General features: G+C 41.3%; 112 protein-coding genes and 2 tRNA genes (1 of these 114 running past the window's edge). 55 read left to right on the forward strand and 59 right to left on the reverse strand.

Translation table 11 applies throughout. The features are described from left to right. Window positions 1-167 precede the first annotated feature (167 nt). The 4 genes from C0V77_RS12035 to C0V77_RS12050 form a co-directional block, all read right to left on the reverse strand. Window positions 168-1,235, reverse strand: coding sequence for an alkaline phosphatase family protein (locus C0V77_RS12035; protein WP_101726628.1), 1,068 nt, complete (start codon window positions 1,233-1,235; stop codon window positions 168-170). Window positions 1,236-1,300: 65 nt separating this feature from the next. Continuing rightward, window positions 1,301-1,873 carry a phosphonate degradation HD-domain oxygenase gene (locus tag C0V77_RS12040; RefSeq protein WP_101726629.1) on the reverse strand — a complete coding sequence of 191 codons (573 nt, stop codon included), beginning with the start codon at window positions 1,871-1,873 and terminating at the stop codon, window positions 1,301-1,303. A 77-nt stretch (window positions 1,874-1,950) separates the two neighbouring features. Beyond that, the gene (locus C0V77_RS12045; protein ID WP_101726630.1) at window positions 1,951-3,543 is read right to left on the reverse strand and encodes a SusD/RagB family nutrient-binding outer membrane lipoprotein; all 1,593 of its coding nucleotides are present in this window, start codon (window positions 3,541-3,543) and stop codon (window positions 1,951-1,953) included. 70 nt (window positions 3,544-3,613) lie between these two features. Further along, window positions 3,614-6,823, reverse strand: coding sequence for a SusC/RagA family TonB-linked outer membrane protein (locus C0V77_RS12050; RefSeq protein ID WP_101726631.1), 3,210 nt, complete (start codon window positions 6,821-6,823; stop codon window positions 3,614-3,616). 445 nt (window positions 6,824-7,268) lie between these two features. Between C0V77_RS12050 and C0V77_RS12055 the strand changes: the two genes are divergently transcribed. Then, on the forward strand, window positions 7,269-8,072 hold the full coding sequence (locus C0V77_RS12055) for a protein-glutamine glutaminase family protein (protein ID WP_101726632.1): 804 nt from the start codon (window positions 7,269-7,271) through the stop codon (window positions 8,070-8,072). Here C0V77_RS12055 and C0V77_RS12060 read toward each other — a convergent pair. The 4 genes from C0V77_RS12060 to C0V77_RS12075 form a co-directional block, all read right to left on the reverse strand. Beyond that, a complete protein-coding gene (locus tag C0V77_RS12060) occupies window positions 8,062-9,147 on the reverse strand; it encodes a phytase (RefSeq protein WP_101726633.1) in 1,086 nt (361 codons plus the stop codon). The genes C0V77_RS12055 and C0V77_RS12060 overlap by 11 nt on opposite strands. Window positions 9,148-9,208: 61 nt before the next feature. After that, complete coding sequence (locus C0V77_RS12065) at window positions 9,209-10,465, reverse strand: right-handed parallel beta-helix repeat-containing protein (protein ID WP_101726634.1); 1,257 nt, start codon at window positions 10,463-10,465, stop codon at window positions 9,209-9,211. Window positions 10,466-10,493: 28 nt separating this feature from the next. Further along, window positions 10,494-13,232 (reverse strand): TonB-dependent receptor, encoded by a 2,739-nt coding sequence (locus C0V77_RS12070; RefSeq protein WP_101726635.1) that lies wholly within the window; start codon window positions 13,230-13,232, stop codon window positions 10,494-10,496. 223 nt (window positions 13,233-13,455) lie between these two features. Beyond that, window positions 13,456-13,950 (reverse strand): YMGG-like glycine zipper-containing protein, encoded by a 495-nt coding sequence (locus tag C0V77_RS12075; protein ID WP_101726636.1) that lies wholly within the window; start codon window positions 13,948-13,950, stop codon window positions 13,456-13,458. 448 nt (window positions 13,951-14,398) lie between these two features. Between C0V77_RS12075 and C0V77_RS12080 the strand changes: the two genes are divergently transcribed. The 3 genes from C0V77_RS12080 to C0V77_RS12090 all read left to right on the forward strand — a co-directional run bounded on the left by C0V77_RS12080 (window position 14,399) and on the right by C0V77_RS12090 (window position 16,964). Continuing rightward, a complete protein-coding gene (locus tag C0V77_RS12080; protein ID WP_101726637.1) occupies window positions 14,399-15,139 on the forward strand; it encodes an HAD hydrolase-like protein in 741 nt (246 codons plus the stop codon). Beyond that, on the forward strand, window positions 15,140-16,282 hold the full coding sequence (locus C0V77_RS12085) for a TIGR03364 family FAD-dependent oxidoreductase (RefSeq protein WP_101726638.1): 1,143 nt from the start codon (window positions 15,140-15,142) through the stop codon (window positions 16,280-16,282). 199 nt (window positions 16,283-16,481) lie between these two features. Continuing rightward, window positions 16,482-16,964: a DUF4494 domain-containing protein gene (locus C0V77_RS12090; RefSeq protein WP_101726639.1), complete on the forward strand. Its 483-nt coding sequence runs from the start codon at window positions 16,482-16,484 to the stop codon at window positions 16,962-16,964. A 62-nt stretch (window positions 16,965-17,026) separates the two neighbouring features. On the opposite strand, the gene C0V77_RS12095 is transcribed toward C0V77_RS12090, so the two are convergent. Next, window positions 17,027-18,322, reverse strand: a complete 1,296-nt coding sequence (locus C0V77_RS12095; RefSeq protein ID WP_101726889.1) for a DUF5690 family protein — start codon at window positions 18,320-18,322, stop codon at window positions 17,027-17,029. 222 nt (window positions 18,323-18,544) lie between these two features. On the opposite strand from C0V77_RS12095, the gene C0V77_RS12100 reads away from it, so the two are divergent. After that, entirely contained in the window at window positions 18,545-19,657 is a 1,113-nt protein-coding gene (locus C0V77_RS12100) for an AI-2E family transporter (RefSeq protein ID WP_101726640.1), read from the forward strand. 213 nt (window positions 19,658-19,870) lie between these two features. On the opposite strand, the gene C0V77_RS12105 is transcribed toward C0V77_RS12100, so the two are convergent. The 3 genes from C0V77_RS12105 to C0V77_RS12115 all read right to left on the reverse strand — a co-directional run bounded on the left by C0V77_RS12105 (window position 19,871) and on the right by C0V77_RS12115 (window position 25,126). Next, on the reverse strand, window positions 19,871-20,419 hold the full coding sequence (locus C0V77_RS12105) for a hypothetical protein (RefSeq protein ID WP_101726641.1): 549 nt from the start codon (window positions 20,417-20,419) through the stop codon (window positions 19,871-19,873). A gap of 69 nt (window positions 20,420-20,488) precedes the next feature. Further along, entirely contained in the window at window positions 20,489-22,249 is a 1,761-nt protein-coding gene (locus tag C0V77_RS12110) for a cell shape-determining protein MreB (RefSeq protein WP_101726642.1), read from the reverse strand. A gap of 66 nt (window positions 22,250-22,315) precedes the next feature. Then, the gene (locus C0V77_RS12115) at window positions 22,316-25,126 is read right to left on the reverse strand and encodes a TonB-dependent receptor (protein WP_101726643.1); all 2,811 of its coding nucleotides are present in this window, start codon (window positions 25,124-25,126) and stop codon (window positions 22,316-22,318) included. 246 nt (window positions 25,127-25,372) lie between these two features. On the opposite strand from C0V77_RS12115, the gene C0V77_RS12120 reads away from it, so the two are divergent. Then, window positions 25,373-26,080 (forward strand): thioredoxin domain-containing protein, encoded by a 708-nt coding sequence (locus C0V77_RS12120; RefSeq protein WP_101726644.1) that lies wholly within the window; start codon window positions 25,373-25,375, stop codon window positions 26,078-26,080. Between the two features lie 43 nt (window positions 26,081-26,123). Here the strand turns inward: C0V77_RS12120 and C0V77_RS12125 are convergent, their stop codons facing one another. From C0V77_RS12125 to C0V77_RS12145, 5 genes are all read right to left on the reverse strand, one after another. Next, window positions 26,124-28,517: a PA14 domain-containing protein gene (locus tag C0V77_RS12125; protein ID WP_143706081.1), complete on the reverse strand. Its 2,394-nt coding sequence runs from the start codon at window positions 28,515-28,517 to the stop codon at window positions 26,124-26,126. 8 nt (window positions 28,518-28,525) lie between these two features. Then, entirely contained in the window at window positions 28,526-30,034 is a 1,509-nt protein-coding gene (locus tag C0V77_RS12130; protein ID WP_101726646.1) for a DUF1501 domain-containing protein, read from the reverse strand. 7 nt (window positions 30,035-30,041) lie between these two features. Next, the gene (locus tag C0V77_RS12135; RefSeq protein WP_101726647.1) at window positions 30,042-31,952 is read right to left on the reverse strand and encodes a DUF1800 family protein; all 1,911 of its coding nucleotides are present in this window, start codon (window positions 31,950-31,952) and stop codon (window positions 30,042-30,044) included. Window positions 31,953-32,350: 398 nt separating this feature from the next. Continuing rightward, window positions 32,351-33,409 carry a M48 family metallopeptidase gene (locus C0V77_RS12140; protein WP_101726648.1) on the reverse strand — a complete coding sequence of 353 codons (1,059 nt, stop codon included), beginning with the start codon at window positions 33,407-33,409 and terminating at the stop codon, window positions 32,351-32,353. A gap of 22 nt (window positions 33,410-33,431) precedes the next feature. Beyond that, on the reverse strand, window positions 33,432-34,406 hold the full coding sequence (locus tag C0V77_RS12145) for an SIS domain-containing protein (RefSeq protein ID WP_101726649.1): 975 nt from the start codon (window positions 34,404-34,406) through the stop codon (window positions 33,432-33,434). A 486-nt stretch (window positions 34,407-34,892) separates the two neighbouring features. Here C0V77_RS12145 and C0V77_RS12150 point away from each other — a divergent pair, with 486 nt between their 5' ends. Beyond that, a complete protein-coding gene (locus C0V77_RS12150; protein WP_101726650.1) occupies window positions 34,893-37,274 on the forward strand; it encodes an ATP-dependent DNA helicase RecQ in 2,382 nt (793 codons plus the stop codon). 246 nt (window positions 37,275-37,520) lie between these two features. Beyond that, on the forward strand, window positions 37,521-37,856 hold the full coding sequence (locus tag C0V77_RS12155) for an RNA-binding protein (protein WP_101726651.1): 336 nt from the start codon (window positions 37,521-37,523) through the stop codon (window positions 37,854-37,856). 145 nt (window positions 37,857-38,001) lie between these two features. Here C0V77_RS12155 and C0V77_RS12160 read toward each other — a convergent pair whose 3' ends face one another. The 6 genes from C0V77_RS12160 to C0V77_RS12185 form a co-directional block, all read right to left on the reverse strand. Further along, the gene (locus tag C0V77_RS12160) at window positions 38,002-38,631 is read right to left on the reverse strand and encodes a DUF1080 domain-containing protein (protein ID WP_101726652.1); all 630 of its coding nucleotides are present in this window, start codon (window positions 38,629-38,631) and stop codon (window positions 38,002-38,004) included. A 160-nt stretch (window positions 38,632-38,791) separates the two neighbouring features. Beyond that, on the reverse strand, window positions 38,792-40,168 hold the full coding sequence (locus tag C0V77_RS12165) for an L-serine ammonia-lyase (RefSeq protein WP_101726653.1): 1,377 nt from the start codon (window positions 40,166-40,168) through the stop codon (window positions 38,792-38,794). A gap of 69 nt (window positions 40,169-40,237) precedes the next feature. Next, complete coding sequence (locus tag C0V77_RS12170) at window positions 40,238-40,630, reverse strand: DUF3052 domain-containing protein (protein WP_101726654.1); 393 nt, start codon at window positions 40,628-40,630, stop codon at window positions 40,238-40,240. Window positions 40,631-40,634: 4 nt separating this feature from the next. After that, window positions 40,635-41,045: a VOC family protein gene (locus C0V77_RS12175; RefSeq protein ID WP_101726655.1), complete on the reverse strand. Its 411-nt coding sequence runs from the start codon at window positions 41,043-41,045 to the stop codon at window positions 40,635-40,637. Between the two features lie 46 nt (window positions 41,046-41,091). Beyond that, complete coding sequence (locus C0V77_RS12180) at window positions 41,092-41,541, reverse strand: helix-turn-helix domain-containing protein (protein ID WP_101726656.1); 450 nt, start codon at window positions 41,539-41,541, stop codon at window positions 41,092-41,094. Between the two features lie 18 nt (window positions 41,542-41,559). Beyond that, a complete protein-coding gene (locus C0V77_RS12185) occupies window positions 41,560-41,895 on the reverse strand; it encodes a DsrE family protein (RefSeq protein WP_158237952.1) in 336 nt (111 codons plus the stop codon). A 427-nt stretch (window positions 41,896-42,322) separates the two neighbouring features. Between C0V77_RS12185 and C0V77_RS12190 the strand changes: the two genes are divergently transcribed. After that, entirely contained in the window at window positions 42,323-42,790 is a 468-nt protein-coding gene (locus C0V77_RS12190) for a redoxin domain-containing protein (protein ID WP_101726658.1), read from the forward strand. Window positions 42,791-42,855: 65 nt separating this feature from the next. Here C0V77_RS12190 and C0V77_RS12195 read toward each other — a convergent pair whose 3' ends face one another. Then, window positions 42,856-43,194 carry a phage holin family protein gene (locus C0V77_RS12195; protein ID WP_101726659.1) on the reverse strand — a complete coding sequence of 113 codons (339 nt, stop codon included), beginning with the start codon at window positions 43,192-43,194 and terminating at the stop codon, window positions 42,856-42,858. A gap of 72 nt (window positions 43,195-43,266) precedes the next feature. Beyond that, complete coding sequence (gene hisIE / locus C0V77_RS12200) at window positions 43,267-43,887, reverse strand: bifunctional phosphoribosyl-AMP cyclohydrolase/phosphoribosyl-ATP diphosphatase HisIE (protein ID WP_101726660.1); 621 nt, start codon at window positions 43,885-43,887, stop codon at window positions 43,267-43,269. 253 nt (window positions 43,888-44,140) lie between these two features. Here hisIE and C0V77_RS12205 point away from each other — a divergent pair. The 15 genes from C0V77_RS12205 (at window position 44,141) to C0V77_RS12270 (ending at window position 53,441) form a co-directional block, all read left to right on the forward strand. After that, window positions 44,141-44,213, forward strand: a tRNA-Gly gene (locus tag C0V77_RS12205). Window positions 44,214-44,285: 72 nt separating this feature from the next. Beyond that, window positions 44,286-44,371, forward strand: a tRNA-Leu gene (locus C0V77_RS12210). Window positions 44,372-44,555: 184 nt separating this feature from the next. Next, window positions 44,556-44,807, forward strand: coding sequence for a hypothetical protein (locus C0V77_RS12215; RefSeq protein WP_101726661.1), 252 nt, complete (start codon window positions 44,556-44,558; stop codon window positions 44,805-44,807). Between the two features lie 12 nt (window positions 44,808-44,819). Continuing rightward, window positions 44,820-45,746 carry an RHS repeat-associated core domain-containing protein gene (locus tag C0V77_RS12220; protein WP_101726662.1) on the forward strand — a complete coding sequence of 309 codons (927 nt, stop codon included), beginning with the start codon at window positions 44,820-44,822 and terminating at the stop codon, window positions 45,744-45,746. A 1-nt stretch (window position 45,747) separates the two neighbouring features. Next, the gene (locus C0V77_RS12225; protein WP_101726663.1) at window positions 45,748-46,143 is read left to right on the forward strand and encodes a hypothetical protein; all 396 of its coding nucleotides are present in this window, start codon (window positions 45,748-45,750) and stop codon (window positions 46,141-46,143) included. A gap of 451 nt (window positions 46,144-46,594) precedes the next feature. Continuing rightward, window positions 46,595-46,828: an RHS repeat-associated core domain-containing protein gene (locus tag C0V77_RS22950; protein WP_143706083.1), complete on the forward strand. Its 234-nt coding sequence runs from the start codon at window positions 46,595-46,597 to the stop codon at window positions 46,826-46,828. 4 nt (window positions 46,829-46,832) lie between these two features. Then, window positions 46,833-47,657 carry a hypothetical protein gene (locus C0V77_RS12230; protein WP_143706084.1) on the forward strand — a complete coding sequence of 275 codons (825 nt, stop codon included), beginning with the start codon at window positions 46,833-46,835 and terminating at the stop codon, window positions 47,655-47,657. A gap of 4 nt (window positions 47,658-47,661) precedes the next feature. Beyond that, window positions 47,662-48,054, forward strand: coding sequence for a hypothetical protein (locus C0V77_RS12235; protein WP_101726665.1), 393 nt, complete (start codon window positions 47,662-47,664; stop codon window positions 48,052-48,054). Between the two features lie 187 nt (window positions 48,055-48,241). Then, window positions 48,242-48,541, forward strand: coding sequence for a hypothetical protein (locus C0V77_RS12240; protein ID WP_101726666.1), 300 nt, complete (start codon window positions 48,242-48,244; stop codon window positions 48,539-48,541). A 245-nt stretch (window positions 48,542-48,786) separates the two neighbouring features. Beyond that, window positions 48,787-50,037: a site-specific integrase gene (locus C0V77_RS12245; RefSeq protein ID WP_101726667.1), complete on the forward strand. Its 1,251-nt coding sequence runs from the start codon at window positions 48,787-48,789 to the stop codon at window positions 50,035-50,037. Between the two features lie 577 nt (window positions 50,038-50,614). Continuing rightward, the gene (locus C0V77_RS12250; RefSeq protein ID WP_101726668.1) at window positions 50,615-51,688 is read left to right on the forward strand and encodes a DUF932 domain-containing protein; all 1,074 of its coding nucleotides are present in this window, start codon (window positions 50,615-50,617) and stop codon (window positions 51,686-51,688) included. Between the two features lie 50 nt (window positions 51,689-51,738). Beyond that, window positions 51,739-52,146 (forward strand): hypothetical protein, encoded by a 408-nt coding sequence (locus tag C0V77_RS12255; protein ID WP_101726669.1) that lies wholly within the window; start codon window positions 51,739-51,741, stop codon window positions 52,144-52,146. A gap of 2 nt (window positions 52,147-52,148) precedes the next feature. Beyond that, window positions 52,149-52,664 carry a hypothetical protein gene (locus C0V77_RS12260; protein WP_101726670.1) on the forward strand — a complete coding sequence of 172 codons (516 nt, stop codon included), beginning with the start codon at window positions 52,149-52,151 and terminating at the stop codon, window positions 52,662-52,664. After that, on the forward strand, window positions 52,648-53,085 hold the full coding sequence (locus C0V77_RS12265) for a hypothetical protein (RefSeq protein ID WP_101726671.1): 438 nt from the start codon (window positions 52,648-52,650) through the stop codon (window positions 53,083-53,085). The genes C0V77_RS12260 and C0V77_RS12265 overlap by 17 nt, the downstream gene beginning before the upstream one ends. 23 nt (window positions 53,086-53,108) lie before the next feature. Further along, window positions 53,109-53,441: a penicillin-binding protein gene (locus C0V77_RS12270; protein ID WP_101726672.1), complete on the forward strand. Its 333-nt coding sequence runs from the start codon at window positions 53,109-53,111 to the stop codon at window positions 53,439-53,441. A 266-nt stretch (window positions 53,442-53,707) separates the two neighbouring features. Here the strand turns inward: C0V77_RS12270 and C0V77_RS12275 are convergent, their stop codons facing one another. The 20 genes from C0V77_RS12275 to C0V77_RS12370 form a co-directional block, all read right to left on the reverse strand. Continuing rightward, a complete protein-coding gene (locus C0V77_RS12275; protein WP_095073142.1) occupies window positions 53,708-54,145 on the reverse strand; it encodes a response regulator transcription factor in 438 nt (145 codons plus the stop codon). A 41-nt stretch (window positions 54,146-54,186) separates the two neighbouring features. Then, on the reverse strand, window positions 54,187-54,408 hold the full coding sequence (locus C0V77_RS12280) for a hypothetical protein (protein ID WP_095073140.1): 222 nt from the start codon (window positions 54,406-54,408) through the stop codon (window positions 54,187-54,189). Between the two features lie 279 nt (window positions 54,409-54,687). Continuing rightward, window positions 54,688-54,981, reverse strand: coding sequence for a helix-turn-helix domain-containing protein (locus C0V77_RS12285; protein WP_095073138.1), 294 nt, complete (start codon window positions 54,979-54,981; stop codon window positions 54,688-54,690). Continuing rightward, window positions 54,962-55,273 carry a helix-turn-helix domain-containing protein gene (locus tag C0V77_RS12290; protein WP_101726673.1) on the reverse strand — a complete coding sequence of 104 codons (312 nt, stop codon included), beginning with the start codon at window positions 55,271-55,273 and terminating at the stop codon, window positions 54,962-54,964. The genes C0V77_RS12285 and C0V77_RS12290 overlap by 20 nt, the downstream gene beginning before the upstream one ends. Before the next feature lie 175 nt (window positions 55,274-55,448). Further along, window positions 55,449-55,730 carry a molybdenum ABC transporter permease gene (locus C0V77_RS12295; protein WP_095073134.1) on the reverse strand — a complete coding sequence of 94 codons (282 nt, stop codon included), beginning with the start codon at window positions 55,728-55,730 and terminating at the stop codon, window positions 55,449-55,451. Between the two features lie 260 nt (window positions 55,731-55,990). Further along, window positions 55,991-56,440, reverse strand: a complete 450-nt coding sequence (locus tag C0V77_RS12300; protein WP_101726674.1) for a DUF3872 domain-containing protein — start codon at window positions 56,438-56,440, stop codon at window positions 55,991-55,993. A gap of 11 nt (window positions 56,441-56,451) precedes the next feature. Next, window positions 56,452-57,012, reverse strand: a complete 561-nt coding sequence (locus C0V77_RS12305) for a conjugal transfer protein TraO (protein WP_101726675.1) — start codon at window positions 57,010-57,012, stop codon at window positions 56,452-56,454. A 26-nt stretch (window positions 57,013-57,038) separates the two neighbouring features. Then, the gene (gene traN, locus C0V77_RS12310) at window positions 57,039-57,938 is read right to left on the reverse strand and encodes a conjugative transposon protein TraN (RefSeq protein ID WP_101726676.1); all 900 of its coding nucleotides are present in this window, start codon (window positions 57,936-57,938) and stop codon (window positions 57,039-57,041) included. Between the two features lie 24 nt (window positions 57,939-57,962). Then, window positions 57,963-59,297: a conjugative transposon protein TraM gene (traM, locus tag C0V77_RS12315; RefSeq protein ID WP_101726677.1), complete on the reverse strand. Its 1,335-nt coding sequence runs from the start codon at window positions 59,295-59,297 to the stop codon at window positions 57,963-57,965. Next, a complete protein-coding gene (locus C0V77_RS12320) occupies window positions 59,284-59,568 on the reverse strand; it encodes a nitrogen regulatory IIA protein (RefSeq protein WP_095073124.1) in 285 nt (94 codons plus the stop codon). Before C0V77_RS12320 ends, traM begins: the two co-directional genes overlap by 14 nt. Before the next feature lie 18 nt (window positions 59,569-59,586). Further along, on the reverse strand, window positions 59,587-60,015 hold the full coding sequence (locus tag C0V77_RS12325; RefSeq protein WP_101726678.1) for a hypothetical protein: 429 nt from the start codon (window positions 60,013-60,015) through the stop codon (window positions 59,587-59,589). A gap of 12 nt (window positions 60,016-60,027) precedes the next feature. Continuing rightward, window positions 60,028-60,651: a conjugative transposon protein TraK gene (gene traK, locus C0V77_RS12330; RefSeq protein WP_024566594.1), complete on the reverse strand. Its 624-nt coding sequence runs from the start codon at window positions 60,649-60,651 to the stop codon at window positions 60,028-60,030. 19 nt (window positions 60,652-60,670) lie between these two features. Continuing rightward, a complete protein-coding gene (traJ, locus tag C0V77_RS12335; RefSeq protein ID WP_024566595.1) occupies window positions 60,671-61,666 on the reverse strand; it encodes a conjugative transposon protein TraJ in 996 nt (331 codons plus the stop codon). A 3-nt stretch (window positions 61,667-61,669) separates the two neighbouring features. Continuing rightward, window positions 61,670-62,302: a DUF4141 domain-containing protein gene (locus tag C0V77_RS12340; RefSeq protein WP_101726679.1), complete on the reverse strand. Its 633-nt coding sequence runs from the start codon at window positions 62,300-62,302 to the stop codon at window positions 61,670-61,672. Window positions 62,303-62,330: 28 nt separating this feature from the next. Then, window positions 62,331-64,835 (reverse strand): TraG family conjugative transposon ATPase, encoded by a 2,505-nt coding sequence (locus C0V77_RS12345; protein ID WP_101726680.1) that lies wholly within the window; start codon window positions 64,833-64,835, stop codon window positions 62,331-62,333. Continuing rightward, a complete protein-coding gene (locus C0V77_RS12350; protein ID WP_002978492.1) occupies window positions 64,832-65,161 on the reverse strand; it encodes a DUF4133 domain-containing protein in 330 nt (109 codons plus the stop codon). Before C0V77_RS12350 ends, C0V77_RS12345 begins: the two co-directional genes overlap by 4 nt. Window positions 65,162-65,172: 11 nt before the next feature. Continuing rightward, window positions 65,173-65,478: a DUF4134 domain-containing protein gene (locus tag C0V77_RS12355; protein ID WP_002979435.1), complete on the reverse strand. Its 306-nt coding sequence runs from the start codon at window positions 65,476-65,478 to the stop codon at window positions 65,173-65,175. Between the two features lie 199 nt (window positions 65,479-65,677). Continuing rightward, a complete protein-coding gene (locus tag C0V77_RS12360; protein ID WP_101726681.1) occupies window positions 65,678-66,583 on the reverse strand; it encodes a hypothetical protein in 906 nt (301 codons plus the stop codon). Continuing rightward, window positions 66,571-68,862 (reverse strand): Piwi domain-containing protein, encoded by a 2,292-nt coding sequence (locus tag C0V77_RS12365; protein ID WP_101726682.1) that lies wholly within the window; start codon window positions 68,860-68,862, stop codon window positions 66,571-66,573. The genes C0V77_RS12360 and C0V77_RS12365 overlap by 13 nt, the downstream gene beginning before the upstream one ends. Before the next feature lie 4 nt (window positions 68,863-68,866). Then, window positions 68,867-69,160 carry a helix-turn-helix domain-containing protein gene (locus tag C0V77_RS12370; RefSeq protein WP_031504345.1) on the reverse strand — a complete coding sequence of 98 codons (294 nt, stop codon included), beginning with the start codon at window positions 69,158-69,160 and terminating at the stop codon, window positions 68,867-68,869. A gap of 275 nt (window positions 69,161-69,435) precedes the next feature. Between C0V77_RS12370 and C0V77_RS12375 the strand changes: the two genes are divergently transcribed. Both C0V77_RS12375 and C0V77_RS12380 read left to right on the forward strand, forming a co-directional pair. Continuing rightward, window positions 69,436-69,756: a helix-turn-helix transcriptional regulator gene (locus tag C0V77_RS12375; protein ID WP_031504347.1), complete on the forward strand. Its 321-nt coding sequence runs from the start codon at window positions 69,436-69,438 to the stop codon at window positions 69,754-69,756. A gap of 4 nt (window positions 69,757-69,760) precedes the next feature. Next, the gene (locus C0V77_RS12380) at window positions 69,761-72,334 is read left to right on the forward strand and encodes an N-6 DNA methylase (RefSeq protein ID WP_101726683.1); all 2,574 of its coding nucleotides are present in this window, start codon (window positions 69,761-69,763) and stop codon (window positions 72,332-72,334) included. Between the two features lie 49 nt (window positions 72,335-72,383). Here C0V77_RS12380 and C0V77_RS12385 read toward each other — a convergent pair whose 3' ends face one another. From C0V77_RS12385 to C0V77_RS12400, 4 genes are read right to left on the reverse strand one after another with little or no spacing between them, the layout of a single operon-like run. Beyond that, window positions 72,384-73,019, reverse strand: coding sequence for a conjugal transfer protein TraD (locus C0V77_RS12385; RefSeq protein WP_101726684.1), 636 nt, complete (start codon window positions 73,017-73,019; stop codon window positions 72,384-72,386). Window positions 73,020-73,030: 11 nt separating this feature from the next. Then, window positions 73,031-73,480, reverse strand: a complete 450-nt coding sequence (locus tag C0V77_RS12390) for a DUF3408 domain-containing protein (protein ID WP_101726685.1) — start codon at window positions 73,478-73,480, stop codon at window positions 73,031-73,033. A gap of 4 nt (window positions 73,481-73,484) precedes the next feature. Continuing rightward, complete coding sequence (locus C0V77_RS12395) at window positions 73,485-74,252, reverse strand: ParA family protein (RefSeq protein WP_101726686.1); 768 nt, start codon at window positions 74,250-74,252, stop codon at window positions 73,485-73,487. Window positions 74,253-74,263: 11 nt separating this feature from the next. Then, entirely contained in the window at window positions 74,264-74,641 is a 378-nt protein-coding gene (locus tag C0V77_RS12400) for a hypothetical protein (RefSeq protein ID WP_143706085.1), read from the reverse strand. A gap of 359 nt (window positions 74,642-75,000) precedes the next feature. On the opposite strand from C0V77_RS12400, the gene mobA reads away from it, so the two are divergent. The 12 genes from mobA (at window position 75,001) to C0V77_RS12470 (ending at window position 85,926) form a co-directional block, all read left to right on the forward strand. Continuing rightward, window positions 75,001-75,432: a conjugal transfer protein MobA gene (gene mobA / locus C0V77_RS12405; protein ID WP_084019006.1), complete on the forward strand. Its 432-nt coding sequence runs from the start codon at window positions 75,001-75,003 to the stop codon at window positions 75,430-75,432. Window positions 75,433-75,440: 8 nt separating this feature from the next. Next, window positions 75,441-76,721, forward strand: coding sequence for a conjugal transfer protein MobB (gene mobB, locus C0V77_RS12410; protein ID WP_065719249.1), 1,281 nt, complete (start codon window positions 75,441-75,443; stop codon window positions 76,719-76,721). Between the two features lie 128 nt (window positions 76,722-76,849). Further along, window positions 76,850-77,224: a metalloregulator ArsR/SmtB family transcription factor gene (locus C0V77_RS12415; RefSeq protein ID WP_002978466.1), complete on the forward strand. Its 375-nt coding sequence runs from the start codon at window positions 76,850-76,852 to the stop codon at window positions 77,222-77,224. Beyond that, on the forward strand, window positions 77,221-77,820 hold the full coding sequence (merTP, locus tag C0V77_RS12420) for a mercuric transport protein MerTP (protein ID WP_101726688.1): 600 nt from the start codon (window positions 77,221-77,223) through the stop codon (window positions 77,818-77,820). The genes C0V77_RS12415 and merTP overlap by 4 nt, the downstream gene beginning before the upstream one ends. 1 nt (window position 77,821) lies before the next feature. Further along, window positions 77,822-78,028, forward strand: coding sequence for a GDCCVxC domain-containing (seleno)protein (locus C0V77_RS23390; protein WP_069796431.1), 207 nt, complete (start codon window positions 77,822-77,824; stop codon window positions 78,026-78,028). Between the two features lie 197 nt (window positions 78,029-78,225). Further along, on the forward strand, window positions 78,226-80,226 hold the full coding sequence (gene mobC / locus C0V77_RS12430) for a conjugal transfer protein MobC (RefSeq protein WP_101726689.1): 2,001 nt from the start codon (window positions 78,226-78,228) through the stop codon (window positions 80,224-80,226). A 342-nt stretch (window positions 80,227-80,568) separates the two neighbouring features. After that, entirely contained in the window at window positions 80,569-81,426 is an 858-nt protein-coding gene (locus C0V77_RS12435; protein ID WP_101726690.1) for a helix-turn-helix domain-containing protein, read from the forward strand. 83 nt (window positions 81,427-81,509) lie between these two features. Continuing rightward, window positions 81,510-82,223 carry an FAD-binding oxidoreductase gene (locus tag C0V77_RS12440; protein WP_101726691.1) on the forward strand — a complete coding sequence of 238 codons (714 nt, stop codon included), beginning with the start codon at window positions 81,510-81,512 and terminating at the stop codon, window positions 82,221-82,223. Between the two features lie 176 nt (window positions 82,224-82,399). After that, window positions 82,400-82,960 (forward strand): Crp/Fnr family transcriptional regulator, encoded by a 561-nt coding sequence (locus C0V77_RS12445; RefSeq protein ID WP_101726692.1) that lies wholly within the window; start codon window positions 82,400-82,402, stop codon window positions 82,958-82,960. 375 nt (window positions 82,961-83,335) lie between these two features. After that, a complete protein-coding gene (locus C0V77_RS12455; protein ID WP_101726694.1) occupies window positions 83,336-84,199 on the forward strand; it encodes an SDR family oxidoreductase in 864 nt (287 codons plus the stop codon). Window positions 84,200-84,205: 6 nt separating this feature from the next. After that, complete coding sequence (locus tag C0V77_RS12460; RefSeq protein ID WP_101726695.1) at window positions 84,206-84,532, forward strand: multidrug efflux SMR transporter; 327 nt, start codon at window positions 84,206-84,208, stop codon at window positions 84,530-84,532. A 572-nt stretch (window positions 84,533-85,104) separates the two neighbouring features. Further along, a complete protein-coding gene (locus tag C0V77_RS12470; protein WP_101726697.1) occupies window positions 85,105-85,926 on the forward strand; it encodes an RteC domain-containing protein in 822 nt (273 codons plus the stop codon). A gap of 9 nt (window positions 85,927-85,935) precedes the next feature. On the opposite strand, the gene C0V77_RS12475 is transcribed toward C0V77_RS12470, so the two are convergent. Both C0V77_RS12475 and C0V77_RS12480 read right to left on the reverse strand, forming a co-directional pair. Continuing rightward, complete coding sequence (locus tag C0V77_RS12475; protein ID WP_101726698.1) at window positions 85,936-91,380, reverse strand: N-6 DNA methylase; 5,445 nt, start codon at window positions 91,378-91,380, stop codon at window positions 85,936-85,938. After that, window positions 91,367-91,804, reverse strand: coding sequence for a DUF1896 domain-containing protein (locus C0V77_RS12480; RefSeq protein WP_091098871.1), 438 nt, complete (start codon window positions 91,802-91,804; stop codon window positions 91,367-91,369). Before C0V77_RS12480 ends, C0V77_RS12475 begins: the two co-directional genes overlap by 14 nt. A 226-nt stretch (window positions 91,805-92,030) precedes the next feature. Between C0V77_RS12480 and C0V77_RS12485 the strand changes: the two genes are divergently transcribed. From C0V77_RS12485 to arsB, 4 genes are read left to right on the forward strand one after another with little or no spacing between them, the layout of a single operon-like run. After that, window positions 92,031-92,360: a helix-turn-helix transcriptional regulator gene (locus tag C0V77_RS12485; protein ID WP_047094742.1), complete on the forward strand. Its 330-nt coding sequence runs from the start codon at window positions 92,031-92,033 to the stop codon at window positions 92,358-92,360. Window positions 92,361-92,419: 59 nt separating this feature from the next. Continuing rightward, window positions 92,420-92,884, forward strand: coding sequence for a DUF6428 family protein (locus C0V77_RS12490; RefSeq protein ID WP_101726699.1), 465 nt, complete (start codon window positions 92,420-92,422; stop codon window positions 92,882-92,884). 18 nt (window positions 92,885-92,902) lie between these two features. Beyond that, the gene (locus C0V77_RS12495; RefSeq protein WP_101726700.1) at window positions 92,903-93,517 is read left to right on the forward strand and encodes a protein-tyrosine-phosphatase; all 615 of its coding nucleotides are present in this window, start codon (window positions 92,903-92,905) and stop codon (window positions 93,515-93,517) included. 3 nt (window positions 93,518-93,520) lie between these two features. After that, window positions 93,521-94,549 (forward strand): ACR3 family arsenite efflux transporter, encoded by a 1,029-nt coding sequence (gene arsB / locus C0V77_RS12500; protein ID WP_101726701.1) that lies wholly within the window; start codon window positions 93,521-93,523, stop codon window positions 94,547-94,549. Window positions 94,550-94,630: 81 nt separating this feature from the next. On the opposite strand, the gene C0V77_RS12505 is transcribed toward arsB, so the two are convergent. From C0V77_RS12505 to C0V77_RS12530, 6 genes are all read right to left on the reverse strand, one after another. Then, on the reverse strand, window positions 94,631-95,512 hold the full coding sequence (locus tag C0V77_RS12505) for an ORF6N domain-containing protein (RefSeq protein WP_101726702.1): 882 nt from the start codon (window positions 95,510-95,512) through the stop codon (window positions 94,631-94,633). Beyond that, entirely contained in the window at window positions 95,502-97,595 is a 2,094-nt protein-coding gene (locus C0V77_RS12510) for a type IA DNA topoisomerase (RefSeq protein WP_013632654.1), read from the reverse strand. The genes C0V77_RS12505 and C0V77_RS12510 overlap by 11 nt, the downstream gene beginning before the upstream one ends. Window positions 97,596-97,601: 6 nt before the next feature. Then, window positions 97,602-99,062 carry a DUF3945 domain-containing protein gene (locus tag C0V77_RS12515; protein WP_101726703.1) on the reverse strand — a complete coding sequence of 487 codons (1,461 nt, stop codon included), beginning with the start codon at window positions 99,060-99,062 and terminating at the stop codon, window positions 97,602-97,604. An 86-nt stretch (window positions 99,063-99,148) separates the two neighbouring features. Beyond that, window positions 99,149-99,457 carry a helix-turn-helix domain-containing protein gene (locus tag C0V77_RS12520; RefSeq protein WP_002978404.1) on the reverse strand — a complete coding sequence of 103 codons (309 nt, stop codon included), beginning with the start codon at window positions 99,455-99,457 and terminating at the stop codon, window positions 99,149-99,151. A gap of 11 nt (window positions 99,458-99,468) precedes the next feature. Continuing rightward, a complete protein-coding gene (locus C0V77_RS12525; RefSeq protein ID WP_101726704.1) occupies window positions 99,469-99,822 on the reverse strand; it encodes a helix-turn-helix domain-containing protein in 354 nt (117 codons plus the stop codon). Window positions 99,823-100,084: 262 nt separating this feature from the next. Further along, window positions 100,085-100,930, reverse strand: coding sequence for an RteC domain-containing protein (locus C0V77_RS12530; protein ID WP_101726705.1), 846 nt, complete (start codon window positions 100,928-100,930; stop codon window positions 100,085-100,087). A gap of 229 nt (window positions 100,931-101,159) precedes the next feature. Between C0V77_RS12530 and C0V77_RS12535 the strand changes: the two genes are divergently transcribed. The 10 genes from C0V77_RS12535 to C0V77_RS12580 all read left to right on the forward strand — a co-directional run bounded on the left by C0V77_RS12535 (window position 101,160) and on the right by C0V77_RS12580 (window position 109,513). Further along, the gene (locus C0V77_RS12535; RefSeq protein WP_101726706.1) at window positions 101,160-101,723 is read left to right on the forward strand and encodes an AraC family transcriptional regulator; all 564 of its coding nucleotides are present in this window, start codon (window positions 101,160-101,162) and stop codon (window positions 101,721-101,723) included. Between the two features lie 90 nt (window positions 101,724-101,813). Next, window positions 101,814-104,225 carry a heavy metal translocating P-type ATPase gene (locus C0V77_RS12540; protein WP_101726707.1) on the forward strand — a complete coding sequence of 804 codons (2,412 nt, stop codon included), beginning with the start codon at window positions 101,814-101,816 and terminating at the stop codon, window positions 104,223-104,225. A gap of 90 nt (window positions 104,226-104,315) precedes the next feature. Further along, window positions 104,316-105,272: a cation diffusion facilitator family transporter gene (locus C0V77_RS12545; protein ID WP_050377127.1), complete on the forward strand. Its 957-nt coding sequence runs from the start codon at window positions 104,316-104,318 to the stop codon at window positions 105,270-105,272. Between the two features lie 54 nt (window positions 105,273-105,326). Continuing rightward, window positions 105,327-105,716, forward strand: coding sequence for a hypothetical protein (locus C0V77_RS12550; RefSeq protein WP_050377128.1), 390 nt, complete (start codon window positions 105,327-105,329; stop codon window positions 105,714-105,716). A 269-nt stretch (window positions 105,717-105,985) separates the two neighbouring features. After that, complete coding sequence (locus C0V77_RS12555) at window positions 105,986-106,366, forward strand: hypothetical protein (protein ID WP_143706086.1); 381 nt, start codon at window positions 105,986-105,988, stop codon at window positions 106,364-106,366. Window positions 106,367-106,435: 69 nt separating this feature from the next. Beyond that, entirely contained in the window at window positions 106,436-106,774 is a 339-nt protein-coding gene (locus tag C0V77_RS12560; RefSeq protein WP_101726708.1) for a four-helix bundle copper-binding protein, read from the forward strand. Between the two features lie 170 nt (window positions 106,775-106,944). Then, entirely contained in the window at window positions 106,945-107,454 is a 510-nt protein-coding gene (locus C0V77_RS12565) for a plastocyanin/azurin family copper-binding protein (protein ID WP_101726709.1), read from the forward strand. A 108-nt stretch (window positions 107,455-107,562) separates the two neighbouring features. Beyond that, a complete protein-coding gene (locus tag C0V77_RS12570; RefSeq protein WP_050377132.1) occupies window positions 107,563-107,808 on the forward strand; it encodes a heavy-metal-associated domain-containing protein in 246 nt (81 codons plus the stop codon). Between the two features lie 69 nt (window positions 107,809-107,877). Continuing rightward, complete coding sequence (locus C0V77_RS12575) at window positions 107,878-108,333, forward strand: helix-turn-helix domain-containing protein (RefSeq protein WP_101726710.1); 456 nt, start codon at window positions 107,878-107,880, stop codon at window positions 108,331-108,333. Window positions 108,334-108,442: 109 nt separating this feature from the next. Then, entirely contained in the window at window positions 108,443-109,513 is a 1,071-nt protein-coding gene (locus tag C0V77_RS12580; RefSeq protein WP_101726711.1) for a flavin reductase family protein, read from the forward strand. A 63-nt stretch (window positions 109,514-109,576) separates the two neighbouring features. On the opposite strand, the gene C0V77_RS12585 is transcribed toward C0V77_RS12580, so the two are convergent. Both C0V77_RS12585 and C0V77_RS12590 read right to left on the reverse strand, forming a co-directional pair. Then, window positions 109,577-109,888: a hypothetical protein gene (locus tag C0V77_RS12585; RefSeq protein WP_101726712.1), complete on the reverse strand. Its 312-nt coding sequence runs from the start codon at window positions 109,886-109,888 to the stop codon at window positions 109,577-109,579. 45 nt (window positions 109,889-109,933) lie between these two features. Beyond that, entirely contained in the window at window positions 109,934-110,200 is a 267-nt protein-coding gene (locus C0V77_RS12590; RefSeq protein ID WP_101726713.1) for a hypothetical protein, read from the reverse strand. A 207-nt stretch (window positions 110,201-110,407) separates the two neighbouring features. Between C0V77_RS12590 and C0V77_RS12595 the strand changes: the two genes are divergently transcribed. From C0V77_RS12595 to C0V77_RS12605, 3 genes are all read left to right on the forward strand, one after another. After that, window positions 110,408-110,983, forward strand: a complete 576-nt coding sequence (locus C0V77_RS12595) for an AraC family transcriptional regulator (protein WP_101726714.1) — start codon at window positions 110,408-110,410, stop codon at window positions 110,981-110,983. A 243-nt stretch (window positions 110,984-111,226) separates the two neighbouring features. Beyond that, complete coding sequence (locus tag C0V77_RS12600; protein WP_101726715.1) at window positions 111,227-112,297, forward strand: efflux RND transporter periplasmic adaptor subunit; 1,071 nt, start codon at window positions 111,227-111,229, stop codon at window positions 112,295-112,297. 3 nt (window positions 112,298-112,300) lie between these two features. Then, window positions 112,301-115,343: the 5' portion of an efflux RND transporter permease subunit gene (locus C0V77_RS12605; RefSeq protein WP_051230734.1), read on the forward strand. The gene runs 89 nt beyond the window's last position; the window shows 3,043 of its 3,132 coding nt (coding positions 1-3,043); it begins with the start codon at window positions 112,301-112,303; the stop codon falls past the right edge of the window.

Raw genomic sequence — 115,343 nt, forward strand, 5'->3', positions numbered from 1 at the left:
AAAAACCCCGAAATTCCAAGAAATTGGCAGTTTTCGGGGTTGTTTTTTTATGTAATACGCTGATATTTAATTACTTATCTCTCATAAGGTTTCCCTATGTAAAATACCAAAAATTAAAGACGAGCCGGGTAGACTCGTCTTTAATTCTTTAATAAGTGCAGATAAGATTACTTCATTACTTCCTTAATTTCTTCCCCTATTTCTTTTCCGTTTTCGAAATTAAAGCCCAGGAATTTGGCTGCCGTTTTAGCAATCTGATTCTGATAATACTGGCTTTCGGTTTTAATCTCTCCCAAGGCCGGGGTATCTGGGCCTATCACTGCAAACCATATCTGGTAGCAATCTGGCACGCGTTGGCCGTGGCTTGTCCACTGTGCTTTGTTTTTATCTCCCCTGCCGTGGTCTGTGGTAATAATAAATGTGGTTTTGTCTTTATACTGAGGCGTGTTCTGGCAATATTTCCATAAATCGGCAATGAATTTATCTACTGTGTTGGCAGCAAAAAGATACTCATCATATTTGGCTTCATGTGCAAACTCGTCGGTTTCATCAAACGACAAGAAAAAAACTTTAGGTTTGTGCTTCTTGACATACTCTTTGGCCATAAAATAAGTAATAAAGTCATGTCTGTCGCTGGCAAGGCTTTCATAATTGGCCAGAATTTCGTTCAGCAATTGCTCTTTCTCATTTACAGCGCCCTCAACAGGGTCTTTACCCGAATTTACCGGAATACCACTACGTGGCTCATTGATAATAAAAGGGAACACATCCCAGGTTGAATAAGCCGCCACTTTGCCGTTTAAACCCTTTTGCTGGTTCAGAAACTCAAGCACGGTTACATTTTCATTCAGTTTTTTATTGTTTGAATTGACTTTGTCGTCTGCATACCCGGTCAGAATCTCATTATAACCCGGGTAGGAGAACCAGTAAGGGTTCAGCACGTTTACTTTACTGTTTTGCCAGCGGTTACCATATAGCTGGCCTTCTTTGGCAATGGTGTTCCAGAAAAAAGGCAATAGTTTTTTTCTTCTTTCTTCAAGGTTATCAGACCCAAAAGTGGTTTTTAGCCGGTCACGGTTTCTGGTAAATTCTTTCTTGTTTAAAAGAGAAGAGTCTAAACCTCCAAAAACTTCCTGCCAGCGGAATCCGTCAGTTGTAATAATAAATACGTTTTCGGTTTTGGTCTGAGCAAAGGTTTTTGCAGCCAGTAAAAGCAACAAGAGAATTTTTTTCATAGTTGATAGATGTTTTTATAACAGATAGCAAACAAAATAAGCAGGTTTCTTATCTTGTACAAAACCTATACTTCTTTAGCGCTTAAATAGTTTTTACAAATGGCCAGAAAATGCTCAAGGTCAGGCAACGGCAGGTTTTCTACCTTGGCGGCCTCGTCCCATCTTCTCATGCGTATGATTACATCAAAATAAGGATTCTTCTCAAATGCCCCGGCCTCTTCTTTTTCCATTCTGCCCCCCTGAAACTCAAGTGTTTGCCTGCTGGCCTCAGATAAGTTACTGTAATAAGCCGGGTTGGCATAGCATAAATAGCGTTTGGCATTAACGTGGTTTTCAACAAGAACGGCTATTTTTTCAGAGAACCCACGTTCTCTCAGCCAGTCGGCGGCTACACCTTCATGGTCTTTACGCCCATAAACGGCCATTAGTTCTTCTTCTGATGCTGCCGGCAGCAAATGCCCGATATCGTGCAGAAAAGCAGCTATCTGCACCTCATCATCAAAGCCTGATACCTGTGCAAGAATAGCCGCCTGTGCGGCATGTTCATACTGGCTGATGGCCTCGCCATAATATTCTTCATCCCCCTGCGACAAGAAGATGTTTCTGATTTCATCAATTATACTGCTGATGTCTTTCATATCACTTACCTTATTATTGAAAGAAAAGTAGCAGAACAATGTTCTGCTACTTTCAACCTTATTTACACAAATCAATATTATTTCATGATCCAGACTATATCGTTGATATCATCTTTGCCTGCATATTGGCTGTTGATAGCATCATTATAGTTTTTGGCGTTGGTAGTGCGCTCAGAAATCGGATACTGCCAACGAACCGCAATACGGTTAGAGTTACCATTACCCACACCACTTTCAAATTTAGGGAAACCCGTACGTCTCCAGTTAAAATATGCTTCCATACCAGAGTTCATAAAGAAAGCGGCATATTTCTGGCTGATAATCTGCTCTAAGCCGGTAGCATTTTTACCTGCGTATTTTACAGCAGCCTGGCTGTAATAAGTATCAAAGCTAAAGTTAATGGTATAATTAGCAAGGTCGGCGGTTTCTCTGCCACCTGTCTTTGAGTAGGTCATGGTGTTGGCGCCATCTTTAATACCATAGAAATCAAGCGACGACTGAATACCTTTTTTATACCATGCTTCGCCGTCTCCGCTGGCCCAGCTACGATGATACGCCTCTGCAATATTGAAGCACATTTCAGGATACCCTACAATGAAAGTGTTTTCAGCCGTATAATTACGGTAGTAACGGTAACGATTCTGGAACGAATACAAACCCGGAGCAAAACCAGCGCCATTGTTTCTACCGGCCTTGTCGCTCATGTCGGTTAAGTCCTCTGCCGAGCTTGCACCTACAAATGCAGTGTAGTCTGAAGGCAATTTACCTGCTTTCAGTTCAGCGCCAGCCGGTTCGCAGGTTACCATTACGCGTGGGTCACGCAACGAAGACAACAAGCCAACATAAGTTTTTGCCATGTTCTGACGAGTGGCATCAAAGCCAAAGTTGTCAGGGTTTGACGGATACTTGTTAAACTGATTGTATTTAAACTCCAGGTTATCTGATAAGCTCTCTAACAACGGAAACTTACTTGGGTTGCCCATCATCTCTGCAAAGCGGGCCTTGATGTTCAGGTCGCCATCGGTTTCTTTTTTGCTCAATGAAACCAGCACTCTCAGTTTATAGGCGTTCACGGCTTTTTGCCATTTGCGCAGGTCACCGCCGAAGTAAAAATCACCAGGAACGGTTTGTCCCTGTGCAATCAGAGTAGCCAGGTTTGCATTGGCTTCGTCAAGCCAGTTAAGAATCTGAATATATACCGCTTTTTGGGTATCATATTTCGGGGTGGTATTATCAATACCTTTCAAGGCTTCAGAAACCGGAAGGTCACCCACACGTTTGGTCATTTCTTCAATAAAGAAAGCTCTGAAGAATTTACCAAGCGCCGAGTATCCGTTTACCTCTGCAAGTCCGGCACGTTTGGCCTCTTCTTCCATTTTCACTACGTTTTTAAGGGTATTGTAGTGATTCGGAGTGGCTGTCCAGGTGTACTCGTTGTTGGCGTAGTAGTTATAGTTAGAACAGTAAAACTGGTTCCAGCGCATTTCGGCGCTGAAAGGGCGGCCGGTATTACCTGCCATGTCGGCCTCAACACCCTGCAAAACAAGCGATGCAGGCACATGAACCGGGCGGTTCGGGTCTTTTTCAAGGTCTTCAAACGATTTTTCGCAACTGCTCAGCGTAACAGCCAAAACTGCGAAAACTCCTGCGAATAACTGATGTATCTTCATTGTTAAATGTTTTTATCTTGATGTTATTGAAATAAGGCTCATCTACATGAGCTGCCTGCTTATACCATGCTTAGAAAGTAAAGTTCAGGTTGATACCGTATCTTCTGGTTGATGGTGTCTGAAGACCAGACCCGCCATTGGTAATATACTGGTTAAGGTCAATGTCTTTTTTCTCGGCAAAGTAAAGCAGGTTTCTGCCTACTAATGATACCGAAGCATTTCTGATTGATTTCCCGAACCATTTCTCAGGCAGATTATAACCTATTACCACTTCACGCAACATACCAAAAGAGCGGCTCATCAGGTTACCTTCGTCAGTATTGTAATAACGGCTCACGTAGTCTTGCACAAATTGTTTAGTGTCATTGGCTCTATATTGCAGTTCTGCGTAATTGGTTACTTTACCGTCAGCATCATATTTAATTGGCACAGCAGGATTATTGGCAAGCACCACGCCTTCGCCTACATACGCTTTTACGCCCAGGTAGTCCTGCTCACGAGCTATACCCATTGCACCTTGGGTTATACCAATATGACGACCACCACGGTAGGTCTGGCGTTGGATGTAATTTGAAATAACACCACCGATACGACCGTCGAACTGGAAGCTCACGTTCACATTTTTATAGCTGAATTTGTTATTGATACCAAACACAAACTTAGGATTGATATAACCCAGGAATTGTGCTACCGGAGCTGTAATTGGACGACCCGAAGCATCGTTAATGATTTGCCCGGTAGGAGTTCTTACAAAGGCCGATCCATAGAATTTATCAAGACGGTCGCCTACTTTGAAGAAAGTGTTCAGGTTCTCAACACCCGGATATATTTCTGTCAGTTTTTCCTGATAAGTTGAGTAGTTTACAAGCACGTCCCAGTTTAAGCCGTCGGCACTTTTAAGAGGTGAGCCAGTAAGAGCAATTTCCCATCCTCTTTTCTGCGTTTTGATACCATTCACCAAAGCTGCCGAATAACCGGTGGTGGTAGAGATAGGCAATGAGAAGATTCTCGGGCCTTCGTCAGAAATAAAATAGGTTACATCAAGACCGATACGGTTCTGCAATACTCTGAAATCAAGACCAAGTTCTGTTTGTGAAGTAGAGCTTGGTTTCAATGATGGGTTGTTCAGCGTACCTGTAAAATAAGCAGCCGGTTGGTTGTTATAGGCAAATGGCGTTGAATAAACTGCCGAGTTACTATAAGCCGGGCCATCATACGGTGAGTAATACTGGTCGCCATATCCTATCGGGTTGCCGTCGCCCAAACTTGGGGTTGTACCAATGGTGCTACGTGTTAAACCATCTTTTACGTTGGCGTACGAAGCACGCAGTTTCAGGAATGAAATAGCTGATGGTACACTCAGGTAGTCTGAAAGAACAGTTGAGGCAGAAACAGAAGGATAAAAGAATGTATTGTTACCTGCAGGTTGTGTTGAGAGTTTATCAACACGGCCGGTTGTTCCGATAGTCAGGAAATTCTTATACGTGAAGTCAGCCGAATAATAAGCCGAATTTACACGCATGGCAGAAGCAAAGTTGGCTGTGCGAACCGGATTGGCCGAGTTGCTGAAGTTATACAAGCCTGGCACGTTCAGGTAGTCTGTAGACCCATACTGAGAGTCATACTCAAAAGTACGGATATTACCACCCGCCCATACTTTGGCATTAAGGCCGCTAAACAGGTCTTTATCAAATTTAACAAGTACGTCGGTATTGTTTTCAAACAGGTTACGACGGTCTTCGCGGTAGTCTCCACGACGTTCGTCACGGCCATAAGCACCGGCAGAGTACGGCATTTTTTCGTTGCGGAACAGGTTCCAGGTGGTAACCTGCGAACGGAACGACGCCTCAAGGTAGTCTGTAAATTTATAGGTTAATGCAGCCTGACCAATGATATCGGTTTTGTAATGGCCTCTTAACCACTCATAACTCATAAAATACGGGTTATTGTAACGTTGGTATTCTGCGTAAATCTGCTGGATACCTTCTTTACCCGGTTGCCAGTAGTTGCGCATGTCGTCAACATTCCAGTCGGCACCCGCCCAAAGGGTCATGTTATAGATAATTGAGTTGGGGCCGTAGTTTACATCCGGAATATTTGGCGTGTACTGCTTGTTATACTGCAGATTTGACGTAAAAGAAAGGCGGTTTGAGAATTTGTAATCAGCACTTACATTGAAGTTGCTAATATTCAGTTTGGTGTTAGGAACAATGCCTCTTTGAGAAATCTGAGAAGCAGAGAAACGCAGGTTATACTTCTCGCCAGTGGCTGAAACAGCTATGTTATTAGTTGAAAGAATACCCGCCTGAAGGAAACGCTCAAGGTTGTCTTTACCACGCGCAACCCAGGGTGTGCCCTGTCTTATGCCTGTTTTGGGGTCTACCGGGCTATCGTATTGCGGTATCAGCTGGCCTTCAAATTTAGGGCCCCAGCCACCGTCATAGTCACCGTCGTTTAATCCACCACCTTTACCGTCAACAAATGCATAACGGCCGTGGTCTCCGGGGCCATACAAATCCTGTACTTTTGGAATGGCATAGAAACCGTTGTCAATCATGGTTGAAGAGTTCAGTTCAACCGAATACCCGCGTTTATCTTTAGAACCACGTTTGGTGGTAATGAGAATTGCACCGTTCTTACCACGGAAACCATAAAGCGCCGAAGCAGACGCCCCTTTCAGAACCGAGTAAGTTTCAATATCATCAGGGCTGATGTTCCAGGTGTCAGAGTTGATAGGTACACCGTCAACCACAAAAAGGATTTCGCTATTACCGCGAAGCGAGATATTCGGCTTGCGTAATAACTCAGGTTGTGTACCAATAGTTAAACCCGCAACCTTACCGGCTAGTGCATTAATGGCGTTTGGCTCGCGTGCTTTAATAGTGGCAGCGCCATCAATAGATTGAATAGCCACCCCAATGCGACGAATGTCTTTTTTTATACCAAGCGCTGTAACTACTACCTCGTTAAGGGCTTTGGTGTCTTCGTTCAATGTAACATTAATAGTAGTCTGGTTACCTACTGAACGCTCTTCGGTTAAGTAACCAATGGCCGAAAAAACCAATACTGAATTGGCATTCACATTACTAACTCTGAAATTTCCGTTTGCATCAGAATTGGTACCCTGTTTGGTACCCTTTAACATAACGCTTACACCGGGGATTCCCTCGCCGGCGGCAGAGGATACCTTCCCGCTTACAATAGTTTGTGCATAAATTGCCCTACTCATTAACAGGCTGCTCAGAAGAACCACCATGCATAATAGGAGATGTTTTTTCATATACTTTTGTTTTTGACGTTAAAAAAGATGTTAATCGTTTAGATTTAAATAATAATTCGTCAGCAGGTTTTCAGGCTGCAAAAGTACGCCTGTAACATTCTGTGAATATTACGTCTGAATTAAGCTATTGTTAAGTCGGTTAGGGAAGCAAAAAAAGTCAGCAATACATTTAGGAGAAAATTATGAAAAAAATGACAATTATCAAGAAGATTTTTTTTGCGGCACCAATTATTACAATGGCCAAGGCAAAGTAAAGTAAAATACTGCCTGCGGACATAAACCCTTAAACCTGAAAGTTTACCCCATTAAGACCACTTCATAGACGCTTATGTAAAGTCCCGGCTCTTAACTTTTGCCTTACAATTACTTCACCAAATCATAACATACCAACCTTTCCTAATTTATCTGCATACTTGTAGTTTTGAGTTCTAATCAATGCACAAAAATGCTTACTGCACTTCAAACAAAAACTTTTGCAGGGTCTGAGATTCAAAGCATATTTAATGAAATCAAACACTTTCTGTATCCGTCCTACCGATACCTGCAGGGCAACTGTCATTGCAATGCCCATTTGGGTTCTCTTTTGTTAACAAAGCATGCTGTTCCTCACAAGAAAATCTGGGTTTTTGCACCATGCCGATACTCTGAACACTCGCGTGAGGTTTTCCGGATTCAGGATCCTAACGGCATGGCTCCGCTTGGCCATATACGTTGGGGTTACCACGTGGCTCCGATGATTGAATGGCAGAATCAGGAGCTGATTTTTGACTTTAATTTTTCAGAAACAAAACCACTGAGCCGTGAAGAATGGCTGGGGCATCTGAACACCCTTAACTATAAATGTGTGATTACTGAAGCCGACCAGTTTTTGTTTTATTCAAGCCCTTCGGCATTAAAGCCTGACAAGAGCCTGTTTAATGGCAACTTCTACCCCATAGAAGGCCTATGCCAGCAAAACAGGTGGTTTGAAAAAGGCCTTGCCGCTAACGAAACCGCGCTGCTGATGTATCAGGAAGTAATTCAGGTGGCTCTCCAAAAAAAGGCCAATGCCAAACTGATAAACGAGTACAAGTTTCTGATTGGCAGCATTAATAATTTTGAATGTGTGTTCAGAGACAAAAGCACCAACAAAAGAATGACGCCGGAGTTTCAGGAAAAACACCATGATTTAATTCATTATTACAGAGGTGTGTTTGAAGACAATGTAGAAAAATGGGCTGAATCAATTAAACAGATTATCAGGGCTTAATAGTCTTCAGTTCTTTCCCGGCTATGTCTTCCCATTTGTAAAGGTGAAAAGTTCTGTCATCGCTCATGGCTATAAAAACCCCCTTTTGAAAGGTTTTGTTCAGTGGCAGGGCAATAGTCTCAGAACCATCACTCTGGTGGGCCTGCACTTTTACAACTTTTAGTAACCGGTGTTCGTATGGATTTTCTCTGGTGCCTTCCCGACTGAAAATATGGAACTTATCTGCACCCTGGTCCGAAACCAGAATATACCCGGTAGTTTTAGAGAGTCTATACAACGATATTCCCTCGTGGTCTTCCGTAAATCCGGTGGTGGCAAAGAGGCTTAACTGGTTATTACCCTTTTCAGGGTCTGCAAAGTACTGCCTAACCCCCACTCCCTCGTCTGAATAATACACATAGCCCAGTTCATCATCAACCATAATTGATTCTATTTCTTTTTTGCCGCTATATAAACCAAACTTTCTTACAAGGGTGGCTTTCACCCGGCCGCTGCCATCATCATTTAACAAATATTGCCCTAAATAGCCACCGGCTGTTGGCCCGGTTTTCCGGCCTACAATGGCATAAATCTGGCCTTTTTTATTTTTATATAAAGCTATACCCATCAGGTCTCTGAAACCCGCCTCATTTTCATTCTCAAAAACAGCTATGCCCCCGTTATCAACGGGTTTCATATCCGGCAATGAAAAAATCCTGAGTTTATGCGTGTGGCGTTCGGTAGTTACCGCAATGTCGGTGGCCACGCCATTTAAAATAAGCCCATATTCAATATCCACATTATTAGGTCTTTTCAGCCCGCGCACCACTTTGTCTTCCTGAACTTTTCCCTGTAAATCAAAAACATAAAGGGCGCCATCCTGGTCTTTGTCTGTTCCTAAAATCAGGCTTTTACCGGGGTCTTTCGGGTTAATCCAAACAGCAGGGTCATCTGAGTCTCTTCTCACACTATCGGTTACATAAACCGGCGCAATAACCGATTCAGCAGCCGAAACATTTTGAATGGAAGATGGCTGCTGTCTGTTTACACAAGAAAATACAAGCAGACATAAAAAGGGCACTAACCGGATATTCATAATGGGAACAGATTAAACCCCAAGCCAAATCTGTACCTGGCCTGGGGTTTTGACAAAAATATTATTTTACATTGAACGCTCCTGAATAGGTTGAAGGCTCCGGCGACTTGTACAACTGGCCATTCAGCGTTAAACCATTAGCAAAATTTCTTTTGAAATTAGTAATACCTTTACCCAGTACTGGTGAACCTGTTTGGAGTCTGAAATCCCAGTTTGAATCGAAATTACTATCTTTTGCGGTACCTAAAGGAAAATTAACAAATTTCGGGTCATTGTCTCCGGCCGTTTTACTGATTACATCATTGGTACCGGCAATGATTTCTGAACTTGGCTGAAACTGGTTTACACCATCCTGGTAGAAACCGTAATAATAGGTATTTGTAAATACCGAACGATTATCCTCAGGTTTTTTAGTATCTCTTTTAATTCCGAACCGGCAGTTAACCAGCAGATTGTTATGCAACTCTACATTGGCGCTTGCCTCAACCCATATTGATCCGCCTTTTACTGAAGGTCTTCTCCAGCCATTGTTTACAAACGTATTATTGTAGCCTACAATAAATAACTGCGGTGTTCTTTCGCCAACATTTGATAACTTTAAACCATTGGTATTGGCGTTATAAACCAAATTGTAAGCAACATCTGCATTTACACCCGATTTAAGGTTGATAGCATCTCCTCCACTTTCGCCGGTAGTATGAAAAATATTATTGGCAAATATAACACTTCCGCCCTCAATATAGGTGGCGTCTTCTCCAAAATGGCGGATAGTTGAGTTTTGAACCACCAGTTTACCACTTACATTAGAAAACCAAAGGGCCGGAACGCGCTCGCCGCTGGCTGCTTTATATAAACCCTGCTTTACTGAAGTTGAGGCTTCGGTAGTGGTGGCACCACCATATTCTAAAATGGTGTTATCCAGTAATAATTCTGCACAGGTTTTAGAGGCCAGAATACCACCCCACAAACGCCCGAAATTATACTTGACGGTTCTGGCGGCTTCTATAACTGTAAACTTTACAGGTTTTTCTTTAGTACCAACCGAGTATAGATTACCATGCACAATAAACTCCGGTTTGGCTACTGTATCCATTACTACAGTAACTCCTTCCTGAATAATCAGGCTTTTACCGGCAGGCACCACGATGTCGCCTTTTACGGTAACTATCGAATTTTTAGCCCATGTACCAGACACTTCTCCTGTTACGCTCAGCTCATCCGGTTTGGTACCTGTCTGAGGGTCGTTGGTAACTTCATCTTTGTCGCAGCTGGTAATAAATGCTGAAGCAAGCATTAATAAAAAAAGAACTCTTTTCATTTTCGTTGGAATTTGCATTGAAGGATAATTACATTTTAAATCTTAAGCCTATCAGGTAGTTTCGCTGGTAATAATCTTCCCGTATCAGGGTTTTATTTTTGCTGTTTATATCCTGATAAATATTGGCGTTCTGCGGATTGGTATTCTTAATAAACACACGCATGGGGGTATCAAGCAGGTTATTTGCCTTTACATAAATAACCCAACCTGAGCCGATTGCTTTTTCGACCGAGGCATCCATCTGCACAAATGCGCCCTGCCATAAGTCGTTGTTCAGAAACTGAGATACCGTATTGATGCGGTCGCCGGTGTAAGAGGCCGCCAGTTGGGCATCCCAACCTGCTTTAGTGTCTTTGAAGAGTAATGAAATATTACCCACATTGGCAGCCTGCCCGTATAAAGGGCGTGTTTGCGCTATATTTTTCGAGCGCAAATTGCCATTCTGGTCTCTTTCTCTGATAATCTTCTGGGTAGTTATTGAAGAATGGGTGTAGGTATAATTGGCCTTTAGGCCAAATTTCCGGAAGTATTTGATGAGGTCGAGTTCGAATCCATAGTTGGTGGCATTACCATAATTACCCGGCGAATAAAACACATCTTGCCCACGGGTGGCGTCTACACTAAGCGCATACTCAATGGGGTCTTTAATATACTTGTAAAACAAACCCAGCATAGCCTGGTCTGCCTGCGTCGGAAAAACCTCATAGCGTAAATCAAAATTATCGGCAACGGCTCTTTTTAAATCCGGGTTCCCTCTTTCCTGAAACTCTTCATTGACTACCTTACCCGGCACAAGTTCAAAAAAACCGGGACGATTGATTGACCTGAAGTAAGACCCCCTGACAAACTGTTTGTTTTTTAACTCATATTTCAGATTCAGACTCGGCAGTATATCTGTATAAATCTGTTCTCCTTTGGGCCGAAGCTCGCCTAACGGAAAACGCATTTCATAGCCCTGATTGGTATGTTCTACACGTAGCCCGCCAATCAGCTGCAAGCGGGTAAGCTGCCATTTGGCCATCACATATTCTGCCAGAATTTGCTCTGATGCTCTGTATGAAAGCGCATTGGCTACCGAACCACGCGGATTCTCCAAATTCCATGCGATGTCTGCATATTCCTGATAGTCTTTTCCATAAAGTGCAAAAGGGTTTGAAGGCTTAAACACATAGTTATTGTAGAAATTATTGCGGCTTTTATTTCTGTATAAACCTCCGGCTGAAATATCCGCTTTGCTCATTTTATAAACCAGATTCAGGTATCCGGTCAAATCATAATCTGCATTATGCTCCCATCTTCTGGTATATTGCTGAGGATACGTACGTGTCTCGGCAAAGTTCTCGCGTTTGCCTAAAAGTTCAATGCTGGTGTTATCAGGCACCTTATTGGTAGCTAAGGAATATACCGCCGACCAGTTAAGGTTCAGTTTCCTGAGCAGCTCATGGTTACCCTGCAAAGTGCTGTTAAAAATCTGTTGTACTGTCAGGCGAGACCGCGTGCTGTAAGAAAGCCCTGCATTGCCTTGGTCAGGGTCGTATCCGCCTGATGAATATTCGGTGTTTTTGGTATCTCTGACCTGCTGATTAGACAAATACAGATAAGCATTATACCATTGAAATTTATGCCGGAAATTGGGTTTATAATCCAGCTTTGCATGTAGCCCGTACCGCCCCTGCTGCTCAGCGTATCTTCGTTCAGCAAGGCTTGTGAGGCGGGAAGACAGCTCGGTGTCATAAACGGTTGATGAGTAAAAAAGACTGTTACTGCCTCTGTAGGTATTCTGAAAACTACCTGCAACCACTGCGCCCAGTTTGTTATTCAGAAAACGGTTACCTAAAGAAAAACCACCGACAATATTGGGCAACGGTTTTGCAGACCGATACTGAATAGTGGTTTTAGGAAAATTAGCTACTGTGGCAGAATAGTCTTTCCCAAATTGTTCGTAAGGAGACTTAAAATTGATATCCTTTAATGAATAACTCATAAAGTCTCTGTTCAAAAAAAGCTGGTTATAACCCGTTGCCAGATTAAACTTTATTTCGCGGTTGTTAGGTGCGTCTTTCATAACCATGTTCACCACACCTCCCACTGCATCACCTTCCAGGTCAGGTGTCAGGGTTTTGGTTACTTCAAGCCGCCCCAGTAATTCTGACGGAAAAATATCCAGTGGCACATACCGGTACTTATTATCAGGGCTCGGAATCTTAACACCATTTACAAGTGTATAATTATAACGCTTATCCATTCCACGCAGAATCGCGTACTGGCCATCTCCATTGCTGTTTCTCTCAATAGAAACACCCGACACCCGCTGAATCAGATTGGCCACTGTCAGGTCAGGCGATATTTCAATGGCTTTGCCTGACACAATGTTCATTAGCTGACTGGCGTTTCTTTCCAACTGCCGGGCCATTAACTCAGTTGATTTATCAGCAGCGCCTACCACCACCACCTCATTCAGGGTACGCTGGCTGTCGTCTTCCAAGGTAATGTTAACAACCGTATCTGCCTGCAAAAGCTTAACTTTTAGTGTTACCGGCTTATACGACACATAAGTAACCTGTAGCTGATATTCGCCGGCCGGCACATTTTTAAGCATGTAAGACCCATCCAGGCCCGAAATGGCAAAAAAAGGCTGGTTCAGTAACCTTACTGAAGCGCCAATTAATGGCTCGCCGGTGGCTTTGTCTGTAATTACACCCTTAAGTGTGAAAGCAGATACCTTAAATGCAGTTAAAACAAAAACAAGGATAAAAATTCTGGCCATCAGGCAGCATTATTAATTACTACGGTAATAAAAATGCAAAAGTCGATAGCAAGAAAAAACTAATGGATAAGAGATTGTGAAGATATTATTAATAAAATCGGCAAAAATTAAATTACTGTAAACTCTCACTGCCCGCGGTAAAAATGACGGGCCATTACCACAAAAAACCCCGGTAAATGAAGGGTATCCACTTACCGGGGCTGCGTTTCAATGAAAGAAAACCTTATTGCTGTTGCTTCTTTTGTTGCTGTTTATCTACTATAACACCGGTAATGGCTCCGGCACCCGCGCCTACACCTGCGCCTATCAGCGCCCCTTTGCCTTTTTTATCTTTAGCAATAGCCACACCCGTTAAAGCACCTACACCGGCGCCAATCAAAGCACCTTTGGCCGCATTACTCATTCTCTTTTTGTGAGAGGTCTGAGAAACCGGAACGTAATCGGCAGACGACCCGCTGCTGCCATTAGAAGCATATGTATACGATGACCCGCTTTTGGCTCTGGTTGCCTTTTGGGATTCCAGTTTACGCTCCTCTTCTTCTTTCACTACATTCATCGAGTCTATGGTAGCTTGTTTTACGCGCTCAAGTTCTACCACCTGGTTTACCGAATCAATGGCTGCCTGTCTTGCGGCTTGTATTTCTTTTTCTGTGTTTGCTTTATTATTGCAACTCATTGTAAACCATACAAGTGAGATGCCCAACAATACATTTTTCATTAGCATTTAATTTAGTAGTATCTTTTTTGACAATGGTTTTTCAGAAAGGCTTAATATCTCATGTGCTGCCGCCTGACTGTTTGCAGACTACCAATAAAAAATATAAGCCGCATAAGCCGCCCTACTTGGCCTGAGCAGCAAAACAAGCCATAAAACACTGAATACAAGAGACTTAAACACAAACCAAAAAATAAATATTGCACAGTAAACTGAACCAGATATGCCAGACTAATGTGTAATTTCGGGGAAATTTTTCCACAAGAAAGCAATTCAATATGTATAAGCTGATGAAAAACCTTTTACAAAAAGTACAACCCTGAAGACGTATCAGCTTGTTAAGCAGATAAAACAAGGTACCAGTAGGCTGGTTTTGTGCCACTGTGGCTTAACAAAAACATAATATGTTTAATCAAAACAAGTCATTTATTTTTGTCAAAAACATTACCTTATGTATCCAATCAGATTAGTCGTTTTTGATATGGCCGGTACTACCGTTCAGGACAAAAAAGAAGTAGAAACCTGCTTTGCCAGAGCCTGTGAGTACGTGGGTCTAAACGTTACCGCTGAAAGAATCCTGGCTCTGCAGGGTTACTCGAAGATTGAGGTTTTCAAAATGTTATGGGAAGAAAAAACAGGCAAAGACCATCCCGAATATGAAGAAAACGTTATCTATTCTTATGACTATTTCAGGCTGATTCTGGAAGAACACTATCGTACTCATGAGGTGCTTCCGACAGAGGGATGTCTGGAACTATTTGATTTTTTACGCAAGAATAATATTAAAATAGCGCTTACCACCGGCTTTTACCGGGTTGTAACCAATATTATACTGGATAAACTGAGTTGGCTTGACGGGCTGGAGTTTAACTATGTGAATACTTCTGGCAGGTCTGTTATTGATGTATCTATCGCCAGCGATGAGGTACCTAAAGGCCGGCCAGAGCCATACATGATACAAAAAGCCATGAAATTAATGGGCGTAACAGACCCCTACGAAGTAATTAACATTGGCGATACACCTTCTGACCTCAAGTCAGGCGTTAGAGCCGGATGCCGCCTGTCTTTAGGTGTGGTTAATGGTACACACACGCGCCAGCAGCTGAGTATTATACGCAATGATGGTCTTCTTGACTCTCTGAAAGACCTGAAAGACACAATCATCAAACTGGGCGTTCTTAACGAAGCATAAATGAAAAATTTTGACTTAATAGTAGTAGGTAGCGGTATTATGGGGGCTTTTCATGCTTACCATGCAGCTAAAAAAGGCAAAAAAGTACTGATTATTGAAAAAGACAATTTTCCGGTCAGCGCTACTGTTCGTAATTTCGGACAAGCCGTGCCATCAGGTTCGGCCGGAAAATGGTTCGATTATGGCCGCAGAAGCCTGGAAATCTACAAAGACATACAACAACAGTTTGATATATCTGTCAGAAAAAACGGCACCATTTACATTGCCTCTGACGACACCGAATGGCAGCTGGCTAATGAACTCTTTGATATTCATCAGCGCCAGGGTTATGAATGCTCTTTGCTGTCGAAAAGACAATGCCTTGATTTATACCCGGAACTGAAGCAGGACTACGTGCGAGGGGCCATTTATTACCCTAACGAAGTAAGCGTAGAGCCGAACCTGCTTATTTACAGAATTATACAATACCTGCAAGAACAACTGGGCGTTACGTACCTTAACAACACCAGTGTTATCAACTGTACCGATATTTCTGGCAAGGTGGTGGTTACGACCGCAGGCTCACAGCTTTACTCGGCAGATAAAGCCATTATTTGCAGCGGATATGTATTCAACCTGCTTTTTCCTGAAATATATGCTCAAAGCGGTATGGTTGTGAGCAAACTGCAAATGCTACAGACCGTGCCATTGGCCAACGTAAGCATTAAGGGCAACATACTTACCGGGCTCTCTATACGCCGTTATGAGTCGTTTGAGCAATGCCCTTCATTCAAAAACATCACTACTCCTGAACATTACTCAGAACTAAAAAAGTGGGGTATCCATATTCTGTTCAAGCAGGCCATTGACGGTTCTGTTATCATTGGAGACTCACACGAATACGCTCCCGTAGGCCGTACCGATGAACTAGGTTTTGATACCCAAAACCATATCAACGAACTGATGCTAAAAGAAGCCGAGCGTATAATGAGTTTCCCGGTACGTAAAATTGCCCGTGCCTGGGCTGGATTTTACGCCCAGCACCCTAACGATATTTTTGAGTTTGACATAAGCCCCAATATTCATATCCGCACCGGCATTGGCGGTAAAGGTATGACAACCAGTGCCGGCTACGCCGAAAACATGATTGCGTCGCTTCTATAATCCGGCGTGGCATGCCCGTTCATGCCACGTTCTAAGCTCTTACCACCCTTTTTCAGTAGTGTTTCTTTATTCTTGCTTATAAAGCCCACCTGCCTGCTCAGTACTATAATTTTATTATCAGATTTGTACAGGTCTTTTCAATAGCCTCTGTAATTTTGCATCACAAAAGTTTTCCATTCATTAATAATCCATTTAGAATATGTCAGCTTGGTATCAAGGAAAGATTCGCTATCAGATTGTAGACGAAAAAGACAAAACAGTGAAAGTGACTGAAGTATATTTAGTAGATGCCGTGTCTTATACCGATGCCGAAGCAAGAATCTACTCAGCCGTGGCTGCTAACGTGCCAGAGTTTCATTTGTCAGGCCTGGCCCGCCGGAAATTCCATGAGGTTTTCTTTGTAGAAGACGGCGCCGAAACCTGGTTTAAAGTAAAAGTAAACTTCATGAGTTTCGACGAAAAAACACAAAAAGAAAAACGCACGCCGTTTAATATGCTGATTAACGCCCAGAACCCGTCTGAAGCCTATAACCTGATTGCTGAAAGACTGGGAACAGTAGAAGATTACCAGATTACCGATATCAACCTTACCAATATTCTGGAAGTACTACCTTATGACGAAGTAGACGAAAAACTAAAAAACGGTAATTTCAAGCCTCTATCTGAGCTATCGGCCAACTAATAAGCCCTCATAAAAAAAGGTGTTTTTTGCAAGCAGAAAATACCTTTTTTTATACCTGCCAGCTACACCATTTCAGATTCGGGAGACAGTTTCCACCACACACGGCCGTTTAAATGTTTGTTTGTAAAGTAAATGAGCTGTATAATCAGCAAAACAAACGACACTACCGAAATAATATAGCTGAACGTTATAAGCACGTTGACAAACGAAATCTGACGCAGAAAAAACTCACGGTAAAGCAACAGGCAAACGCTGCCCAGATACCCGATGGCGTCGCAGATATACACCAGAAAGCCCACATTTCCTTTTGCTTTAAAAAGGGCTATCAGCCGCTCAAAAACAACGGTCTGTATTAAAAGATAGGGTAAAAACAAACCAATGCCCAGGCTCAGCATCCACAATTTTGCTGAAATCAACTGTTGCTGAAACGCCCATGTGCTACCCCCACAGGCCATTACTGCCAGCAACATCATCAGCGTAAAGGTCAGGTACGAATAAAAATTATTTCGTATAAACGCTATCAACGCTATCAGACTCACCACAACCAGGCCAATAGTGCTTTCAATCTCTGAAAATATTACCTTACTAAACCCAGGCTCAATCTCGCGCCATATTTCTACTGCAAAATTATCTCTGAAGTCTCTCATGGTTGCCATCAGCAAGTACATACCTACAAAGCAGAACAGCCCGATACCAAACTCCCTCACAATTTTGTTTTTATCGTCTGCGGTCATGGCCACGCGCTTGTTACGCAGTTTCAGGTCTTCTGCATTAGGCGGGGGTATCTGAGCCAGCATCCAGACAAAAAACAGAAAAAACGGCAGAAAGATAAGCCCGATTATAAAAGGCAGATGAAACTCCTGAAAATGAAAAGTTTCCTGCAGGTACAGGTAAATGGTCTTTAGCACGCCAGAGGTCATTACCAGATTCAGGCTTAACCCTAAAGCAAGAAATTCCGTCATTTTACGGCCCTCCAGATAGCTGAAAATCACACCCCATACCATGCCCAGAGGTAACCCATTCATGAATAGAAATATAAAATTGTAAGGATAAGGCACAAACCCAAATGCCAGCAGTGCAAGCTCGGCAAAGGTTATCAGGCCAATAATAAGCCCAATACGGCTTTTTGATTTTAGCTCGGCTATTATTTTAATACCAATTATTTTAGACAGCATATAGCCAAAAACCTGAGCAATAATCAGGATACTCTTGTAGCCTAAGCCCCATAACTGATAGTTTTCATAAAGTCCGGTTGTAAAGGGCTTCCGGAATGCATACATACAGAAATACGTACCAAAAGCAGCAATAATGCACCAGATTATTAATAATACCTCAGATTTTTCCAGGATTTTCTTCACAGGTTTCATTACTTAATTGAACCTGTAAGTTCGATATCCAATATAAACTCAACGTTACGGAAGTATTAAATAAACTCTATGTAGAATTAATTCTACATAGGCTATACGTACTAATCCACATAAACAAGCATATTTGTGTGCGTTATACTACCTTATTAAACTGGACAATTTTTTTGAAGTACCCGGTAGCGATATCAGTCAGAAATTTAATCAAACAAAATCATGGATCTGAATTCTATAAAATTACCTGTTTACCTGAAACTTGCGCAAATTGTGATGGGGCTTGTGGCTTTTTTTTATATACTTTACGTTGGCCAGAACATCATTATACCATTTATTCTGGCCGTGGTTATTGCCATACTGCTTAACCCTGCCGTTAATTATTTATGCAGTAAAAAATTGAACCGGATACTGGCAATCAGCCTGGCTATTTTTGCCGGATTTGTTATTTTAGCCGCCGTACTGTTTTTTATTGGCTCACAATTGGTTATGTTCAGCGACACTTTCCCGCAGTTCAAGCAAAAATTTGATGCGCTGTCTGCAGAAACCGTTAACTGGGTAACCCAAACCTTTGGCCTCAGTAAAACCAGATTGCAGGAAATGATAACCAATATAAAAACCGAAGGCATGAAGAATGGCACCGTGGTAGTTACCAAAACACTAGGAGCCATGAGTAATATTTTTGCGTTGTTTGTGCTGTTACCGGTTTATATATTTCTGATACTATTTTATAAATCGCTGCTGCTTGAGTTTATATCGATGCTGTTTCATAATGCGAAAAAAAATATAGTAGAAGAAGTACTGATTGAAACAAAAGCCCTTATTCAAAGCTACCTGATGGGCTTGCTGATTGAAGCCGTTATTGTATCGGCGCTTTTCTCGGTTGGTCTTTTGTTGCTGGGTATTGAATATGCAATTCTGATAGGTATTATTGCGGCCATACTTAACCTGATACCTTATATCGGTAACCTGATAGCGATGGTTTTCCCGATTACGGTGGCGCTTACCAACAAAGAGCCTATTTATGTTCTTTGGGTAATTATCCTTTTTTCAACCGTGCAGTTTATTGATAATAACCTCATAGTACCTAAAATAGTAGCAAGCAAGGTAAAAGTAAACGCGCTTATTTCAATAATAGTGGTACTCATTGGCGGAGCCCTATGGGGTATTGCAGGCATGTTTCTTTCTATACCGCTTACGGCGATACTAAAAGTAATTTTTGACAGAATAGATGACCTGAAGCCTTTCGGTTTTCTGATTGGCGACAACCAGCCACCCGTCAGCAAAATTGCCTTTAATCTTAAAAGTGGCAGCAAAAGGTCTAAAGCTAAATAAGGTTAATTGCAATTACGATGCAAAATTTTGCTGCCAATTATAGGATACGGTGTCGGTCTGATGTTCTGAATTGTAGCAAAAGCGAGACTAACAGAAAAAGAAAAAGTCAGAAGCAACGCCTCTGACTTTTCTGATTTAACACCAATATGAATCTGCTGATTCAATTCTCAACCAAAGGGCTGATAATCTTCTAGTTATAAAACTAATGTCTTTTTATTGTATAGATTCAGAAGTGGGTGCCACCCATTCATTCAGTTTTTTATCATAAACCAAATGGGCATCCGGCCATTCTACGTAATGCTTCATGCCCAGGTATTTATTCAGGTTTCCGGTCTTTATCAGTTCTTTGAACAAGAACCTGCCTCTTTCCTTTACCAGTTTTTCGTCCAGATGAGGTGTATTAACTACCTCTTCAAAATTGGTCGGCATCAGGTTTTTCCCTAGTTTGTATCTTCCTATCACTCCACGCTTATACGGCAGATTACCTACTGGGCGTATCACAAAAAAATAATGGGTGCTATCCGGGCCGACATAATAGTTTTCTATGCTGAATTTTGGCAAAGCTGCAACATAGAAATTCCTGAACCGGGCTTGGAATCTTGTCTGATTGGTTGATTGAGGCGCCTTACTATAAATATAGGTTACGATATTTGTGAGTAAAGTATCTTGTTGTGCTGTGTCAAAATAATGAGTGACCTTATATTTGTCTGCCTGGCACGAAACCGCAATCAGACAAATAAAAATCCATAAACTCTTTTTCATATTGGTGTTGATATAAACTTAAAAAACAAGGGGCGGGTACTTCCTACCCCTTGTTTTTTGAAAGAAATATTACTTGATATAAACTACCGCGCTAGGGTTAAACTCAGCCCAGGTGGCTGTCCAGTCTGTATCTTTAAATGCTCCTACGTAATCGGTAGCAGTAAAGAAGGCAGGCAAGGTTACAGTTGAAGTACCTTTAGTGATGGCATCTGTTGCAGAGGTAGTAATAGTAAACGTTGGGCGACCCGCACCAAATACAGTATTGCTGATACCTGTGGTTGTCCATGAAGCAACAGTTTTGTTACCCGCCAAAGAAGCAAACCACTCAGATGGCTTTTGTGTACCGATAGTTAAAGCAGCAGCAGGGGTAGAGGTGTTTACGTCACGTACCGCAAAACCTTGTGGTTGTGTTGCAGCGCCTTGTCCGTATCCATTGGTACCCCAGCCTGTTACGCCGGCAAGAACCACATTGTTTAATACCAGCGAACCCGCAACTGCGTTAGCGGCAGTAGTAGAACCGTCAATATAAACACCATTAGGGTAACCCGTAACAAATGTGTTATAAACCTTGATTTTATTGTTACGACGTAAGTGCATACCATTCTGGAACAATGTGCTGATAAATGTCTCCTGGCTTTGTTTAGCTCCAATCAATGATACGTTAGCCAATGTTGGCGATGTGAAAGGCTCGGCTGAGGTTCCCTGACCATCGTTATCTACTTCAAAGCCGTTAGATCCAGACTGGTCAGCACTTGTAGCGCCACGCAGACCTACTGCAAACTGAATGTTTCCTCTAAAACCGTTATCCATATCAAAATCATCGTCAAGACCTCTGTAAGCTACCAGATATTTTGCATTTACAGTACCACCAAACCACTCGTAAGAGTCGTCGCCACCATAAGAAGCCTGCAGATACTCTAGTGATGTACCACTACCTACTGAACCAAAAGTAAATGAGTTAATTTCCTGATTGGGGTTGATAGGCACACCTGCATACTCAACACGAACATATTTCAAGCTACCAGAGTTATCTGCATCATCGCTGCCACCATGCCAGCCTTTGTAGCTACCCTCCAATTGTGCAGAACCGCCAGGCAGGTTATTTTTTGCTTTACCGCAAATTACTAATCCACCCCAGTCGCCGGCTTCACGCTCACCTACACCACGTTCAGATGTAAACACGATAGGCTCAGAAGCTGTACCGTTAGCAATAATTTTGCTACCACGTTGGATAATCAAAGTACCTTTGGTAGAACGCTCACCGATAATAACTGTACCAGCCTCAATGGTAAGGGTTCCGGTTGCAACACCAGCAGCAGCGGTTTCGGTGGTGTCGCCACCCACGCGTACAAAGCCAGACAATTTGTAGATTTTATCTTTTGTCCAGCTGATGTTGCCTGTTAAAAGTCCTTTAACTGTAACCACTTGTTTAGGCGGAACAGCCGTTACTTTTACTGTAAATGTAACCGGCGCTGATGCCTGGTTTTTTGTGTCTGTTGCAATAACAGTAAAGTTTACTGTTGTACCAGAAGCCAGGCTTTCAATAGTATATTCTTTCGAGTAATTGTCTGAAGTTGCTCCGTCTGTATAAGTTTTTGTATCAAAAGCGGCTCCGTTTTTCAAAACAGTAAGGGTTTTCAAACCAGCCGGTGCACTGATAGAAGCCGTAACATTTACTTTAGCTCCTGGAACACCAGATGCCTCAGCACCTGCCGATGCAGTTGGTGCCGGGAAAACTTCTTCATCTTCTTTACATGCGTTCAGTACAAACACAGCCGAAACTGCCATTGCACTTGCTGCAAACAATCGAGATAATCTGGAAAATTGCATGATTTTTGGGGTTTTAAATGTAAATCCTAAAATGTTTACTTGATATATTGATATTCGATTTGCTAATTATCTGCCACTTAAAGTGTAGCTTACACCCAGAGAGAATAATCTGCCTGGTTTATATTGCTGCATGATTTCATCATTTTTACGGTCAAACTTACCGTCCTGATTACCGTCTTGGAGAATTAGAGCTGCCTGATTGAAGATGTCGTTTATACCACCTTTGATAACAAATCTGCTACCTACACCTTTAGAGAAAGTAAGGTCAAGCACGTTTCGTGGCATTTCGTATAGGTCGGGGTATCCCAGAAAACCTACCGCAAAAATTCTTTTGCCTATTACGTTGTAGAGTATGTTTACCTGGAAATCTCTTTCCTGATCATTGTAGTTTATACCTGTGTTTACGATGTATGGAGACTGCCCCTGCAACGGACGATTATTTGATTGCCCTACTGCCCCTTCTCTTAGTTTTACTTTACTTACAATCAGAGTGGTATTAAAGAGCACACTTACCCTTTCAAGGAATCTTGAAGAAGTAATACTTGCCAGCCCTTTCTTTATTTCAAGTTCAACCCCTGTACTTCTGGCACTCTGAGCATTTTTGTAAATAAAGGTTTTAGCACCTAAAGAGCCACTGCCTGCTTCTACTTCAATTTCAATCGGGTTTCTGAAATCCTTGTGGAACACTGCAAAGCTAACTACCTCGGCAGGTGTAGGGTAGAACTCCCAACGGGCATCAAAATTATTCACTGTTGAAATCTTAAGGCCGGTGTAGCCTTCATATACTACGTTGAAATCAAAATCATAGAAAGAGAAAGGCGCCAGCTCTCTGAACTCCGGGCGGTTAATGGTTTGTCCGTAAGCAGCTCTTACAAGCATTTTCTCATTAAAGTTGTAAGAAAGGTTGGCCGATGGCAAAATACTTAAAACCGGGTTTTTAACTGATACCCTGGCTCCGCCAATAAAAGCGCTCTGCAAACTTTGGGTATTGTCTTCTGCTCTTACACCACCAATGATATTCAGTTTTTTGCTTAGCGGAATATTGGCATTTGCATAATAAGCCAACAACTTGTTACCCGCAGTGTACGAGTCGTTCGGGTTAGTCTGCTCGTCAATTCTAATACCGTTAGTGCCGTTAATATTATTGAAAATAACGTTGATAGGTGCTGTGAATAACTCTCCGTTAAAGTTTGAGCCACGTACATAACCCAGGTTTCTACCATTAAAGCTACGGTCTTTCTTCTCATAGAAAACACCGGCTTTCAGTTCCATTTCCGTTTCTTTTTCTTTAGAAAGCGTTACTTTCTGTGTCAGGTTCACAGCGCCTGTGTAACCGTTTTCAATCATTTTAGAGAACCATCTTCCCAGGAAGAACGCCTGTGCAGTACCTATCGGGATATAAACGGATTTGGTGCCGCTGTTAGGGTCAACATCAGAGCGGTAACGGCGGTAGTCTGGCTGGTCACGATACGAATGATTATAACCAACTACCCAGTCGATACTGGTTTTGCCATTGGCAAAGGTGTGTTTTCCGGTAAGCTGGCCGGTATAAATACCACGGTAAACCTGATTGAACGAGTGGTTATCAGGATTATAGTTGGCCTCAATGGCACGGCCCGTACGGCGTGTATAATTAGAATTGCTTAACTGATTAAACAGGTTCTTGAACTCAATAGAATGATTGTCGCTAAGACGAAACGCCCAGTTGTGCATCACACCTACACGGATATTACGGCTATATTGCTGGTCGTTAAAGTTATAGATCGGTGATTGCGTATTGCTGATGTTGGCATTGAAATCGTTACGGTCAATCACAAAATTGGTACGGGTGTCAGAGTAATTTAAGGCGGTAACGTTACCCGCTTTTACTCTTCCGATTGAAAATTTGTAATTACCTGTAATACCAATTCTTTGGTCTGGTGTAGCCGTTGAGTTTTTGGCAATCCACTCATTTCTCAAAGACCGTCCCGCCGATTCAAGCGCAGCAGGGTTATTGGCTACCTGGCTAATGTTGGCCGGAAAATACTTTGGCAGGTCGTAATATCCATTATTGAACCCTGTCCAATAATTTTTACCCTGGTTAGGCTGATAAAAGTCTCCGAATGTCGTATTGCTACGGTAAGAAGTGCTATAGTCAATTACCAATGAGTTTTTGTCAGGGATATTCTTGGTAAAGATTTTCACAAGACCCCCTGCAAATTCACCGGGTAGCTCAGCCGAAGGACTTTTATAAATCAACATCCTGTCAATCTGAGAGCTGGGAATAATATCAAATGAGAAAGACTTAACGTCTGTCTCCATACTGGGTGTAAAGGCATTATGAAGCATTACATTGTTGTAACGCTGGTTAAGACCTCTGATATTAATGAATCTGTCTCCAACAATAGTAATACCCGGTACGCGCTTCACAACCTGGGCGGCGTCACGGTCAAGGGTTTTGGCAATCTGCTGTGCCGAAATACCGTTTACCACCATCTGTGCAGCTTTTATTTCTGAAATAACCGACACCTCAGTATTAGTTAACCGGCTGGCCGTAACTTTTACTTCCTGAAGTAAGGTTTTTTCTTCTTCAAGGCTGGTGTTTATTTCTGTAATGTTTCCGCTTACAACCGCTACATCAGCCAGAACTCTGTCCTGATACGAAACATAGCTGATAACCACTTTTACTTTTCCGGCCGGTACTTTCGCTATCGAAAAGAAACCGTTAATATCAGTAACTGAACCTAAGGCTGTACCTTCAATTTTAACAGTTGCGCCAATGAGGTCTTCGTTGGTTTTAGCATCTTTGATTGTTCCGCGAATGGTTCCCGTCTGGGCAAAGGCAATAATTGAAGCAAATAACAAAAAAAGAGTAGTAGAGATTTTCTTATTGTTCATATTGGTTTCCGTGTCTTATTTTCACGGTGCAAAACTAGCTTGTCAATATTAAGCAAATGTTAAGTCAATATTATGTGTTAATTATGTTTGGCAAAACCCATAACAATTGCCTTATTTTCAAGATTATAAAGCCCGCCGCCCCAAGCCAAAGAATTTATTATAGCCTGAATAACGATTGTGACGTTTATCACGTTTAAAACCCAAAGGATAGCTTATCTTTGCTGTCTGTTAAATCATATTCAAGAAATGAAAAGACAATTGTATACCTGGCTATTTGCCCTGATAACAACCACACTGGCCTGCTCTGAAAGCCACAGCCAGACCAATAATCTGCCGGCAGCGGCATTTTCGGAGAAAATCAAACAAACGCCCGGGGGTTTGGTGCTGGACGTAAGAACACCGGAAGAGTTTTCGAAAGGACACCTGAAAGATGCCCGCAATGTAAACTGGAAAGACAGCAACTTTGCCGCTGAGGTAGCAAAGATTGACAAAGCCAAGCCTGTTTTTGTGTATTGCCTTGTAGGTGGGCGCAGCGCAGCGGCGGCAGCCAAAATGCGAGAAATGGGCTTCAAAAATGTGTTTGAGCTGGAAGGTGGCATAATTAAATGGCGGGCAGCCAACCTGCCTGAAACCACTGAAACCGGTAGCAAGCCAGTAAGCCTTACAAGGCAGCAGTTTAATCAGCTGCTTAGTTCGGATAAACTGGTACTGGTTGATTTTTATGCCGACTGGTGCGAACCCTGTAAAAGAATGGAGCCGTACCTGAATGAGATTGCTTCAGAAATGAAGGATAAAGTGCAGGTATTACGAATCAATGCCGATGATAATGCTGAATTGTGCAAAGCGCTGAAAGTTGATGCCCTGCCTGTTTTGCAGCTTTATAAAAACAGTAAAATTCAGTGGACCCACGAGGGTTTTATAGCCAAGACAGATGTAATTAAACAATTGAAGTAAAAAATAAGCCTGAGCGCAGGAGTGTTCTCAGGCTTGTTTTCTTCTATTCCGTAATTTCGAGCTTTTCTCTCAGCACTTTGTCTGCCACCAGCAGCTCAATCCAGTACTCTCCTTTTGGTAGTTTGTTAACGGGCAGCATCTTAATCTGTGTACCCAGGTTTTGAGAGTAGCCGTCAATCAGGGTGGTTATAATCTTCTCATTTTTGTCTTTCAGGGTCAGTTTCACCTGCGACGGCTGATTAATCCGGAAAACAATTTTCCGCTGCTTATCAATATGGGTAGTGTCTGATTTAAAATCGGAAACCGTTTTATCGTCAACTGCCATTCTCGATTTCTGATTGTTTATAAAAGACTGTTGCACGCAACCGGCAATGTCGGCAGTAAAGACCGAATTTTTGTTCACCTCAAACCCCGGCAATAACACAATACTATTACCGGCCGTAAAAGAAATATCTTTTGAAGATGTAGAAACGGTAGTTTGAGCCACAATTGTTCTGGCGGCCTTGTAATCGCCCGAGGTAATAGAACTCTTCTGCAAAGCCAGCGAGTCTGTGGCGCAATTAATACTTACCCCCTTGCAATTACAGTTATTGTCAAACTTATCATTCTGGGTCAGTGGGTCTCCGTCATCGCAGGCTGTCCCTTCCACATCGCAGAGCGAGGCATTGAAGGTGATTTTACTGAAACCGGTGCAGGTGGCGTCTCCCCAGTTATCTTTTGCTGAAACCAGTATATATCTTGCCCGCACTTCATTCATATTAGGGCCCTCAAAACCGGCGTAGTCGTGGCTGCCCGGTGCCTGCGGCCAGGTATAATCATTGCCAATTGGCTGCCAGGTTTTGCCGTCTGTTGAGTAATCAACATTTACATTTCTGAACCCTTTGCCTGTCTCGCCCGGAACGTTATAGTTCCAGACCCTGGTATCATGAAACACATATAGCTTAGAAAAATCATACAATATCCAGTTCTTGTTACCGGCTCTGGCGGCATTCGGATTTGCCTTTTGAGTACCGCAAGACAACCAGGAGGTTTCGGTGGTAGAGAGATTGTCTGTTACCCCCTGCGAATCAAACATTTTATACCTGGCGGTTTCGTCTATGCAGTCGGGCCCTGAGCAGGGCGTGCCTACACATTCGCAACTGCCATTGATTTTGTCATTATTGGTATAAGGGTTGCCATCATCACAAGGGGTACCTTGTGCAATGCAGGCTAACTCACATTTGTAGTCGAACAAGTAAAAAGCAGGTATGCGCTTCCAGACCTTTTCTTTATAGAAAGGTGTTTTCCAGTAAACATTAAAATGGTCTCTGCCGTTGTTTTCTTTGTTTCTTATTTCATAATAATAATACTTACCGGCCTGCATGTAAATAGGGCCAATGGTTTGGGCCGGGGCATTGTTATGCTCGGTTTCATCAACGCCCTGCATTACCACAGCTTTGTATGTCTGTTTGTGTTCAATTGAGTCATTTTTGCTGAGGTAAAAAATCGTCTGGTTGTCGCCGGTTACATTAAATTCATAATTGCCAGACACAGGCACTGTAATAAAGCCCTGCACGTAGGCACCATAGTTATCAGAAGCATAAATCGGTATGGTGGGTATAGGCCCAAACGCCCCTTTCAGTTTTTCTTTTCTATCAGGCGATAACGGAAATTTAGGCGAATTAACAAGGTCATTTTCAACATAGCTGCCTTTAATGTTATCATAATAGTAGGCTTCTGCCAGACCACGCTCACCCACACAGGCATTTGCAGTTGGGGCTACTCCCACACAGTTGCAGAAGCCATCCTGCTGGTCGTTTTTGGTAAGGGCATTGCCATCATTGCAGAGCGTACCTCTTGGGGGGCAGGCCTGCCCGCAATTGTATTCGTTTATATTGTTAAAATCAATGATGCTCCAGGCTCCGGCGGGGTTTGAGGCCTTCTTCCACCATAAGGCAAGGTGGTCTCCGCCCGAGGCCTCAAAATTATAGGCTTCAAAATAATAATACTGCCCTGCCTTCAGCTCAATAGCCGCTGAGGTCTGGCCTGCCTCTTTACCGTTTTCTTCAGTGCCAGTAGCTGATGTAACCTCTGCTATTTTTACTTTATTAGCCGGGCTCTGGTCAGTGCTCAAGAAAAAAGTACCTTTGTCGTCGCTGGTAATGTTAAAAAGATACGTTTCGGTTTGCTGAACTTTAATAAAACCGCGTATCATACCAATAAAATAATCGGAGTAGTTGACAGGGGCTCGCAGTGACCCCAGTATCTGGGTACCATCGGGCTTGTCGGGGTAGTTTTCAAGAACAGACAAGTCTGTTATGTCTGGTGCACCCTGAACGGCAAAGTTTGCCCAGTAAGACCACTTTACCTGCCCGCCCGGCCCAATACAGTTTTGCGCAAACAGGCTGCCGGACGATGTAAACACAATAAAAAACAGTAGTGTAAACGTTCTATTCATAGCATCACTCAATAGGTTAAACACGATTGCGGCTTGTCTTCAGTAGAAATGGCAGTACCACTCATATTCATAAAGCCGATAGGATAATTGCCCTGGGCATACGCGTAAAAATTACCGATATTGGGCAGCACATAACATAAATCTGACGGACTTACCCCATACCATAGAGCCATTTCGGCGTATAGTTCATCTGTCGATACAGACGGAATAAAGTTACCTCTGAACGAAACGTTCAGGCTGTTGTTGTTCAGATTCATACTCGGATAAGCCCCATATATTTTGCCTCCATTTACGCTGCCACCCATAACGATTGAGTTGCCACCCCAGGCGTGGTCAGACCCCATGCCGTTTGATGTAATGGTACGGGCAAAGTCTGAGATGGTAAAGGTAGTTACATTTTCTGCTATGCCCAGCTCAACTGTGGCATCATAAAATGCCTTTAATGCACTGTTCACCATTGGTAGTCTCTGGTTCAGGCCGGTTATCAGGTTGTCGTGCATATCCCAGCCACCCAGTGTTACAAAAAATATCTGTCTTTTGGCTCCAAGGCTATTGCGTACACTTATTACTTTGGCTACTGCGGCCAGGTCATTGCCTAACGACGAATTAGGAAACTGCGTGGCAAAGTTGGGTATTTTCTTCAAGGCATTTCTGAAAACATCAAAAGAAGAAGCGGCGTTTTTTGAACCCGTGGCATAGGTTTGCTGCAAAAGGTTGGCATAGGTATCACTAATCAGGCTGTCGATAGCCGAATTTCTGAGGTCACTGATCATACCTGAATTGCCCCACCAAGACGAAGGCACCAAATCAAGACCTACTGTATTGGCGCTTAGATTATTGCTGATTGAATACTCGGAAATGCTTTCGCCGGTCTGGAATACATTTTTACCTCCCAGCGAAATATTCATTGATATCTGGTTGTTGGCATTACTGCCATTAAGCAAATCTGCAATGCGCCCACCAACCCCCAGGGCTTTCCTGCTTTGCGGAACAGAGGTTTGCCATTGCATAATCTGGTCTGAGTGAGAATAGATACCTTCCGGTAGTTTTTTCTGACCACTGCTAAACTCGGTGGCATTCATTACCGGCTGAACCAAAGTTCCAACATTGGCCATAAATGCCAGTTTTCCATTATTATAGAGGTCTTTCAGCCCGCCCATAGCCGGGTGTACGCCAAACGAACCATAGTTACCTGAAATACCCCTGAAACCCGTAGAGCTTGTGTTGTTTAACGGTAAAATAGAACTTTGAGGGATGGCCAGGTCAGCCCTGGTAGTGGCATAGTCATTATAGCCGTTGTCTACGGTTCCATTCGGTATTAACAAATTGTAGGAGTCAAGACCCCCTGCCAGCAACACACACACCAATGCTTTGTAGTCTTCTCCCAGGTCGGTCTTTGAGAATCTCTTATGCCCTATGGCACCGTTAACTGACCCCAGGCTTGTAAGCGTGCTTAACAGGGTGGTAGCTCCCATGGCTGCACAACCGGTCTGTTTTAAAAAAGCGCGTCTGTTCATAACTTCATTAATTATTGATGATATACTCGGGTGAAGCCATAATTAAATAGATGGCCACTCGCACTCTTTTATTGGCATCATCTGCGTTAGGTACACCGTTGGCAAGTCTCAGCGGCATACCTGATACAGCTCTTTTTATAATATCCATACTCTTTTTAGACAACCTGCCGCTGGCAAGTATAAGGTTATACTTATCAAGCAACTGCACAAGTCTGTCATTACGTGTCAGCGGAAAATCGGCCGTCAGATCAAATCTGGGTCTCTGGTCGTTTTTAACGGTTTCTGCGCTGTAATATCCCATATAATCAACCGGTTCATCTCCGGCTATCCAGTTGTTCAGGGCGTTCAGATACCCGGTCCAGGTCTGGGCATTAAATGTCTGAAATTCCGGTCCATATTTATCTGTTTCCTTCATGGTTCCATCAGGCACGTAATCAGGAGAGAAAAAGTTGAACACACTAGGCGAAAAAAGTGGCAGTTGCCCCATTCTGTCATAAGCCCGGCGCATGGTATTTCTGTAAACACCGCTGGATGATTTCAGATTAAGACCTTTAATAAGATTGGTATATCTGATAAACGGTTCTTTAAGAACCCCCGTATATCTGTTACTGAGGTCGCGAGCCTCAGGGTCAAGCAGAATTGCTTTTATTACCGCTTTCAAGTCGCCTCTCACTCCTTTTCCGTTATCATTGAAAACAGAGGCCACCCGCGCAATATAGGCCGGCGTAGGGTTAGAAGAAACCATACGCTGAATAAGCCTGCGTGCCATAAAAGGCCCAACGTTCGGATGATTAAAGATAATATCAAGTGCATCACTGATATCCAGTTCACCTTGTTCTACCGGCCGCGCTTCAATGGTTTTGCCTAAAAATGTTTTTGGACCCTGTTCATGCGCATTCACAATTCTTGGTGCAACAGACCAGGTTCTCAGGTAGGCATCGCTTGAATCAACGGCATAAAACTTCAGTTTCCTGGTATAACTCCAGATGTCTTTATTTTTTTCGCCTATATAACGGCTGTCAGCCCATGACAACCCCGTAAATACTTTGGCAAGGTTGGCTATATCGGTATTATTATAAGTAGGAATAGACTTGCCGCTGGCGTCTTTTTTCTCGGTTCCGTCCAGATTCAGCTGAAACAAACCTATCGAAAACAACTGCATGATTTCACGTGCATAGTTTTCGTCCGGATATATCTGTTTACCTTTATTGATATCAGTAGCGTGGTTGTTCATGTAAGTAAGGTAAACCGCCATTGCCGGATGATAGGTAATGCGCTCAAGCAGGGTACGGTAATTACCAAAGGCGCCGTCGAGCAGAAGGTCGTAATAACTGGCCAGGGCATACGGGTTTGAATCAAAGGCCGACACCCTTGAAGTAACAAATATCTGGCTTAGACCCATAGCCACTCTCCAACGTAAAACATCGGGGGCAGTCATGAATCCCTGAAACCAGCAGATATCAAAATGTCTGTCGGTTACATAGGTATTAGCAATTGTTTTTGAAGGATCGGTTCGTCTGAGCGAATCCACAATAGACTGATGCAGGTTTTGCAGATAGGCCTCAATCCTGAACGAATTGGGCATATTCAATTGCTTGTTAACCCAGGACTCTACACCAATGGCGGCCACGTTCTCAATTTCATCGTAGGTTGTGCCAAGCGTAGCCTGAGATAATAATCTGGCTGCAGCAGTTTTATTGGGCAAAAAGCCCGAACTTAACAAAGTGGTGATGCCATCCTGGCTACCCACAGCAGAAGACGAAGAAACAGTTACATTCTGAATATTACCTTTGCCGAAGGTTATTCTACCCTGCGCTTTTAGGTGGCTGGAAAGACAGGTTAAAATAACTACCAAAACAAAAGACACTCTTACATGTGTGGCATTCCTCACTCCTAATAGCAACGTAAGTACCCTCATCTCAGACCAATTAAAATTTGACAACTAAAAAAAGACTTGATGTCATTCTGGCCTGCACGCATAGAAAACAGAAACTTCCTATACAGAAGCCGTCGCTACATCGTTACTCAGTTTTTACTTTTTGGGTTGTCTGAATGCAATTGAATCCGTTTTTTTTAAACACCATTCTCTTGCATTATTTTTTACTTGGTGCATCAATTGGTTTCCATGGCACAGCTAAAAGAATCAATTCGCAGGGTTACTTTTGTATGAGGTCTAAGACATAGTGTCTATGAGCAAATGTAGAATAAAAATTCAAAAAGCAAACATTAATTTCAAAAAAAAAATACAATCTGAAACTGTTCTAAATTTCAAAAAATTTTATTGAGTTTTCGGGGAAGAATCTCCCCAATTTCGCATCATCTAAGCAGGCGCCAGGCATCTTCAATGGCCTTGTTCCGGGTTTGGGGTGGGGGTATAGGCTGTTCTGATATATAAGTTATTCTTTCTTCAGTTAGCGGATGCGAGCTAAGGTAGGCAGGTGCGCCTCTGCTAAGATTTTCTTTTTCTTCGGCTTGCAATCTTTGCATCAGGCGGAGCATCCCCTGGGTATCCAGGTGGTTGTTTGCCATTAGCTGCAGCCCTTTCAGATCCGCTTCTTTTTCCATGCTTCTCGAAAAACCCAGCTGATGTATTTCGTCGGCTTTGCTTAACAATAGATTAGCCAGGGTGCCGTCATCACCAAAAACAAAAGATAAAAGCACCGAGCCAGCCATGCTTCGGGTTAGTGCGTTCAAAGAATGCCTTTCCTTTATATGCGTTACCTCATGTGCCAGCAATGCTGCCAGCTCTTCAGGGGTTTTAAGTTTATCAATAATGCCGCTGTAAACAACCACATGGCCACCTGGCAAAGCAAAGGCATTTACATCGTTGTTTTCAACAACTGTAAACCTGAGCGGATACTTGGTTTCAAAATCAATACAACCGGCAAAACCGGTAAGAGCAGCAGTGGCTTTTTTATCAACATGGGCGTTGCTCATTAAACCCTGGTAAAATTTTTCACCCATGGCTACTTCTGCCGAAACCGGTATTTTGCTGACAACAAAAGAAACCACCACCGGCAGCAACCAATAATACAGCGCCAGCAGAAGGCCCGCTGCCACGCCTGCCATGATAAGTGCCGCTTTTAGAAAAGCCTCATACTGCCGCCTTACCACTTTTGGGGGCTTGGGCAGATACTCTTTTAGCACAATTGCCAGAGGTGAGCCTGATGGAAACTCAAGATATTGATGCGGGAATGCCCCATACTGAAGCATGGTTTTACCCTTGCCCATAAATGCGCTAAACTCTATTTCAGTTATTGTCCATACAATATTGATGTTTGCATCATTTATGCGCAGTAAGTTACCCCAAACCTCAACCTGCACCAGATGCGGCCTGGAGGTTTGTCCATCATAATAAGTAGCGGTATATTGCATGTTGGTCAAAGCCGGCGTAGTTTTATAAAAGACCTTCCTTTAGTAAATCGTGCAGGTGCACAAAGCCCAGAAGTTTACCGTCTTCAACCACCACCAATTGCGTTATGCTTTTCTCCTGCATTAGTGCCAGTGCATTGACTGCATATTCGTCCGGGCTGGTGGTTTTGGGGGTGGCAGTCATAATATCAGTTGCTTTCAGGCTTGCAAAATCCTGCTTTTTATTCAACATTCTGCGTAAATCACCATCAGTTATTATGCCCAGTAACTGGCTGGATGCATCAATAACGGCAGTAGCACCCAGTAGTTTTGATGTCATCTCAAGAATAACCGTATGTAAATCAGCATCCGGAGATACGCTTGGCACTGCATTGTTGGGGTACACGTCTCTTACTTTCAGGTACATTTTTTTACCCAAACTGCCCCCCGGATGGTATCGTGCAAAATCGCTGCTGGTGAAACCCCGCATTTCAAGCAGGCAAATGGCCAGGGCGTCTCCTAAAGCCAGTGCAGCTGTGGTTGAAGTGGTAGGCGCCAGATTAAGCGGGCAGGCCTCGCGCTCCACGTAGGCATTCAGAACATAATTTGCATGGCTGGCCAGGTAGCTTTGGGTATTGCTTACCAGGGCAATCATCTGGTTACCGTGCATCTTCAGCAACGGCACAAGTACCTTTATTTCGGGGGTATCGCCACTTTTAGAAATACACATTACCAGGTCATCTTTCTGAATCATCCCCAGGTCACCGTGTATCGCATCAGCCGCGTGCATAAAAAGAGCGGGGGTGCCTGTAGAATTCATGGTAGCCACTATTTTCTGCCCAATAATTGCACTTTTTCCTATTCCGGTTACCACAAGACGGCCTTTACAGGCTAAAATAGCCTTTGCACATAATTCAAAATCATCATTAATATAACTTTTCAAAGAAAGTATTGCGTCTGCTTCATGTTGCAAAACTTTTTTCGCTACGCTTTGTAAATTTTTTTCTAACTTCGTCTTCACTTTTCAGAGGGGGTATTTACAGGCAAAAGTAATGCTTGTAGGGCTTGCATCAAAAGATTAGTGCAATAAGAACACATTGCCTGCTGTAGAATAACAATTACAACAAAACTAGTTTAAATCATTAAATGAATCAGGTTAAAAAAAACCACGCCGGAAATTTGTAATACTCAATTAAAAAAATAGTATCTTAGCAAAGGCTAAAGTAATTATTCTAAACTAATTCAAACTTTATAGTACCTTTTGCCGGGGCTAAACATACCTTAAGCAAACTGTTTTGTAAGTATTACGAATTATATCGCTGTTGTTGATGCTCATACCCGGCATGGCCTGAACAGCCTCACAACCACAGCAATTATTACTACAGCAAATCTTTACTAATGGCATTTTTTCTGATGACTGGCTCATCAGGACAATCAACATAAAATTGCTCAGATACTGACCTATTTTTAAAATATTGTAAATTTTCCGGATAGCAATTTTGCGTTTATGGTAGAACCAATTATTAAACAATCATTAAAGGAGAAACTCAAAGAAATTTTCGGCTTTGATGCTTTTCGTGGCGAACAGGAAGCAATTATCAATAACATTGTAGCAGGAAAAAATACTTTTGTTATTATGCCTACCGGCGCTGGGAAATCTCTATGTTATCAGTTGCCCGCTATGGTACTTGAGGGCACTGCTATTGTAATTTCCCCGCTTATTGCCCTGATGAAAAATCAGGTTGACCAAATGACAGCCTTTGGTATCAATGCTCAGTTTTTAAATTCAACACTGAATAAGGCTGAGATGACCAAAGTGAAGAACGATGTTTTAAGCGGTGAATGCCGTTTACTTTATATAGCTCCGGAATCTCTCACAAAAGAAGATAACCTGTCTTTCTTACAAAAAGCCAAACTCTCTTTTGTAGCAGTAGATGAAGCCCACTGTATATCTGAATGGGGCCATGATTTCAGACCTGAGTATCGTAGAATCAGAGGAATCATAGACGATATCAACCCCAATCTGCCAATCATTGCATTAACGGCAACCGCCACGCCAAAAGTACAGCAGGATATCAAGAAAAACCTGATAATGGACGAGGCCCCCGTGTTCAAGTCGTCGTTTAACCGCAAGAACTTGTATTACGAGATTCGTCCGAAAGTTGATTCAAAGAAGCAATTAATAAGGTATATTCTTAACAATAAAGGTAAGTCGGGCATAATTTACTGCCTCAGCCGCAAAAAGGTTGAAGAAATTGCGAACCTGCTGAGCGTAAACGGTATCAAAGCCCTGCATTACCATGCCGGACTGGATGCTGACACCCGGATGAAAAATCAGGACGCGTTTCTGAATGAAGAAGCCGATGTAATAGTGGCAACGATTGCCTTCGGGATGGGCATTGACAAACCCGATGTGCGCTTTGTGATTCACTATGATGCGCCCAAGTCGCTGGAAGGCTACTATCAGGAAACCGGAAGAGCAGGACGCGACGGACTGGAAGGTAACTGCCTGATGTTCTACAGCTTTGACGACATTTTAAAACTGGAGAAGTTCAACAAAGATAAGACCGTTACTGAAAGAGACAACGCCAAGGCTTTGTTGATGGAAATGGTTGCTTACTCTAACCTGGGTATCTGCCGCCGCCGTCAGCTACTAAGTTATTTTGGCGAATACTCTGAAAAAGACTGTGGTTTTTGCGATAACTGTCTGAAACCCACCAAGAAATTTAAAATTGAAGATGAAGCCGTTCTGGCCTTAAAAGCCATTCAGCAGGTGGGCGAAAGATTTGATATTCAGCACATTGCTGATGTTCTTACAGCCAATACAGCTAATGCTTACATCCGTAGCTATGAGCACGACAAGCTGGCCGTTTATGGTAAAGGGAAAGGTATGTTTGTTGAAGCTGAAGAAGAGGATGACGAAGACGACGAAGAAGAAGAATTAGAATTGGCTAATGATGACGATATGGACGAAGAGGAAGACAACACCCCTGTTGCTACCAAAAGTCCGTCTCATTCACCTAAAAAAGCCGAAAAACCAACAAAAAAATCTGACAACAAAAAGACCCCTAACGATTACTGGGTGTCTATCCTTCGTCAGATGATGGTGCTTGGTTTTATTGAAAAAGATATTGAAAACGCCTATGGGGTAGTAAAACTGTCGGAAAAAGGCAAAAGCTTTATTGCCGACTCTTACCCTATTACAATATCAGAAGACCATAACTACGAAAATACCGAAAGCAGTGACGACGACGACGTTCAAATGAACGGCGGGCCGTCTGGCGGAGGTGGCGCGTTTGACTCAGCGTTGTTTGAGTTGCTGAAAGCGCTTCGTAAAAAAATTGCCAAAGAAAAGAACGTGCCGCCGTATGTGGTTTTCCAAGACCCCTCACTGGAAGAAATGGCAACCACCTACCCAACTACCGGACAAGACCTGGCCCAGATAAACGGGGTTGGCCTTGGCAAAGTGCAAAAGTTTGGGAAGCCTTTTCTTGAGCTGATTTCAAAATACGTAGAAGAAAACGAAATTGAAACCACGCAGGACCTGGTTGTAAAATCGGCTGTCAATAAATCAAAAATAAAGATTTATATCATTCAGCAGATTGACCGCAAGATTGATCTGGACGAAATTGCAGAGTCAAAAGACCTGACAATGCCTGAACTGATAGAAGAAATTGAGCACATCTGCTATTCTGGCACAAGGCTGAATCTGGACTACTACATCAATCAGGTAATAGATGAAGAACATCAGGACGAGATTTATGAGTATTTTATGGCCGCAGAAACCGATAATATCCGTGCTGCACTCAAGACTTTTGAAGGCGACGATATAACTGAAGAAGAATTAAGATTAATGAGAATAAAATTCTTGTCGGAAATGGCAAATTAATTCTTTATATTTGAAGCGATAAAGCATTTGCCATTATTAATCGATTATACAACAAAATCATGAAAAGTGTGAAAGGAACGATAATGTGCTTCACACTTTTTTATTTTTTGACAGGCAAAGATTAAATGATAGTAATGTATTAAAAAGCGGTAGGTTTTAAAGCATGCCCATAAACAACTGATTTTTTCAAAAAAGATTAAATAATATAATTTACAAAAATTTATCAATTAAAATCCTACTGGTATCATGAACATTTTTGTTGGAAGTCTTCCGTTTAGAATCGAAGAAAGTGAATTAAAACAATATTTTGAAGAATTTGGTGAAGTAAGTTCTGTTAAAATTATTATTGACAAAGTAACCGGAAGAAGCAAAGGCTTTGCCTTTGTTGAAATGCCAGACGATGCAGCCGCTTTGAAAGCAATCAGCCAGTTAAACGGTTCTGATATCGGTGGCCGTACTGCAGTTGTTAATCAGGCTGAAGAAAGAAGAGAAAGACCTGCCGGTGGCGGTGGTGGTTTCAACCGTGGTGGTGGCGGTGGCTACGGCCGTGGCGGTGATAATGGTGGCGGACGCCGTTATTGATATTCCTGAGCGGATATCCCAAGATATCATTCAAATTAGCTTCCATTTAATGGTGTGCCTGCTTTTCTATTTAATATACAGGCCGGCATTATGCAATAAAAAAGCCTCCTAGCAAATGTTAAGAGGCTTTTGTTTTGATAACGTCTCAGGGCAGGGGTTTTACCATTATCTCTTTATAATATACTTTGCTTTTAGGGTCATGGCCCTGCAAGGCAAAGGTTCCGCTGCTTATTCGTCTGCCTTCTCTTCCTTTAGGTAATTCGGCAGGTTCGTCATATTCAACTACTGTCTTATCGTTAATTTTGATAGTAACGTGCTTGTCTTTTACTATAATGTGCTCGGTATACCATACGTTATCTTTTACCAGGGTGTCTTTCACGTCTTGTATGCCGTAGAGGCTTCCGGTACGGCGCCAGTCGGTATGCGAGTTATTAACCTGTACTTCATAGCCTTTATCGGGCCAGCTGGCTTGCTGATATTGGGTATGAAAATAAATACCTGAGTTTGAACCCGGCGTGGTCATTACCCTTGCCTTAAACTCAAAGTTTTTGAAATCATGATTATTAACCGGCCCTACATAAAATAAATGCGCTACCGGGCCATTTACCGCAATAGTACCATTTTCAATGCTGAACGTACTGGCGTTCTCTCCCACTTTCCAGCCCTCTAACGATTTGCCGTCAAACAAAGAGTACCAGCCTTTTTTTGTTTTTTGCGCAGAAACAGCGTGCGTAAGCACCAGCATAAGAGATGCCACATAAAGAATTCTTTTCATAGTTAAATATATAGTTTAGATGGGGCCTGTATGATTGGTACATGGCCCGGTTGAATATATTCAACAATTTACGAAAGTAATTTTAATTCGCAATCCGGCTGTGAAGGAAACTACCGGTATACAGCATATACTTGATAATCAGTGGTTCTCATACCCTTATCTAACACTCAGTAGCACTTAGCGCTAAGCCTGCCTGCGAGGTCTCTTTATATTTTTTAGACATATCTTTGCCCGTAGCACGCATTACTTTTATCACACTGTCGAGCGATATTTTCTGGTATCCCGTATTGCCGGATGATGCCAGCAGATAAGCGTTATAAGCCTTGATAGCTCCCATAGCATTGCGCTCAATGCAGGGAATCTGCACATAGCCTCCTATTGGGTCGCAGGTCATGCCCAGATGATGCTCAATGGCTATTTCTGCTGCGGCCTCAACCGTATCTACCGGCTGGCCGGCGCAATACGCCAACATAGCTGCTGCCATAGCTGAGGCAGAGCCAATCTCACCCATGCAGCCCATTTCAGCACCTGATATACTGGCATTATGCTTAATCAGGAAGCCCACGGCGGCAGCGGCCAACATACCTTCCCGCAGTTTTTGTTTATCGTAGTGGTAATGATTACGCAGCAGGTAAGTTATGCCCGGTATTACACCCGATGCACCCGAGGTAGGAGCAGTTACGACAATATTTCCGGCAGCGTTTTCTTCAGATGCCGCCATGCAATAGGCGTTCAGAAAAACCATGAAGCTATCGGTGGCAGGGGCATGGCTTTTAGCCTGGGCATACAATACCGGGGCTTTCCGCCTTAACTTGATACTACCCGGTAAAAGGCCTTTATGACGTAAACCTCTTTTCACGGCCTTATGCATGGTCTCCAGAATATCATCTATTTTTTGGTATATCTCTTTCCGGCTGGCTCCGGTCAGGGCCATTTCATTGGCTATCATCAGGTCGGTAAGTGATATTTTTTCTTTAGCCAGATGCTCCTTCAGTTCTTTCATCGTAGAAAAAGGATAGGCCGGCCTTTTGGCTGAAGCCGCCTGTGCCTCTTCTCCTTTACGCTGAATAAAGCCCCCGCCTACTGAATAGTATTCTTCCTGCAGTATGACACCCTCAGGAGCAAGCAGCTGAAAAACAAGTGTATTGGGATGCGGAGAATCATAACGCCCTTTCTGAAAGATGATGCTGCCGGCACTTAAAACAACCGGGCTTTGGTTGATAAAGATGGAGTAAGTATCATCAGCATTTTTCAGCAATGCAGTAAAAGCAGTCGGCTCGCAGGTATCGGGCAGCCAGCCCAGAAGACCGGCAATAACGGCACGGTCGGTGCCATGCCCCTTTCCGGTGGCACTTAATGAACCATATAAATGAATTTTTATCTGAAGCGGGCCAGCCAGCAGCGAATCGGGCAAAGCCAGGGCTCTTTGCAGGAAATCGAAGGCGGCTTTCATAGGCCCGATGGTATGCGAACTAGATGGCCCGGGGCCTATTTTGAACAGGTCAAATACAGAAGTCGATATTGCTTCCTTTAGCATTTTATTGAAGATGAAGTAAATTCTGCCACGAATGTAACACCATTTCCAGTAAACCACCAAACTTCTACCCTATTTGCCTATCATTTCAGTTGGCCGACCGCGCAGCGCACTCCAGGTTTCGTCAATGGCTATCTGCGAAACAGCCTGAACACCTGCCAGCTCCAATGCCAGCCACACGGTTTCCCGTTTTATATCACTTTTGATTTTCCCTGTTCCTTTAGGGTAACAAGCCCAGAACAAACAATCGTATTTACCTGCATTTTTTACTGACGAACAGAGTTGCTCCAACTCTGCCTGCCGGGTAGCAAACACCTGTACGAAGTCATATACTTTGCCTGCCTGTGGCTGGTTGTCGAAAGAAGTTCCCTCCAGTAAGACCAGAAAATCAGCCGGTGCATTCATAATTAGCAATGTATCGGCTGTATTCAGCCGTAGTTTTTTAAAAATAGCACTGGCATCCATTTTCTTATGATTTTTGACTCAGGCTGAACCAATTGCCAGAATCATCTTTAAATAAAGCTTCTATACCGTAAAACTCTTCCGTTGGGGCTTTGGTAAATTCAACGCCTTTGGCTTTTAACTCTTCAAAAGTGGCATAAATATCTTTACATTCAAATACCCCAAAACCAAATGTTCCCTTTTTTACCAGGTTGCGCATTTGCTCAGCTGATTCTTCATCAAACACCATTCCTGCCGAAACCGACATCAGGGTGATTTCCACATCAGGCTGGTCTGGAGGAGTTACCGTAAGCCATCTCATACCCGGCCCCATTGGGGCATCAGTGGCTACATTAAAACCCAATTTGTTTACGTAGAAGTCGTAGGCGCTGTCCTGATTAAGAACATAAATGCTTACATGCGAAATTCTGGAAATCATAGCACTGGTTGTTTAAATAAATAACAACATAAACTTCGGCAATATTTCAGAAACTCACCTCTTCAAAATTGCTTTTTTGCTTCCATTCTTTTGCTTGCGCAAAACAACCGGGTATGTACTGGAGAGGTGTTGAATTGATAGCCGATTGCCGCTTTAATTGCTCCTGCTGATACACTGAAGGGGCCTTACCCACGTATTTCTTAAACAAGCCGGTAAATGAAGTTACACTTTCAAAACCAACACTATAACACACTTCTGAAACAGACACTTTTGTTTTTAATAAACCCTTTGCCTTGTCTAGTCTCACATGCGTAAGATACTGGTGAGGTGTTTTGGTATAGGTTAATTTAAACTGTCTGATGAAGTGAAACTTGGAGAAAAAAGCTTCATCAGCAATAGAAGCCAGGTCTATTGGTTCGTGATAATGAGTGTCAATAAACAGCTTGGCCTGTACGATTCTCCGGTAAAGGTATGCTTTCGGATATGAATTGAGCATAACTAAAGCATTTAAAAGTTAATGCCCTGCTTTCTGGTAACTCCAGCCCTCTTCCTGTTTCAGAACTGTTTCAGCAATTGCTGAGGGCACAAAAGAGGCTGAAGGCAACATATCAGCCTCGGCTAATTTATAGCGCTTCATGGTGTTGCGGCACACGGCAAATGTAACACCTTCTTTTTGTAGTTTTTCAATCTGTACGGCAAAGGGAGAGGTCTCTTTTCTGATTGCAGATATGGCCTGACCATGAATCAGCACTTCAACCTTTGTATCGGGCAGCTCACGCCACAGGTTTCTGATTTGCCTTAATACAGCAGCCTGGTCAGTGGTATCGGCACTGTTTAAGTCTATCAGCAATTTATGCGTTTTGGTTTGAGCCCTACTCACGGACGCAGATACCAGAGAAAAGCTAATAAGTAAAGTAAAAATCCTAAAAAAAGTTTTCATCTAATTATGTATTACAGGTTATGAATTGCAAAACTAAAATGAAGACACGTTAACGCAATTTAATGGTTCAGGGAAATCCATAAATAATTGAATTTACAGAGATTTGCACGTTTAATAGCTGCATCTATAGGGTGCAAAGTACACATTTTCGATAAATCTTACCTTATCGCGACCATTAAAATAACAGAACACCAACAAGCCGCACCAGAAAAAAATTACCCATAGCCTGATGTAGATACTAAAGAAGATGATAAATTTGGGTTTGTAATACTGAACATTACGAACGGCTGTTCAGTTATCTGTTCTGAAAATATCTTTTATCTAAACCTCATCTAATATGGCTTTACAAGTAGGCGACACGGCACCGGATTTTAAACTATACAACAGCGAAAAACAGGAGGTAACGCTTGCCGGCTACCGCGGAAAAAACGTGGTTATATTATTCTTCCCATTAGCTTTTACCAGCGTTTGCACGGCTGAACTTTGCCAGACCAGAGATGACATTGCCTTTTATTCGGCTTTAAATACAGATGTACTGGCTATTTCTGTTGATTCAATTTTTACTTTGGGTAAATTTAAAGAAGAGCAAAAACTTCCTTTCCCGCTTTTGTCAGACTTCAACAAGGAAGTATCACTGGCTTATGATTCACTTTATGACACTTTTGTGTTTGATATGAAAGGTGTATCTAAACGGGCAGCTTTTGTGGTAGACAAAGATGGCATAATACGCTATGCAGAGGTTTTGGAAAAAGCCGGAGACATACCTGACTTTGCCGCAATTAAAGCCACCTTAGAAAGTCTGTAAGAAATTGGCTATTGTAAGAGCAGCCCTGTGTGCGTATACAGATTAGCGCAGAGGGCTGCTTGCAATTAATCCTGGAATCCTCCCACAACACTATTTACAACCGACAAAATGAAACCGAAAATAAGTGGTTGTAAGAACCCGTCTACTTTAAAACCTGAAACCAGAGAGGCACACATATACACTACCACCACATTTACAACCAGATAAAAAATACCTAATGTAAGAATGGTAAGTGGTAATGAAAGTAACTGAAGCACAGGTTTAACAAAGGCATTAAGAATACTCATCACAAAAGCAACAATTACTGCCGTAGTATAGTCATCTACGTGTATTTTGCTTAGAAAATTAGGCATATAATACACCGCGGCTCCGCAGCATATTAAACGTACAATGTAGTTTAGCATAGCAAAGATTCCTCCCTACCCACAGGAGCAATGGTTTTAGGTTTGAACTCACATATCCCCTTCGGGTGGCAATCAAGAGCGCGGGGTATGCCTTTTTATTAAAACATCGAGTACTTCGTCGAACTCATAGTTTTTCTGTTCTAAAAGTACTAAATAATGATAAAATAAATCAGCGGCTTCTCCCAAAAATAATTCTTTATTATCGTCTTTGGCTTCAATAACCAGTTCAACGGCCTCCTCTCCTACTTTCTGTGCCACCTTATTAATTCCTTTTCTGAATAAATGGCTGGTATAAGATTCGTCAGTCGGGTTTTGCTTACGCCCTTTTATCACTTCACGGAGATGATTCACAAACAGAATCTTCTTGTAGTCGGCACTGTTTAACTCATTAAAACAGGTATCTGCTCCGGTGTGGCAGGTGGGTCCGTCAGGCAGGGCATGAATAAGAATGGTATCACCGTCACAATCAATCAGAACATTCTTTACATGCAAAAAATTACCGGAGGTTTCCCCTTTTGTCCATAACCGTTGCTTGCTTCTGCTGTAAAAGGTTACAATGTTGTCCTGAATTGTTTTTGCATACGCCTCGGCATTCATATAACCCAGCATCAGTACTTTACCGGTCTGGTAATCTTGTATGATAGCCGGCACCAGGCCGTCAGGAGATTTATCAAAATCTAAATTGTTATCCATTCCTTCAATTATTTTCTACAAAAGTACAGATGTTAAAAAAACTAATACCTATATCATACCGAAAATTTATGGACATTATGAAGAAGCCAGGAACGGCAAAAAAAATTTAAAAAAATATTCATTTCAAATACACTCATAATCAGCTATTTACAAAAATGTATCAAAAAAAAGTAGATTTTTTTTAACAACAGACTTGACAAATATCAAAAGACCCCCTATCTTTGCAGTCCCATCCAACACCAAGGAATGTTAAGCGGAAGTAGCTCAGTTGGTAGAGCGTAACCTTGCCAAGGTTAAGGTCGCGAGTTCGAGACTCGTCTTCCGCTCGGAAATTTCAGCACCCATCAAAAGGTGCTTTTTTTTTCTTAGGATACGTCACCATCCAAGAATGACCATCCGCCGGGGTGGTGGAACTGGTAGACACGCAGGACTTAAAATCCTGTGGGCCGAAACGCCCGTACGGGTTCGATTCCCGTCCCCGGTACTTGATAATCAGGGAGTTACATGAAAATGTGGCTCCCTTTTTTCATGCCTGAAATTTTCATGCCAAACATATGCCAAAAATTTCGGGGATCAAGCATAAAACCTGTAGGGTGAATTAATTTAAGCATAGATTTTCGTAAGTTTGTAAAAGAAGAATGGGATATTCTCTACCCCCGTTCGGCTAAATGTTCTATATTTTGTCGGTGTGTTTAGCGTTCTCTGAACGCACTTTTGAAACATATAAGGTAAAAGAACATAACCTCCGCACCAGTTGCCGCTGCGTAGAAAAACCAAATGCAACGGCAATTAACCAGGCCTACCCTACGCTGGTGACACAAGAAAACCACTACGACCCATGGGGTGTAGGCATTGACCGAGAAGTAGTAGCTGATACCAGCAAGCTACCGAAATTTGAATTGAAAGACCGCTTTACTTAAAATGGCAAAGAATTGCAGGGCAATTTGAATTACTTAGACTACGGCGCGCGGATGTATGACCCGAGTATTGGTAGATGGGGAGTAGTGGATCCGCTGGCAGCTTTAGATTTAGATTTTTCACCTTATAATTATGTTGGAAACAACCCCATTGGTTTTGTAGGTTTATTTGGATTGGAAAGGGTGCCAGTGGGTCCAAATGGGGGATATTATGACCTTGAAAAAGGTGAAGCGGGAGTAGTAGCACAAAGAATAAGTGACCCAGAACCTTATACTATGCTAGAATACGCATCAAAAGCCTATGATAGAAATCAAAAATTGTATGGACATCCAAGTCCTTACAGAGAACATTTTCAGAAAGGAGGAGAAGATGCTATCAAAATTATTGGTGGGAGTATAGCTGCAATTTATGGGGTTTCAATTGGTACAACACAAGGGGTATCATTTCTTGTCAGAAGCAGAGCATTAAGCATTGCAAGACAAATCGTCAAAAGTCCAGTAAAAAATACGTATTTAAATATTGGTAAATTTAATGTAGGAGCGGCGCTTGGTGATTTTACAGCTCAATTTGCTACAAATGGTAACAGAATAGAAAGAATTAATTGGATAAGCACAATTGGGCAATTAACTATTGGTGGTACAAATATTCTAGCTTCAATCACCTCTTCTGCAACTGGTAGCTTTTTTTCATTTACAGGTAATGATTATAATCTTAACAATGGTTTATATGGAGTAACTGTTAATTCAATATTTGAAAGAGAGACGTGGACTAATTTCACTTTAGGTGCAATTGGAAATGCTGGAGCTGGTGCTATTGGCGGGCAATTCGCAAAAGCATATCAACCAGATGTGTTTGGTAAATCTATAATAGAAACAGGATTAAATACTTATTTTGGAATAGGAGCAACTAAAAGTAGTGAGTATTTAACTAAAAAAAAATAAGATGAGAAAGAGATTAAATTGGACTAAAATAATAGGAATTTCTTTTTTTATTATAATGTTTTTCATAAGTATTAGAGAGGCTGTTACTTTAGAAAAGCACAAAAAAATAACCACTGGAACTATAACCGGATCAAAACTTATAAAAGGGCTTTACATTTCTTATACTTATAAGATTGGTTCTGAAACTTACAGTGGACTTACTACAGCAAAAGGGATATCTAGTGATGATATTAACAAATATTTGGTTGGTAGAAAATTCCCACTTATCTATGACAGCTTAGATTTTAACAAGAGTGATATATTGTTTTTAGCAAACGAATTTAAAGCACTTAAGATTGATTATCCAGATAGTTTAAAATGGGTTTGTGATTCTTTAAAATTGAAGGATTGTAAATAAAGTATGAAAATGTAAATTTGACTAATAGATTCTTCTTATTTCTCACTTAAATAATTGCATCACTTGACTGGGTTTATCATGGTTTGAAAGCATTGTAGACTTAATACTATAGACGTATATAATTCATTAAAGTATTGTAGTAAAAGGTAATCAATTTATGAAAAAACCGATATTCTTTCTTATTTAATTATTTTTTTAATAGGTTCAAATCTAAATGCTTTTAGCCAAGATGCTTATCAAAATATAACTCCGGCGTCACCAACTGCGGCTTCTTTAGGTACGTATGGTGAAACACCTGTAAGTCTTTATACAGGTACCCCCGTTCGGCTAAATGTTCTACATTTAGTCGGTGTGTTTAGCGTTCTCTGAACGCTCATTTGAAACATATAAGGTAAAAGAACATAACCTCCGCACCAGTTGCCGCTGCGTAGAAAAACCAAATGCAACGGCAATGAACCAGGCATACCCTACTATGGTGACACAAGAAAACCTCTACGACCCTTGGGGTGTAGGCATTGAGCGAGAAATAGTAGCTGATACCAGTAAACTACCGAAATTTGAATTGAGAGACCGCTTTACTTACAATGGCAAAGAATTGCAGGGCAATTTGAATTACTTAGACTACGGCGCCCGGATGTATGACCCGAGTATTGGGAGATGGGGGAGTAGTGGATCCGTTGAGTGAGAAAATGGCAAATACCTCATCTTACTCATATACTTTTAATAATTTTGTTAAATATGTTGATAAGAATGGAGAAATACCAATCATTCCTTGGTTATTGAAGGCAGGTGCAGGAGCGGCAGCCGATATGTTGGCACAAGCTAGCATGGACTATCTGTTCAATTCGACCACCACAAGTTGGAGTCAAGCATTTGACAATGTCAATTGGTATCAAGTTGGCCGTTCAGGAGTTGAAGGATTGATACCATGGAAAACTCAGGGTGGTAAATTAGGGCGGGCTGCTGGTACTGCCGCTGGTGATGTACTTGTAAATGCAATTAATAATCCAAGTGGCTATACTGCAGAGCAAGCAGGAATTGATTTTGCGACAGGATTTGTTGGAGACCTTGCAGGTGGTGGAATGGGTGAACTTCTTAGTAAGTATGGAGCTAAGCAAGTTGCTTCAGGTCTAGTTAGAAAATTGGGTTGGGCTTCAAAGGCAGCTCACTCTATAACTGGAGTGTGGCATAGTGGAACGGATGGTAATTTTGCTGGTGCTGTAGCTAATAAGTTAGGCGATGTGGTTGAAGACGTAGATGTAAATTTTGAATTTTCAGGAGGCAAAGGAGATATTGATATAGTAACTAAAACGTTTAATATTGAGGTAAAGTCTGGCAAAAGCCCAAATTTGAGTCAATCCTTGAAAAACCTGGAATATTCTAAAAACCAGGGGAAAGGTTATATTCTTTATATGCCTAAAGCTAACAGAGCTCAGATATACGATGCTGCAAAAAGAGGAGTAACTTTATTAAGAACAGAAGCCGAATTAAAACAAGCAACAGGAGGTAATTAACAAAGTGGAAGTTTTATCTTTTTTCTCAAAAGACAAAGAGTTTGTTCATAAACTTGATAATTTTTTATTAAGTTATCCTAGCCTTGAATTAGATTCTGAATTTAGTGACACTAAGTATTTTCTTAATATAAAAACAAAAAGAAATGAGATATATTTTCATTTTCTTTTCAATAATGTTGGACATGAATTTGTTCGAGATTATACTGAAGAAGAACAAAAGTATATCAAAGGCTTTTTCGATAATGAAAAGTTTTATTTTTTCGATATTCAGTTCAGGAATGAAAAATTCATACAACAGTTGCTGCAGGATTTTAAAGGCTACCTAAATCGTTATAATGGCTATCAGGAAAATAGTGTTTTGATAAATCACCCTCACAAAGGAATTATGCTATTATAAAATAGACTATAAATATATTACATTCTAGTGATGATTCCCCCCCAAAACTGGGCAGTAAATTAAGGTAAAAATAACTTAAATTTTAATAAAGAGGATATAACAGCCTTGTCGTATTCAGGTCAATGAGACTCAAAGGATTTTAAAAAGTATATAGAAGATTTAGCTAAAACGAATAATATATCTAAAGATGAGCAAAAAGATAAGTATGCCAGAAAGTTGTCTAGACTTGTTTTTGAAAGGAAGCAAAATGATGAAAATAAATAAAATAGTCTTCGTTATTCTTTTAGCTTGTCAAGCTTGTTTTTCCCAAAAGATAGAAAAATATAATTATGTTATTATTGATAAGATTGATGCACCTAAACCATATTTAGGAATGGAGTTAGAGTTTTCAACGGTAAGGAAATATTATAACAATAACGAATTTAAAGAGTCAAGGCTGTTCACTGGAAGCAACGATGATTTTATTTCTTTTAAAAAGATTAGATAAAAGCAAAATTACGCAAAATGGTTAGAACCGTTGCTATACAATGCTTTATAAAATAGTAGTCCAAGTTCAGAAGTCGGTGTCCGATAGTTTTTGGGCGTGAAAATACAAAGTTAGGTTACTAAATCGTTACTGATTGACTTCGGTAACTACATAGCTTAACCGATTATATTTCAGTCTTTTGCACCCTTTTCTACATTCCCTTGTAACTCAATGTAATTTAATTTTAAACGTTAAACATTTGAGTTATGGAGCAGACAAAAAAATCGACGTTCAAACTGCTTTTCTATTTGAAAAAGAACGAACTGAAAAAGAACGGTAATGCCCCGATTATGGCACGTATTACCATTGACGGAACCCCTAAAACTTTCGGTACAAAGTTAGAAATTGACCCCAATAATTGGGATTTAAAACACGGAAGAGTTCAGGGCAAAAGTGCGCAGGCATTAAGCATCAATAAAAAACTGGATAACATACGTGGGCGTATCGACAAGATTTATGAAGATATGCTGAAGCACGAGGGCTTTGCGACCTCCCAAAAAGTGAAGCTATCGTTTTTGGGTGTTGGTGTAATGGATGATGCAATATTAAAAGTCTTTAACGACCAAAATGAGGGTTTTAAAAAAATGGTCGAAAAGGAAGAACGTTCCCAAAGTACCTATAACAAGTACATCACGGTTTACAATCATCTTACCACGTTTATCAAAGAACGCTATCATCGTGATGATATGGCATTTCGGGAATTGACTGCCGATTTCATTCGTGAATTTGATTTTTACCTCCGGTACGATTTGCAGTCTTCGCATAATACGGTTTGGGTTTACACTATGCCTGTATTAAGTCTGGCGGAACTGGCTATTAAAAAAGGCTTGATACGTGATAATCCATTTCAGGATTACGAAATCAGTATGGAAGAAACCGACCGGGGTTATATCCTTAAAGAAGATGTAGAAAAGCTGATGATGTGCGTACCACCGCACCCACGGTATGAACTGGTAAAAGACCTGTTCATTTTTAGTTGCTTTACTGGGCTTGCTTATGCGGATATTAAGAAACTGACAAGGAACAATATTCAATCATTCTTTGATGGTCATCAATGGATTATCAGCAGGAGAAAGAAATCAGATATTGCTTCCAATGTTCGGTTAATGGAAATCCCTAAACGTATTATTGAGAAGTATCAGGGTACGACAAGAAATGAATTTATCTTTCCGGCTCCGACCAATTCAACCTGCAATACTCACATAGGTAAACTGGTTGAAAAAGCTGAAATTATTACAGAACAAAAAGTAACGTTTCACACCGCAAGACACACTTTCGGAACAATGTTTTTGACCGAGGGCGTACCGCTTGAAAGCCTTAGCAAAATGATGGGACACAAAAATATTTCTACCACACAGATTTACGCTAAAATCACAAGCCAAAAAATCAGTAAGGATATGGATTTGGTTACGCCGAAATTCAAGGCTATGGAAGAAGCATTTATGATGGCAATCTAATCAGCTTTTATCTCATCACAAGAGCAGAACTTCACGGTTCTGCTTTTTTTATGCCCATACTTCTTGTGTAGGTAAAGCACATTTACTTCCTCCACCCAGTCCAGCGCTGTAAAAGAGCTTATTACCTACTTGCTAAATAGAAAATTGAAAAACGAAACCCATATCTAATGTCCTTCTGCTATTCCGTTTTTCAAATCTCTATTACAGGCTATGATAGCCTGGTCATTAATGCCATAAAAAACTTAGAGTAGAAAATTTCCACAATCAACCGGTAAAAAGGCAGCTAAGTTATAGCGGGCAGCCACCCCACACGCCCAACCAAAAGACTACGGCATAATGGCAAGGCAAAATGCTGGCTTCGCCGAGTTGCTGTGTGTTGCCTTGCCACCCTCCGGGACTTATTCCGTTTCCTTTCGGTTTTACGCTGTTGCCCGCTTGGATTATCTGCTTTCTTTTTTCCGGTTTTTCTTTTGGAAAAATTTATGCGAAGCGAAGCGGAGCAAACCACAACGGGAAGCGGGAAACGAGAAAAGCGAGTGAGTAAATAACATTTTTTCAAACATCAAAATTTAGCATTATGGCACACAACATCAATTTCAACGAGCAAACAGGACGTCATTCATTTTTCAGCGTTCAACAAAAAGCGTGGCACGGTTTGGGGCAAATCGTAGAGCAGTACCCAACAAGCGAGGAAGCAATCGTACACGCAGGTTTAGATTACGAGGTTATCAAATCCCCACTGTTTACACAGGGCAGAACAATGAGCATAGGCGACAGCGGAGAGCTGATTGAAGCCAACGACATCTTAGTACCTAATAGTTTCGCCACACTCCGCACCGATACCAATACACCGTTGGGCGTAGTAGGCAAAGACTATCATATCGTACAAAACCGTGAGGCGTTCAATTTCTTTGATGCTATTGTAGGCGGAGGCGATGGTATATTGTATGAAACCGCAGGAGCATTGGGCAACGGGGAACGTATTTTTATCACTGCCAAGCTGCCCGACTATATCCGAGTAGGTAACGGCGACGACGTAACAGAAAAGTACATCTTCTTAACCACAAGCCACGACGGTAGCGGAAGTATTACCGCAGCGTTTACGCCTATCCGCATCGTATGCCAAAACACCCTTAACGCTTCATTGCGGAGTATGACCAACGTAGTGCGTATCAAACATACGTCAGGAGCAAAACAACGCCTCGAAAACGCTCACAAGGTTATGGGACTTGCCAACACTCTAAGCATCCAGTTAGAGAACATTTTTAACGACTGGGCTAAAGTAAGGGTAACAGACCGAGAAGTAAGAAAGCTAATCCAGTTGGCACTTTGCCCGAACAAAGAAACGCTTAACCTGCTCAAAAAAGGTGCGGAAGATGAAGTTTCCACCGTGTTCAAAAACACCGTAGATGATGCCTTTGAATACGCTATGATAAGCGACACCCAACAAATGGCGACTACCAAAGGCACATTATTCGGGGCTTACAATGCCGTTACAGGCTACTTTCAGAATGTACGCAATTACAGGGATGGCGAAGCCAAACTACAATCTATTGTAATGGGTGGTACAGCGCAGCTAAAGACCCAAAAAGCCTTTGAACTGTGTACAGACTTTGCCTATTCAGGAGCAGAGATTTTCAACTTCAATTAATCATCAAAGGCGACTGCCTGCAAAGGTGGTCGCCTACTAAAACAAAAGATATGAAAGCATTAGATAAAATGGATAACCTCGATAAAGCGGGTTTGTTATGCAAACTGTTTCCCACAGAACTGGAGAACCTGCAAAACGCTATAAAAACGCAATGCGACTACTTCCTGCAAAATGAAACCGCCTTTCGTGAGGGTTGGTATCAAAAAGGATTTTTCACCGCTGAATTTTGGTACAGGCTTGTGCAGAATGCACAAAAAGGCATAGACAAAGCTGAACCACTTTGGAAACGCCCGCACTGGTTTACAGACCATTTTTTTGACGGACACAATGCGATTTTCGCTATCCACTGCCTGATAGAATATACAGAGGATGCACAATGCGACCCACAATTAAAACAGGCAATACATCTGATTTTCGGGAGCGACAAATTTTTACAGATAACCTTAAACGATAAATAATTATGGCTAATTGGTGCAACAATTGGGTTGTTTTTGAGGGAACAGCCGAAGCAATAGAACAGATAACACAGCTATTCAAATTGATGGCTGAACAGGAACAGAAAGACGACTGCGGGCAATTACCCGATTTCGTAAAGGACACGCACGGAGATTATTTCTACAACATCAGTCAGGACAATGAAAGTGCGGGCGTATTCCAGTACGAAACAAAATGGTCGCCAAACACGGAAGCTGTGAAGCAGATATCCGAACACTTCAAAGTGAATTTTACACAGGACTATGAGGAATTAGGATGCTTAGTATATGGTCAGGCAATATTTGAAGACGGCATACTAACAAAAACCTGCTTAGATAGCCAGGACTTTGACAACTACGAATTAGACGAGGAAACAGACACCTACCATTTTGAGGGCAAGGAGTACGACAGCGAATGGGAAATACTTGAAACCTTGTTAGAGCGTAAAATCAAAAATTATTTGAATACCACTAAAATTTATAACGATGAAACTATCAGATAAAGCGACAGCACATATTTTGGTTAAAGCCAACACCAACAGCGAATGGGATAATTGCGAGTTTGCAATTATTCACCTATCCGATGAATGGAAACAGGAACAGGCAAAACGGCTTGCAGTGGTTAAGCCGTTAGAGGGCAATAATTATTTCTGCTCAATGAACTACTATGATACAGCAGTAGATTTTTACAGGACAGGCAAACACGACAACCCTAATATTGAAGAACTGCTAAAGGGTAAGGAATGGGTATTTGTGGAAGTTGACGAGCAGGAGCAGGAAACGTTTTCCGTACCAGAAAACCGACTGGACTGTTACAGGCTTGTATTGCGGGCAAACGGTACAGGCTACTATACAGCCTACGGGAAGCATACGAGCGAGGAATTTTGGACGGAAGAATTTTCATTAACCCAATTAACAGCTTAATCAATAAACCCCAATTTCAATTTATGACACGTTCAAATCTTCATATCAAATTGAGCAACGGCAAATCTCTTATTTGCGTTGCCGACAGCAGCAGCGCACCCGAACAGGGATATATCGTTGAAAGGCTTTTTTTGCCCTTGTTATCCCTTGATAACAGTGAGCAGGAACTCGAAATGCTTACGGAGCATTGCACAATGGATGAAAGGCGGATAAACGCAGACTACCGCTATTTAATAGACCTTACCACCAAAGAAGTAAAGTTCTTTGAAGAGCATTACAGCTATACAAAGGACACTTTCAGGAAAGGCAAGGATTTAACGGAACGTTATGAAGTGTATTTAAAAACCATAAGCTAAAATAGCAGCCGCCTGACCTGAAAAGTCGGGCGGCAAAAAGACAGATCCTCCCGATGGTCGGGCAGTCTTTTTGCATTTAAGAGGTGCAACCCCTTTACTAAAATACACTGCTCAGCACAAATCCTTTTCCATTTTACTAAACAGGTTGCGACATTATTTCGTGGGATACTCATTATCCCATTTGTTCTATTTGGAGTATTTTCAATTTTAAGTTTTATCCCACAGGATGCCCTGTCTATTGGGGAAAAAGCCCACCTTTAATAAAATTAATTTTTGTAATAGTCCTGTGCAATTTCCACAATACCCGCACTAAAGTATTGCCCCCCATTAAAAAGAGTTTCAACAGCCTTTTTTAATTCGTCAGGGTCGGCTCCTTTTAAAACGTAACCATTAGCCCCACATTCAAGCATTTTTATAACGTCCTTTTCATCATCATTAACACTGAATGCCAATATTTTTAATTGAGGGTATATTTCCAATAATTTTTTTGTGGTTTCAAAACCATTCATAACAGGCATATTTACATCGACGATGCAGAGGTCAGGAACATACTCACAGAGCGCAATTTTGTCGATAGCAGATTTTCCGTTTTCCGCTTCAAATAATACTTCAAAACCGTAGCCTATCAGAAAATCACAAATACCTTTTCTTAGCAGGTCGTGGTCATCTATAAATGCTATCTTAATTGTTGGTTCTTTGCTCATTTCCTTCTTTTAATAAGTTTAAAAATCCGGGTTTAGATAAATTAACATCTTTTATACACGTGAGATATGCCATCATTAACGGCAATATCCCTAACATTAAAACGGCAAAGCCATTCTTTAAAGTGTGCTAAATCATTAGGTTTGAAACGTACAATTTCCCCATTTTTAAGAGATATAATAAAAACATCTATACAGAGAGAGAAAGCTGATAGTTGCGACGCAGGGAGGTCAAAATCGGGGTAAAAATTTTCTTTGCTTTCCATAATCTTAATGTTTATTAAGTTAGTGGAACCTGCAAAAAAATAAGGCGCAGGCAACCACACTTACTGGCATTAAGGCACTGGTACGCCTGACCCCCAAATAAGCGAGCGCCCACGCCTATAACGTGAGCGTTCTTACTTATCTGTTCCGGGGTTTTAAAAATTACCAGTTTCTAATGCGGAACTTAAAGCAAAAACACTTTAAGTATTTCTATATTTTCTGCAAACAAAGATACTAAACTCATTCCTTTTTGATAGCATATAACACAAAAAAGGTTACAGTCAATGTATTTTATGGGAGTTGTAATTCTGCTCCAGTATAGTCAGAATATCGCTTTCCTTGTAAATAATCTTGCCGCCAATCTGTATATACGGCAGGATATTATCATCACGGTACTGCTGTAAAGTGCGTTTGCTGATATGAAGCAGCTTGCACATATCTTCGCCCGAAAGGTAAATTTCCCCGTTCATTACAGGACGGTAGTTTTTCAATATGCTTTCGATACGGGTTCTTAGCTGTGTTATCATTTCCTGATGGGCAATGATTTCTTCATTGTCATTCGTGAATAAATCCATTTTCGACAGTATTGTACGGTTGTCCGGCTTCGAGCAAAGCCTGCACATCCGAGCGTTTATAATAATTCTTACGGTTCAGTCGGGAATAAGGCAATAACCCTTTGTCCTTATACGTCTGCAAAGTCCGCTTGGTAATGTTCATCATCAGGCACACTTCCTGGTTATCGAGCCATTGCTCTTCTTTAAAAATGGGTGTGTATTTCTGCGTGGCATTTTCGGTCAGTTCCAAAAGTGCTTTCAGCTCATTTTTCATTCCGTCCAGTGCGGATTTTTGTATTGCGATTACTTCCATTGTTTGCTCAATTTTGCTTTGGAAGTTGAATTTATAAAGGCTTATTTCTGCGTTGGGGAAAGTTGCAGGGTTTGGCTTTGAGAGGTAGTGTTTGGCGGTTTACTATCCTGTATAAAACAAAAAATCGGATAACCTTTTGGCTATCCGATTTGCTTTAAAATATATGCTGAAACAATTATCTGCGTTGGACAGGTTGTTCGGTTTTTACTTCAGGTTGCTGTTTTTCCTTTTTCTCACGGGAGTACACCCACAACGATAATAGCCCGAATATAATCAGGGCGTAAGCTATCCATTTGCCCACCCTTTCAATCAATTTAATGAAAACCGAACTTTCATAAGATGAGAAGCCCTCTGCTCCCATAGGGCTGCGCCTGTAAAACTTTCTACGGTTAATCCAGTAACGAAGTCCCAAGCCTGCAACCAAAAATATGATACCTATAACTAATGATGCAACCATAACAAAAAACACTTTATTTCCACTGTTTGAATTTACAAAAAATATTTGTTTCAGCCTGTAAACGATGTGAATTAAATGCGAAAACGGCTCACCCAAAAAGGCAAGCCGCTTTCATTGTTTATGGAAATAAAATCTTACTCAATAACTGAAACAGGTTACAAGGATAAGAAATTATTTCTTTTGAAATACACTGCCCGGCTTAAAATTAAAAACGGCTTACCAATCAGATAAGCCGTTTTTTATAAAATGAAATACTGCTCTTAGTCGCTGCTATTGAACTGAAAAGTTATCTGCTTTTCATTGCCGAAGCTGTCCGAAATCCAAACATCAAAGGACTGTGATACGGCAGACGTTGAAGTGTAGTACAGCCTGAACTGCTCCGATGGTAACTGGTACAGGTCATTGGGCTGATACGGCGGTTCGTTGTAGTATTGCAATGTTCCCTGCCCGTCAAATTGAAAGTAACGGAGGAAATACTGTGTATTGCTGTAATTGCCTGTGCGCTGTATGGTAATGCGTATTTCTACGGTCTGCCCGTTGGCAACATCTTTAGGCACTGGCATAACATTCACCTCGAAAGGAAAATTGTGCTGTATTTCGAGTTCATCATCTTTGCTGCAAGATACCAACGTAACCGAAGCTGTTAGGATTGTCAGGAATACATATAACGGCAGTAGCCCTGTTCTGAATTTATTGAATATTGCTATCATTGTTTTACGTTTTAAAAGTTAAACCTTAATCCCACACCTGCGGATGGACGGAACTGTTCCAGATCCGTCCCCCACAAAACTTTTGTACGCCCTTGTAAGACTAAAACGAAACGGTCGGACAAGTACGTTTCAAAAGTGAGGCGACCGCCTGCTCCGTATATAAAATTATCTTCGCTCAGTATCTTCGCTCCGTCATACAGCATCGCTTCGCCCCGGTTGATGCTTTCGTAGCCGACTACGCCCGTTACGGCAAAATTCAGCGTGATGTTCTTACGGGCATCGCCCAACAGGAAGAAGCTGTAACCACCCTCTGCGGAATAGGTTTCCTGCGGGATGCGGAGGTCTTTATACTCGTGGTACTGGTGGGTATATTCTAACGCCCAAAGCTGATAATTACCGTTCTTACCGTTTACCGTCATTGCTGCGCTGATGTAGTAATCATTGCCAATCTTATCATTGGACATTACGCCTGCACTTATTTCCAATCCTTTCTGCTTCGGCAGCATCCTTTGCGCCTGTGCAGCCGTGATGCCTATCAAGACAAGCAGCACGGTATAGATATACTTTTTCATTTTCTTGTTATTGCTTTAAAGGGTTATTAAAATTTCAGGTGCATATCGTCAATCAAACGGGCTTTGATTAAATCGGAATTTTCGACCTGCAATGTTTGATGTCTGCCGCCGTTCTTCTCGAAAATCTCAATCAGCAGTACCTTGTCATCGGCAATGGTAAACTGGTCTAACAGGAACACGTTTTGTTCGGTCGATTTTCCGGCAATACCGTCCAATGGCTTGTAAGTTCTCAAAGGCGTTAAAGGGCGTTCCTGGACTACGATGCGTTTGGCTACCTTTTTATCCACTACTTTGAAATTGATAAAATCAATCTCGAAAGGAACGTTTGTACGGTTTCTCAATTCAGTATGGAAATAGTATTTGCCGTTGTGTATGTAAATGCCTTTCAGGATAAACTGAATGCCGAAACTCTTAGCCCCGATATGTTTTACAATGCGCTTGTCTTTCTTGTAAATTGTTTCCAGTAACAAGCCTGCCAGTGATGGCGAATTGTTGCCCAGTTCCTCAAAAAGCACATCGTTACCATTGGCTTTATCCACCGCTTTTTGCATTGTGAGCAGGTCGTAGCTCAATGCCTCCGGGTAGGAACTGTAATACACGTTGAAGCTGTAAAAACGCCCGTCATTTGTGATAACTGAAAAATTCGTTTCCGGCTCAAAGTCCCTTACTGATGCTTTTACACGTAACACGTTTTCCGCATCTTCAGCTTTCCCTGCAATCAGGTATTCGCTGCCCAAATCCACATAACGAATGGCGGTCGGGAAAATCAGGTGCGACGTTTTATTGTAGGTAACTTCCATACGGTACGGTTCTATTTTGCCCAATGCAAGCGGTGTTTTTGCAGTTGCACTGTCCTGTGCATAAGTTGTAACGGCAAAGCCGAGTATCAGGGCAATAGCCCAAAAGGTTTTTAAATAATTTTTCATTGTTTTATTTATTTGAGTTCAACATTATTTTTTAGAGACAAGGAAGACCTGATAGCCTGCTTTCAGCGTAACCTTTGGTGTTCTTACTTTCTTGGCAAAATAGCCCGAAATACCCTGTACCACGCCACGGCTTAAATCAGCCGCTACCTGTTGTCCGGCATTCTGCGTGAGCATTACGCTTGTTCCTCCGGTTTGGCTCATATTGCCCGCCATTTCGGTAAGGGCGTTCATTTCCGGCGAATACGGAACGTACAAGCCTTGTTGTCCGTCCAAATCGTAAATGGTTATATCTACCGGGATGATGTTGCCCTCCAGTTCCACGGAGGTAACTTTTAATTGCAGCCTGCCATTCTGAAATTTGGCATTAGCTGTTACAATCGTTCCTTTGGGGATGGTACGTTGTGGGGTTTTGGCAGGCTCCAACAAGCGTAAACGTACACCCGTTTCGCCCACTACCGTTTGGGCTTCGTGTACACAGGCTTTGATACTGTTTTTAGGCTGTACCGCCTGTTCAATAGAACCTGCGGTATAGAACCCACGGTTTTTTGTTTGGCTCCAATCGGCTGCAAATGCACTGTCCGACGGTTCACGGTACAAGGCTGATACAATGTTCTTTCTTGTTGGTGTGAACGATACAAATTGCTCTTTTTGGTTTGTACCCGCAGCCCCAGTAGTTGCACCATTGGCAGGAGCAGCGTTTCCGGTATTGGCATTTTGCGGAAGATACTTTGCAGCCATTTCATAGGATTTCTCCATTAATTTGAGTTGGTCGTCAACGGTGGCCACAGGTGGCACATCTTTTTCCGACAACTTTGCTTTCAGTTCGTCCACCTGCTTGCGCAGTTCCATTGTTTCGGCATTATCATTATTATAAAATGAACTCAATGTGCTTTGCGCATTGCGGTAGCTGTTCAATCCGGAATTACCGTTTCTTCCCGAATTTCTGCCACCTCCCAAGCCGTTGCTTTCGTCTTCTTCAGGTAAACTTTCTTCATTGTCAGCAGATGCACTTTCCTCCGTATTCCAATAGTCAGAAAGCGTGGTCAGTGCATTGCGCTTTTCCTGCTCTTTGCGTTCGAGCATTTCCTGCTCATACGCCTTGCTTTTGTCGTCGGGCATTCCTGCTCCGGTAGCTTGTGGCACGGCATCGTTCAGCCCAATATTTTCGACCGCCTTTTTATCTTTCGACGGTTTAAATATGAGGTACATACAGCCGAGAAATACCACGCCCATCAAAAGGAAGATAATTGGCTTTTTGAGCTTATCCTTATTGCTCTTTTTATTATCCGGCAGATTTGATGCTGCGTTTGGGTCTTCTCCCTCAACGAGAAAGCTGACCCTTTTTTCATTTTCTTTCATAAATCTGATTTTTTAAAATTGTTGATACACTATCCTGCAACCTTGCAGGGTTTTTACTTTTTAGGACAGGGTTCTCGATATGGTCTATGACCATACCGTTACCGGACTTTGAGGTATCATACATCACTTTGCCAATAACCGCTACGGTAAGCAGCAGGTAACCCACAAAGAAGTACAGCGTATATCGGTGCTGTTTGCGTAAAGGCAACGCCCGCCAACGGTCGTCCAGCTTGTCAAAGTACCTGTCCATATTTGCTCTTAATTTTTTCATAGCCTTACTATTTCTGTGTTACAGCTTGAAACGCTTAGGACTTTTACCCGCCTGTTGCTTCGGCGCATCGTTAACCAGTGCGACCGCTTCCGTTAATTTGGGTGCGGACATTACGGACAGGTTTGCCAGTTCCGATTTTTTTAGCAGTTGCCCGAAACCGTCTTTCTTAGCTACTTCCATACGGCTCAATGAGAATTTGCCATTCAGGTACTTTACCCACATACTGCATTCTACACGGGGCTTGTCATCGCCCGACCATTGCAGGTAGCCTGTCAGCAGTAAGTCCTGCTTAGGCAAAGTATCTGCACCTTTTTGGCAGCTTTCGAGGTATTCGCTGATGCTGTCTTTCAGCTTTCCGGCATACGCACCCTGCGTATGGAAATACCCGCTATATCCTTTGTCGGTAAGGATTTTTGCGAACGTGCTTAAATCTGATAATGCTTCCATAAGATTGTTTTTTTAGCGTTCGATGACCTCTATATCCTTATTTTCCACGACTGCAAATTTTTCAATATTGAAGCCCTGCGGATTGTTGTCGGAACGAACGGAGTTGACGAGATAGCAGGAAGTAATCAGGTTGCGCCTGGTTACGTTGCTTGACCGGATAATGAACTGTTTGGCATAGGTGCGCACTGCATACGGGTAGTTGTCGAAATTGCACACGACACTATCCACCTCTATGCGTTGCTGCACGTTCCCCGAAATGATACGGCTGTAATAACCCTTTTCCGACAAGTCTTTGTAGTAATCGAAAGCACTTTTATCGGCAAGGTTGAACGCACGTTTCATATTGCTTTCAATAGCGTTCTTGTCGGGGGCAAGCGTAAAGAACAGTTCGTGAAATCTTCTGACGTGTTCCCTTGCTTCAACCGGGCGGTTGATGCTCGCATCCTGCGATAAGGCAAGCATCAGGGATTTGCCGTTATCCAATACATAGATTTTTTGGCGTTGTTCTTCTGCAAAGCGGTAGGAACGCCATACGGCGTAACCTACCACGCTAATGCAGAGAACCGCAAACACAATGGCATATAATCTTATCTGCCTAAAGCTGTTTTCGATATTTCTTAGCGTTTTAAATTCCATTTTTTAGAATGATTAATGATTATTTATTCATCAGTTTACCGCCGATGTTTCCAACTGTTGAGCCTGCGCCTGCTCCGGCGATGTTTCCGGCTTTCATTGCTGTGGAGTTTACATTGCGGGTAAAGTTTCCTGCGCCTCCGGCTTGGATTACCCAACCTGTTACTGTCGGGATAGTGAAGTACCCGATGATGCCGATAATCATAAAAATGATGTACACGGTATTGCTCGTATCAGGTATATAGGTGGGGTCGGCAAGCATTGCTATATCCCGTTCTAAAATGAGGGATTGTATTCTTGCCAACATTGAGCTGAACAAATCCGAAACGGGAAGCCACAGGTAAACGCTGACGTACCTCGTGAGCCATTGCGTGAGCGTGGACTGAAATCCGTCCCATACGGAAATAGCAAAGGCTATTGGTCCGAGTATGGAGAGGACTATCAGGAAAAACGTTCGTATGGTATCAATGACCAAAGCAGCCGCCTGAAAGAGAATTTCCAGTAGATTGCGAAACCAATCTTTTATGGCTTTTTCAATCTTGTAGGCTTGCCTGTCCATATACATACCCGCCATTGTTCCAATGTCGGAGGGCGACCATCCCAGTTCGTCCAGTTTTTTATCAAACTCTTCGTCTGATACCATATAGGCGGTTTCGGGGTTCCTTACCATTGCCTCATATTCCAACTGGTCTTTCTGCTGTTGCAGCTTGTTCAGGTCAAGCACCTGGTCTTCGAGTATTTGGTGGGTTCCTACTACCACCGGGCTTAATACCGCATTGATGGTTCCCAAAACGATAGTCGGGAAGAACATAATACAAAGCCCTAAAGCGAACGGGCGCAGCAAAGGGAACATATCAATAGGTTCGGCACGGCTTAAAGCCTGCCAAACCTTTAATGCCACATAGAACAATGCTCCCAATCCCGCCAAACCCTTAGCAACTGCCGCCATATCGCCTGCAAGCGGCATCATATCATCATAAAGCGACCGCAGGAGTTCGTGAAGATTATCCCATTCCATAGTTTACCAGTATTTTTGGTTAGCAGTTCCGTAGAGTTCAAGCACTCTTTGGGCATCGTTTTTCTTTTTCGCTCTTAGGTAGCTTACAGAAATGTTCTTGTTGGTGTAGTAGCGTACAAGGCTGTGGTAATCCTTTACCTCTTTGTACACACGGTCAATCACATCCATACGCTCTTTGTCATTCAGCGAAAGGCTTGAAGAAGTGATAATCTGCTTCAGTTCTTTCAGCAGTTCGGTACTTTCATTGAGCAACGCCGAATAACCGTTGCCGATAGCGGTCAGTTCCTGCGGTGTGAAATTTGGGTCGTTCATCATTTTACCAAAATTTTGCACGTACATTTCTGAAACATCGCCTACCAACAATACCGTTTGCTGCACCTTACGGGCATCTTTCACAAGGTTGTTGATAGCTTTCAGCTTATCGTAATATTCCTTGCCCTGGTCGTACACTTTCTTCACTTCGTTGAAGTTTTTTATCACATTGCTCACGGTCGAAGAAGTCTGTATGATTTCGTTCGCAGAGTTGATAATGCCCGAAGCCAAATTTGCGGGGTCGGTTACAACCCACTGGGCTTTTGCTGACGGTGCTACGGCGAGCATCAGTGCCGTACACACCAGATACAATACTTTTTTCATTGTTTCTGAATTTTTAAATTGTTAATGACTATTGAATTGAATTGTCCCGCCTTTGCATTGCGATATGCTTAATGGCGAGTTCTACATTACCGTCCAGTTCGGAAGCAAGCTGCATCACTTCCATTTTTTCGGTTTCTTCGGTCGTGAAAGCGAGGTATTCCTCCAAACTAACTTCGGTGGCATAGACTGCCGAGTGCGTACCACCTAAGCCAATCCAAACCTCTTTGTAAAGTCGGCTTGCATCGTTGTTCATATTGATGGAAAGTACCTGCCCTTTTTCTTTGTCCGTTAATCCGAGCATCGCCTGTATGTCATCAAACTTGTTCATATACTTGCGTTGGTCAAGCAGGATTTTACAGTCGGAGTTGTTGATGATACTTTCTTTCACAATGGGCGACTGAATGATGTCGTCAACCTCCTGTGTTACGACAATCGCTTCCCCGAAGAATTTGCGGACGGTCTTAAACAAATACTTGATGTATTCCGCCATTCCCTCTTTCGCTATCGCTTTCCAAGCCTCTTCAATCAGGATGAGCTTACGAATACCTTTCAGTCGGCGCATCTTGTTGATGAACACCTCCATAATGATAATCGTGACTATGGGAAAGAGGATTTTGTGGTCTTTAATCGCATCAATCTCAAACACGATAAAGCGTTTGGATAAGAGATCTAACTGCTTGTTGGAGTTCAGCAGGTAATCGTATTCCCCGCCTTTGTAATAGGGTTCGAGTACGTTCAGGAAGTTGGCAATATCAAAGTCCTTTTCCCTGACCTGCTTTTCTTCCAGTACCTTGCGGTAGTCGACTTTTACATACTCATAGAAACCGTTGAATGACGGGTAAACATCTTCCGTTTTTATACGCTCGATATAACCGCTTACTGCATTGGAAAGGGCAACTTCTTCTGAACGGGTTGGCGGCTCATCGTCACGTTTCCACAAGGTCAATATCAGGGTTTTGATACTTTCCCGCTTCTCAATGTCGAATACGCCATCATCGGTATAGAAAGGGTTAAAGGCAATCGGGTTATCTTCGGTATAAGTGAAGTAAACACCGTCTTCGCCTTTGGTCTTTCCTTTGATGAGTTCGCATAAGCCCTGATAAGAGTTACCCGTATCTACGAGCAGGACGTGTGCGCCCTGTTCGTAATACTGCCGTACCATATGGTTAGTAAAGAATGATTTACCACTGCCGGAGGGACCAAGTATGAACTTGTTCCGGTTCGTGATGATACCACGCTTCATTGGCAGGTCGGAAATATCCAAATGGATTGGTTTTCCTGTAAGCCTGTCAGCCATCTTGATACCGAACGGCGAGGGCGAATTGTGGTAGTTGGTTTCTTCCGTGAAGAAGCACAGCGCAGGCTCAATGAACGTGTAAAAACTTTCCTCACTCGGAAAGTCGCCCGCATTGCCCGGCATCCCTGCCCAATACAAGGTAGCCACGTCCGTTGTGTTGTGGCGTGGCTTACACTCCATCAGTGCCAATGCACTACCGCAATCGTTCTTTAGCTGCTTCAGTTCCGCAGGGTCTTCCGACCACGCCATAATATTGAAGTGCGCACGGATAGAAGACAGCCCGAAGCTGTGGGCTTCGTTCAAATACTTTTCTATCCACTCTTTGTTGATTTGGTTGGCACGGCTGTACCTTGCCAGTGAGTGCATATTCCGTGCGGACTTCTCAAACTTTTGCAGGTTGTCTTCGCTGTTGTCGATAAACAAATACTGGTTGTAGATGTGGTTGCAGCTAAGTAACAATCCCACAGGTGCGGCGAATGACAGGCGGCAGTCGCTCCGGTCGGTAGATAGCTTTTCAAAACGGGTATCTGCCGATACCGTTCCTGGCAGGTCGTCCGTATCGGAAAGCGTGTGCAGGCTTAACCTTTTGTTGCCGATGCGCACTTCTTCTGTTCCGAGTGCGATGTCCTGCATCGGTGTTGCGGCTTGCCTCGATAACGTGAGGTACTGTTCCAGTAATCCCTGCGTATCTTCCGTGCCGATAATGTCCTCTTCGGTCAAACGCCGCAGGCTCACAAAACCGCTATCGTTCACGATACGCTCAAACTGTGCCACCGCTTCCATAAAGCGGTGTATCGTTTCCTTGTTCCTGATTTCCTTTGGTATCAGCGAACCTTTGCAAAGCGAACTGAAGTTGCTTTGCATCCGCATTCTTTCCTTAGTGGTTTTGGTAAGAAACAAGTAACAATAGTGGTTTAGGAACGGTCGCTCGTTGAAATGGCGTTGATAAGACTTTGATAAAAAGCTCTGGTCTTCCTGTGCCAAATCGGGCGCATAGCTTTCCTTAATGTACCAGTCCTGTTTGTGAATGACCGTAAAATCAGGCAGGGTTTTAATCGCCCTGTGCCAGGCGGAATGTATCGCTTCGTATTCCGCAGAAGCGACCGTGAACAGTTCCGGCAAACGCACTTCAAAGCAGGCGGTAATATCCGCATCTTTGGATAAGATGCAGTTGTTCTCTACTGCCAACAAAGGAAATTTGTTTTCCAGTGTGGTGGTCTTTGCTACATTTCTCATACGGCATTCTGTTTAGGTGTGAATTTTAAATAGCGGTGTACAGGCTTGCGGCAGATGATGTAGCGGGGATGTCTTTTGTTGGCTGCAATTTTCATCAGCCCGTGTTCGCCGTACTTCCTGTTCAGCGAAAAGGTCTGCCATACAATAAGCGAAGCTCCGCCTGCTCCGAGGAACAGGCAGATGTAAGAGTTTACGCCTGCCATATACAGTATCATCACGAGGATAAGCGTACCGAGCAGCCCGCCTGCGAAAATGAAGAGGTACTGTGCTTTCAGCCCTTTAAATTCCACCGTTCTACCGATGCCTTTGTTGATGTTGTAATTCATAAGGCAAAGGATTAAAGGAAGAATGAACGCAGGATAGTAGCGGCAACAATCAAGAAGATACACGCACCAAACCACGAAGCTGCGGTCTTGCTCGTGTCGGGGTCGCCGGAACTGAATTTGTTGTACACCTTAACGCCCCCGATTAACCCGACTACCGCACCGATGGCGTAGATTAATTGTGTTGCGGGGTCGAAATAACTTGTTACCATTTGCGTGGCTTCGTTGATACCCGCCGAGCCGTTTCCCTGTGCGAATGCACCAATTCCTGACAGCATCGCCACGGCTGCCAGCAAAACTTTTTTTCTCTGTTTTTCCATAATTGAAACACATTTATTTGTTACTATTTATCCCGCACCTTGCGAGCTTTCGGGACAAATGTCTTGTGGAAAAAGAGGCGTTGCCGTAAAGTGGCAGTCAGAGGAAGTGTTTGGCTGTGAGTGGCTTTAAAAGCAAAAGGGCATCAGTTAACTGATGCCCTTTCAGGTTATTACTTATTAATTTTAGAAAACAATCACATTATGAGTTGTTACCAATTTTTAGGTCGTTTAGCAATTCTTTGGGATATCCGAATAATTGCATAATTATCTTTTGAGATGTATTCCTAATTACAGGTATTACATTCCCCAAAAAACTCAGCCCTAATGCTCCGAAAATTGTAAATGCATAATTATACTTATCTATAAATTTTATAGCTTCTGGACTATAATTTGGAAGTTTAAGTATTGCGTAAACCAACAGTCCAAATAGCATTGCCTGAACTATCCAAGATATATACTTTATTCGCTTAATAAAATTTGTATTAAATTTCTTTAGGAGGTCAACATCTTTTTGGTCAGGAACTTTTTTCAGTAAGAATATCGTGTCGTAAGCTTTAAGTGAACATAGGATTTGAAAGTCACTTCTGTTCTCAAATAAATTTACGTTTCCTGTAATTCTTGTATATGTGAAACCTACAAAATCATTAGTCATTAAAGATTGACCATTTATGCTTAAAAACATAAAAACTATCTCCGGTAGATTACTTGTGCTATAATAATTTTCATTTAAAATATTTTCAAATGTTATTGTTATAGAGTTTCTATTCCTGATAGAAACAATATCTTTTATCCAAGTTTTATCTAAATTAAATTTTACAATACCTGTTATTAGGGAAAAGATTAGGAAATCATCATTAACAAATGGTGCTGGAGAACCTTTGCTCGGCTTACTCTTATTTTTCTTGTTATAGTAACTTTCAAAATTCAGTTTATTGTTTGATAAAATAGCATCTAATAAACCATAGAAGATTTCTTCGCTTTCATTAGAGTTTTGACCTGAAGCAGTAATGTAAACTTTTCCAGATAAGAAATCATTGAAAGCTGAAAGCTTGGCATTCTCACTTACTCTTGCCAAATAACCTATTCTTTCTTCTAAAGGAACCATTTCTTTCTTTTTAGACCATAGTTTAAGTTATCAGCATCCCAATTTGGAATATTTCTCATTTTCCCCAAAAGCTTTGAAATGAGATTAGAGTATTTCATTGTCGCAGGCTCTTCGCCAGGTAAAAAACTCCTCCAAGACAAGTATGTGAATGAAAAAATCTGTTGGGTAATATATCCTAAATCATAGAATAGCAAATCATTTAAATCACTACTATTATAATTTCCTTGTGGAGTTCTGATACTTATTAGGATAGGCTTACTCATACCTTGTTTGGCTGTTTTCAATTCACTTGCCCCAAACATTTGCACGATACAAGTTTTCTCATCAAGAAAAACATTACTACCTCTATTGGGTATATATTGTCCTTTCATAATGTTACTACCGTATTTTGCTATTCCAGATTGGTTTATATCAAATAGCATTGTTGGATGAACAGTACTTATAGTAACGAACGCAAACTTAATCTTGTATTGGGTAATATCACGAACCAACTGACTAATAACATCAAATTCAGTGTTTTTAATAGGCTTGAAAATATGAAAAATGAGCCTTACGGTATCTCCATCAGACCATCCTTGCTCGGTTGAAAGTCTTTGAATTGATTGTTTCAAACTTTTCAGCAATTCTTCAAAGTAATTCTCAAAAGCTACGTCCTTAACTTTATCCCCAAGTAGGTACTGACCGTCACTTGACATAAAAGTCGTGATACCAACAACTCGGTTTTGTTCAGCACCGGCATATTGATTTTTTCTCAACCAACTATGACCAATACCAATAATTATTTCTTTATCAACAGAGCGTTGAGAAGGAAGAACCCACGGAGTTCCCCCAAGTTTAGCGTAGATTTGAAGAGCAACCGAATTAAGAATATATTCGTTATGATTACCTATTATCTCTGATGTAACAAACTGTACAGGGATTTCTAATGATAAAAGCTTAGCCTTAATACGGTAATAAGGGTTTGCCAAATCTGCTTGACGTTTAAAGCTTGCAGGAATTTCTATAATTGCCAAATGCGGTTTGTTTTCATCATAACCACTGATAACATTTAGATATTCATCAATGCTATAAGCCTGTATTTCCCTTACATTAAGTATCACATCCTGTAAATCATATTTTTTCTGAAGTCCTTTTTGAAAATATCGAGATTGAGGCATCCCATCTTTCAAATTTGAGAGAAACTTTGTGAAATTGCCTCTATTATTTCTATTACAAATACAAAGCACATTAGGACTTTTAATGTCAAAAATTGAACTATCATAAGGTCCATAATTTGACAAGCCTAAGTCTGGATTAGAACTGTTTGTTTTAGTTGCTGCGGGGTCAAAAATAAAAGTGGGCGTTTTTAACTCAATACTATTTGATACCGACAAAGGTTGGCTGTCAACTGTAAAACAAAATCCATCTTTATTGTGAAATAAAATGGGGGCTGCATTTTCGCAAAATAAATGGTTTGATATTTTTAAAATTTCATCGTACAACGCTTTTGTATTGTAAATATCGGAACGTTTACTCTCAATGAGGTTCATTATTTCATCACTTTTCTGTTGTGAAATAGCAAATGATAAATAGTTACCTATGTTATATTTGGATTTCTTGATGAACAATTGGTTGAGAGGGTATTCCTTAATTCCTTCGTTAGTCTCAATTCTCGCCTTATCATCAACTATTTCAGCAATTACTCCTAATAGTTCTTCATTAGGGGCGAGAACTTCTGTTAAACCTGGAAGTATCTCCGCATACAGAACATCAACACCTATTAAGCTATAGCCTTCTGAATGCAGTTCTAAACAAGATTTGTTAAATACCCAATTACGTTTTATATTGATAAGAAAACCAAATTGTTTAATTCCATTTATCTCAGTTAGACGTAATTGAACCTCAATCAGTTTTTTATATGCGATACGCTTCCTAAGATTTTCCGGTAGTGCATTGTAAATAATATCATCTTTAGCTTGTGCAGAAAAAAAACGGAATGGATAAAAATCCACCGGAATATAGTTCGGAAATCTTTCTTTGAATGTCCTGAAAAAAAGATGTTTAATCAACGAAGCGGTAACCTGACTATCATCAAATATTCTCTTAGGTATAATTTCTCCTGTCAGGCTTGTATCTTCTCCTTCTTTGTTTGATATATAGATATAGTCACCATTCCTAAAAAAAGAATGAGTAGCATTATATAATGCTCTTAGCTCCTTAAGCCGTTCTTCTGAATAAGGTTCTGTCTTAATCTGGTATTCTTCAAACTCAAACTTAATTGGAAAGTAGTTTAGTTGCATATCATTACTTCTTTTGTATTCGTTTTTCTGACTTTTTAAGTGCCTTGTATGCCAACGGTTCTTCTTCCAAAATTTCCATAATCTTGTCCGAAAGCCAAATAACTAAAAGTTCATCCACCTCTACATCTAAGACTTCTGCTAATTTGGCAACTTGCTCTCGGTTAGCTTTTCTTTCACCTCTTTCAATTTTACTAATAAGAGCCGTGTCTATTTCTAAAATAGCAGCAACTTGTCTTAGCAGCAGCCCTTTCTTTTCTCTTAGTTTCCTAACCCTTTTTCCGAAGTTTTGGAGTTCCATTTCAATGACTTGTCACTTTATGTCAAATTTAATGAAAAAATATTAACTTACGGATTTGTGTAAGTCGGTAGCAATAAAAAGAAAAAGTAAAAATTAACTATCAATTTGCCCTTTAAGTTATGTCTGTTGAAAGTAAGAATAGGGGTAAGTTTTCATACAAAATTTCCGGCACTAATCAAAACCTAATTGTTCAAAGCTCAAGAAAACTTGTAGAACTGAAAAAGACTGCTTAACTTGCGAAAAAAAGGCCAAGCCTAAAAAGTGCAGATAAAAAAATGGCAAGTTTCGGACAGTTTATAAAAGTAGAAAGAGAAAAGCACGGTTGGACACAAACCGAATTTGGAGCCAAAGTTGGCATCAATGCTTTTGCTATTAGTAAAATTGAGAATGGTACACAAAAATTTAATAAGGCAAAATTAAAAGAACTGGCAAACCTTTTTGATATAGACGCACAAAAAGTAGTAGACCTTTTTTATGCGGATAAATTCGCAACTGAAGCATATAAAAGCCATTGTTCCGATAATGTTTTTATAGTTGCAGAGGATAATGTAAAATATTTGAAAAGCATAAACGCCAAACAAGGCAGTATATTTTAGCCCAATGAGTGAAGAATTATTACAAAGAGATTTACTGAAGAATTGCCAGAAAATCGGGAAATGGGATTTTTATAACATTGGGGCAACTTCTATTAAAGCCTTAAAAGAATATAGCATTATACGCAACGTTGATTACGGCAATGTCGAAAAGAAAAAAGTTGACGGAATTATTGTATTGCGTAAAAACGTAATTGCGATTATAGAATATAAAAAACCCTCTGAATTTAATACAAAGACAAAGCAAGATAAAGCAATTAAACAGGAAATTGAAGTCGCTAAGAAGTTAGACTGCAAATTAATCATTGCAACCGACACTAAAGAAACGGTATGGGTTAATGCTCTGACAGGGGAAAGAATTAACGACGAACAGAGTAACGAGTTAAAAGTCAATTTTAACCCGAAAGATGAAAAAATCATAACATTGATTGAAAAAATTAATTATTCAATCAATGAACTGAATAATAATATAAAGCCTAAACAACTTGTAAATCCTACTGATTTAGCAAAACAAATTTGGCAGGATATATGGTCTGTTAGTGGGGCAACACCTGAAAACTGTTTATACACATTCGTAGAATTATTTATATTTAAATATCTAAGTGATTTAGATGTATTGCAGGGGATTTACAGTTTCAATACATTAATAAACAGTTTTGAAACAAATAATGCTGATGAAATTCTTGAAAATTATGCAAGTGTAATACGTCCCAAAATTAAAGACCTCTTTCCCGAAAATCCTGCTGATAAAACAACAATTATTAACGGAACTATCTTTGTAAGCAAAGACCAAAAAGCGGTTAAAGGTTATAGTACAGTATTTAAAAAGGTGCTTCTCAAATTCCGTGATTATGGTAAATTAGAACATATTGATTACGATTTCAAGAGCCAACTATTTGAGAGTTTTCTGAAAGAAAGCATTAGTAAGAAAAACTGGGGGCAATTTTTTACACCGCTGAAAGTAGTACGTGCTATTGTTGAAATGGCGAAAGATGATATCAAAGATGGTGTAAGCATTTGCGACCCTGCTTGCGGAGTTGGGAAGTTCCTCTTAGAACCTATCGTTACCAGGTTAGATTACTTATACGACATCAGTAAAAAAGGAATAAAACCAAAAATTACCATTCACGGTTTTGATAAGGGTTTTGACAAAGACGAACAAAAGACCATAATATTGGCAAAAGCCAATATGCTGATTTACTTTTCCGATTTAATAAAAGAAAACACAGGACTTACAAAGGAATTTGCAAAACTTTTCAATGAAAGTTTTACGCTTAAAACAAATTCCATTTTGGGAACACTTTCTGACGCTGTTGAAGAAGAATATGACTTAATTCTCACGAACCCCCCTTATGTAACAAGCGGAAGTAGTAATCTAAAAGAGGAAATCAAAAAGGACGGTGAACTTGTAAATTATTACAAAGTAAATGCTTTAGGTGTTGAGGGACTTTTTATGGAATGGATTGTAAGAGCATTGAAGCCAAATGGTAAAGCATTTATTGTCGTGCCGGATGGAATATTTAATCGCCAAAACGATAAAAATTTAAGAAAATTCATAATTGACGAATGCTATATTGATGGAATAATATCACTGCCAGAAAAAACATTCTTTACCACACCCAAAAAGACTTATTTACTTTGTATTACTAAAAAGTCAAATAGAAAAATTGTCCAAACAGAGCCAGTTTTCACTTATTTAGTGAGTGAAATTGGTGAAAGCCGTGATGTGTACAGGTTTAATATTGAACAAGATGATTTGTCCGAAGCAGTAGCCTTATACTCTTTTTTTAAAGGTAATAAAGTAGGATTTCAGAAAATAAATTCAGATAAACGCTGCAAGATTTTTGATATTTCAAAATTTACTCCTGATAATCATTGGTCAATTGATAGATGGTGGTCTAAGGAAGAAATGATTGAACTTGGAATAATTGAAGAAAACGAAACAGTTACACTCGAAAACTTGAGTGAGATGATTACCGATTTTTCTTCGACATTAACCGAGTACTCGAATTTATTTAGTTCAGTTGCCGGAAAAGAAAAACTATCAAGCGTTTTCAAAGAAATAAATCTTTCCGATGAACAGTATTTTGAACTTGCAATTGGCAAAAGGGTAGTAAAAAGAGATTTGATTAAAATAACTGGAACTATACCAATTTATAGCGCGAATGTAAAAGTTCCAGTGGGCTTTCATACTCAAAGTAATATAACAGATTTTAACAACAACTTTGTTTTATGGGGAATTGATGGAGATTTCGAATTTAATGCTATCCCCAAAAACACTCCATTTGTTTCAACGGACCATTGCGGAACAATTAGAATTTTATGTGATGAAATCCTGCCTGAATATCTAATGATACAATTAGAAAATGTAAAACATAAATATGGATTTGATAGAGGTTTACGTGCTTCCATTAAGAATATGAAAAATGTAATAATCAAAATTCCATTTAACGAAGATGATACTATAAATGTTGCCAAACAGAAAGAGGTAATTGAAAAGTATGAGTATATAAAAGAGTTAAGAAGCAAAATACAGTCTTACAAAGAGCAATTGTTTGAAATAAATGTAGATTTCGAATAACCCAGAAATTTTTAATAATTTAAATATGATTTAAAAAACATTGGGGAGCTTAAACAAACTCCCCAATGTCAAAATCACCCAAATCACTTTTCCGCAAGGTGGAAGAACCGTCGTCGCTTTCAGATGAAAGTGTGCTATCCAAAAGCTCGGCAATTTTTCGGGAAGCACCCTCAATGGAATTTTCCAGTAGGCTGAATAATTCGGTTCCCTGTAATTTCTGAACTATGGCTACCGCTGTTTCCTTTTGAGCCTGTTCCAAATTCTCTTTTTGGAGCAATGCCCCTACGGAGCTTAGTTCGTCGTAGGTAACCCCTTGGGCAAAACCGTTATCGCCACCGGATATTCCGTACCTGTTCCATTCTTCTTCCTCTTCTTCCAAATCAGGCATATTGCTGAAAACTTCGTCCAGTTCTTCCTGCGGAATTTGAATGCTGACGTTTTCGTTTTCGTCGTATTCAATGTCTAAATTATCAGGGTTTATCTCCGTTTCCGTTATTTGGCTTTCATTGGCAGTGTTTGGCACTGAAAGGCTTCTTACTGGCTTGGGCTGCCCCATAATATCGGGCAGCTTCGGGTTGACTTTTTCCTGTTTGGGCTTTTGCTCCGACCTTTTATGAATGACAATCTTATCCTGCAAAAGCAGGGCAATGACTATCAGCAGGCAAATCACAATTACTATTTCCATAATCAGGTGCTTTAAAAAATGGGTTTAAACTTTTCGTTGAAATCATCGGTAATGGCTTTTTCAAACAGTTCAAAATGATGTTCCAGTATGTTGTCAAGATAGGCATACAAGGGTATGGCATCTTTACCGATTACCTGTACAATACGGGATAGCCGTTCGTGGTATTCCTGCCGGATATAAATGCTTTTATCGCCCCGCTTCGTCATCGAGTGGGTTTTCAAAAAGTGTTCGCCATAGCTTCCGTCAAGGTTTTTCTTGGTACGGTTCCGTTCCCGTTGTGCGGGTTTGCTTTGTGATAATTCTTCCTGCTGCACCTCGTCTTTTACCGCTTCCTTTACCTGCTCTTCGGCAGGTTCAGGCGGTAACTGCAAACCATCCTTTTTTACACCGTCCACCATCAGGTTCATCATCATTTCCTCGTTAATGTCCGGCGTGACTTTTTTCTTATTGTCTTTTTCCATAGCACTACAATTGAATGATGTTTAAAAATTCGCTGATGAACAGGTCTAACTGGCAGGCTTTCATCAAACGCTCATCGGGAGGCATTACCGTAGAACGGAAAACCGTTTTGCTGTCCGCTTCGCTTTCCTTGCGAAAACGGGTGCTGTTCTTGATTTGGCTTTGCATCAGGCTTAACCCCAGTTGTTCAATAAGCTGATTGTACACCTCATATAAGGGTGTGCTTTCCCTGCCATCCACCTGGTTCCAAAACAGGTTAATGCTTTGTATGGAAGTTTCGCCCTTTTTCATAATCACGTCCTGTAAAAGCTGCGTGAAGATGAGCGTACTTTCCATTACCACACGGTCTGCCGTGATGGGCGTAAATATGTGGTGCATTCCCGCCAATGCTTTCAGTATGCCGGGCGTGTTCACGGTTCCGGGCAGGTCGAAGAACAGCACATCAGGCGGAACGGGAGAAGTGTTTACAAATTCGTGCGCCGCATCGAGTACGCTATCCGCTTTGTGCTGCATAATGGGATAGGCTTTTTTGTTGATGGTGGTAAACTGCTTATACGCCAGTTTTTTCAAAGTCTCATTTTCCATTACCATTGCCAAATCACGGGTTTTCATTTTCATCAGACTGTGCTGCGGAAAATCCGCATCAAATACGGCTACATTGTAGCCTAACCGATAGTGCATCGTACTGGCGACAAGCGTGGTAAATGTGCTTTTGCCAACACCACCTTTTTGAGAAGAAAAGGCGACAAACAGAGGTTTCTTTTTTGTGTCCATATTTTTAAAATTTAAAGTTTACATCTTACTGTTTTCAGGCTTGCAGCCGTGCCGTCCTGATTTCGTGCTGTCTTTCTTGCAGGATAGCTATCAGGCTTGCCTGCGGGAATTGCTGATTGCCTGCTTTCTTGCAATACAGCAGCAATGCTTTCATTCAAGCATCTTATCAGGCGGGATTGCATTCTTGTATTCGTTCCGTCTATCATTCCATCCGTCACGCAAGCGTGATTGCCTGATAGCAGGCTGTCACGCTTTTCGTCATTCCTGCGCTCTTGCATTCCTGCAATCTTGCAGGCAGGATAACCTGCGGTCTTGAATGTGTGCCGTCTGTTCGTCCTGAAGCACGGGCTGTCTGCCTGCCTGCCAACATTCAAGGGCAAAGAACTCATCAAATTCATTCGGTTGTATAGTGGTGGCAGTGTTTGGCGTTCAGAGGCAGCATTTGGCACTGTGGTACAGTGCAAGGCTATCGTAAAGAGGGCTTTACTTTGTATTGTGATTTTTATTAACGGATTTATGCAAAAGCCTTTCGACATATCAGGGGGTAACGGGAACGGCATCAAGCCGTTTTTCCCTGTTACATTCAATCCGTCCCGCAGGGCGGATTTTTGTGTTCACCGGAACACGGCAAGTTGTGTTTTGAGCATCTCGGAATGATTTCCGATGCTCAAAACAACTTGCCCTTTGCAGGGGGCAGAAAACACCTTCCAAAGTCAGGGTTTTGTATGGATTTTAAAATGGATTAGTGATGAACGATAACAACAAAAAGCAATTGAAAAAGACCGGACGTCGCCCCAAAGAAGACCCGGCGACCATCCGCTATACGATTTCCTTTAACGAGCAGGAACACGCCCATTTTCTTGCCCTGTTTGATAAATCAGGTATGCAGGTAAAGGCTCATTTCATAACGTCCTGCATCTTTGACAAGACCATAAAAACCATTCAGATTGACAAGGGAACGGTTGATTTTTATATGCGGCTGACCTCTTTTCACAGCCAGTTCCGCTCCATAGGTGTAAACTATAACCAGATTGTAAAGCTGTTGTACAAGAATTTTTCGGAGAAAAAAGCCGCAGCGTTCCTGTACAAATTGGAAAAACAAACGGCTGAAATGGCGATGCTATGCCAAAAAATCATTCAGATAACCGAAGAATTTGAAGCAAAGAACCTGAAAAAATAGCAGTACAGATGATAGCAAAGATTGGCAGAAGCGGGAATTTATACGGTGCATTGGCGTACAATCAGCTCAAAGTAGAGAATGAAAACGGGAAAATTCTGTTCGCAAATAAGATAATCGAAACGCCAACTGGAGCATATACTGTTGCACAATTAGCACAATCTTTTGCACCTTACCTGATTGCCAACCGCAATACGGAAAAGCATACGTTGCATATTTCGCTCAATCCCGACCCGAAAGATAAGGTTAGCGATGACAGGTTTCGGCAAATGGCGGAAGAATATATGCGGGAAATGGGCTACGGCGAACAGCCTTTTGTGGTATTCAAACATACCGATATCGACCGCAGCCATATACACATTGTATCGGTTTGCGTGGACGAGCAGGGCAAAAAGATTTCGGACAAATTCGAGAAAATGCGGTCTATGAATGTGTGCCGTGAACTGGAAAGACAACACGGCTTGATACCCGCAACCGATAAAGAACACAAGCAGAACGACAAGATTTTCCGTCCGGTAGATTATCGGGCAGGCGATGTGAAAAGCCAAATCGCTTCGGTTGTCCGCCACCTACCGAATTATTATAAGTTTCAGACTTTGGGCGAATACAATGCCTTGCTTTCCCTGTTTAATGTTACCACCGAAAAAGTGGAGGGCGAATTGCAGGGAAAAATGCGGCAAGGCTTATTATATATTCCTTTAAACGAGAAAGGCGAAAGAGCCGGGCATCCGTTCAAGGCTTCGTTGTTTGGTAAAAATGCAGGGCTTCCGGCTTTGGAACTGCATTTTGCAAAATGCAAAGAGGATTTAAAAGACCACCCAAGTAAGCAGACCCTAAAAGCTGCAATTTCTATTGCTCTGAAATCCACAAATGATGAGCAGGCTTTTAAAAAGCAGTTGAGTGAACAGGGCATTAATGTAGTGGTCCGCCGGAACGATACAGGTCGTATTTATGGTATCACTTTCATAGACCACAATTCAAAGGCGGTTTGGAACGGTTCACGCTTAGCAAAGGAACTTTCTGCCAATACCTTTAATGATTATTGGAACAATAATATCAAACCGGAGATTAAAGAACCTGTCGTACAACTTCCAAAAACATCCACATCAAATGATGCAGATCTTCCTGCGGAAGAACCTCATCACTTGTTCGACTTCCTGAATACTACTGAAAAACACGAAGACGGTTTGATTGAGGCATTTGGCGGTTTGTTACCCGAAGCACAGGGCGATGATTACGAGGAACAGGATTTTGCTAACAAAATGAAGAAGAAAAAAAAAAGAAGACTGTAAGAGGTCAGATTTTGGAATTAAAAATCTGTTTTTAAAAAGATTTATTGAGCTGTCACTTTATAATTCTGAAAGAATTTGAGTTGTATTTAAGTAATTGCTTAAATAAACAAATTGACTATCTTTGTGCTATGGACAATAATTCTTGCATACGACAACAAGCAGACATTAAACAAATAAACCGCTGTAAAGACCGAGTTTCAGAACTCAACGGTTCTTTTGACTATTTATCGAACGGACTTGAATTAGCGGGAAACAATGTAAGACTGAAAATACTCTTTCTACTTTATGAAGAAAAACGACTTTGTGTTTGTGATATAAGTGATATTCTTGGTATGACAATTTCAGCGGTTTCACAACACTTGCGGAAACTCAAAGACAGAAAACTTATTGAAACCGAACGAGAAGCTCAAACTATTTTTCACTCACTGACTAAAGAGTATGAAAAAATGCTGAAACCATTTTTCAAAATACTTGACGAAAACAAAATATTAGAAACAATATGAAAACTGACAAAAAATTAATTGGTGCAGGACTTTTGACTACAATTGCAGCTTCTCTTTGTTGCATCACACCAGTATTGGCTCTTATTGCAGGAACAAGCGGTCTTGCTTCCACTTTTTCTTGGCTTGAACCTTTTCGACCCTATTTTATCGGGTTGACAATTTTGGTTCTTGGTTTTGCTTGGTATCAAAAGTTGAAACCCAAAAAGCAGATAGATTGCAATTGTGAAACAGAAGAAAAACCAAAATTCATTCAGTCAAAAATGTTTTTAGGAATAGTAACAGCATTTGCAATCGTAATGCTTGCCTTTCCATACTACTCAAGCATTTTCTACCCAAAGACAGAAAAGCAAATCATAGTAGTGGACAAATCCAATATTCAAAAAGTAGAATTTACGATTAGCGGAATGACTTGTGCAAGTTGTGGCGAACACGTAAATCACGAAGTAAATAAATTGACAGGAATAATAAGTTCAAACGCTTCTTATGAAAATGGAAATGCAATCGTAGAATTTGACAACTCAAAAACAAATATTTCTGAAATCGAAAAAGCAATAAACTCAACAGGATATTCTGTAACCGACAAAAAAGAAAATTAAAATGGAAATCAAATTACAATCAACAATCACTTGTCCCAACTGCGGACACAAGAAAGAAGAAACAATGCCGACAGACGCTTGTCAATATTTTTACGAATGTGAAAAATGCAAACAAGTTCTAAAACCAAAACAAGGCGACTGCTGTGTTTATTGTAGTTACGGAAGTGTTGCTTGTCCACCAATTCAGCAGGACAAAAAATGTTGCTGACGGACAGAAAACAGAAGAGCAACTAAAAGTATTTTTTATTTGGATGCTTCATAAATGTTACGATACAAAAGGATCATAGAAGCTACAACTCTTATCACTTCGCCAAACACTGCCACGCACCGCCATTGACTGCCACATTCTTATAGCCGCTGTGTAGAGCCTTTAAATTCACGCCCGAACATTAAAACTAAAAAAGAATGCAGGGAGAAGACGATTTAAGAGGTTTAGCCAAAATAATGGCTTTTATGCGGGCAGTCAGTATTCTTTTGGTGCTGATGCACCTTTATTGGTTCTGCTACGGGTTCTTTTTAGAACGTGGTTGGACGTTGGAAGTAATCAACAAGATATTGGGCAATTTCGAGCGGACGGCAGGTTTGTTTTCACATACCTTATATACCAAAGCATTCGCTTTGGTTTTGTTGGCTTTGAGTTGCTTAGGTACGAAAGGCGTAAAGAATGAGAAGATAACCTGGTATAAAATATATGTGGCTTCGGGCGTTGGCGTTGTGCTGTTCTTTCTGAACACACCATTGTTAAAGCTATCCCCGGCAACAGGCACTTTCCTGTATATGCTGACTATCTCTTTAGGTTATATCGCCTTGCTGATGGCAGGTGTATGGATAAGCCGATTGCTCCGTACCAACCTGATGGACGATGTTTTCAATAACGAAAATGAGAGCTTCCAACAGGAAACCAAGCTGATGGAAAACGAGTATTCTGTCAACCTGCCTACCAAGTTTTATTACAAAGGCAAATGGAACCACGGTTGGATAAACATTGTAAATCCCTTCAGGGCATCTATCGTATTGGGTACTCCGGGTTCCGGTAAATCGTATGCCATCGTAAATAACTACATCAAGCAGCAGATTGAAAAAGGCTTCAGTATGTACATATACGATTTCAAATTTGATGACCTTTCAACCATAGCCTACAATCACTTGCTGAAGCATACGGACAAGTACAAAGTTCAGCCGAAATTTTACGTGATAAATTTCGATGACCCACGCAAGAGCCACCGTTGCAATCCACTCAACCCCGACTTTATGACGGATATTTCGGATGCTTACGAAGCAGCTTATACCATAATGCTGAACCTCAACAGGTCGTGGATACAGAAACAAGGGGATTTTTTCGTGGAAAGCCCAATTATATTACTTGCAGCTATTATTTGGTATCTGAAAATCTACAAGGACGGCAAATATTGCACCTTTCCCCACGCCATTGAATTACTGAACAAAAAGTATTCTGACGTGTTCACGATTTTAACCTCATATCCTGATTTGGAAAATTATTTGTCGCCATTTATGGATGCGTGGCAAGGCGGCGCACAAGACCAGTTACAGGGACAAATTGCATCAGCAAAAATTCCCTTATCAAGAATGATAAGTCCCCAACTGTACTGGGTAATGACAGGCGACGATTTCACACTCGACATCAACAATCCGAAAGAGCCAAAGATTTTATGCGTAGGCAATAACCCCGACCGACAAAATATTTATTCTGCCGCTTTGGGTTTGTACAATTCGAGGATTGTAAAGCTGATTAATAAAAAGGGACAGCTAAAGAGTTCGGTTATCATAGATGAGCTACCCACTATTTATTTCAGGGGACTGGACAATCTTATCGCAACTGCGAGAAGTAATAAGGTAGCAGTATGTTTGGGCTTTCAGGACTTTTCCCAATTAACGAGGGATTACGGCGACAAAGAGAGCAAGGTAATACAGAATACCGTCGGAAATATATTCAGTGGGCAGGTGGTTGGAGAAACTGCCAAAAGCCTATCGGAACGCTTCGGTAAAGTATTACAGAAACGCCAAAGTATGACGATTAACCGCAACGATAAATCTACCTCTATTTCCACACAGTTAGACAGCCTTATTCCGGCTTCCAAGATTTCAACGCTTACACAGGGTATGTTTGTAGGTTCTGTATCGGATAACTTTGATGAACGTATCGAGCAAAAAATATTTCACGCTGAAATTGTGGTTGATACTGAAAAGGTAGCAGCAGAAAGCAAAGCCTATCAGCAAATACCGCAAATCTTATCTTTTGTAAATGAACAGGGCGAAGATAAAATGAAGCAGGAAATTGAAAGCAATTATAAGCGTATCAAATTCGACATTCTGAATATTGTTGTAAGTGAAATGGAGCGCATCAAGAACGACCCAAACTTGCAGCATTTGATACAGCAGGGATAGAAAAAGAACTTTTTATAACACTCTTTTCATTTTAACAATTGGCTATATCAACCAGAGTGATGAAAAAGAATGTGTTTAATAAAATCGTTCAGTATCATTTCGAGAAATTGGATACTACACCTTGATTTTAATGAAAACATAGGTAAAAAGATATTAGGTTACCTCAATACAATTTTGCTGAAGCAACTTGAGCAAAAAACGATGAATTTTCGATTTAGAATGAAAGGTTATTGTAATTTTAGCACCAATAGAAATATTTATAAATGTTTAATAATGTAAAGGCAAGACCAACTACACAATTCAAAATAATTACCTTTGACATTGTAATATAATTGAAAAATAATGTCTGACAAATCGAAATCCATTCCTTTAAAATATTTGGCAAAAAAATTTGACAAAGGGATTGCTGTTGGGAAATTACCATTTGACGACTTGCAATTGTCAGAAGAAGCTGAACATTCACACCGACATGATTTTCATTTTTTCATTTTGCAAAAAAACGGGACGTTAGATTTTGAAATTGATTTTGAAAAGTATAATATAAAAAAGCCATCTGTCTTTTACGTTGCACCTAACCAAGTACATCGAGTTTTACGTGCTGAAAAAATTAACTATTATGTGTTGGCAATAAGCAATGAAAACCTCAATACTGAATATATGAAATTGTTGCAGGAAATTTCACCTGCAAAACCCTTGACCTTAAATACAAAAGATTTTTCCCTTCTTAGCAAAGCCGTTTTGTTATGCAACGAACTGTTTGAAAAAAAAAACAACATATTGTATTTACCCTTATTAAAAGACAGTTGCAACACTTTGGTTGGTTTAATCATATCTCAATATTTGGAAAATACGAAACAGACCGACACACTTTCACGATTTGAAATTACAACGAAAGCATTCACGTTAGCATTGGAAAAAGATTTTGTAAAAAACAAGCGACCTTCGCAATACGCTCAACAACTAAACATTTCTGTTCCTTATCTAAATGAATGTGTAAAAAAAGCAACAGGACTATCTGTTACATTTCACGTTCAACAGCGTATAATTTTGGAAGCTAAACGCTTGCTTTATCATTCAAGCAAATCGGTTAAGGAAATATCTGCGGAGTTAGGCTACGAAGATTATGCATACTTTTCACGCTTATTTACAAAAGTAACAGGAATGACTGCTTTAGCTTTTCGTAACAAAAACCACGATTAGTCCAATACTTACATCTTTTATTCCATTGTTTTACACTGTCGCTTATTGTTCCTTTGTATTAAATTTTAATGCATTAAACAACGATGTCAAAACTACCTAAGTGGGCAGCTGATTTAACGGAAAAAGCAAGCTTTATAATGCCCGATATGAAAATATCAGAAGTTGTTCATATCAACCAGAATTTAAAAAAAATACGTTTTCAAGGCGATTTATCACGAATGAACTTCCAAATTGGTTACGCTAATATTATTCGTGTAAGTGACACAGAATTTAGAAACTATACCACATCATATCACAATATTGAGGAGGGATATTTTGACATTATCTTCCATATTCACCGAAATGGCGTAGGAAGCAATTACATTGACACATTAAAATCAGGAAATGAATTGAAGGTTGGCATTCCGAGAGGTAAAAAAATGTATGAACAAAACGTAAAACATCACCTTATTTTTGGTGATGAAACTTCTTTGGGAATAGCCTGTTCCGTATTACCTCTTTTAAAACAGAATAAAAATGAATATCAGTTTTACTTTGAGCTGGATGATGAGAACCGCAATGTACCTGAATTATTAGGTTTGGAAAATTATACAATTTTTTCTAAAAAGGACACTTTTAGAAACGAATTATGGATAAATAGTCTGCCTATTTTCAAAACCAACGAATGGAACTTTGCAAATTATATACTAACCGGAAATGTAAAGTCAGTTCAGACATTTAGAAAAGTTCTTAAAGATAAAACACAGGGAAAGATATATTCCCAGGGGTTTTGGCTGGAGGGAAAAAAGGGATTATAACAAAATAACACAAACGGCAGAAGACAATACCGTAAATGTCACACGCCATAATTGGTTTGGTTCTTCACATTAAAGTTTTTATTAAATTTGGTATCAGGCTTACGCAAAAAAAAATCCCGGCAGAAAAATAAAAAGTGAAACGTTAGCGGCGAGCATTAATAAACAATATTTAAACAATGAACCCATTAATAAAAAAGTTCAAAGAATACGGAACCATACCAAAAAAAATAGAGGAAGAACTTATTAAATCTATTAGGAGCAAGACAAAACAAAAAGGCGAATTCTTTCTAAAGTCAGGGCAAATTGTATCTAGTTTATTTCTTATAGAAACGGGACTTGTACGTTCCTATTACATCAAAGACGACCGTGAAATAAATTCTTGGTTCGGATTTGAAAACGTTATTTTGGGTGCAGTTTATCCATTATTTTATAGCCAACCTGCTACAGAAAACATCCAATTTTTAGAAACATCGACTTACCACTATATTTCAAGTGAAGACCTTAATAATCTTTACAATAAGTATCAAGAAATGAATACCATAGGCAGAAAAATGGCAGAGGAATATTGTGTTATTTTAGAACAAAGGATAAGCTCTTTGCAAACAGAAAGTGCAGAACAACGATATAATTCCTTACTAACATTTCAACCAGGCGCAATACAGAGAATTTCATTGGGGCACATTGCATCTTATTTAGGTATTTCACAAGAAACATTAAGCCGTATACGAAGAAAGTAGTGTTTTTGACTTTTGTCAAAAAAGTCAGCTAATTTATTTGGTTATTTCGCATTCTAAAATTAAAAGTAATCTTTTTAGTATAATATGATAAGAGTTTTTGCAACAAATGTTAAAAATCCAACAAAAGCTGATTTAATTGTAAAGGAAATCTTGATAGCATATCCACAATACAGAGTTAATTTTGATTTAGAGGATTGCGATAACATTTTAAGAATAGAAGGCAATTACTTTAGGAGCGACAGTGTAGTTAATATTCTTAAAGAAAATGGGTATGAATGTTCAGAAATTTATTAATCGATTAAGTCGATTTTGACTTTTGTCAAAATTATCAGTCCTAATTTATACTTCCTTTGCATCATAAATAAATAAAATTTTATGATATTAATTACAGGAGCAGCAGGAAATTTAGGAAATGCTGTAATCGAAAATTTATTAAAGCAGATTTCACCACAGAAAATTGCAGGATTATACAGAGATGCAAATAAGGCGAGAGCTTTTACCAAAGAAGGAATAAATGTTCGTGTTGGAGACTATTCAGATAAATCTTCAATAGAAAAAGCGATGGTTAATGTAGATAAGTTATTACTGATTACCAGTAATGATGAAAATGCATTGACAGGTCATAAAAATGTAATAGACGCTGCAAAAGCTGCCGGAGTAAAACATATTTACTATACAGGAGGAGCGTTGAACAAAAACGTAAAACAATCGAAGTTAGGATTATTGACGGACGCTTACATTACTACGGAAAATTACATCATTGATAGCGGTCTTACCTACACAATTTTTCAGAACGGATTATATAGCGAAATCATCCCCTTTTTTATTGGATATGATGCAATTAATACAGGTATCAACTTTCCAGCCGGCGAAGGTAAAGCAACGTTTGCAAAAAGAACCGAAATGGCAGAAGCCATTGCCCGTTCCATTTTAAGCGAAGGACACAACAACAAAATTTATTTAACAACAGGACTTCCAACATATTCATTTGCGGATATTGCTCAAATGCTTTCAGAATTGTCCAATAAAACCGTTTCTTATTATAGTCCAGGACCGAAAGAGTTCGAAGCACAACTTAGAGAATATGGCGTTGCCGAAGGCGATATCTGGTTTTCATCTCTTTTTGCAGCGATTATCAAAAACAATGAGTACGATATTACAGCATCAGACCTTGAGCAATTATTAGGTCGTAAACCGACCGATTTAAAAACTTATTTAAAAGAGACTTTTATAAATTAGTACATTATGAAATACCTATTTCTTACACTGGCAATAATATTTGAAGTAATTGGTTCAGGCTTTATGAAAGCATCAGATGGTTTTTCTAAATGGTTGCCAACAAGTATTTTTATCATAGCATATCTTATCTGTTTTTATTTCCTTTCACTGGCACTCAAAACAATTCCATTAGGCACCGCGTATGCCATTTGGGCGGGATTGGGAATTGTACTTACAGCAGCAGTTTCTGTTCTAATGTTCAAACAAAAATTAGATTTACCCGCAATTATAGGCATTTTGTTTATTGTAGCAGGTGTTGTAATTATGAATTTTTTCTCAAAAACTGCACATTAAATTCTATGGACATACGTATTCTAATAGCAAGTATTCTTGTTCTAATTTCGTTTATTATTCATATCTATTCAGGAAACAATAAAATAACTTTTTGGGGAAGATGTACTTGGAAATGCCTTTCAGTTGACCTTATACTCAATATCATTGGACTTTTGGCAATGATTTATTTTGGCAATTTTGAAAACAAGGGAATGTATCTACAATATTGGTCAATTTATAATTTAACTTATATAGTATGCTTTTTTGTGCATAGCACAAAGCAGAAACATATTAAGGAGCGTAAATTATTAATTACCCAAAGTTTTTTGTATTTCTTTATAAGCGGACTGTTATGTGTTTAAAATCTATAGCTTGTAAAAACTAAACAGAAAAACGTAAAACTTATCGATTTACACTTGATTAGACTATGACAAAATAAGGGATTTATAACTCTTTTGATAACGCTAATCCAAAAAGTTTATTTCATAAGATTTCAGATTGTCTTTAGCTTTTGTCGATTGCGATAATGAAGTAATAGATAAGCTTCTGGTATTTTCAATTCACAAACAGAAAGCTAAAAAAATACTTTAATAGTGGAAGAATTTTACAATGTAACATATCTTAAATTAGAAACTGCAATCAAGGAGCTGGAGATTGAAATTGACTGCCCCATAAAAAGAATTGAAGCTATTATACAGCTTATCATTCAGAACCTTGCCGACTTAAAAGAGTATGTGCTGAAAAACGATTTTAGGAATATAGAGGAAGAAATCCACTTTTTCAAGTATCGGAAACCTGTCATTGTTTCAAAGCTCATCTATTATAATGCGATTTATAAAATTGAGACAAAGAAACCTTACGGCGCAAAATCCATAAAGAAATATCTCAAAAAAGAACTGAAAAAGCTAAAAAAATTCTTTGATAACAACCTGGATTTTTACAAGTATTACCGCAGCAATAATTCTTTCATTGACAGCACATTTTTTGTGCGGGAAAACCACGATATAAGGTTATGGTTAGATACATTTTATTTTGAAGCAGACCATCGATTTTCTACTTCGCACGATTACAAAGTTGCCAAGATAATTGCTAATGACCTGATACACGTTTATTTGGAGAATAAACTAAATAGTATTAATGACAAAAAGGTCTCTGCCATTTCGCTGAACTGGACGGCAAGCAAAACAGCCCTTACCGAAATGATATATGCACTGTATTCCCACCGTGTATTTAACGATGGGAATACAGACATAAAATTGATAGCTAAAGCGTTTGAAGATGCTTTTAATATTGATTTAGGCGATTTTTATCACACCTTTATGGAATTGAAAGCCCGTAAAATGAACCGGACAAAATTCCTTGACAGCCTGTGTGAAGCCCTGATTAAGAAAATGGACGAGCGGGACGAAAAGTAAACAGCATCATTACAATACACCACGGGGCATATGAACGCCTTTTATCCTTACAATACTTTCCTGAACCTGCGGTACTTCTTTCTGCTTTTCTGCCTGCTCCGGGACATCTGATTTAGTTTCCGGTGTTATAGATAGCTGTATTTTTCTTTCAACGGCAGCTAGTTCCGTTTTCAGTTCGCTCAATCGTCTTTCCTTAGCCCACGTACCGTTAAGCACCTCCTGAAGCACAGGCAGGTCTTTTTGGATTTCCTCAACCTTATCCTCTTCCTGCTTGATAAAGCCCGGCAGCTTATCCAAAGCCCGTATAAAATTCATAGCGGCGGTTTCGGGGTCTTTCGCCATTACACCATTGTTGTACGTGTATTTGATGTTGCCCTCGCCCTGAATAAAGAAACGGTTGGTCTTTTCGACAAGGCTTGCACTGTTTTTCTGTGTCAATTCTGTTTTTACCAACAGCGTAAAACCATACAGCGTGCCAATTTCATCATACTGCCCCCCGGTGTGGGCTTTGTCTGCAATCTGATTGAGCTTTGCACCGATTTGTTTCGGGTTGGCATTCTGCGGCAAGCCCTCCAACCACACAGGATTTTCGATTGTACCGTCCGAACGCTTTTGTATGCGTTGCTGTAAGTTTTCCCAGTCTGTACTCATCCGTTTCAAAAGGGATTGAGTGCTTTGCAACATTTCCGTATAATTCTCCACCTTAGATTTGGCACTGAATTTAGAACGGTTGAACGCCTGCTTTTCGCTTTCCAGTCCGGCAATCTGTTTTTCCAGTTTGGCTTTATCTAACAGGTCTGTATTTCCTGACAGGATTGCCACGTATTCCGAAAAGTTCATTCCCGACTTTTCGTCCATACTTCCCTCATCAATCGTTCTTTTGCTTAGGTTGTTGGTCTTTAACTGGTCGATAAAAAGCTGTTTGTTATAAAGTAGATTGAACTTGTAACTATCCAAAGATTTTTCAACGGCATAGATAATCACAGCTACTTTATTGTCTGCAAAGAATTTGGCAATTTCGTTCCCTTTTCTGATAGCCCGCCCATCCCTTTGCGCAAGGTCTGACGGTCGCCACGGGGTATCTAAATGATGTACGGCAACGGCTCTTTTCTGTGCATTAACACCCGTTCCCAACATACTGGTAGAGCCGAACAGCACACGGATTTTACCCTCGTTCATTCCGTTGATGAGGTCTTTACGCTGCTTATCATTTTTGGCTTCCTGAATAAACCTTACTTCGTTTGCAGGTATGCCGTGGTCTTCCACGAGCTTGCGTTTTATTTCGGAGTACACATTCCATTCGCCTGGCTTGTAGGTTCCCAAATCAGAGAAAACGAACTGTGTTCCTTTTTGTGCATTAAACTGGTTGTAATACTTAGCAATATTTGCCGCACAATGCGAAGCCTTGTTGTCGGGATGGTCATCATATATTCCGCTTACCATTCGCATATCAAGGGACATTTTGCGGGCATAATCCGTGGCAATAAGCATCTTTGCTTTTTCTTCCCTTTGCGATAATGGCAATCTTCCGAGCAAAGTAGCATCGCCCGTTTTGGCAAACTGCATCAGGCTTTGGATAAAATCTTCTTGGTCGGGCGTTGGCGGTATGTTATACAATACCTCGTTCTTTTCGGGACGGTCAATACCAATATCCTTTGCCGTCCTGTAATCTGTTATTTCAGAGTAGAACTGCGCCAGTTCCGGTACTTTGATGAAGTAGCGAAAACGCTCTTTAGCAACTATATTGTTGGCTACCGAAAACTCATAATCGGTGGTTTTCCTTGCATAGATGGCTGCCCACGCATCAAAAGAATGAATGCCCTGTTTTTCCAAAGCACGAGGGCGCAGGTACTTGAATAGGAGGTACAATTCCGTTAACGAATTGCTGATAGTTGTACCCGAAAGAAAAGTTGCACCCATATCCGCATTGGTTCGCTCCTGAATAGTGCGGATAGCAAAAAGCAGGTTCAGTGCCTTTTGGCTCCCGTCCACGTTACCCAGTCCGGCTACCCGTGTGTGACGGGTGTTGAACATCAGGTTTTTGAACTGGTGGCTTTCGTCCACAAACAAATGGTCTATACCCATCATTTTAAAGTCCACAATATCATCTTTGCGGTTTTCAATATCGTGTTGGAGTGTTTTCAGTTTTACTTCAAGATTTTCTTTCCTTTTGATAACACCCGCAAGCATCCCCCTTGTTACTTCCTTGCCTTGCGATTGCAGGGCATCGAGGTTACGCTCTACGCTGTCTAATTCTATTTCGAGGATTTCCTTTTGTATTTCGGGCGATTGCGGTATCATCCCGAACTGGTCGTGCGTGAGTATCACGCAATCCCAATCGTTGTTTTTAATATCCCCGAAAATCCGCAGGCGTTTTTGAGGTGTAAAATCATCAATACCTGGATAAAGGATTTTGGCGTGTGGATAGGCTTTGCGGTAGTCTTCAGCAATGGCAGGTATATTCGCTTTCAGCCCGATAATCATTGGTTTATGGGCTAATCCCAAACGCTTCATTTCCTGCGCTGCTGTACACATTATCAGCGTTTTTCCTGCACCTACTTCGTGGTCGCAGATAGCACCGTTGTTCAGCTTTATCATCCAAACGGTGTCCTTTTGGCTTGAATACAGGTCTTCAATACCTGCTGCCTTGCGGTCTAATCCCGGAAAGTCCTGATGACTTCCGTCATAGTTCGGGCGAACGAAACAGTTAAACGTATCGTTGTACTGGTCGGTCAGCCTGTTTTTAAATTCATCGTTCTGTGCGTGAAGCCAGTCGGTAAAGGCGGTACGGATTTCATCAATTTTGGTATTTGCCATTTGTATGGCTTCCATATCCCGTACTTTGACCTCTTGGTCATCTACCTTTATTTTCTTGGTAATATCCGGCGTGGTATTTACAAGGGCGTGTTTGAGCAGGGCAATACCGTCAAAAGTTCGGCTTTCTGCCTTTACTGCATATTTTTCCCAAATGTGCATATTGCCCTGATGACACTTTACGGAAAAGTCGTCGGAGCTTTCGGAATAATGAACCAGTACATCGGCATCAAACAAATGCGAAGCAAACCGGGCATAAATCCCCGTAGGTATCCACCGTTCGCCGAGGTTAAAATCCAGTTCCTCAAATTCAATCCGTCTTGGTCGGGCTTCTTCTAAAGCGGTAAGGCTTTCTTTGGCTTCCTTATCATCAGGATTGTTTTCGAGATAGGTTCGTACTTCGTTGCCTTTCTCAACAACGTTGCCTGCAATCCACCGTTCAGCAATTTCATATTCCTGTTGTAGCGGATTGTAGAACAATCGCCCGTGCAAGGCTTCTTTCAGCGTATCGGCAGGCAGGCTGCTGATTTCGGACATAAAGTCCAAATCCACGTTGCCGTATTTATTCAGCGAGGCGGCTAATGCCTCTTCGGGATTATCGGTTGCTAACGTGGTCGTAGAGAAACTAACAGGACGGCTGAATATATCCGCTTTATGGATTATGCCGCCAATGATACGCTCCAGATAAGGAATTTCTTTACCTGCGCTGTCTGTCTTTATCAGCTTGGCATTGTCGGCAGCATTGAGATTACCGTATTTTTTGACAAAGCCATCGTACAGGAGGTTCAGGGTTTCCCGTTCTGCCTTGTGTTCGGTCTGCTTTTCAGCTTCTTTTTGGTACAGGTTGATATAACTGTCCCTTACAGCTATGTAGGCTTCGGCTCTTGCTTTCTGTGCCGACGGCAATTGCAATGGATGAAAGATAGCTTTTTTGTCTTCCTTATCCACCTCTTGCAAATAGCCGACCCAACCGTTATCCACCACAAGGCAATCATTCCGATGGAATGATTGCAGTTCGCCACTATACGGGGCAGGTTCAGGAATAGCATTAATATTGATAGCGGTAATGGCTGTCTTATCAGACTGGCCATTTCCGTTTATTTGTGAAAACAGGTCGCTGATAGCTTCCTGTTTTTTGCCGTTAACCTGGTCGGTTCCGTTAATATCACCATTGGATTTTAGCGGTGTATAGGGCTGCTGCCTTGCACTGCTGAACAGGTCGGGCTGACGACCTATTGTACCTCTTCTTTTTTTAGTGCTTTGCCTTTTGGCTTGGGTAGTTCTTTTAGGTGGAGCAAGAACCATTACAGGTTCTCCCGCACTTTCAAACAAGTCAAAAATGCTTAGTTGCTTTAATTCCTGCGGGTTTTCCTGACGGACTACCGGAGTTGGTTCGGATTGTAGTTTTTGCCGAATGTTTATAGGCTCTATTACCGGAGGTGTAACCTTTGGTTCAATCGGAATTTGTATAATAGGCTCATCGTTCCGTTCGCCTTTATATAAACTCAAATTCAGATGCTTACCAAAATCTTCGGAAAGCATTTGTTTCAAATCTTTGGCAATCCCATCAACACCGCCTTTGTGCGTATAGATTAGGGCAGGTTGTCCGTATGGGTCAGTATCTAATTTTTGGTCGGTATGGATAATTCTTGTGGCATCTTGAAAAAGCGCATTGCCCGGAGTATTGTATTCGGTTGGATTGCTTCGGCAAAACAGATCTTCCCTGTCGGTCAGATTTTCTTTCGCCGTATTTTTTTGCAGGATAATCAGGTCGCTTCCGACTTCCGTACCTGCATATTCTGTAAACAGGTTGTTAGGTAATCTTACAACCGAAATCAAATTATTATCCTGCATTAACGCCCTGCGTATGGGTTCATTTTTAGGACTGTTCAATATGCCTTGCGAAGTTATATAAACTAACAAACCGCCCTCACGGAGCATATCAGCACCTTTCAGAAAGAAGTAATTGTGTATGCTTCGGGCAGCCTGTATTTTTGCATTGTCCTTGCTTCGGGAATAAGAAAGGTCGAATACGGAAGTATCGCCAAAAGGAATGTTACTGGCTACTACATCATAACTGTTTTGCTCCCTTTCGGGAATTTCCTCAAAACCATTTACACGTACATTGCTTTCGGGATAGAGTTGCTTTAAAATCTTACCTGTCAGCAAATCTTTTTCATAGGCGGTAACATTGGAGTTCTGACTTTCCGAAAAGGATTGTACGAATGAGCCGATACCTGCGGAGGGTTCGAGGAATTTATCAATATGCAGTCCGCTATCACGCAAGGCTGATGAAATGGCATCTATGACCTTTGGCGGGGTATAAAAAGCCGTTAAAACAGAACTTTTCATACTATCCACATACCTGCGGTACTGCTTATCGTCTTCGGAATTTTCTTTGAGTAGTTGGTGGAGTTCCTGCGTGAGTGGAAAAAGGTCGTGTTCTGTTTTTCTCCAATGATTGATGTCTATTTCGTTTTCTACGGGGTTCAGAACGAATTTAAGACCGCCAAATCCGCTGTATCGCATCATTAGCAGTCTTTCGCCTACGGTGGCTTGCCGTTTCTCCTTTTCCAGTTTAAAAACAATTCGCAGGGCATCAATATTCTGTTGGAGATGTTGCTTTTTACTGAAGCCCATTTTCCTCAATCCATATTGAGATGGTTCCGGTCAGTTCGGTATAGAGTACATCAAACTCATTTCCGTTGGCGAAATCATCGGTTAATTCATATCCTGCGAAAACAGGCTCACAAACGGGGAACATTTTAAGGGCGAACGGTCGCAGCTCCTCGTCTGCCATTATGGCATCAAACTCATTGCATACCACTTTGAAAACCGTGTTGAACTTGGAGAAGTGCAAGCCCTCAAAAAGTATGTAGTTGGCTATTTCGTCGCATTGCTCAACGGCGTTTCCCGAACGGAAAGCACCCTCATAAGCATTGGCAGCCCACGAAGACCGTTGGTCAATAAATTTTTGGTCGTGTGCCTTTTCGGGAAAGCTGCTGTTTAATAATTCTTGCAGTCGTAATCTGAAATACGACAGGTCTTTTTGCTGTACATCCATACTTATTTTGATTAGAATTTTACTTAAATCCTAAAATTATAAGCAGGAGCAAATGCCTTTGATAATGTTGCAGCGTTTGGCTTTGAAAGGCAGGATTTGGCGATTTACAATAGAAAATTGAACTGATTATTTATACAGAATTGGTGCTTGGCTATATGTTTTTTCACAAACTACTTTTGTGGTTTAAATATTTATCGTAATATTGCGATATATTATTACAAATAAGATGGGCGTAACAAAAACAGAAATATTTACAGAACAGCAAAACAGCTTGGCAACCACTTTAAAGGCACTGGCTCATCCTGCCCGTATAGCTATCCTGCAATACATCATCAAGCAGAATGCTTGCATTTGTAATGACTTAGTGGAAGAATTAGGATTGGCGCAGGCTACGATTTCACAACATTTAAAAGAGCTTAAAAACATTGGTATCATCAAAGGCAATATAGAAGGGACAAGTGTGTGCTACTGTATTGATGAAAATGTTTGGCAGCAGATTAAAAAGGAACTCAATGCTTTCTTTATAGATAATGTAGAGGTTGATAAATGCTGTTAAGCATTTTTTTTAAGCACATTAATCGCAATAAAGCAATATAACAATTAAATAAAAAAATAATGAAACTATCAAACATCAAAGAAATCTTACCAGCATTGGATAATGTTGAATTTCAATTAGAGAACGGAACATTTGTACCCGAACACTTTCACGTTACCGAGATAGGTGTTATTACAAAACACTTCATTGATTGTGGTGGAACAATCAGAAATGAAAAAGTAGTAAACTTCCAATTATGGAATGCCAACGACTTTGAAAACCGCCTAAAGCCAGCAAAACTATTAAACATCATCAAACTATCTGAAGAAAAATTGGGTATTGAAGATGCTGAAATAGAAGTAGAATACCAAAGCGACACTATTGGTAAATACGATTTAGATTTTAACGGAAAACACTTTGTACTGAAGAACAAACAGACAGCTTGTTTGGCAAGTGATGTCTGCGGCATACCTGCGGAAAAACAAAAAGTACAATTAGCAGAATTGAATAATGCTTGTTGCACACCCAATTCGGGATGTTGTTAAAATCAAAAATAAATCATTATGTATAAAAAATTAGCCGATACCATTAGTACAATTATTTCTGCTCAAAACATCAGTGAAGAACGTAAATCAACATTACAACCGTTGATAGATTTTGTACAGCAAAAAACAGACAATAAGCAGGAAATAAATATCAACTTCATTTGTACCCACAATTCACGTAGAAGCCATTTATCACAGGTTTGGGCGCAGGTAGCCGCAGCACATTTCAATGTTCCAAATGTATATTGTTATTCTGGCGGTACGGAAGAAACAGCACTGTTCCCGAAAATAGAAGAAACATTGACTAATCAGGGTCTTATTATCTTCAAAATTGCGGAAACGGACAACCCTGTTTATGCTGTTAAACACAGTGAAAATGCCCTGCCGATAATCGGTTTTTCAAAAAAGTACGATAGTCCATTTAATCCTGTATCAGCATTTGCAGCGATTATGACTTGTTCACAGGCAGACGGTGGCTGTCCTTTTATCGCAGGTGCGGAAAAACGAATAGCTATCACATTTGAAGACCCGAAGATTTCGGACGGTACGCCTAAACAAACACAGGTATATGCAGAAAGAAGTTTGCAGATAGCAACAGAAATGTTCTATGTTTTTTCAATGATTAACGGATAACCGATGCAACCAAAATTAAAATTCCTTGACCGTTACCTAACCTTATGGATATTCCTTGCAATGACAGCAGGTATAGCATTGGGATATTTCTTCCCGAATATTTCAAATGTTACCAATGCCTTATCAGTAGGCACTACCAACATTCCATTGGCAATAGGATTGATATTAATGATGTACCCGCCATTGGCAAAAGTTGATTATACATTATTACCTAAAGCCTTTAAGGATAAAAAAGTTATCGGCATATCCTTATTGCTCAATTGGGTAATCGGTACAGTATTGATGTTTGGATTGGCAGTTTTGTTTTTACGGAACGAACCCGATTATATGACAGGCTTAATACTGATAGGTTTGGCAAGATGTATCGCAATGGTAATCGTATGGAGCGATTTAGCTAAAGCAAACAGAGAATACACAGCTATGTTAGTTGCATTAAACAGCATCTTTCAGATAATTTCTTATAGCTTCTTAGTTTGGTTATTCATTAATGTATTACCAAGCAAATTAGGAGTAGCCAATTTCAATGTAAGCGTATCAATGAAAGACGTAACCGAAAGCGTATTAATATACTTAGGCATTCCTTTCTTAGCAGGTTTTATAAGCCGTTACGCATTGGTAAAGTCAAAAGGAATAGAATGGTATAACAGGAAATTTGTACCTCGAATATCGCCCATTACATTATATGCTTTACTGTTTACAATCGTATTAATGTTCAGTCTGAAAGGCGATAAAATATTAGAACTGCCAATGGATGTAGTAAAAGTAGCCATACCGTTAATCATCTATTTTGTACTAATGTTTTTTGTCAGCTTCTTTATCAATAAATCTTTAAACGTTCCTTACGACAAAAACGCATCCATCGCATTTACAGCCACAGGAAACAATTTTGAATTGGCAATAGCCGTAGCAATAGCGGTTTTCGGTATTCATTCTCCACAGGCATTTGTGGGCGTTATAGGACCGTTGGTAGAAGTACCTGTACTGATACTGTTGGTAAAAGCAAGTTTATGGCTAAAGAAGAAATATTACTAAAGGTTATTTAAGAACGTATTAGAGCATTTTGAAGCATAAAAAAACTAAAAATGAACCTCCGATAATTCGGAGGTTCATTTTTTACGGCCCGTTCAATATTTGAAGCATCCTGCCGACTTCAATATCCATTCTTGAAAAAGCAAACCATTTTTTGCCCAGGTCTTTGAGCGATGCCCCTATATGGTAGAGTTCTGTATGGTCAATAATCAAAAAACGGTCGTGGGCGTCGGAAAACACTTCAATTTCTATCGGAGGATATTGGCTATTGTAGCGTTGTAAGTCTAACCGTAACTGATTGCTGATACTTTTGGTAAGGATTGTAGCGGTTACATTAGTCTTACGCTTACCCAACAAGGTAAGCACCGTATCATCCACATAATTATCAAGCAGGATAACAGAGCTTTTGGCACTACGGATAATATCGGAAACAAAGGCGTAGGCATCAAAAATCTGCCCGTTGTAGAAAATGCCTTTTTCGCTGTGCAGCTTGTCGCTTTCCAAAGCCTTAAAAATCTCTTCAAATTTTTGGTCGGCTTCCAGTTGCTTTAACTCGATATTGTCCAAACGATGAAACAAAGAAGCGTTGCTGATGAGCATACGCCGCATTTCTACAAAGGCTTCCATTATTTCCACACTCATTTTAACGGCTATATCAGAACGAAGTATGGCAGATGCCATTGCAACGCCTTGTTCCGTAAAAGCATAGGGCAAATAACGTCTGCCGCCGTAATTTAAACTTGAGGTTCCAATTTGGAACCTCAAGTTTTCAACTTCCTCTTCGGTCAGTTGAAAGCAGAATGATACAGGAAAACGCTTAATATTTCTTTTAACAGCTTTGTTCAGGTTCTTTGTTTCTACCTGATATAAGGCAGCGAGGTCGCTATCCAACATTACCTGTTTGCCCCGGATAGTATAAATCAGGTTCCTGATTTCTTTGGGTACGATTGACGGTTTATTTTCCATTGCGTTTACTGCTTTTGTTTTTTTCAAACTCAAAGGAACTTTCAGCGTTTTCTTTCAGAATGATGTAAGCATCGAATTTCTTTCCGGCTTTGCTTGTCATTCCTTTGATAAGAGAGGTTTTGCCTTTATTGACAAGGTTTGTTACATTTTCGATACTGATTTGTACACCGCAGACGGTGCGGAACTGTACCCAGTTACAAGCCTCATCAGGGCATTTCACAATCTTGTCACGGATAATAAGCTGCTGACTTTTGCATTTCGGGCAGGTTAGTTTGGGTTGGTTGGTGCTTGCAATAGAGGTTTGTAGCAATTCATCGGTAATAGATTTGGCATAGGTTTCCATTTCCTTTTGGAATGTTCCGGCATCCGCTTCGTTATTTTCTATTTTCTGTAACGCCAATTCCCATTCGGCAGTCATTGCCACGTCTGCAATTTTCCGGTCTTTTACAAGCCCGTACACCTGCAATCCTTTTTCCGTAGGGATTAAAGAACGTTTATCCCGTTGGATATAATTACGGGTAAACAGGGTTTCGATAATGGCGGCTCTTGTTGCAGGAGTACCGATGCCGATATTTTTGAGGGCTTTGCGTTCTTCTTCGTTCTCAATTTCTTTCCCTGCGGTTTCCATAGCCGACAAAAGCCCGGCTTCGGTGTAAAGCACTGGTGGTTTGGTCTGCTTTTCCAAAACTGCGGCTTCCTTTATGGCAAGTTCGTCGCCTTTATGCAGTTCAGGTAATTCCTGCACTGGCTCTTCGCCGTCATCGGTAAAACTTCCTTTTATGGAACGCCAACCCGCTTCCTGAATTTTACAGCCTTTTGCCGTAAAGTCGTAATGCAATACTTGTAATGATACATCGGTTATTTCTTTGACACAGGCTTGCGATATGGCTTCAAGCAAGCGAAGCGCAATCATATTGTAAATCTTGTTTTCGTCTGCATTAAGTACGGACGGCACTTTGTCCGTAATCAACAAACCGTGATGGTCCGTTACACGGAGGTCATTCACGATACGTTTGTTGAACCGTCCCCATTTGATTTTGGTAAGGGCTTGCTTGCAATCCTCACGATTTTGCAATGCCCGCACGAGGTTTGGAATTTCTGCCCACATATCTTCAGGGATGTATTTGCTCCCGGTACGTGGGTACGTGATAAACTTCTTTTCGTACAGGCTTTGCGCAATATTGAGCGTTGCTTCAGCAGATAATTTCAGCCTTTTGTTGGCTTCCTTTTGTAAGCCTGTCAGGTCGAAAAGCAAGGGCGGTTGTTCTGTAACGCTTTTGGTTTCTACTGATGTAAAGGTTGCCGTTGCGCCACGCTGAATAGCTTTAAGGGTATCATCAGCAAGTTGCTTTTCGTCCCATTTGGTTGCGGAAATACTTTTGAAATCAACCTGGGCTTTGTTGTGCGTTAATTGTATCTGCCAGTATTTCTTTACCGTGAAATTCTTATTGTCGAGGTAACGTTTGCATATCAAAGCCAGTGTGGGCGTTTGCACTCTTCCAAGCGAATAGATACCATTGCCTGCGGCAATGCTCAATGCCTGTGTAGCATTGATGCCTACAAGCCAGTCGGCACGGCTTCTGCCTTGCGCTGCCTGATACAGTCCGTCAAATGCTGCCCCGTCTTTTAGGTTGTTGAAGCCTTGCTTTATTGCCTTTTCGGTAAGCGAACTTATCCAAAGGCGTTCAAAAGGTTTGTTGCATTTCAGGTATTCATAAATGTACCTGAAAATGAGTTCGCCCTCACGACCTGCATCGGTAGCAACGATGATGCTGTTGCTTTGCTTAAAAAGCTGCTCAATGACTTTCAGTTGCTTTAATGCGCCAGTATCGGCGGTGTACCCTTTGTCTTTTTTGACCTTGCGGACGGTCAATAAAAACGGGTTGGGCAATATCGGCAGGGATGCTTTATCAAATCCCGAAATGCCGTAATCTTCGGGCATTCCCAGTCCTATTAAATGACCGAATGCCCACGTAACAAAATAGCCGTTACCTGTCAGGTAGCCATCCTTTTTATCGGATGCTCCCACAAGTCCGGCTATTTCCCTTGCTACGCTTGGTTTTTCTGCAATGATTGTTTTCATACTGTATTACATTTTTCTGCCTTTGGATTTTTCAGGCTTGTTATCCTGTTGCTCCTGCTGCTTCTCGTTTTTCGGTCTTTGCTGCCCGGACTTCAAAGGCTCTTGGACGTTCTTGGTCGCTTCGTTGGTTTTACCCTCCGAATTGACGGCAGTTTGTGTTTTATGAGTTTCGGCAGGTTCTACCCGTGCTTTGTACTGACCGGGAAACTCAAAATTGGTCTTTCCGGTATCTTTGTCGAACGTGATATAACCCTTATACGGTTGGTCTTTTTTGTCTTTCAGTTCAACGTATATGGTTTGTCCGGCTTTGAACTTGTTGTACTGCTCATCATCCAGTTCTTTGCCCCTGAAAGTTCTTGGAGCTTCTTGCGGTTGGCTTTGCTGATTGCTTTGTTGGGTATTCTGTTGGTTCGTTTGCGCCTGCTGATTGTTGTTGCTTCTGTCAAACAGGAACTCAACATATCGCTTGTCCGCATTGAATTGTACCGTTGCCGAAAACTCCGTTCCTTTCGAGGAAATCATACCCTCTAAATAGAGTGGTTTGCCCTCCATCAGCGTTTGCTTTTGTTCGTCATTCAGCTTTACGCCCTTAATTTCATCGGGAATTTTTATAAACTCCGTGCGCAGTGCAATTACATCATTGGTCAGCCTGTCAATGCTGATAATGGACGGCATCAGTTCGCCTGTTTTGGAATTTACCAAATTGACGACACGCCCCATATTGCCCGTTTCAATTAGGTTTTTCTTGTCTTCATCCGTAAACTTGTGACCGAAAAACTCAAAGTGCAGGTTAGGTTCTTTTTTGATACCGTGTATTGCCACGATAACATTGCCGTCTTCACCTTGCTGCAAAGACAGGCGGGCATCTGTGCGGAGGATAGAGCCACCCAGGTTAATACCTATCGGTAAAAGCTCATTGGTTTTGTAACCTCGTAACAAAGGGTCGAGCAGGTTTCTTTTTTCAAGATACTCTTTGCTTAATCCGAGGTTTTTCATTGTGTCCCAATCAATCTGCTCCGGCTTGTAGCGGTATTCGCTTGCTTCCGTTGTTGTTTGTGCTGTTGCCATATTATTTTGATTTTCTTGTTTTTTATCGGGTTGGGGTTCTGCTTTCACTTCGTGTTCTTTCAGCACTTTTTCGCCCTGTGGGGTGGGCTTATCTACGTGCTTTTGCAATTCCTCCGCTTTTTCAGCAGCAACCGGGGCAGGCACTTTGAAGAAAGTAAAGTTTGTCGGGTTCTTTAACTGGCTGAAAAAATTGGAGAAGAAGTTGGAAAAGAAATCGCCGCCTTTATCCACACGCATAAACTGGTTTTGGTTTTTCTTGGTGGGTTCCACGGTTTCCATTTTCCCGTTTTCGTCGATACTCTTTACCGCCTGGATTTTCATTTTCTCTTTATCCAGTACGAGTAATATGTCCGAAAGCTGTTCGGGCATTTCCTGTTTATTTGTTGTTTCTTCGCTCATAGTCTGAAAAATTTTAAAAATTCACGGTCGAATGTAAAGGAAGCCTTCACTGATTTGCGTTATGTGGCAGTCAAAGGCAGTGTTTGTCACTTATTGGCATCCAGTTTGGGCAAAGGCGGGTTAAAACTTTCCCTGATGAACTGATGCACATCGGAAAGTTTATAGTACAGCTTTCCGCTAATGGTATAATAAGGGAGCTTGCCTATGGAGCGATACCGTTGCAGGGAACGGTTACTGATTTTCAGCATTTGCAATAAATCCTGATTGTCCAGTAATTCCTCGCCGTCTATACTGTTGCGCTTCTTTTGTAAATCGTCTATGTGGTTGCCGAGTATGTCAAGCCTATCCATTATGCGTTCCATCCACGCCACAAATTCCATTTTGTCGATATTCATACGGTACGCTTTTAATGATTACCTGATTTCAGCTTTCTGCCTTTTTCGATATAGCTTTTGCCTTTCGCCATAAGCTGCTCTACATATTCATCGGTGGTCTGCACAGCGTTTGCGTTGAGCATATCTTTGATAGCACCAATCGTATAGTAATACTGCCCGTACATTTTTGAAAAGGCTATCTGCCCATTGGTGCGCATACGCCACAATGTTTTTTCACTGATGTGGAGGTACTGGCAGACTTCGTGGTTGTTGAGCCACAAGCTATCGTAGCTTGTATCTTCCAGTTTGAGGATATATTCGCTAATGGCTTTCAACCGTTCGTTGAGGTGTTTCCACACTTCTTCGTCAACTGTTATAATGTTCATAGCACTGTTGTTTAATATTTACAGGACAAAATTCAGAAGTGTGGCAGTGTTTGTCTGCCAATGCTTACCAATTGAAAAAGTGGTTTTTTGAAAATTTTACAATTTGCCGGAAAGCCTTATTAAATAAGCGTTTCGGCAGATTTGTTGATTTTTGGTGTAGGAAAATATGCCTGTTTGCCAATTGGTATATATGGGCAAGTGCAAGCACAAAAAAAGCAATACGGGTTGCGTATTGCTTTCAAACTCTTTATTGACGGGGTGTTTATACGTTCTTATCCATATATTCTTCAAGTGCCTGCTTCAACTGGTCTAAAAACAAGGTGCGAGAACCTGCACGGGTTTTCATCCGGTGGAATGCGTGATGCACATCGGTCAGTGAAATTCGGAACAAGACCTGCGAAATGGCTGTGAGCTTTCGGATGCCCACCTTACCACCCGAAATAGCACCCGATGCGTACAGGGCATACATCAACTCAATCAGGGCGTTTTTGCTGTCCGTCCAAGAAAGCTCTTTGATGTCGTCTGTGTTTTGAAAAAAGGTATCGGGATTTTCTTCGGGGCTGATTTTGGTTAAGAGGTAGGCGTATAACAGGTCGTTAGCGATGATGCGGGCTACTTTGTAATCATAATAGGTAGAGAATTGCGGGTCAATTTCGAAAACGTAACTATTAAGCCCATCGAGGTAATTTATCTGCCCCCGCTTAAAGTATTCGCTATCCTTATCCACCCTGCCCGAACGGTAGTATCGGTAAAAGTGGGAGTTGCAAATATGTTCCCTAAATTCAATCTTTAGCTCGGTTAAATGGTTGGAGAAATAGGCGTGATACATTTTCCCGTTATTGACCGGGCACGAGGTTTCCATCCGGTAGAGCTTGTTGTAGTAGATAAGTTTGCCCAGGATTTGAGGCTTTACCATTTTAAAGAACTCAATCTCTTTCGCCTGGTTGTCAAACCCCGAACTTAACACACATTCTTTTGCTGAAACCAATAGCTCCTGAAGAAAAACGGTCATTTGAAAAGCCTCTTCAATTAGCCCCGAACACGTGACTGAAAGTTTCCGTTCCTGCTCCTGAATTTCGGTAACAATAGTTCCTAAAGATTTTCTCATAGTAAGGAGGATTACGTTATCAATATCAGAGTACCTTAGCAAATGTTATTAATAAACAGCAATTTAACCGCCAAGATGTCCCTACAATGGGGAAGATTTTGGCAGTTTTCCCTTATGAAAATACTTATCTGCATCACTTAGTCGCTCATAATCAATAAATACTTAATTTTTAATCTTAAATTTGTGATTGCGTATTGATGCAACAAAATGAATTGTGATTTAGCGAAATATGAGTACATTATTTATCAAAAATATGGTCTGCAACCGTTGCATCCTCGTAGTTCAGAACGAACTCGACAAGCTCGGCATAGCGGCTAACAATATAAAACTGGGCGAAATAACCCTTGAAAAAGATTTAACCACAGCAGAGCGTGAAGCATTGGAAAATGTTTTAGACCCTTTGGGCTTTCAGGTCATCGACGACAAGAAGAGCCGGATGATTGAGAAAATAAAGAACGTTATCATTGACCTGGTGCACCATCAGGACAACGATGCGAAGACCAATCTTTCGGACGTGTTGAGCGATGCGCTGCACCACGATTATAACTACCTTAGCAACCTGTTTTCCGATATTGAGGGTACGACTATCGAAAAGTATTTTATCGCACAGAAAGTTGAAAAGATAAAAGAACTGTTGGTGTACGATGAGCTGTCGTTGAGCGAGATTGCCGACCGTATGAATTATTCGAGCGTGGCATATTTGAGCAACCAGTTTAAGAAAGTAACGGGGCTTACACCGAGCCATTTCAAGCAGATACGGGAAGACAAACGCAAGCCACTGGATAAGGTTTAAGTAAATCTTACAAATCAAACCCAGAATTTCACAATAACAGTCCTCTTTATTGTTGCCACCTTTGCATTATGAAAATAAAGCAATCGAAATATGGCAACAAATAAAGAAACAATATACATTCCTTTAGAGGATGTAGAAAGCGAGCACTGTGCATTAATCGTTGAAAAAGGACTTGCACAGGTAAAAGGCATAGAAACCCATCAGGTAGAGCTAAATAACCGCAGAGCGGCTATTACCGTAAATGATAATGAGGTAGTAGGCGAAGCTGTAAAAGCAATCAAAGATTTAGGCTACGGCGTTCCGACCGTTAAACAATCCTATCCCGTTTTAGGTATGACCTGTGCATCCTGTGCAGGCAGTGCCGAAAGTATGGTAAAATACGCTCCGGGTGTGGTAAATGCCGAAGTGAATTACGGTACAGGCAATCTTACCGTCGAGTTCCTGCCAAATATGACCAATTCCGAGCAAATCAGAAAAGCGGTGCAGGACGGCGGTTATGACCTTTTACTTGAAGACGAGAACAAGCAGCAGGAAACCTTAGAAGCTATCCACGCCGAAAAATTCAGAAAACTTAAAAACAAAACCATTTGGGCGGTAATCTTATCGCTCCCGGTAGTCATTATCGGTATGTTCTTTATGGATATGCCCTATGGTAATGAAATAATGTGGGCATTCTCCACTCCGGTAGTGCTTTGGTTAGGAAAAGACTTTTTTATCAATGCGTGGAAGCAGGCGAAACATCGTTCTGCCAATATGGACACGCTTGTAGCATTGAGTACAGGTATTGCTTACATATTCAGCGTGTTCAATATGCTGTTTATGGACTTTTGGCATCAAAGGGGTTTACACGCTCACGTCTATTTTGAAGCAGCAGCCGTTATTATCGCATTCATCCTGTTAGGTAAGCTATTGGAAGAAAAAGCCAAAGGCAACACCTCATCAGCTATTAAAAAGCTGATGGGCTTACAGCCGAAAACAGTTATCGTGATAGAAGCTGACGGAACCGAAAGACAAAAAGCTATCGAAGATGTAAATGCAGGCGACATTATTTTGGTTAAGCCGGGCGAAAAAATCGCAGTGGACGGAATGGTCGTATCGGGCAACTCGTATGTAGATGAAAGTATGCTAAGCGGCGAGCCTGTTCCGGTACTGAAAAAAGAGAACGAAAAAGTATTTGCAGGAACCATCAACCAAAAAGGCAGCTTCCAATTTAAGGCGGTAAAAGTGGGTAAAGAAACAATGCTTGCCCACATCATCAAAATGGTACAGGATGCACAGGGTAGTAAAGCTCCGGTACAAAAACTGGTAGATAAAATCGCAGGGATTTTCGTTCCCGTGGTTATCAGCATTGCCATTCTTACATTTATCCTTTGGTACTTCTTAGGCGGCGACAATGGCGTTGTACAAGGTCTTTTAGCAGCCGTAACGGTACTGGTTATCGCTTGTCCTTGTGCTTTAGGTTTGGCTACACCTACCGCTATTATGGTGGGCGTTGGTAAAGGTGCTGAAAACGGTATCCTGATTAAAGATGCGGAAAGTCTGGAACTGGCGAAGAAAGTAAACGCTATCGTACTGGATAAAACCGGAACCATTACCGAGGGAAGACCACAGGTTACAGGCATCCAATGGCTAAACAATGAGGATGCGACCAAAGATGTTTTATTGAGCATCGAAAAGCAATCGGAGCACCCATTAGCGGAAGCCGTTGTGAAAAATTTGGAGGGCGTTTCCACCACTGTATTATCAAACTTCGACAGTATCACAGGTAAAGGCGCAAAAGCCGATTACAACAACGATACTTACTATGTAGGTAATAAAAAACTGTTAGCCGAAAACAACATTACCATTGCCGACCAACTGCAACAGCAGGCGGACGAATGGGGCACACAGTCTAAAACCGTTATATGGTTTGCAAACAGCAAACAGGCTCTTTCTGTAATCGCTATTTCCGACAAAATAAAAGAAACATCGGTAGCGGCTATCAAGGAAATGCAGGATATGGGCATCGACCTGTATATGCTGACCGGAGATAACGAAGCTACGGCAAAAGCGATTGCATCGCAAACAGGCATCAAGCACTACAAAGCGGAAGTATTGCCACAGCACAAAGCAGACTTTGTAAAAGAACTGCAAGCACAGGGCAAAGTGGTAGCAATGGTGGGCGACGGTATCAACGATAGTACCGCACTGGCGACCGCCGATGTAAGTATCGCAATGGGTAAAGGTTCGGATATCGCAATGGACGTGGCTAAAATGACCATCATTTCATCAGACCTTACCAAAATTCCGCAGGCGATTAGATTGTCAAAACAGACCGTTGCGACCATTAAGCAAAATCTGTTTTGGGCGTTCATCTACAACCTTATCGGTATTCCGATTGCCGCAGGTATTCTTTACCCGATTAACGGTTTCTTACTGAACCCGATGATTGCAGGTGCAGCGATGGCTCTAAGTAGCGTGAGCGTGGTAAGTAACAGTTTACGCTTGAAGTGGAAGAAGTAAATCTTACAAATAAAACACGGAATAACGAACTAAAATAAAATGTTTTGCTGCTGAAATTTGCAGCAGAAAAACAATAATTATAAAAGAAATATGGGACACGACCACGACCACGGGCACAGCCATTCGCACAGTGCGAATAAAAAGACCCTAACTATTAGCTTAATTATCATTACGGTGTATATGGCAGTAGAAGTAATCGGCGGATTACTGACTAACAGCCTTGCACTATTAGCCGATGCGGGGCATATGTTGAGCGATGCGGTATCATTGTTCATTGCATTGATGGCATTTAAGTTCAGCAGCAAGGTAGCCGACTACGGCAAGACCTACGGCTACAAAAGATTTGAAATATTAGCGGCTGTTATCAACGGCGCAACGTTGATACTGATTTCAGGTTATATTATTTACGAAGCGATAGAACGCTTCCAGAACCCGCCGGAAATTCAATCAAGCGGTATGCTCATCGTGGCATTCATCGGCTTACTCGTTAATGTGCTTGTAGCCTGGATAATGATGCGTGGGGCTGACGTAAAAGAAAACCTGAATATGCGGGGAGCCTACCTGCACGTTATCAGCGATATGCTCGGTTCGGTAGGTGCTATCATCGCAGCTTTACTGATTATGTTCTTCGGTTGGGGATGGGCAGACCCGTTGGCAAGCGTTATTGTTTCGATACTGGTATTGCGAAGCGGTTACTTAGTTACCAAATCATCGGTACACGTACTGATGGAGGGCACACCGGAGAATGTGGAAGTAGAAAAGGTAACAGAAAAAATCCTGAAGACCGAGGGTATCAACGGTATGCACGACCTGCACATCTGGACGATTACAAGCGGACTGAATGCGCTTACCTGCCATTTGGTGGTGGATGAAAAAATGACGATTGGCGAAAGCGAAACATTGCTCCGCAAAATCGAGCATACATTGGAACACCTGAACATTCATCACGTGACTATCCAGTTGGAAACATCTGCCCATACGCACGATAATTCGGTACTGTGTACGGTAAAGGCAGACCCGTCGGGACACGACCACCATCATCATTAATCCTAATGGAACACGGTTTATTATCAAGTTTTAATCTCTAAAAAATAAATAAAAATGAAAGTGAACAAACTATTGATAGGCGCATTCGCCTCGTTAGCCATCTTCTTAGCATCGTGCGGTGGCGATACCAAAACAGCAAAAGACGGACACGCACACACCGAGGGCGACGGGCACGACCACGCTACGGAACAGGTGGTTGAAAAACCTGCCAAAAAAATTGCAGCTAAAGACAGGAACGAAAAAGGCGAGCTGATTGATGCGCACGGGCATTTGATTACAGGCTGCCCAGGTCATAAAGAAATGGTAGGTTCAGAGGGCGATATGTGCCCGAAATGTGAGTATATGACTATGATACCTATCACTTGGGACATTACCGGGGTTGATACCGTAAGGGTAACAACATTGGCTGACTATAACCCGCCTGCTGACAAACTGAAAAAATAATGTAGAACTTAGCTTTATTGCGTTTGCTAAAACGGTGGTTCCTTAATTGGGGTTGCCGTTTTTTTGTGCCCGCCACATCCGTAAAAATTACAAATCTTAGCAGTCATATCGCACTTTCAAGCCCTTAGCCGATAAGTAGATTTGTATATGGTCTAACTTTTACGGGAGGTAATTTCCTAATGACGAACAACGATATAAAAAATGCGAACCTTGTCCGAAAATCCATTGAAAACATAAGGGCGGTTTTAACGGAGAAGAACATACAGGACGTGAAAATATCCGACATTACATCGGTTGCCAAAATCTCCAGAAGCAAATTTTTCAGCTTCTTTGGCGGGATTAATACGCTGTTGGAACTGGTGCTGACCGAGGAACTGGTCAGGAGCTATGAACTGATTGCGTTGAGCATCAAAAATCAGGAGGACAAAAAGAACTTAGAGGTAGAAATGAGCCTGCTGCGGATTATCTACATCAGGAAGAACCGCATACTCTATAATTACTACAAAATTTCGGAACTCTTACCGAGCCGATACGACGAACTGAAAGAAGCCCTATCCATTAAGGAACAAAATTTGCAGTCGGATATACTAAAAGAGCACGGTGTGGAACCCAACGGTTTAAACTGGAAAAATGCTTTTGGCGTTTACTAAAGTAAACTTAAAAAGAACCAAACCGGGCTTCAAATGTTTTAAATTTAGTAATCACAAAAATTAAGAGATATGATACAGACTAAATTCCAATCGTGTATAGAAGCCTGCCTTGACTGTGTGGCTATTTGTAATCAGTGTGCCATTGCCTGTTTAAACGAAAAAGATGTAGCGCATCTGAAAAAGTGCATTCAGCTTAACCTCGAATGCGTTGCCATTTGCCAGGCGGCAGCCAACGTACTAAGCCTTGACGGGAAGTTGAGCAAAGACATTTGCAAACTTTGTGCGGATATTTGCAACGCTTGTGCCGAAGAGTGCGAGCACCACGCAGGTATGGGTATGGAGCATTGTAAAGAATGTGCCGAAGCGTGCAGAAAATGCGCACAGGCTTGTGAGAAAATGGCAGCTTAATACTGTCCTTACCGTTTCATACAAAATACAGAGGGTTCTTGCAGCCCTCTTTTTTTGTGCCCTGCCCAATCAGTAAATATCACAAATCTAACAAGGAAAAACGTAATAAGGAACCGCCCCGATGTGCGGAAATTTGCACTATCAGATAACAAATAAAATCTCAAATAGAAATGAAAAAGTTAGTGTTAGCATTGTCGGTAATCGCATTTACTGCCTGTAACAACAATCAGCAAAAAGAACAGACCACACAGGAGAGCAATCAGCCTGTAACAGAAGAAACTGTTGCCCCGGCAGAAACAGGGAACGAAAACGTAATTACCATAAATGGCGGCGATGATATGAAGTTCGACAAAACCGAACTGAAAGCCAAAGCGGGCGAAACCGTAAAGCTCATTTTAAAGCACGTGGGTAAAGCACCGATTGAGGCAATGGGGCACAATGTTGTCATTCTTGCCCAGGGTACAGACTTCAACGCTTTTGCCAATGCTGCGATAGATGCTAAGGACAACGGCTACATACCTAAAGGAATGGAAAACGCCGTAATCGCTAAAACGGATATGATTGGCGGCGGGCAAACCACTGAAATTACCTTTACGGCTCCGGCTAAAGGTTCGTATGATTTCCTGTGCTCGTTTCCCGGTCATTATATCTATATGAAAGGCAAACTAATCGTAGAGTAACACGGCAATTTCAAAATCAGTAAAAATCACAAATCTTACAAGGAATACCATAATAGTAACAACCCGTTTAATACGGAAATTTGTATAACAATAAAAAATAAGTTCAAAATGAAAAATGTAGAATTAAGCATACCAGATATGCAAAGTGCACACTGCCAGTCAAGAGTAAACGGAGCAATCAAAGACATTGACGGCATTAAAGTAGAAAAATTGGAAGCAGGAAAATTATCTGTTTCGGTTGAAAACGACGAAGTAAAAGAAGAGTTGGTTGAGGCGATTGAAAAAGCAGGCTACAAAGTTGGCGGCGATGACAGCGATAAGGCTTCAAGTTGTTCAACAGGATGCTGCGGATAAGTTTTGGGCAGTCCCGGAGAGTGTACGCAGGTACATCTTCGGGATTTTTTACCAAAGCTACTCCAGCGTATGAAACAGTTAAAAACCTCGTTCCATAAATTGAAAGCTATGTTACATCAACAAAAATCAGGCGACTGTTCGGACATAATGACGAAAGTTTGCAATGTAGCAGACCGGATTATACAGAACCGATTGGACACAGGTACATCTGCACCGTTTGCCGTGCAGCTTACAAACGAACTGAAAACGGATTATCAGCAGTTGAACAATCTGTTTCTCGTTAAATGCGATATGAGCCTTGAAATTATCTATATCAGGCGTATTATCGAAAAGGTAAAAGAGTTACTGGTGTACACCGAGCAATCGTTGTCACAAATCGCTAAAGCGTTGGGCTATCAGAAGCCAACTGAACTATCCGAGCAATTAATGACTTACACAGGATTAACATCTGCCCATTTTAAGCAGATACGAAAAAACAAGCTCGAAATCATCAAAAGACAACAGGAAAAGCAAAACGGACTATAATTGTCAGAACAGCAAACTTTTAAATAGAAGTCTTGATGAAACCTCGCTTTGTGTACAGAAGCAGAGGTTTTCTTTTTATCAGCAATGCAAGACAGGAAACTACCCAGGAATGAAGAAATACACGTGGCGAACACATAAAATTACAAAGGAAACAGAAGATACCATTACCCTATACTTTGACACGGAGCAGCAGGCATTTACTTACTTGCCCGGTCAGTACCTCAACATCAGGCTTACCATAAATGGCGAACTACTTATACGTTCGTATTCGTTCAGTTCGGTGCCTTCTGACGAATTTCCTGCCATTACTATCAAAAGGGTTACTGGTGGCAAGATGAGCAATTACATACTGGATAATGCATACCATATCGAAGCCTGGGAAATAGAAGCCCCCTTTGGCAGCTTTGTCTTGGAAGAGCAGATAGCAACCCAATCCCAAATCGTACTGTTGGCAGGTGGTAGCGGCATTTCACCTTTGTTCTCAATGCTGAAAAGTATTGAAAGCAGCAGCCAAATTCCCTTACTGTTGTACAGTAACAAAACACCGGAAGAAACCATATTTTGGAATGAATTGGAAGCGATGCGGGCAGCGCAAGAACTGAATATTTGTTATTCCTTTACCGCACCCGATTTTATTTCCACCAAAATCAACCACGTTGCAGGCAGGTTTAATCTGCTTGTTTTACGTTCGGTCATTAAGAGACTTGTTGGCGAGGTTCAGGCAGCCCATTACTTCATCTGCGGACCAAATGGGCTGATGGATTTGTACCGGGATGCCTTAATGGGTTTGAACATTCCCAAAGACCATATCCATTTGGAATACTTTGACCCGGTTCCGTTGGATCCGGGCGATTTGGAAACGGATGGTACTGCCAAAGATGTGATTGTAAACTATTACGAGGATTATTACGAAAACGATGAAAAGCAAACCTATGAATGCACTTCACTCATTGAGGTGCAGCCGAAGCAGTCGCTTTTGGATGCGATGAAAGAGCATCATATCAAAGTGTCAAGTTCCTGTAAAAACGGAACTTGCGGGGCTTGTTGGGCAGTAAAAACAGATGGCGAAGTTAGGATGCTCCATAACGGCGCATTAACAGAACAGGATATGGCAGAGGGAATAATTTTGCTATGCCAAAGCTATCCGATGAATGCGGATGTTTGTGTTACGATACAATAACAACCTTATCATACATAGGGCAAAACGATTGCTTTGCCCTTACGTTAGTTATTAATTGGGGTGTCAATCTTTCTTTAGTGCCAGTTTGCGGAGCATTGCCGTACTCATACTATCCGTGTAAGCTCCGTAAGCCGTAACCAAAATGCCTTTTAATCCGTCTTTCGATGCAATACCATAAACCGTAGCTTCATCGCTTGGGTTGCTTTCGCCCTCATAGCGATAGACCTGTTCAATTTCAAAATCATCAACAGTATATTTGTTGGCGCCACAGATTAAACAGTTCTCTTCGAGATTGAAATCCACATTATAACCTTCGTTGCGTAGGTTCTGTATCGCTACTAAAACCGTAGCATATTTGTACGTTACATTTGTCATAGTAATTGTATTTTAAATTGCTGTTTATCGTTCCCGACTATCCTGTCAGAAATCTTCTTTCAGCAGGTCTTTGAGTTTTCTGTGCTGTATGCACAGTTCGGCATACATTGTTTTCAACCTGCTGTTTTCTTCGTTTAAATTTACCAATTCTACAAGAATATCCATCCCTAAATCCTTGTATTTGTGTTTCAGTTCAAAAATGTTAGTGCCGTAAACGCCGTATTTCTCAAAAAGCTCCAGTCCGCTTTTGCCTGCGTTGTAATCTTTAAGCACCTTTAAAACCTGATGTTCGTTAATCTTTTTATTCTTCATTTTATACGGATGTTGTCTGTTACAAAATTCCGTAAGATTAGCGGGAGCAGCTATGTACTTTTCCTTGTTTAGTTTATGATATTTAATGTTGCTGCACCCGATTTCATAAAATTTCACAAAACAAAGCCGGAATATCATAATAGTTTGTCGGTGGCAAATGCAGAATTTTGACTATTGAATAAAGGAACTTATACACTTTAAAAAGCTATGACACTATTAATAAAAGGAATGGTGTGCAATAGATGTACGTATGTTCTTGAACAGGAATTAACAGCTTTGGGTTTTGAGGTCTTGGATATAAAACTGGGGCAAGCCATCATAAAAGATACGGCAGACTTTTCGCAGAAGTTGGGAGCAATCAAAACTATGCTGAAAAGCATCGGCTTAGAGCTGATGTACGACAAGAACCAAAAGACTATAAACAGGATAAAAGAGTTGGTGGAGAAAGGTATCACGTTGCAACTGCAAAGCGGCACACCTACCAAATTCACAACCTTAATCAGTAGCAAGCTGCACAAGAACTACGATACATTGAGTGCCTTATTTTCTTCGGTGGAGGGAATAACGCTCGAAAAGTACATCATTCATCGGAAGATTGAAAAGGTTAAAGAACTTTTGGTACATACCGAAATGTCGCTAACCGAGATTGCCAACGCACTGGGGTACAGCAGTCAGGCATACCTTTCCAACCAGTTGAAAAAACACACTGGGTTTACGTCAAGCTATTTCAAGCAGGTAAAGCAGGAACAGGGGCAGAACGTTACTATGCAGATGGACGAATAGCATACTCCGCATTGAGGCTTTTTCAATCCATTCGCAGGCATTTTGCTATTTTTTAATGCGAGCATCAGAGCTACTGAAACATCAGTAGCTCTGTTTATTTCAGGCAGATACCCACCAATCAAAGAAGTAAATTTCACAACTTTTACCCGTCATTTCGTATAGCTGCGCCTTAGCTGTAACCCGACCTTTGCCCTGTATTTAAAAGTTTAATTAAACAAAGAAGCGTAACAAAATAAATGTAAGATGAGAACAAGTAAAATTGGTTTGTTATCCCTCTTCATAATCGGAGCAGGATTGATACAGAGTTGCAAACAAAAAGAAGAAAAACAGTTAAAAGATGAGCCTCCGGTAGTCACCGTAGCCACTATCAGCAGTTCGGAAACCGAGCAATCCGTTTCCTATTCGGGTTCTATTGTACCCGACAATATGACCACCGTAAGTTTTGCCGTTCCCGGAACGATAAACAGCGTGGGCGTGAATGAGGGGCAACGTGTTAGCAAAGGACAGTTCCTTGCAAGCATTGATGCCACCGAGTACGAAGCTGCATTGCAGATTGCCAATGCCAGCTTAGACCAGAGCCAGGATGCGTTTAGAAGATTTGATGAATTGTATAAAAAAGGAAGTTTCCCTGAAAAGGACTATATCGACATCAAAACTAAAGTAGCACAGGCGGAAGCCAATAAAAAAATCAACCGCAAGCGTATTACCGACAGCCGTTTGCATTCACCGACCAATGGTATTATAACCGTTAAAACTGCCGAGGTTGGCGGTATGGCAGCACCTGGCGTTCCTGCCTTTACCATCGTAAAAACGGACATGGTATATGCACAGTTTTCAGTACCGGAAAGCGAAATCGGAAGCTTTAAACAAGGGATGCAGGTAGATGTGAACATTCCTACACTGCAACGTGATTTCAAGGGTAAAATAACCATTATTAATCCCGTAGCGGACGAAATATCCAAAGCATTTACTCTTAAAGTTCGCTTGGACAATCCGGGCGGTGTCCTGATGCCGGGAATGATTACCGAAGTGCTTGCAGGAGTACCGGTAAAGGTTAAGCAGGTGCGTGTACCGCTTACTGCCATTGTGAACAATGTTGATAAAATCCCTCACGTTTACGTGGTAGATAAAAATAACATTGCCAAGTTAACAAGGGTCAGCGTTGGTAAAATTGCAGGCGACGACATCATCATAACAGATGGGCTAAATGAAAGCCAAACTATTATCCTTACCGGACAGAACAACGTGAAAGATGGTAAGAAAGTTAAAGCGCAAACTACATCGGTAACAGCATCAGCCCCAAAATCTGAATAATTTATGAAAAGAAAGATAAACCTCATTGAAGCGGCAATGAAATTTCCGCAAGTACCGATAGCGATTACTGTTATTATGGTGCTTGCCGGGCTGATTTCATTGATGACGATGCCGAGAAGTGAAGACCCCCGTGTAACAGTTAGACAGGGGCTTGTTGTGGCTTTCTATCCCGGAGCCGACGAAGAGCAGATAGAGAAAGAAGTAACCGACAAACTGGAACAATACCTGTTCGGTTTCGAGGAAATCAAAAAAGAAAAAACCCATTCGGAAAGTAAGCCCGGACAGGTGGTTGTAACGGTAGAATTGCAGGACTATGTAAAGGACACCAAAAAATTCTGGAATACCTTGCAGCACGGCTTGGATGCCAATATGCCTTTAGCATTGCCACGGGGTGTACAGGGACCGTATGTGAACAGCGATTTCGGCGATGTGGTCGTTCAGATGATTGCCGTATCAGCCCCCGGTCGTTCTTACGCCCAGTTGGAAAACTATTTGGATGAATTGGAAGACGGCATTAAGACGATACCGTCCGTTTCCAAAATCAAGCGTTACGGCGGTCAGAAGCAGCAGGTATTTATTACCCTGCGTGAAGATGTATTGAAGCAGTACGGTTTCGGTATCAACGAAATCACGAACACATTAAGCCAACAGAATGTTACTATTCCCAGTGGCGATATTGAAATTGACAAAAACCGTTTCCTGATTTTCACGGATGCACAGTATCAGAATGAAAATGAAATCGGGAACCTGATTGTATATAGCTCCCCGCAGGGCGGCAATATCCGTTTGCGTGATATAGCCAACATCGAGAGAAGATACGAAGACCTGAAAAGCAAAATTACCGTTTCAGGAAACGATGTAATGATGCTGACGGTAGAAATGCAGCCCGGACAGAACATTGTCGATTTGGGTAATGCGCTGACACAGAAAGTTGCTGAAGTAAAAGAAATCCTGCCATCAGATGTGCAGGTCAACACCATTGTTGACCAACCCAAAGTAGTTGATATGAACTTGGGGCATTTCTTTATCGAGTTCGGTATTGCCATTGCTGCCGTTATCTTGGTAGTAATGCTACTGCTGCCGTTCAGGGTTGCCACCATTTCAGCCATTGCAGCACCCGTTACCATTGCCGTAACATTCGCTATCCTCAACTTGTTGGGTATCGAAATGCACCAGGTTAGTTTGGCGGCAATGATTATCGTACTGGGGATGGTGGTCGATGATGCCATTATCGTAGTGGATAACTACATCGAGAAAGTGGACGAAAAAATACCGTCGTGGACTGCCGCTTGGCAGAGTGCCACACAGTTAATGGTTCCTATTTTCACGGCTACGCTTACCATTGTCCTATCGTTCCTGCCTTTGGCATTTACGCTTACCGGGCTTACAAGGGAGTTTGTGCAATGGATACCGATTACCGTAAGCATCGCTTTGGCGGTTTCGTTCTTGGTAGCCTTGTTCCTTACACCGTATATGTGTTACCACTTCCTGAAAAAAGGATTGAAGAAGCACGATGATAAGCCGAAAAAACGCAATTTCTTAGACTGGATGCAGGACGGTTTCGACCGTGCAATCGAGTTCTGTATGAAATGGCAGAAAACTACATTGGTAGCAGGTTTGGTTATCTTTTTCCTTTCTTTCGTGGTTGGCAGTCAGGTTAAAACCGAGTTTTTCCCTATCGTGGAAAGAAACCAGTTCAACCTTGAATTGTGGATGGATAACGGTACGAACATCCACGAAACCGAAGCAGCCGTTAAGAAGATAGAAAAGGAAATTGCAGGCGATAAACGCATTGTAAACACCGCAAGTTTTATCGGTACAAGCTCGCCCCGTTTCTACTCCACCTATGCACCTGAGCACCCACGGGAAAACTTTGCGCAGGTATTCATCAATACCACAAACAAAGATGCGACGGCAGAAATGATAGACGAGTATGTACAGAAATTTAATAACTACCTACCGAACGGTTATGTACGGGTTAGGCAGCTTAGTAAGAAGCAGCAGCCCGCACCGATTGAGATCCGTGTGATTGGCAAGGATATGACCGAGCAGAAAAAAGTGGCAAAACAGGTTGCCGCATTACTGGAAAACACCAAAGGATCTAACTGGGTACGCACCGATTATCAGAATGATTATGTAGGGCTGAAAGCCGTGGTTAAAGAAGATGTAGCGCTGCGTTTGGGCGTTACCAAAGCACAGATAGCACAGGCATTGGGAGCTAAGATAAAAGGCTACCCCGTATCGCAGATGTGGGAGGGTAATAAAGCCATTGATATTGTATTGCGTACAGACGAAAGCGACAGGGAAAATCTGGATGCTTTGGGCAATATGTACATCAACTCAACATTCGGTGCTAAGGTTCCTTTAAAGCAGGTGGTAGATTTACAACCGTCCTGGCATACCGGGGCTATTGTACACCGCAACGGGTTAAGAACCTTAACCGTTTCTTCTGAAGCACAGTTGGGCAGAAAACCCGCAGAAGTATTTGCAGAGGTACAGCCTAAAATTGACAGCCTGAAACTGCCGAAAGGCATTAAGATAGCCTACGGCGGCGAATATGAAGACGGACTGGAAAGCGGTCCAAAAATGGGAAAGGCTTTTATGATAAGTTTCGTGCTCATCTTCCTTGTTCTGTTATTCCAGTTCAAGCGTGTGGGTAAAGTATTCATTGTGCTGGCTTCGTTCCCGTTGAGTTTACTGGGTGCAATGTTAGGCTTGTTCCTGACAGGTTATGAGTTCGGGTTTATGGCAATCATCGGTATTACTGCCTTACTGGGTATAGTAGTTCGTAACGGGATTATCCTTGTGGACTATGCAGATGAACTGGTAAGGGAGCACGGGCACAGCATCAGGGAAGCAGCCCTGTTTGCAGCTAAACGAAGAATGCGACCAATCTTCCTTACTTCAATGGCGGCAGCAATCGGTTTGATACCGTTAATGGCGAGTGGTTCGCCGGAATGGGGACCGATTTCAAGTACCATTTCAATCGGTATTCTGGTATCAATGATTACCACATTGTTTATCGTTCCGGTACTGTATTACAGGT

The sequence above is a fragment of the Emticicia sp. TH156 genome (assembly GCF_002855535.1).
In the GTDB taxonomy this organism is placed as follows: Bacteria; Bacteroidota; Bacteroidia; order Cytophagales; family Spirosomataceae; genus Emticicia; species Emticicia fluvialis.

What these genes read in the sequence shown, in the direction of transcription:
- C0V77_RS12035 (WP_101726628.1), bottom strand. Translation starts at nt 1,235, where the DNA reads ATGAAAAAAATTCTCTTGTTGCTTTTACTGGCTGCAAAAACCTTTGCT.
- C0V77_RS12040 (WP_101726629.1), bottom strand. Translation starts at nt 1,873, where the DNA reads ATGAAAGACATCAGCAGTATAATTGATGAAATCAGAAACATCTTCTTG.
- C0V77_RS12045 (WP_101726630.1), bottom strand. Translation starts at nt 3,543, where the DNA reads ATGAAGATACATCAGTTATTCGCAGGAGTTTTCGCAGTTTTGGCTGTT.
- C0V77_RS12050 (WP_101726631.1), bottom strand. Translation starts at nt 6,823, where the DNA reads ATGAAAAAACATCTCCTATTATGCATGGTGGTTCTTCTGAGCAGCCTG.
- C0V77_RS12055 (WP_101726632.1), top strand. Translation starts at nt 7,269, where the DNA reads ATGCTTACTGCACTTCAAACAAAAACTTTTGCAGGGTCTGAGATTCAA.
- C0V77_RS12060 (WP_101726633.1), bottom strand. Translation starts at nt 9,147, where the DNA reads ATGAATATCCGGTTAGTGCCCTTTTTATGTCTGCTTGTATTTTCTTGT.
- C0V77_RS12065 (WP_101726634.1), bottom strand. Translation starts at nt 10,465, where the DNA reads ATGAAAAGAGTTCTTTTTTTATTAATGCTTGCTTCAGCATTTATTACC.
- C0V77_RS12070 (WP_101726635.1), bottom strand. Translation starts at nt 13,232, where the DNA reads ATGGCCAGAATTTTTATCCTTGTTTTTGTTTTAACTGCATTTAAGGTA.
- C0V77_RS12075 (WP_101726636.1), bottom strand. Translation starts at nt 13,950, where the DNA reads ATGAAAAATGTATTGTTGGGCATCTCACTTGTATGGTTTACAATGAGT.
- C0V77_RS12080 (WP_101726637.1), top strand. Translation starts at nt 14,399, where the DNA reads ATGTATCCAATCAGATTAGTCGTTTTTGATATGGCCGGTACTACCGTT.
- C0V77_RS12085 (WP_101726638.1), top strand. Translation starts at nt 15,140, where the DNA reads ATGAAAAATTTTGACTTAATAGTAGTAGGTAGCGGTATTATGGGGGCT.
- C0V77_RS12090 (WP_101726639.1), top strand. Translation starts at nt 16,482, where the DNA reads ATGTCAGCTTGGTATCAAGGAAAGATTCGCTATCAGATTGTAGACGAA.
- C0V77_RS12100 (WP_101726640.1), top strand. Translation starts at nt 18,545, where the DNA reads ATGGATCTGAATTCTATAAAATTACCTGTTTACCTGAAACTTGCGCAA.
- C0V77_RS12105 (WP_101726641.1), bottom strand. Translation starts at nt 20,419, where the DNA reads ATGAAAAAGAGTTTATGGATTTTTATTTGTCTGATTGCGGTTTCGTGC.
- C0V77_RS12110 (WP_101726642.1), bottom strand. Translation starts at nt 22,249, where the DNA reads ATGCAATTTTCCAGATTATCTCGATTGTTTGCAGCAAGTGCAATGGCA.
- C0V77_RS12115 (WP_101726643.1), bottom strand. Translation starts at nt 25,126, where the DNA reads ATGAACAATAAGAAAATCTCTACTACTCTTTTTTTGTTATTTGCTTCA.
- C0V77_RS12120 (WP_101726644.1), top strand. Translation starts at nt 25,373, where the DNA reads ATGAAAAGACAATTGTATACCTGGCTATTTGCCCTGATAACAACCACA.
- C0V77_RS12125 (WP_143706081.1), bottom strand. Translation starts at nt 28,517, where the DNA reads ATGAATAGAACGTTTACACTACTGTTTTTTATTGTGTTTACATCGTCC.
- C0V77_RS12130 (WP_101726646.1), bottom strand. Translation starts at nt 30,034, where the DNA reads ATGAACAGACGCGCTTTTTTAAAACAGACCGGTTGTGCAGCCATGGGA.
- C0V77_RS12135 (WP_101726647.1), bottom strand. Translation starts at nt 31,952, where the DNA reads ATGAGGGTACTTACGTTGCTATTAGGAGTGAGGAATGCCACACATGTA.
- C0V77_RS12140 (WP_101726648.1), bottom strand. Translation starts at nt 33,409, where the DNA reads ATGCAATATACCGCTACTTATTATGATGGACAAACCTCCAGGCCGCAT.
- C0V77_RS12150 (WP_101726650.1), top strand. Translation starts at nt 34,893, where the DNA reads ATGGTAGAACCAATTATTAAACAATCATTAAAGGAGAAACTCAAAGAA.
- C0V77_RS12155 (WP_101726651.1), top strand. Translation starts at nt 37,521, where the DNA reads ATGAACATTTTTGTTGGAAGTCTTCCGTTTAGAATCGAAGAAAGTGAA.
- C0V77_RS12160 (WP_101726652.1), bottom strand. Translation starts at nt 38,631, where the DNA reads ATGAAAAGAATTCTTTATGTGGCATCTCTTATGCTGGTGCTTACGCAC.
- C0V77_RS12165 (WP_101726653.1), bottom strand. Translation starts at nt 40,168, where the DNA reads ATGCTAAAGGAAGCAATATCGACTTCTGTATTTGACCTGTTCAAAATA.
- C0V77_RS12170 (WP_101726654.1), bottom strand. Translation starts at nt 40,630, where the DNA reads ATGGATGCCAGTGCTATTTTTAAAAAACTACGGCTGAATACAGCCGAT.
- C0V77_RS12175 (WP_101726655.1), bottom strand. Translation starts at nt 41,045, where the DNA reads ATGATTTCCAGAATTTCGCATGTAAGCATTTATGTTCTTAATCAGGAC.
- C0V77_RS12180 (WP_101726656.1), bottom strand. Translation starts at nt 41,541, where the DNA reads ATGCTCAATTCATATCCGAAAGCATACCTTTACCGGAGAATCGTACAG.
- C0V77_RS12190 (WP_101726658.1), top strand. Translation starts at nt 42,323, where the DNA reads ATGGCTTTACAAGTAGGCGACACGGCACCGGATTTTAAACTATACAAC.
- C0V77_RS12195 (WP_101726659.1), bottom strand. Translation starts at nt 43,194, where the DNA reads ATGCTAAACTACATTGTACGTTTAATATGCTGCGGAGCCGCGGTGTAT.
- hisIE (WP_101726660.1), bottom strand. Translation starts at nt 43,887, where the DNA reads ATGGATAACAATTTAGATTTTGATAAATCTCCTGACGGCCTGGTGCCG.
- C0V77_RS12215 (WP_101726661.1), top strand. Translation starts at nt 44,556, where the DNA reads ATGTTCTATATTTTGTCGGTGTGTTTAGCGTTCTCTGAACGCACTTTT.
- C0V77_RS12225 (WP_101726663.1), top strand. Translation starts at nt 45,748, where the DNA reads ATGAGAAAGAGATTAAATTGGACTAAAATAATAGGAATTTCTTTTTTT.
- C0V77_RS22950 (WP_143706083.1), top strand. Translation starts at nt 46,595, where the DNA reads ATGAACCAGGCATACCCTACTATGGTGACACAAGAAAACCTCTACGAC.
- C0V77_RS12230 (WP_143706084.1), top strand. Translation starts at nt 46,833, where the DNA reads ATGGCAAATACCTCATCTTACTCATATACTTTTAATAATTTTGTTAAA.
- C0V77_RS12240 (WP_101726666.1), top strand. Translation starts at nt 48,242, where the DNA reads ATGAGCAAAAAGATAAGTATGCCAGAAAGTTGTCTAGACTTGTTTTTG.
- C0V77_RS12245 (WP_101726667.1), top strand. Translation starts at nt 48,787, where the DNA reads ATGGAGCAGACAAAAAAATCGACGTTCAAACTGCTTTTCTATTTGAAA.
- C0V77_RS12250 (WP_101726668.1), top strand. Translation starts at nt 50,615, where the DNA reads ATGGCACACAACATCAATTTCAACGAGCAAACAGGACGTCATTCATTT.
- C0V77_RS12255 (WP_101726669.1), top strand. Translation starts at nt 51,739, where the DNA reads ATGAAAGCATTAGATAAAATGGATAACCTCGATAAAGCGGGTTTGTTA.
- C0V77_RS12260 (WP_101726670.1), top strand. Translation starts at nt 52,149, where the DNA reads ATGGCTAATTGGTGCAACAATTGGGTTGTTTTTGAGGGAACAGCCGAA.
- C0V77_RS12265 (WP_101726671.1), top strand. Translation starts at nt 52,648, where the DNA reads ATGAAACTATCAGATAAAGCGACAGCACATATTTTGGTTAAAGCCAAC.
- C0V77_RS12270 (WP_101726672.1), top strand. Translation starts at nt 53,109, where the DNA reads ATGACACGTTCAAATCTTCATATCAAATTGAGCAACGGCAAATCTCTT.
- C0V77_RS12275 (WP_095073142.1), bottom strand. Translation starts at nt 54,145, where the DNA reads ATGAGCAAAGAACCAACAATTAAGATAGCATTTATAGATGACCACGAC.
- C0V77_RS12280 (WP_095073140.1), bottom strand. Translation starts at nt 54,408, where the DNA reads ATGGAAAGCAAAGAAAATTTTTACCCCGATTTTGACCTCCCTGCGTCG.
- C0V77_RS12285 (WP_095073138.1), bottom strand. Translation starts at nt 54,981, where the DNA reads ATGGATTTATTCACGAATGACAATGAAGAAATCATTGCCCATCAGGAA.
- C0V77_RS12290 (WP_101726673.1), bottom strand. Translation starts at nt 55,273, where the DNA reads ATGGAAGTAATCGCAATACAAAAATCCGCACTGGACGGAATGAAAAAT.
- C0V77_RS12295 (WP_095073134.1), bottom strand. Translation starts at nt 55,730, where the DNA reads ATGGTTGCATCATTAGTTATAGGTATCATATTTTTGGTTGCAGGCTTG.
- C0V77_RS12300 (WP_101726674.1), bottom strand. Translation starts at nt 56,440, where the DNA reads ATGATAGCAATATTCAATAAATTCAGAACAGGGCTACTGCCGTTATAT.
- C0V77_RS12305 (WP_101726675.1), bottom strand. Translation starts at nt 57,012, where the DNA reads ATGAAAAAGTATATCTATACCGTGCTGCTTGTCTTGATAGGCATCACG.
- traN (WP_101726676.1), bottom strand. Translation starts at nt 57,938, where the DNA reads ATGAAAAATTATTTAAAAACCTTTTGGGCTATTGCCCTGATACTCGGC.
- traM (WP_101726677.1), bottom strand. Translation starts at nt 59,297, where the DNA reads ATGAAAGAAAATGAAAAAAGGGTCAGCTTTCTCGTTGAGGGAGAAGAC.
- C0V77_RS12320 (WP_095073124.1), bottom strand. Translation starts at nt 59,568, where the DNA reads ATGAAAAAATTAAGAGCAAATATGGACAGGTACTTTGACAAGCTGGAC.
- C0V77_RS12325 (WP_101726678.1), bottom strand. Translation starts at nt 60,015, where the DNA reads ATGGAAGCATTATCAGATTTAAGCACGTTCGCAAAAATCCTTACCGAC.
- traK (WP_024566594.1), bottom strand. Translation starts at nt 60,651, where the DNA reads ATGGAATTTAAAACGCTAAGAAATATCGAAAACAGCTTTAGGCAGATA.
- traJ (WP_024566595.1), bottom strand. Translation starts at nt 61,666, where the DNA reads ATGGAATGGGATAATCTTCACGAACTCCTGCGGTCGCTTTATGATGAT.
- C0V77_RS12340 (WP_101726679.1), bottom strand. Translation starts at nt 62,302, where the DNA reads ATGAAAAAAGTATTGTATCTGGTGTGTACGGCACTGATGCTCGCCGTA.
- C0V77_RS12345 (WP_101726680.1), bottom strand. Translation starts at nt 64,835, where the DNA reads ATGAGAAATGTAGCAAAGACCACCACACTGGAAAACAAATTTCCTTTG.
- C0V77_RS12350 (WP_002978492.1), bottom strand. Translation starts at nt 65,161, where the DNA reads ATGAATTACAACATCAACAAAGGCATCGGTAGAACGGTGGAATTTAAA.
- C0V77_RS12355 (WP_002979435.1), bottom strand. Translation starts at nt 65,478, where the DNA reads ATGGAAAAACAGAGAAAAAAAGTTTTGCTGGCAGCCGTGGCGATGCTG.
- C0V77_RS12360 (WP_101726681.1), bottom strand. Translation starts at nt 66,583, where the DNA reads ATGGTTCCTTTAGAAGAAAGAATAGGTTATTTGGCAAGAGTAAGTGAG.
- C0V77_RS12365 (WP_101726682.1), bottom strand. Translation starts at nt 68,862, where the DNA reads ATGCAACTAAACTACTTTCCAATTAAGTTTGAGTTTGAAGAATACCAG.
- C0V77_RS12370 (WP_031504345.1), bottom strand. Translation starts at nt 69,160, where the DNA reads ATGGAACTCCAAAACTTCGGAAAAAGGGTTAGGAAACTAAGAGAAAAG.
- C0V77_RS12375 (WP_031504347.1), top strand. Translation starts at nt 69,436, where the DNA reads ATGGCAAGTTTCGGACAGTTTATAAAAGTAGAAAGAGAAAAGCACGGT.
- C0V77_RS12380 (WP_101726683.1), top strand. Translation starts at nt 69,761, where the DNA reads ATGAGTGAAGAATTATTACAAAGAGATTTACTGAAGAATTGCCAGAAA.
- C0V77_RS12385 (WP_101726684.1), bottom strand. Translation starts at nt 73,019, where the DNA reads ATGGAAATAGTAATTGTGATTTGCCTGCTGATAGTCATTGCCCTGCTT.
- C0V77_RS12390 (WP_101726685.1), bottom strand. Translation starts at nt 73,480, where the DNA reads ATGGAAAAAGACAATAAGAAAAAAGTCACGCCGGACATTAACGAGGAA.
- C0V77_RS12395 (WP_101726686.1), bottom strand. Translation starts at nt 74,252, where the DNA reads ATGGACACAAAAAAGAAACCTCTGTTTGTCGCCTTTTCTTCTCAAAAA.
- C0V77_RS12400 (WP_143706085.1), bottom strand. Translation starts at nt 74,641, where the DNA reads ATGAGTTCTTTGCCCTTGAATGTTGGCAGGCAGGCAGACAGCCCGTGC.
- mobA (WP_084019006.1), top strand. Translation starts at nt 75,001, where the DNA reads ATGAACGATAACAACAAAAAGCAATTGAAAAAGACCGGACGTCGCCCC.
- mobB (WP_065719249.1), top strand. Translation starts at nt 75,441, where the DNA reads ATGATAGCAAAGATTGGCAGAAGCGGGAATTTATACGGTGCATTGGCG.
- C0V77_RS12415 (WP_002978466.1), top strand. Translation starts at nt 76,850, where the DNA reads ATGGACAATAATTCTTGCATACGACAACAAGCAGACATTAAACAAATA.
- merTP (WP_101726688.1), top strand. Translation starts at nt 77,221, where the DNA reads ATGAAAACTGACAAAAAATTAATTGGTGCAGGACTTTTGACTACAATT.
- C0V77_RS23390 (WP_069796431.1), top strand. Translation starts at nt 77,822, where the DNA reads ATGGAAATCAAATTACAATCAACAATCACTTGTCCCAACTGCGGACAC.
- mobC (WP_101726689.1), top strand. Translation starts at nt 78,226, where the DNA reads ATGCAGGGAGAAGACGATTTAAGAGGTTTAGCCAAAATAATGGCTTTT.
- C0V77_RS12435 (WP_101726690.1), top strand. Translation starts at nt 80,569, where the DNA reads ATGTCTGACAAATCGAAATCCATTCCTTTAAAATATTTGGCAAAAAAA.
- C0V77_RS12440 (WP_101726691.1), top strand. Translation starts at nt 81,510, where the DNA reads ATGTCAAAACTACCTAAGTGGGCAGCTGATTTAACGGAAAAAGCAAGC.
- C0V77_RS12445 (WP_101726692.1), top strand. Translation starts at nt 82,400, where the DNA reads ATGAACCCATTAATAAAAAAGTTCAAAGAATACGGAACCATACCAAAA.
- C0V77_RS12455 (WP_101726694.1), top strand. Translation starts at nt 83,336, where the DNA reads ATGATATTAATTACAGGAGCAGCAGGAAATTTAGGAAATGCTGTAATC.
- C0V77_RS12460 (WP_101726695.1), top strand. Translation starts at nt 84,206, where the DNA reads ATGAAATACCTATTTCTTACACTGGCAATAATATTTGAAGTAATTGGT.
- C0V77_RS12475 (WP_101726698.1), bottom strand. Translation starts at nt 91,380, where the DNA reads ATGGGCTTCAGTAAAAAGCAACATCTCCAACAGAATATTGATGCCCTG.
- C0V77_RS12480 (WP_091098871.1), bottom strand. Translation starts at nt 91,804, where the DNA reads ATGGATGTACAGCAAAAAGACCTGTCGTATTTCAGATTACGACTGCAA.
- C0V77_RS12485 (WP_047094742.1), top strand. Translation starts at nt 92,031, where the DNA reads ATGGGCGTAACAAAAACAGAAATATTTACAGAACAGCAAAACAGCTTG.
- C0V77_RS12490 (WP_101726699.1), top strand. Translation starts at nt 92,420, where the DNA reads ATGAAACTATCAAACATCAAAGAAATCTTACCAGCATTGGATAATGTT.
- C0V77_RS12495 (WP_101726700.1), top strand. Translation starts at nt 92,903, where the DNA reads ATGTATAAAAAATTAGCCGATACCATTAGTACAATTATTTCTGCTCAA.
- arsB (WP_101726701.1), top strand. Translation starts at nt 93,521, where the DNA reads ATGCAACCAAAATTAAAATTCCTTGACCGTTACCTAACCTTATGGATA.
- C0V77_RS12505 (WP_101726702.1), bottom strand. Translation starts at nt 95,512, where the DNA reads ATGGAAAATAAACCGTCAATCGTACCCAAAGAAATCAGGAACCTGATT.
- C0V77_RS12510 (WP_013632654.1), bottom strand. Translation starts at nt 97,595, where the DNA reads ATGAAAACAATCATTGCAGAAAAACCAAGCGTAGCAAGGGAAATAGCC.
- C0V77_RS12515 (WP_101726703.1), bottom strand. Translation starts at nt 99,062, where the DNA reads ATGAGCGAAGAAACAACAAATAAACAGGAAATGCCCGAACAGCTTTCG.
- C0V77_RS12520 (WP_002978404.1), bottom strand. Translation starts at nt 99,457, where the DNA reads ATGAATATCGACAAAATGGAATTTGTGGCGTGGATGGAACGCATAATG.
- C0V77_RS12525 (WP_101726704.1), bottom strand. Translation starts at nt 99,822, where the DNA reads ATGAACATTATAACAGTTGACGAAGAAGTGTGGAAACACCTCAACGAA.
- C0V77_RS12530 (WP_101726705.1), bottom strand. Translation starts at nt 100,930, where the DNA reads ATGAGAAAATCTTTAGGAACTATTGTTACCGAAATTCAGGAGCAGGAA.
- C0V77_RS12535 (WP_101726706.1), top strand. Translation starts at nt 101,160, where the DNA reads ATGAGTACATTATTTATCAAAAATATGGTCTGCAACCGTTGCATCCTC.
- C0V77_RS12540 (WP_101726707.1), top strand. Translation starts at nt 101,814, where the DNA reads ATGGCAACAAATAAAGAAACAATATACATTCCTTTAGAGGATGTAGAA.
- C0V77_RS12545 (WP_050377127.1), top strand. Translation starts at nt 104,316, where the DNA reads ATGGGACACGACCACGACCACGGGCACAGCCATTCGCACAGTGCGAAT.
- C0V77_RS12550 (WP_050377128.1), top strand. Translation starts at nt 105,327, where the DNA reads ATGAAAGTGAACAAACTATTGATAGGCGCATTCGCCTCGTTAGCCATC.
- C0V77_RS12560 (WP_101726708.1), top strand. Translation starts at nt 106,436, where the DNA reads ATGATACAGACTAAATTCCAATCGTGTATAGAAGCCTGCCTTGACTGT.
- C0V77_RS12565 (WP_101726709.1), top strand. Translation starts at nt 106,945, where the DNA reads ATGAAAAAGTTAGTGTTAGCATTGTCGGTAATCGCATTTACTGCCTGT.
- C0V77_RS12570 (WP_050377132.1), top strand. Translation starts at nt 107,563, where the DNA reads ATGAAAAATGTAGAATTAAGCATACCAGATATGCAAAGTGCACACTGC.
- C0V77_RS12575 (WP_101726710.1), top strand. Translation starts at nt 107,878, where the DNA reads ATGAAACAGTTAAAAACCTCGTTCCATAAATTGAAAGCTATGTTACAT.
- C0V77_RS12580 (WP_101726711.1), top strand. Translation starts at nt 108,443, where the DNA reads ATGAAGAAATACACGTGGCGAACACATAAAATTACAAAGGAAACAGAA.
- C0V77_RS12585 (WP_101726712.1), bottom strand. Translation starts at nt 109,888, where the DNA reads ATGACAAATGTAACGTACAAATATGCTACGGTTTTAGTAGCGATACAG.
- C0V77_RS12590 (WP_101726713.1), bottom strand. Translation starts at nt 110,200, where the DNA reads ATGAAGAATAAAAAGATTAACGAACATCAGGTTTTAAAGGTGCTTAAA.
- C0V77_RS12595 (WP_101726714.1), top strand. Translation starts at nt 110,408, where the DNA reads ATGACACTATTAATAAAAGGAATGGTGTGCAATAGATGTACGTATGTT.
- C0V77_RS12600 (WP_101726715.1), top strand. Translation starts at nt 111,227, where the DNA reads ATGAGAACAAGTAAAATTGGTTTGTTATCCCTCTTCATAATCGGAGCA.